Origin of the sequence: Providencia sp. M-27 (assembly GCF_011077905.1) — a bacterium.
GTDB lineage: Bacteria > Pseudomonadota > Gammaproteobacteria > Enterobacterales > Enterobacteriaceae > Providencia > Providencia huaxiensis.
This window is the reverse complement of sequence record NZ_JAALBT010000008.1, coordinates 1-115343: the sequence shown is the minus strand read 5'-3', so window position 1 is coordinate 115343 and position 115343 is coordinate 1. Positions and strand designations below refer to the sequence as shown.

At 40.6% G+C, this 115343-nt stretch carries 105 protein-coding genes, 4 tRNA genes and 2 pseudogenes (1 of these 111 running past the window's edge); 58 read left to right on the top strand and 53 right to left on the bottom strand.

Translation table 11 applies throughout. The features are described 5' to 3' along the window. The 10 genes from flgK to flgB all read right to left on the bottom strand — a co-directional run. A protein-coding gene (gene flgK, locus G6Q48_RS13220) for a flagellar hook-associated protein FlgK (RefSeq protein WP_102139602.1) crosses the window boundary here: on the bottom strand, positions 1-756 show its 5' portion. It extends 888 nt beyond the left edge of the window; only the first 756 of its 1644 coding nucleotides appear in the window; it begins with the start codon at positions 754-756; its stop codon lies beyond the left edge, outside the window. A 141-nt stretch (positions 757-897) separates the two neighbouring features. Further along, positions 898-1878 (bottom strand): flagellar assembly peptidoglycan hydrolase FlgJ, encoded by a 981-nt coding sequence (gene flgJ / locus G6Q48_RS13215; RefSeq protein ID WP_166266895.1) that lies wholly within the window; start codon positions 1876-1878, stop codon positions 898-900. Then, positions 1878-2981 (bottom strand): flagellar basal body P-ring protein FlgI, encoded by a 1104-nt coding sequence (locus G6Q48_RS13210; protein WP_102139600.1) that lies wholly within the window; start codon positions 2979-2981, stop codon positions 1878-1880. The genes flgJ and G6Q48_RS13210 overlap by 1 nt, the downstream gene beginning before the upstream one ends. Before the next feature lie 35 nt (positions 2982-3016). After that, positions 3017-3799, bottom strand: coding sequence for a flagellar basal body L-ring protein FlgH (locus G6Q48_RS13205; protein WP_375373117.1), 783 nt, complete (start codon positions 3797-3799; stop codon positions 3017-3019). 69 nt (positions 3800-3868) lie between these two features. After that, positions 3869-4651, bottom strand: coding sequence for a flagellar basal-body rod protein FlgG (flgG, locus tag G6Q48_RS13200; protein ID WP_166266893.1), 783 nt, complete (start codon positions 4649-4651; stop codon positions 3869-3871). An 18-nt stretch (positions 4652-4669) separates the two neighbouring features. After that, complete coding sequence (locus G6Q48_RS13195) at positions 4670-5425, bottom strand: flagellar basal body rod protein FlgF (RefSeq protein ID WP_166266891.1); 756 nt, start codon at positions 5423-5425, stop codon at positions 4670-4672. 15 nt (positions 5426-5440) lie between these two features. After that, positions 5441-6661: a flagellar hook protein FlgE gene (gene flgE / locus G6Q48_RS13190; RefSeq protein WP_094961173.1), complete on the bottom strand. Its 1221-nt coding sequence runs from the start codon at positions 6659-6661 to the stop codon at positions 5441-5443. A 27-nt stretch (positions 6662-6688) separates the two neighbouring features. Next, positions 6689-7546 carry a flagellar hook assembly protein FlgD gene (locus tag G6Q48_RS13185; RefSeq protein WP_166266889.1) on the bottom strand — a complete coding sequence of 286 codons (858 nt, stop codon included), beginning with the start codon at positions 7544-7546 and terminating at the stop codon, positions 6689-6691. Between the two features lie 12 nt (positions 7547-7558). Continuing rightward, on the bottom strand, positions 7559-7963 hold the full coding sequence (flgC, locus tag G6Q48_RS13180) for a flagellar basal body rod protein FlgC (RefSeq protein WP_004909868.1): 405 nt from the start codon (positions 7961-7963) through the stop codon (positions 7559-7561). 5 nt (positions 7964-7968) lie between these two features. Beyond that, positions 7969-8382, bottom strand: coding sequence for a flagellar basal body rod protein FlgB (gene flgB, locus G6Q48_RS13175; protein ID WP_004255669.1), 414 nt, complete (start codon positions 8380-8382; stop codon positions 7969-7971). A gap of 238 nt (positions 8383-8620) precedes the next feature. Between flgB and flgA the strand changes: the two genes are divergently transcribed. The 4 genes from flgA to G6Q48_RS13155 all read left to right on the top strand — a co-directional run bounded on the left by flgA (position 8621) and on the right by G6Q48_RS13155 (position 11670). Continuing rightward, positions 8621-9259: a flagellar basal body P-ring formation chaperone FlgA gene (gene flgA / locus G6Q48_RS13170; protein ID WP_207393040.1), complete on the top strand. Its 639-nt coding sequence runs from the start codon at positions 8621-8623 to the stop codon at positions 9257-9259. Between the two features lie 481 nt (positions 9260-9740). Then, entirely contained in the window at positions 9741-10043 is a 303-nt protein-coding gene (gene flgM / locus G6Q48_RS13165; RefSeq protein WP_102139594.1) for a flagellar biosynthesis anti-sigma factor FlgM, read from the top strand. Between the two features lie 9 nt (positions 10044-10052). Next, entirely contained in the window at positions 10053-10493 is a 441-nt protein-coding gene (locus G6Q48_RS13160) for a flagella synthesis protein FlgN (protein WP_166266887.1), read from the top strand. Positions 10494-10698: 205 nt separating this feature from the next. Beyond that, positions 10699-11670 carry an Abi family protein gene (locus G6Q48_RS13155; protein ID WP_102139592.1) on the top strand — a complete coding sequence of 324 codons (972 nt, stop codon included), beginning with the start codon at positions 10699-10701 and terminating at the stop codon, positions 11668-11670. Between the two features lie 152 nt (positions 11671-11822). Here G6Q48_RS13155 and flhA read toward each other — a convergent pair whose 3' ends face one another. Together flhA and flhB are read right to left on the bottom strand one after the other, a co-directional pair. Continuing rightward, entirely contained in the window at positions 11823-13922 is a 2100-nt protein-coding gene (gene flhA, locus G6Q48_RS13150; protein WP_166266885.1) for a flagellar biosynthesis protein FlhA, read from the bottom strand. Then, on the bottom strand, positions 13915-15066 hold the full coding sequence (flhB, locus tag G6Q48_RS13145) for a flagellar biosynthesis protein FlhB (RefSeq protein ID WP_102139590.1): 1152 nt from the start codon (positions 15064-15066) through the stop codon (positions 13915-13917). The genes flhA and flhB overlap by 8 nt, the downstream gene beginning before the upstream one ends. A gap of 263 nt (positions 15067-15329) precedes the next feature. Here flhB and G6Q48_RS13140 point away from each other — a divergent pair, with 263 nt between their 5' ends. From G6Q48_RS13140 to G6Q48_RS13130, 3 genes are read left to right on the top strand one after another with little or no spacing between them, the layout of a single operon-like run. Next, complete coding sequence (locus tag G6Q48_RS13140) at positions 15330-15569, top strand: type II toxin-antitoxin system CcdA family antitoxin (protein WP_102139589.1); 240 nt, start codon at positions 15330-15332, stop codon at positions 15567-15569. Beyond that, positions 15569-15877, top strand: a complete 309-nt coding sequence (locus tag G6Q48_RS13135) for a CcdB family protein (RefSeq protein WP_166266883.1) — start codon at positions 15569-15571, stop codon at positions 15875-15877. The genes G6Q48_RS13140 and G6Q48_RS13135 overlap by 1 nt, the downstream gene beginning before the upstream one ends. A 15-nt stretch (positions 15878-15892) precedes the next feature. Continuing rightward, a complete protein-coding gene (locus tag G6Q48_RS13130) occupies positions 15893-16450 on the top strand; it encodes a hypothetical protein (RefSeq protein ID WP_166266881.1) in 558 nt (185 codons plus the stop codon). Positions 16451-16492: 42 nt separating this feature from the next. Here G6Q48_RS13130 and G6Q48_RS13125 read toward each other — a convergent pair whose 3' ends face one another. The 13 genes from G6Q48_RS13125 to flhD all read right to left on the bottom strand — a co-directional run bounded on the left by G6Q48_RS13125 (position 16493) and on the right by flhD (position 29043). Next, positions 16493-16798 (bottom strand): helix-turn-helix transcriptional regulator, encoded by a 306-nt coding sequence (locus tag G6Q48_RS13125; protein ID WP_102139587.1) that lies wholly within the window; start codon positions 16796-16798, stop codon positions 16493-16495. Between the two features lie 87 nt (positions 16799-16885). Next, positions 16886-17524 (bottom strand): protein phosphatase CheZ, encoded by a 639-nt coding sequence (locus tag G6Q48_RS13120; RefSeq protein ID WP_102139586.1) that lies wholly within the window; start codon positions 17522-17524, stop codon positions 16886-16888. 24 nt (positions 17525-17548) lie between these two features. Then, a complete protein-coding gene (gene cheY / locus G6Q48_RS13115) occupies positions 17549-17941 on the bottom strand; it encodes a chemotaxis response regulator CheY (protein ID WP_004255705.1) in 393 nt (130 codons plus the stop codon). A gap of 41 nt (positions 17942-17982) precedes the next feature. Next, entirely contained in the window at positions 17983-19050 is a 1068-nt protein-coding gene (locus G6Q48_RS13110) for a protein-glutamate methylesterase/protein-glutamine glutaminase (RefSeq protein ID WP_102139585.1), read from the bottom strand. After that, positions 19050-19886 (bottom strand): CheR family methyltransferase, encoded by an 837-nt coding sequence (locus tag G6Q48_RS13105; protein ID WP_102139584.1) that lies wholly within the window; start codon positions 19884-19886, stop codon positions 19050-19052. Before G6Q48_RS13105 ends, G6Q48_RS13110 begins: the two co-directional genes overlap by 1 nt. Positions 19887-20019: 133 nt before the next feature. After that, positions 20020-21588: a methyl-accepting chemotaxis protein gene (locus G6Q48_RS13100; protein ID WP_166266879.1), complete on the bottom strand. Its 1569-nt coding sequence runs from the start codon at positions 21586-21588 to the stop codon at positions 20020-20022. Between the two features lie 116 nt (positions 21589-21704). Then, on the bottom strand, positions 21705-23390 hold the full coding sequence (locus G6Q48_RS13095) for a methyl-accepting chemotaxis protein (RefSeq protein WP_166266877.1): 1686 nt from the start codon (positions 23388-23390) through the stop codon (positions 21705-21707). Between the two features lie 104 nt (positions 23391-23494). Further along, the gene (gene cheW / locus G6Q48_RS13090) at positions 23495-23992 is read right to left on the bottom strand and encodes a chemotaxis protein CheW (RefSeq protein WP_166266875.1); all 498 of its coding nucleotides are present in this window, start codon (positions 23990-23992) and stop codon (positions 23495-23497) included. 16 nt (positions 23993-24008) lie between these two features. Further along, positions 24009-26093 (bottom strand): chemotaxis protein CheA, encoded by a 2085-nt coding sequence (gene cheA / locus G6Q48_RS13085; RefSeq protein WP_166266873.1) that lies wholly within the window; start codon positions 26091-26093, stop codon positions 24009-24011. A 103-nt stretch (positions 26094-26196) separates the two neighbouring features. Then, positions 26197-27114 carry a flagellar motor protein MotB gene (motB, locus tag G6Q48_RS13080; protein ID WP_166266871.1) on the bottom strand — a complete coding sequence of 306 codons (918 nt, stop codon included), beginning with the start codon at positions 27112-27114 and terminating at the stop codon, positions 26197-26199. 7 nt (positions 27115-27121) lie between these two features. Further along, positions 27122-28009: a flagellar motor stator protein MotA gene (motA, locus tag G6Q48_RS13075; protein WP_004909829.1), complete on the bottom strand. Its 888-nt coding sequence runs from the start codon at positions 28007-28009 to the stop codon at positions 27122-27124. 96 nt (positions 28010-28105) lie between these two features. Beyond that, the gene (gene flhC / locus G6Q48_RS13070) at positions 28106-28696 is read right to left on the bottom strand and encodes a flagellar transcriptional regulator FlhC (protein ID WP_102139579.1); all 591 of its coding nucleotides are present in this window, start codon (positions 28694-28696) and stop codon (positions 28106-28108) included. Further along, entirely contained in the window at positions 28693-29043 is a 351-nt protein-coding gene (gene flhD, locus G6Q48_RS13065; protein ID WP_166266869.1) for a flagellar transcriptional regulator FlhD, read from the bottom strand. The genes flhC and flhD overlap by 4 nt, the downstream gene beginning before the upstream one ends. Before the next feature lie 1657 nt (positions 29044-30700). Between flhD and G6Q48_RS13060 the strand changes: the two genes are divergently transcribed. From G6Q48_RS13060 to G6Q48_RS13040, 5 genes and pseudogenes are all read left to right on the top strand, one after another. Further along, positions 30701-31147, top strand: a complete 447-nt coding sequence (locus G6Q48_RS13060; protein WP_102139578.1) for a hypothetical protein — start codon at positions 30701-30703, stop codon at positions 31145-31147. Between the two features lie 528 nt (positions 31148-31675). Further along, complete coding sequence (locus tag G6Q48_RS13055; protein ID WP_207393037.1) at positions 31676-32671, top strand: acetyltransferase; 996 nt, start codon at positions 31676-31678, stop codon at positions 32669-32671. A gap of 147 nt (positions 32672-32818) precedes the next feature. Beyond that, the gene (locus G6Q48_RS13050; RefSeq protein ID WP_102139576.1) at positions 32819-33088 is read left to right on the top strand and encodes a hypothetical protein; all 270 of its coding nucleotides are present in this window, start codon (positions 32819-32821) and stop codon (positions 33086-33088) included. A 233-nt stretch (positions 33089-33321) separates the two neighbouring features. Next, a complete protein-coding gene (locus G6Q48_RS13045; protein WP_331001551.1) occupies positions 33322-33591 on the top strand; it encodes a phage antirepressor KilAC domain-containing protein in 270 nt (89 codons plus the stop codon). Continuing rightward, positions 33588-33818, top strand: a pseudogene (locus G6Q48_RS13040) (ORF6N domain-containing protein); the annotation flags it as partial. The gene G6Q48_RS13045 and the pseudogene G6Q48_RS13040, both read left to right, overlap by 4 nt. A gap of 178 nt (positions 33819-33996) precedes the next feature. Here the strand turns inward: G6Q48_RS13040 and G6Q48_RS13035 are convergent. Continuing rightward, positions 33997-34386, bottom strand: a complete 390-nt coding sequence (locus G6Q48_RS13035; protein WP_102139573.1) for a hypothetical protein — start codon at positions 34384-34386, stop codon at positions 33997-33999. 172 nt (positions 34387-34558) lie between these two features. On the opposite strand from G6Q48_RS13035, the gene G6Q48_RS13030 reads away from it, so the two are divergent. Then, on the top strand, positions 34559-34702 hold the full coding sequence (locus tag G6Q48_RS13030; protein ID WP_166266863.1) for a hypothetical protein: 144 nt from the start codon (positions 34559-34561) through the stop codon (positions 34700-34702). Between the two features lie 26 nt (positions 34703-34728). On the opposite strand, the gene G6Q48_RS22805 is transcribed toward G6Q48_RS13030, so the two are convergent. After that, the gene (locus G6Q48_RS22805; RefSeq protein WP_256372931.1) at positions 34729-34860 is read right to left on the bottom strand and encodes a hypothetical protein; all 132 of its coding nucleotides are present in this window, start codon (positions 34858-34860) and stop codon (positions 34729-34731) included. A 349-nt stretch (positions 34861-35209) separates the two neighbouring features. On the opposite strand from G6Q48_RS22805, the gene G6Q48_RS13025 reads away from it, so the two are divergent. Next, a complete protein-coding gene (locus G6Q48_RS13025; RefSeq protein ID WP_166266861.1) occupies positions 35210-35647 on the top strand; it encodes a PD-(D/E)XK nuclease-like domain-containing protein in 438 nt (145 codons plus the stop codon). After that, positions 35620-36335: pseudogene (locus tag G6Q48_RS13020) on the top strand (site-specific integrase); the annotation flags it as partial. The gene G6Q48_RS13025 and the pseudogene G6Q48_RS13020, both read left to right, overlap by 28 nt. Positions 36336-36369: 34 nt before the next feature. On the opposite strand, the gene G6Q48_RS13015 reads toward G6Q48_RS13020, so the two are convergent. Continuing rightward, positions 36370-36445 (bottom strand) — tRNA-Lys (locus G6Q48_RS13015). Between the two features lie 255 nt (positions 36446-36700). On the opposite strand from G6Q48_RS13015, the gene cycA reads away from it, so the two are divergent. Next, a complete protein-coding gene (gene cycA / locus G6Q48_RS13010) occupies positions 36701-38101 on the top strand; it encodes a D-serine/D-alanine/glycine transporter (RefSeq protein ID WP_102139570.1) in 1401 nt (466 codons plus the stop codon). 68 nt (positions 38102-38169) lie between these two features. Here cycA and putP read toward each other — a convergent pair whose 3' ends face one another. After that, positions 38170-39654, bottom strand: coding sequence for a sodium/proline symporter PutP (gene putP, locus G6Q48_RS13005; protein ID WP_102139569.1), 1485 nt, complete (start codon positions 39652-39654; stop codon positions 38170-38172). A gap of 498 nt (positions 39655-40152) precedes the next feature. Between putP and putA the strand changes: the two genes are divergently transcribed. Beyond that, entirely contained in the window at positions 40153-44136 is a 3984-nt protein-coding gene (gene putA, locus G6Q48_RS13000) for a trifunctional transcriptional regulator/proline dehydrogenase/L-glutamate gamma-semialdehyde dehydrogenase (RefSeq protein WP_166266859.1), read from the top strand. A 236-nt stretch (positions 44137-44372) separates the two neighbouring features. Here the strand turns inward: putA and fliZ are convergent, their stop codons facing one another. Next, complete coding sequence (gene fliZ, locus G6Q48_RS12995) at positions 44373-44891, bottom strand: flagella biosynthesis regulatory protein FliZ (RefSeq protein ID WP_102139567.1); 519 nt, start codon at positions 44889-44891, stop codon at positions 44373-44375. A 1058-nt stretch (positions 44892-45949) separates the two neighbouring features. Between fliZ and G6Q48_RS12990 the strand changes: the two genes are divergently transcribed. Next, on the top strand, positions 45950-46258 hold the full coding sequence (locus G6Q48_RS12990; protein ID WP_102139566.1) for a DUF5339 domain-containing protein: 309 nt from the start codon (positions 45950-45952) through the stop codon (positions 46256-46258). A gap of 165 nt (positions 46259-46423) precedes the next feature. On the opposite strand, the gene mgtA is transcribed toward G6Q48_RS12990, so the two are convergent. From mgtA to cspE, 4 genes are all read right to left on the bottom strand, one after another. Beyond that, positions 46424-49126 carry a magnesium-translocating P-type ATPase gene (gene mgtA, locus G6Q48_RS12985; RefSeq protein ID WP_166266857.1) on the bottom strand — a complete coding sequence of 901 codons (2703 nt, stop codon included), beginning with the start codon at positions 49124-49126 and terminating at the stop codon, positions 46424-46426. A 149-nt stretch (positions 49127-49275) separates the two neighbouring features. Then, positions 49276-49974 carry an MgtC family protein gene (locus G6Q48_RS12980; protein WP_042847948.1) on the bottom strand — a complete coding sequence of 233 codons (699 nt, stop codon included), beginning with the start codon at positions 49972-49974 and terminating at the stop codon, positions 49276-49278. Positions 49975-50369: 395 nt separating this feature from the next. Further along, the gene (dsrB, locus tag G6Q48_RS12975) at positions 50370-50561 is read right to left on the bottom strand and encodes a protein DsrB (RefSeq protein ID WP_181489861.1); all 192 of its coding nucleotides are present in this window, start codon (positions 50559-50561) and stop codon (positions 50370-50372) included. Positions 50562-50664: 103 nt separating this feature from the next. Further along, entirely contained in the window at positions 50665-50877 is a 213-nt protein-coding gene (cspE, locus tag G6Q48_RS12970; protein WP_004909801.1) for a transcription antiterminator/RNA stability regulator CspE, read from the bottom strand. A 479-nt stretch (positions 50878-51356) separates the two neighbouring features. Between cspE and G6Q48_RS12965 the strand changes: the two genes are divergently transcribed. The 3 genes from G6Q48_RS12965 (at position 51357) to G6Q48_RS12955 (ending at position 52446) form a co-directional block, all read left to right on the top strand. After that, the gene (locus G6Q48_RS12965; protein ID WP_166266855.1) at positions 51357-51860 is read left to right on the top strand and encodes a YlaC family protein; all 504 of its coding nucleotides are present in this window, start codon (positions 51357-51359) and stop codon (positions 51858-51860) included. Positions 51861-51995: 135 nt separating this feature from the next. Beyond that, positions 51996-52071 (top strand) — tRNA-Asn (locus tag G6Q48_RS12960). A gap of 299 nt (positions 52072-52370) precedes the next feature. Further along, positions 52371-52446 (top strand) — tRNA-Asn (locus G6Q48_RS12955). A 137-nt stretch (positions 52447-52583) separates the two neighbouring features. On the opposite strand, the gene G6Q48_RS12950 is transcribed toward G6Q48_RS12955, so the two are convergent. Then, positions 52584-53486, bottom strand: coding sequence for a LysR family transcriptional regulator (locus tag G6Q48_RS12950; RefSeq protein ID WP_102139562.1), 903 nt, complete (start codon positions 53484-53486; stop codon positions 52584-52586). Positions 53487-53639: 153 nt separating this feature from the next. Between G6Q48_RS12950 and G6Q48_RS12945 the strand changes: the two genes are divergently transcribed. The 7 genes from G6Q48_RS12945 to G6Q48_RS22060 all read left to right on the top strand — a co-directional run bounded on the left by G6Q48_RS12945 (position 53640) and on the right by G6Q48_RS22060 (position 59864). After that, positions 53640-55181: an MFS transporter gene (locus tag G6Q48_RS12945; RefSeq protein WP_102139561.1), complete on the top strand. Its 1542-nt coding sequence runs from the start codon at positions 53640-53642 to the stop codon at positions 55179-55181. A 23-nt stretch (positions 55182-55204) separates the two neighbouring features. Continuing rightward, the gene (locus tag G6Q48_RS12940) at positions 55205-56263 is read left to right on the top strand and encodes an HlyD family secretion protein (protein WP_166266853.1); all 1059 of its coding nucleotides are present in this window, start codon (positions 55205-55207) and stop codon (positions 56261-56263) included. Positions 56264-56439: 176 nt separating this feature from the next. Continuing rightward, positions 56440-56883, top strand: a complete 444-nt coding sequence (locus tag G6Q48_RS12935; RefSeq protein WP_166266851.1) for a universal stress protein — start codon at positions 56440-56442, stop codon at positions 56881-56883. A gap of 260 nt (positions 56884-57143) precedes the next feature. After that, positions 57144-57219: transfer RNA gene (locus tag G6Q48_RS12930), tRNA-Asn, on the top strand. A gap of 212 nt (positions 57220-57431) precedes the next feature. After that, positions 57432-58481: a dihydroorotase gene (gene pyrC, locus G6Q48_RS12925; RefSeq protein WP_166266849.1), complete on the top strand. Its 1050-nt coding sequence runs from the start codon at positions 57432-57434 to the stop codon at positions 58479-58481. A gap of 322 nt (positions 58482-58803) precedes the next feature. Further along, on the top strand, positions 58804-59058 hold the full coding sequence (gene bssS / locus G6Q48_RS12920) for a biofilm formation regulator BssS (protein ID WP_004909784.1): 255 nt from the start codon (positions 58804-58806) through the stop codon (positions 59056-59058). 212 nt (positions 59059-59270) lie between these two features. Continuing rightward, positions 59271-59864: a LuxR C-terminal-related transcriptional regulator gene (locus tag G6Q48_RS22060; protein WP_181489862.1), complete on the top strand. Its 594-nt coding sequence runs from the start codon at positions 59271-59273 to the stop codon at positions 59862-59864. 144 nt (positions 59865-60008) lie between these two features. On the opposite strand, the gene G6Q48_RS12910 is transcribed toward G6Q48_RS22060, so the two are convergent. Further along, positions 60009-60467, bottom strand: a complete 459-nt coding sequence (locus G6Q48_RS12910; RefSeq protein WP_166266847.1) for an Hsp20 family protein — start codon at positions 60465-60467, stop codon at positions 60009-60011. A gap of 328 nt (positions 60468-60795) precedes the next feature. Then, entirely contained in the window at positions 60796-61842 is a 1047-nt protein-coding gene (gene trhO, locus G6Q48_RS12905; RefSeq protein ID WP_102139556.1) for an oxygen-dependent tRNA uridine(34) hydroxylase TrhO, read from the bottom strand. 260 nt (positions 61843-62102) lie between these two features. On the opposite strand from trhO, the gene G6Q48_RS12900 reads away from it, so the two are divergent. After that, positions 62103-62738 (top strand): DUF1007 family protein, encoded by a 636-nt coding sequence (locus G6Q48_RS12900; protein ID WP_166266845.1) that lies wholly within the window; start codon positions 62103-62105, stop codon positions 62736-62738. Further along, complete coding sequence (locus G6Q48_RS12895) at positions 62729-63736, top strand: nickel/cobalt transporter (protein WP_229597562.1); 1008 nt, start codon at positions 62729-62731, stop codon at positions 63734-63736. The genes G6Q48_RS12900 and G6Q48_RS12895 overlap by 10 nt, the downstream gene beginning before the upstream one ends. Positions 63737-63936: 200 nt before the next feature. Here the strand turns inward: G6Q48_RS12895 and ttrA are convergent, their stop codons facing one another. From ttrA to ttrB, 3 genes are read right to left on the bottom strand one after another with little or no spacing between them, the layout of a single operon-like run. Further along, a complete protein-coding gene (gene ttrA / locus G6Q48_RS12890; protein ID WP_166266843.1) occupies positions 63937-67011 on the bottom strand; it encodes a tetrathionate reductase subunit TtrA in 3075 nt (1024 codons plus the stop codon). After that, the gene (gene ttrC, locus G6Q48_RS12885) at positions 67004-68050 is read right to left on the bottom strand and encodes a tetrathionate reductase subunit TtrC (RefSeq protein WP_102139553.1); all 1047 of its coding nucleotides are present in this window, start codon (positions 68048-68050) and stop codon (positions 67004-67006) included. The genes ttrA and ttrC overlap by 8 nt, the downstream gene beginning before the upstream one ends. After that, positions 68032-68769 (bottom strand): tetrathionate reductase subunit TtrB, encoded by a 738-nt coding sequence (gene ttrB, locus G6Q48_RS12880; RefSeq protein WP_036957869.1) that lies wholly within the window; start codon positions 68767-68769, stop codon positions 68032-68034. Before ttrB ends, ttrC begins: the two co-directional genes overlap by 19 nt. A gap of 254 nt (positions 68770-69023) precedes the next feature. On the opposite strand from ttrB, the gene ttrS reads away from it, so the two are divergent. The 11 genes from ttrS (at position 69024) to G6Q48_RS12825 (ending at position 81681) form a co-directional block, all read left to right on the top strand. Beyond that, entirely contained in the window at positions 69024-70781 is a 1758-nt protein-coding gene (gene ttrS / locus G6Q48_RS12875) for a tetrathionate respiration histidine kinase TtrS (protein ID WP_102139551.1), read from the top strand. A gap of 126 nt (positions 70782-70907) precedes the next feature. Then, positions 70908-71504, top strand: a complete 597-nt coding sequence (gene ttrR / locus G6Q48_RS12870) for a tetrathionate respiration response regulator TtrR (protein WP_102139550.1) — start codon at positions 70908-70910, stop codon at positions 71502-71504. Positions 71505-71562: 58 nt separating this feature from the next. After that, positions 71563-72507 (top strand): Kdo(2)-lipid IV(A) acyltransferase, encoded by a 945-nt coding sequence (locus tag G6Q48_RS12865; protein ID WP_102139549.1) that lies wholly within the window; start codon positions 71563-71565, stop codon positions 72505-72507. Between the two features lie 532 nt (positions 72508-73039). After that, positions 73040-74266 (top strand): multidrug efflux MFS transporter MdtG, encoded by a 1227-nt coding sequence (gene mdtG / locus G6Q48_RS12860; protein WP_102139548.1) that lies wholly within the window; start codon positions 73040-73042, stop codon positions 74264-74266. A 383-nt stretch (positions 74267-74649) separates the two neighbouring features. Next, on the top strand, positions 74650-76179 hold the full coding sequence (locus tag G6Q48_RS12855) for a peptide MFS transporter (RefSeq protein WP_102139547.1): 1530 nt from the start codon (positions 74650-74652) through the stop codon (positions 76177-76179). Positions 76180-76334: 155 nt separating this feature from the next. Next, a complete protein-coding gene (locus G6Q48_RS12850) occupies positions 76335-77123 on the top strand; it encodes a PhzF family phenazine biosynthesis protein (protein WP_166266841.1) in 789 nt (262 codons plus the stop codon). Between the two features lie 285 nt (positions 77124-77408). Further along, a complete protein-coding gene (locus G6Q48_RS12845) occupies positions 77409-78827 on the top strand; it encodes an NAD(P)/FAD-dependent oxidoreductase (RefSeq protein ID WP_102139545.1) in 1419 nt (472 codons plus the stop codon). 109 nt (positions 78828-78936) lie between these two features. Then, on the top strand, positions 78937-79293 hold the full coding sequence (locus G6Q48_RS12840) for a hypothetical protein (protein WP_102139544.1): 357 nt from the start codon (positions 78937-78939) through the stop codon (positions 79291-79293). A gap of 225 nt (positions 79294-79518) precedes the next feature. Continuing rightward, complete coding sequence (locus G6Q48_RS12835) at positions 79519-79926, top strand: acyl-CoA thioesterase (RefSeq protein WP_004255881.1); 408 nt, start codon at positions 79519-79521, stop codon at positions 79924-79926. Positions 79927-80474: 548 nt separating this feature from the next. Further along, positions 80475-81044, top strand: coding sequence for a tetratricopeptide repeat protein (locus G6Q48_RS12830; protein WP_125890762.1), 570 nt, complete (start codon positions 80475-80477; stop codon positions 81042-81044). A gap of 199 nt (positions 81045-81243) precedes the next feature. Continuing rightward, positions 81244-81681 carry a universal stress protein gene (locus G6Q48_RS12825; protein ID WP_102139541.1) on the top strand — a complete coding sequence of 146 codons (438 nt, stop codon included), beginning with the start codon at positions 81244-81246 and terminating at the stop codon, positions 81679-81681. Positions 81682-81886: 205 nt separating this feature from the next. Here the strand turns inward: G6Q48_RS12825 and G6Q48_RS12820 are convergent, their stop codons facing one another. Both G6Q48_RS12820 and agp read right to left on the bottom strand, forming a co-directional pair. After that, positions 81887-82351: a GNAT family N-acetyltransferase gene (locus tag G6Q48_RS12820; protein ID WP_166266839.1), complete on the bottom strand. Its 465-nt coding sequence runs from the start codon at positions 82349-82351 to the stop codon at positions 81887-81889. Between the two features lie 108 nt (positions 82352-82459). Further along, complete coding sequence (gene agp / locus G6Q48_RS12815) at positions 82460-83713, bottom strand: bifunctional glucose-1-phosphatase/inositol phosphatase (protein WP_166266837.1); 1254 nt, start codon at positions 83711-83713, stop codon at positions 82460-82462. A 219-nt stretch (positions 83714-83932) separates the two neighbouring features. On the opposite strand from agp, the gene G6Q48_RS12810 reads away from it, so the two are divergent. Both G6Q48_RS12810 and G6Q48_RS12805 read left to right on the top strand, forming a co-directional pair. Beyond that, complete coding sequence (locus tag G6Q48_RS12810) at positions 83933-84373, top strand: GNAT family N-acetyltransferase (RefSeq protein ID WP_166266835.1); 441 nt, start codon at positions 83933-83935, stop codon at positions 84371-84373. A 2-nt stretch (positions 84374-84375) separates the two neighbouring features. Then, positions 84376-84924: a GNAT family N-acetyltransferase gene (locus G6Q48_RS12805; protein ID WP_207393036.1), complete on the top strand. Its 549-nt coding sequence runs from the start codon at positions 84376-84378 to the stop codon at positions 84922-84924. 104 nt (positions 84925-85028) lie between these two features. Here G6Q48_RS12805 and fdnI read toward each other — a convergent pair whose 3' ends face one another. The 5 genes from fdnI to G6Q48_RS12780 all read right to left on the bottom strand — a co-directional run bounded on the left by fdnI (position 85029) and on the right by G6Q48_RS12780 (position 90688). Then, positions 85029-85685 carry a formate dehydrogenase-N subunit gamma gene (gene fdnI, locus G6Q48_RS12800; protein WP_125890756.1) on the bottom strand — a complete coding sequence of 219 codons (657 nt, stop codon included), beginning with the start codon at positions 85683-85685 and terminating at the stop codon, positions 85029-85031. Beyond that, on the bottom strand, positions 85678-86565 hold the full coding sequence (gene fdxH / locus G6Q48_RS12795; RefSeq protein WP_004909723.1) for a formate dehydrogenase subunit beta: 888 nt from the start codon (positions 86563-86565) through the stop codon (positions 85678-85680). The genes fdnI and fdxH overlap by 8 nt, the downstream gene beginning before the upstream one ends. Before the next feature lie 10 nt (positions 86566-86575). Then, positions 86576-89623, bottom strand: coding sequence for a formate dehydrogenase-N subunit alpha (gene fdnG / locus G6Q48_RS12790; protein WP_166266833.1), 3048 nt, complete (start codon positions 89621-89623; stop codon positions 86576-86578). 410 nt (positions 89624-90033) lie between these two features. Next, complete coding sequence (locus tag G6Q48_RS12785) at positions 90034-90357, bottom strand: YnfA family protein (RefSeq protein WP_102138525.1); 324 nt, start codon at positions 90355-90357, stop codon at positions 90034-90036. Between the two features lie 64 nt (positions 90358-90421). Further along, positions 90422-90688, bottom strand: a complete 267-nt coding sequence (locus G6Q48_RS12780) for a DUF2798 domain-containing protein (protein WP_166184867.1) — start codon at positions 90686-90688, stop codon at positions 90422-90424. 104 nt (positions 90689-90792) lie between these two features. Between G6Q48_RS12780 and G6Q48_RS12775 the strand changes: the two genes are divergently transcribed. Further along, positions 90793-91323, top strand: coding sequence for a dihydrofolate reductase family protein (locus tag G6Q48_RS12775; protein ID WP_166266831.1), 531 nt, complete (start codon positions 90793-90795; stop codon positions 91321-91323). Positions 91324-91370: 47 nt separating this feature from the next. Here the strand turns inward: G6Q48_RS12775 and add are convergent, their stop codons facing one another. After that, the gene (gene add, locus G6Q48_RS12770; protein ID WP_242685813.1) at positions 91371-92402 is read right to left on the bottom strand and encodes an adenosine deaminase; all 1032 of its coding nucleotides are present in this window, start codon (positions 92400-92402) and stop codon (positions 91371-91373) included. 135 nt (positions 92403-92537) lie between these two features. On the opposite strand from add, the gene G6Q48_RS12765 reads away from it, so the two are divergent. Beyond that, positions 92538-93206, top strand: coding sequence for a cyclic nucleotide-binding domain-containing protein (locus G6Q48_RS12765; RefSeq protein ID WP_166266829.1), 669 nt, complete (start codon positions 92538-92540; stop codon positions 93204-93206). A gap of 50 nt (positions 93207-93256) precedes the next feature. On the opposite strand, the gene G6Q48_RS12760 is transcribed toward G6Q48_RS12765, so the two are convergent. The 4 genes from G6Q48_RS12760 to G6Q48_RS12745 form a co-directional block, all read right to left on the bottom strand. Then, a complete protein-coding gene (locus tag G6Q48_RS12760) occupies positions 93257-93685 on the bottom strand; it encodes a TOBE domain-containing protein (RefSeq protein WP_166266827.1) in 429 nt (142 codons plus the stop codon). A 192-nt stretch (positions 93686-93877) separates the two neighbouring features. Then, on the bottom strand, positions 93878-94771 hold the full coding sequence (locus tag G6Q48_RS12755; protein ID WP_166266825.1) for a pirin family protein: 894 nt from the start codon (positions 94769-94771) through the stop codon (positions 93878-93880). 27 nt (positions 94772-94798) lie between these two features. Continuing rightward, positions 94799-95074: a GNAT family N-acetyltransferase gene (locus tag G6Q48_RS12750; RefSeq protein WP_166185345.1), complete on the bottom strand. Its 276-nt coding sequence runs from the start codon at positions 95072-95074 to the stop codon at positions 94799-94801. A gap of 205 nt (positions 95075-95279) precedes the next feature. Then, the gene (locus tag G6Q48_RS12745; protein WP_102138518.1) at positions 95280-95963 is read right to left on the bottom strand and encodes a hypothetical protein; all 684 of its coding nucleotides are present in this window, start codon (positions 95961-95963) and stop codon (positions 95280-95282) included. Positions 95964-96906: 943 nt separating this feature from the next. On the opposite strand from G6Q48_RS12745, the gene G6Q48_RS12740 reads away from it, so the two are divergent. After that, positions 96907-98106 carry a tyrosine-type recombinase/integrase gene (locus G6Q48_RS12740; RefSeq protein WP_166266822.1) on the top strand — a complete coding sequence of 400 codons (1200 nt, stop codon included), beginning with the start codon at positions 96907-96909 and terminating at the stop codon, positions 98104-98106. A gap of 47 nt (positions 98107-98153) precedes the next feature. On the opposite strand, the gene G6Q48_RS12735 is transcribed toward G6Q48_RS12740, so the two are convergent. Next, a complete protein-coding gene (locus G6Q48_RS12735) occupies positions 98154-99125 on the bottom strand; it encodes a hypothetical protein (protein ID WP_166266820.1) in 972 nt (323 codons plus the stop codon). Positions 99126-99152: 27 nt separating this feature from the next. Here G6Q48_RS12735 and G6Q48_RS12730 point away from each other — a divergent pair, with 27 nt between their 5' ends. The 12 genes from G6Q48_RS12730 to G6Q48_RS12675 all read left to right on the top strand — a co-directional run bounded on the left by G6Q48_RS12730 (position 99153) and on the right by G6Q48_RS12675 (position 115286). Beyond that, complete coding sequence (locus G6Q48_RS12730) at positions 99153-99362, top strand: helix-turn-helix transcriptional regulator (RefSeq protein ID WP_036967264.1); 210 nt, start codon at positions 99153-99155, stop codon at positions 99360-99362. 163 nt (positions 99363-99525) lie between these two features. Further along, positions 99526-100263 carry a hypothetical protein gene (locus G6Q48_RS12725; protein ID WP_036967273.1) on the top strand — a complete coding sequence of 246 codons (738 nt, stop codon included), beginning with the start codon at positions 99526-99528 and terminating at the stop codon, positions 100261-100263. 39 nt (positions 100264-100302) lie between these two features. After that, positions 100303-100887 carry a helix-turn-helix domain-containing protein gene (locus G6Q48_RS12720; RefSeq protein ID WP_232368837.1) on the top strand — a complete coding sequence of 195 codons (585 nt, stop codon included), beginning with the start codon at positions 100303-100305 and terminating at the stop codon, positions 100885-100887. 373 nt (positions 100888-101260) lie between these two features. Beyond that, positions 101261-101878 (top strand): inovirus Gp2 family protein, encoded by a 618-nt coding sequence (locus G6Q48_RS12715; RefSeq protein WP_154628735.1) that lies wholly within the window; start codon positions 101261-101263, stop codon positions 101876-101878. Between the two features lie 508 nt (positions 101879-102386). Further along, complete coding sequence (locus G6Q48_RS12710) at positions 102387-104807, top strand: type I restriction-modification system subunit M (protein WP_166266817.1); 2421 nt, start codon at positions 102387-102389, stop codon at positions 104805-104807. Beyond that, positions 104804-106147, top strand: a complete 1344-nt coding sequence (locus tag G6Q48_RS12705) for a restriction endonuclease subunit S (protein ID WP_166266815.1) — start codon at positions 104804-104806, stop codon at positions 106145-106147. The genes G6Q48_RS12710 and G6Q48_RS12705 overlap by 4 nt, the downstream gene beginning before the upstream one ends. Continuing rightward, positions 106140-108767, top strand: a complete 2628-nt coding sequence (locus G6Q48_RS12700; RefSeq protein WP_140187050.1) for a TrlF family AAA-like ATPase — start codon at positions 106140-106142, stop codon at positions 108765-108767. Before G6Q48_RS12705 ends, G6Q48_RS12700 begins: the two co-directional genes overlap by 8 nt. After that, entirely contained in the window at positions 108746-109894 is a 1149-nt protein-coding gene (locus G6Q48_RS12695; protein WP_166266813.1) for an RNA-binding domain-containing protein, read from the top strand. Before G6Q48_RS12700 ends, G6Q48_RS12695 begins: the two co-directional genes overlap by 22 nt. 102 nt (positions 109895-109996) lie before the next feature. Then, entirely contained in the window at positions 109997-113089 is a 3093-nt protein-coding gene (locus G6Q48_RS12690) for a type I restriction endonuclease subunit R (RefSeq protein WP_166266811.1), read from the top strand. Beyond that, positions 113089-113802, top strand: a complete 714-nt coding sequence (locus G6Q48_RS12685; protein ID WP_154639983.1) for a M48 family metallopeptidase — start codon at positions 113089-113091, stop codon at positions 113800-113802. Before G6Q48_RS12690 ends, G6Q48_RS12685 begins: the two co-directional genes overlap by 1 nt. A 94-nt stretch (positions 113803-113896) precedes the next feature. Then, a complete protein-coding gene (locus G6Q48_RS12680; protein WP_166266809.1) occupies positions 113897-114769 on the top strand; it encodes a GTPase family protein in 873 nt (290 codons plus the stop codon). Positions 114770-114860: 91 nt separating this feature from the next. Continuing rightward, the gene (locus G6Q48_RS12675) at positions 114861-115286 is read left to right on the top strand and encodes an antirestriction protein (protein WP_166266807.1); all 426 of its coding nucleotides are present in this window, start codon (positions 114861-114863) and stop codon (positions 115284-115286) included. Positions 115287-115343: the final 57 nt, after the last annotated feature.

Genomic DNA, 115343 nt, shown 5'->3' with positions numbered 1-115343 from the left:
ATCATCTTTAGAAGACGGAACCGCTTCCAGGCGATTCGCTTTCTCACCAGTGACTAACGGCAAGCCATTGGCAAACGTCACGTTATAGTTTCCGTTTTGCTCAATAACCTTCACACCAACCAATGAGTTAACTTCATTGACTAAACGGTCACGCACATCTAATAAATCGTTTGGCTCTGAGCCACTTACTGAACGGATCCGCGAAATTTGCTGGTTTAAACCGGCAATTTTTTCAGCGTAGATATTGATATCTTTGACTTTATTTTCTATCTGATGATTCGTATCGCGTTCCATTTCCTGCAGACGACGATCTGCTTCTTTAAACTGGCTCAATAATGCATTTGAGTTGCCTAAAAAAACGTCAATCAATGTCTTGTCACTGGCATCACTGCTGGCCGCGTCTAACGCAGTAAAAAAGCTGCCAATATTACTCGAGATATCTTCGATATCATTAGTAAGCAAATCATCAACTTTATTACAGTTCTTAACGTACGCCTCATAGTCGCCGCTACGCGCGCGGGATTGGCTGTACTGCGCATTGACAAATTCATCAAACTCACGGCGAACATGGCTGAAATAAGTGCCGTTACCAAAATAGCCATTAGGTGTCATCGTACCGGGATTCTCCCCGAAAACAGCACTTTGGCGATGATAGTAACCTACACCTGCGTTGGCTAAGTTGTTAGAAATCACACTTAACCCGCCTTGTGCAGCGTTCACACCACTGAGCGCATTATTCATTACATTGTTCAGCATAAGCTTTTCCTGTTCTGGATGCTTATCGCCGCCATTGGCTGACACAATAAAAGCGATAGCAACGCAAAGTATTTAGAGCATATTTGGTTATCGGAAATTCAGCGTATTTATTTAGCCCAAACTCGCAATAATTCCGTATTTTTAGAAAATATCGTTCAAATCGATGGTGTAAGCCTGAACCGCCCTTGACGTCGAGAGGCTACTTGTCGGTTGATGGCCGCGTATTTGATTAATCAAAGTGATAAGCTTGTCCGAGTAACCGGGGTCTGTGGCATATCCAGCTTGATGTAAACGGCGTGCGGCAATCTCTGGTGTCGGTGCTTTTTTGACATCTTTATAACGCGGGTTTTCGGTCAATAGGTTGATATAATCGGCAATCGCCTCTTCATAAGAGCCATAAACGCGGAAATCATCACGCATTTTGATGGTTTTGCCGTTAATCACTTCTGTTGTCATAATATTCGTGACAGGCCCTTCCCAGTTTTTTCCCGCTTTTATCCCAAATAGGTTATGGCTGGTTTTTCCATCTGATTTCAGAATTTCGCGCTGCCCCCATCCACTTTCTAATGCCGCTTGTGCCAATACCAGAAAATGTGAAATACCACTGTTTTGGCTTGCCGCTTTTGCGGGTTCAATTAAGCGGCTAATAAAATTACTGCTATTAAGTGATAAGGCTTTGATTTTTTGGAATGGCGCCGATAGAGCATCGCCCATTGGTGCAAAGTGGCGCATCATTTGTTCCATATTAAATGGTGGTAATGATTGTGCTGTTTTTTCATCTAACGCTAGTAAGCTGTTGGATGTTGGCTCGCTTGAAGTATGTTGGTCTCGAGTGAGCTGTTGGTACATCATTTCCCCAAAACCTAAGCCTTTTTGCGATAGATCTTGGGCGATTTGCTGGTCATACATACTGGTAAGCATGCGCGTTTGGTCGCTGGAAAATAAACCATCTTGCGGAAGTGCGTCACGCATACTTTTTAGCATCAATTGAACGAATGTTGCCTCAAGTTGCTGCGTGACGTGGCGCAGCCCTTGCTCCGAATTTTTATTCAGTTCACCTTTTAACTGCCCCAGTGACTGTAAATCAAATGCGGCACCTTGCAATAGCTGCATGTCACTCATTAGATGATCTCCAGTTTCGCACGTAAACAGCCTGCACTTTCCATCGCTTGCAGTATCGACATCAAGTCGTTTGGCGTTGCACCGAGTGTATTCAGCGCTTGAATGACTTGGTTTAATTGCACACTGGCGTTGACTTTTTGCAATGCTCCGCCCCTATCTTGTACTCCGACACTGGTGTTTCGTGTCACCACGGTTTGCCCACCCGCAAATGGGGTGTCCGGCTGGCTCACTTGAGTTTGCCTTTCTACCGTGACCGCTAAACTACCGTGTGCAACAGCACAGCTATCTAGTGTGACACTGCGGTTAATCACCACAGAGCCGGTGCGTGAATTGAGGATCACTTTCGCTTCAGCCACTGGCGCACGCACATTCAGTTCTTGCACTCGTGCTAAAAAGCGCACTTGGTCGCGATTATTGGCAGGAACCAGTAATTGCACTGTCCGAGAATCTAACGCAGACGCGGTTCCCATACCGCCCATTCGGTTAATTGCATCCGCAATATCTTGTGCCAATGTGAAGCTATCTTCGTTTAATTGCAGGTTAATCGCACCACTTTGCCCGAAACTGCTCGGCAACTCACGTTCGATAGTTGCTCCACCGGTAATACGACCGCCATTGAGTTGATTGACCTTAATACTACTGCCGCCGCCACTGGCACCCGCACCACCCACTAAGATGTTACCCTGAGCCATCGCATAAATTTGCCCATCAACCCCTTTTAAGGGAGTCATCAACAACGTACCGCCACGTAAGCTTTTCGCGTTACCCATTGAGGAAACGACAATATCCACGGATTGCCCTGTACGTGCAAAAGGAGGCAATTTGGCGGTGACCATGACCGCAGCTACATTTTTCAATTGCATATTGGTACCCGGTGGCACCGTGATGCCCATTTGCGACAGCATGTTATTCAAGCTTTGGGTCGTAAACGGCGTTTGCATGGTTTGGTCACCTGTCCCATCAAGACCCACAACTAAACCATAGCCAATCAACGCGTTATCTCGCACGCCTTGAACGGTAGTTAAATCTTTAATACGCTCACTGTGTGCTGAAAAAGCGAAGCAAAAAAATAGTGATAGCAAAATTAATACGTTGTTTTTCATTAAATTATCTCGGCTGTTTTCTCGCTAATGTTTAATTAATAAGGCGAAACATTTAAGAAAAAGCGTTGTAGCCATCCCATGTTTTGCGATTCGTTAATATAGCCGTCACCCACATATTCAATGCGTGCATCAGCGACTTGTGTCGAGCTCACATGATTGTCTGAGCCGATAGTGCGCGGGTTAACCACTCCTGAGAAACGAATCGACTCCGTTCCCTGGTTTATCGCAATACGTTTCTCACCAACCACATGTAAGTTACCGTTCGCCAATAATTGGTCTACAGTGACAGTGATGGTGCCTTTAAAGGTGTTGTTGGCATTGGCACCGCCTTTGCCGCTAAAGTCACTGTTACCTTTAATATCTAATTCTGTGTTTTTACCGCCAATCCACCCTTGCATGAAACCCGGTAAGATCGCAGCTAAGAAACCTGTTTTCCCACTACGATTGGCATTCGCTGAGGAGTTTTTGCTCGCACTCACGTTTTCTTGCAAGTTAATGGTCAAAATATCGCCAACATTACGAGGACGCCTGTCTTCAAACAATGGTTGATAACCATAGTAAGCGGGTTGAGCGCTTTGAAATATCGAGCCATTCGGTGCAGGTGCTGTCGGTGCTGTTGGGATTGCCGTGGTTTGGGTGTCCACTAATGGACGCGATTTGATTTGTGCACAACCGCTGGTAACTAAGACCAAAATGGCAAGTAACCCTGCCTGTTTAGGTGTTATGAAACGTGTTAGCAACGCTGCTTTTTGCTGTTGAGAAATCGTGCCGCTTTCAATCATCATGTTACTCTTTTGCTGCTGTGTACGTTTTATCATCACGAAGAGGTCCCTCTCATTAATAACTCATCACTATCGCAATGAGTTATTTCTACGTATTTTTACCCATTACAATTGCGTTAATCGCTGTAACATTTGGTCAGAAGCGGATACCGCCTTACTGTTGATTTCATAAGCACGTTGAGTTTGGATCATGTTGACCAACTCTTCTGCCACATTGACGTTAGAGGTTTCTAACATGTGTTGATAAAGTAAACCTGCGCCATTGGTACCCGGTGCACTTTCATTTGGTGCGCCCGAACTGGCGGTTTCCATATACAGGTTTTCCCCCATACTTTCCAAACCAGCATCATTAATGAAGGTGGTTAATGTAATTTGGCCAACTTGCTGCGGTTGAGTATCCCCATACACAGTGACAGATACAGTGCCATCTCGCGCAATCGTCAAACTGTTAGCGTTATCGGGGATCATAATCGCTGGGACAATTTGGTAGCCACTGGATGTCACTAATTGGCCATCTTGATTACGTTGTAATGCCCCATCTCGCGTATAGGCATCTGTACCATCTGGCATTTGCACATGGATAAAACCTTGGCCTTTAATCGCGATATCTGTCGTTGTTCCAGTTTTATTTAATGCACCTTGGGCGTGAATACGCATAGTGGCAACAGGGCGTGACCCCGTTCCCATTTGTAAACCCGATGGTAACGAAGTTTGTTCTGAACTCATGGCACCCGGCTGGCGAATATTTTGGTACATTAAATCTTCAAAAACAGCGCGTTGGCGCTTGAAGCCATTGGTACTAACGTTGGCTAAGTTATTCGAAATAACATCAAGGTTAGTTTGTTGGGCATCAAGCCCTGTTTTAGCAATCCATAATGAGCGGATCATAATAATTCCTTACTGTATTTAGCTAACAGCGAGCAGTTGGTTCGCCCGTTGTGCATTTTCATCAGCACTGCGGACAACTTTCATTTGCATTTCAAAGTGCCTTGCATTAGCAATCATCGAAACCATAGCTTCTGCCGCATTGACATTACTGCCTTCAATCACCCCCGCAGTGACAATTCCGCGTTCACTTTGTGGCAAAACATTGCCATTTGCCGCTTGCCCTTGTGGTGATAAATGAAACAAGCCATCTTCGCCACGGAGCAAGTCTTGAGGCTGTGCTTCAACCACTTTCAAACGCCCAATTTGCCCTAACATCGTTGGTGGGTCAGTGGCTAAAAGCGCGGTAACTGTCCCGTCTGCACCAATGGTTAATTCTGCATTTGGCGGAACGTTAATTGGCCCACCATCACCTTGTAAGCGACGTTCGCCAATGACAAGTTCACCTTCACTAGACACTTGAATATTACCGTTACGGGTATAAGCTTCTGTGCCATCTGCTAACTCAACAGCCAAAAAGTGCTTATCATTCAACGCAACATCAGTTTGTTTACCCGTATAATTGAGCGGCCCTTGGCTCATATCAGCACCGGGAGTAGAAGCCACCACCAGTGTTCTGGTTTGCTCGCTGTCACCATTTATCGGTACGGCACGCATTGCGGACAATTGCGCTTTAAAGCCTGCGGTTGACACATTGGCAATGTTATTTGAAACAATCGCTTGGTTTTCCAGCGCATGACGCGCTCCTCCCATCGCGGTATAAATGACGTGATCCATGGCCACCCTCTTGTTTTATCGTAAATTAACTAGCGTCTGTAACATCTGATCTTGTGTCTTGATGGTTTGCGCGTTTGATTGGTAATTACGCTGCATCACAATCATGCTAATTAACTCTTGGCTCATATCCACGTTAGAAGACTCCAACGCACCGCTGGTTAATTTACCGAACTGGCCGACACCCGGAACGCCGTCCATCGGGTTACCTGACGCATTAGAAGAGGCCCAAACGTTGCCACCTTGGGAGACCAGACCATTTGGGTTTGCGAAAGCGGATAATGCCACTTGACCAACCACACGTTTTTGTTGGTTAGAATAGTTAGCGGTAATCAAACCGTTATCTTCGATTTTAAAGGTGGTGTATTCACCGGCTGGATAACCGTCAACATCAATCGCACTAACGGAAGACTCGCTGACTTTTTGTTGGCGAGTCTTACTTAAATCAACGTTTAATATTCCATTATCAGCGCCATTTAACCCGTTATACGCGAAAGCAAATGTGGCTTTATCTGCGTCTTTTAACTTACCATTACCATCAAACTCTAGTTCACCCAGTTTTTTAGCTTCAGTTTCGTTAGCGTCTTTCGCATAAGCGGTCCATTTGTTATCTGACTCTTTAACAAAGTACACTGAAATTTCATGGGTATTACCCTGACTATCGAAAGCGGTCATTGTGGTGCTAAAGTTATACGTTGCTGAATCATCAGGCTTTGTGATGTCAAATTTCTTATCTTTAACTTTATCTTCAGAATTAAGGTTTATCGTCAGTTTCGCTAACTCAGATTTTTTCGCATCCATCATATCCGTTGGGATATTCAAGCCTTCAGGTACACCACCACTTTGGATGGTAACATTGCCTTTTTCATCAACACTCGCGGGGTAACCTGTGACTACCATCCCTTGGTTATTGACTAAATTACCGCTTTTATCGCGTAAGAATTGACCATCACGGCTGTAGTAAGTATCACCGTTTTGGTCTTGTACGCGGAAAAAACCATTACCTGAGATGGCAACGTCTGTCGCTCTATCCGTGCGCGTGATTGGGCCATCTTTAAAATTTTGGGTCACTGCGGCCACATTGACACCTAAGCCAACACCTGAGCCTGCAAACATATCGGCAAATGAGGTCGTCGCGCCTTTAAAACCATTTGTTGCGGAGTTGGCAATATTATTACCAATTGAATCAAGCCCCGCTGAGGCTGCATTTAAGCCACTGACTGCTTGTGAAAAAGACATATTTTCTCCATGAGTATTGGGGGTAAATTAAGAAGATGGATAAACTTTGAAAATGCTGCTCAGCGGGACACTTTGCCCAATGCCAACATCAAGTAATGGTGCGTCAGAGCCTGGGGTCACACCGTTAACACGGGTATACCCCAGTTTGGTCACTTCGATTTCAGCCCCTGAACTGACGGCTTTCACATCAAAGTAATATTTTCCTGTTGTATCCGTGACCAAGTTGCCGTTGTTATCACGACCATCCCACGCCATATCATAGATATCGGGTTTAACTTCCGTATCATAGGTAATGGTTCGCACAACCATTCGGTTTTTATCGCGAATAGTAATTTCAACGTTGTCCGCCAATTTCGGTAAAAAGAACCCAAACGGCGAGGAAATATATTCAGATTGCGGCTCTTCACCGCCCTCTTCACCTGCAATAGCACCTTTGTTACTAAGCCCAAACATTGAAGGGCTATTTGGGCTGATGCCCTCGTCAGGAAGCGGGTTTGATGGCTTAGTCACATTGCTGTCTTCGCCTGTGCTCTCTTTCTTGAGTGGTGCTAAAATGATTTCATTGCGCGGAATAAGCACACCTTTTCCGACAAGCTGAGTGGCTTGTAATGACTGACCTGAACCAATTTGTTGGGAAATGCCACTCACGCTATCGCTGAGTTTATTCATGCTTTCAAGCGTGGCAATTTGTGCCAATTGACTGGTTAAATCCGTATTTTCCATTGGTTTTGTTGGGTCTTGGTTTTGCATCTGCGTGACAATCATTTTTAAAAAAGTGTCGCGCATATCGTCACTTTGACTTTTCTTTGGCACATTGCTCGCAGCCGGCTCAGGGCCAGCTATCGAATTGTCCAAAGAGTCGTACATTGTGGCTGCAATTCCCATGAAAACGCTCCCTTACTGGCCTATTGTGAGTGTCTTTTGCAGCAAGGTTTTTGCTGTATTCATCACTTCTAAGTTGGCTTGATAGCTACGGGAGGCTGAAATGGTATTGATCATTTCACCAACCATGTCGACATTCGGCATTTGCACATAGCCTTTTTCATTCGCTGACGGGTGACCGGGCTTATATTCCATACGGGGTGGCGTAGGGTCTTCTATCAGCTCACTCACACGCACGCCTCCCACTTCGTGGCGCCCTTGTGGTGCCATTTGAAAAACGACTTGTTTTGCACGATATGGTTGACCATCAGGCCCTGCAATACTTTCTGCGTTTGCCATATTGCTCGCACTGACATTCAAGCGTTGAGATTGCGCGGTCAATGCAGATGCAGAGATATCAAAAATACTCAGTAAAGCCATGAAGATTACCCTTGCTGTAAGACAGCCAGCATACTTTTGACGCGGCTATTGATGAATGTAAGGTCGGCCTGATATTTCAGGGTGTTATCTGCGAATTGGCTGCGTTCAATATCCATATCTACCGTATTACCATCCATTGAGGTTTGGTAAGGAACACGATATTTCAGGTCAATATTTGGCGCTTTGCCCCCTCGCCCTTCGATATGTCCTTTCGACGTAACAGCGAGCGTCACGCCTTTTCCCCCTACCACACCTTTATCCATGGCTTGTTGAAGTTGACGATTAAAGTCAATATCACGTGCTTGGTAGCCGGGGGTGTCGGCATTAGCAATGTTTGAAGCTAATACGGTCTGCCTTGCTTCGCGTATTGACAAAGCCTGTTGCTGGAAAGCAAACGTGGCGTTTAATTTATCAATCATAGTGGGCCTCAATGGAAATAACGCGATCCTTGAATTTGAGCGTTCGTGAGTAAAAATTAAAATTCGACCCGCATATCTTAGCGGCCTACTAAAAAATCTAATGGCGAGATAAAGGCAAAATAATTGACCTATTTGGCTCATTCATTATTACGGAGCTGCGTAAACTGCAATCGTGAAAAAGTTTGTTTGTTGGGGGGAATACAACGGGATGTATTACGCTAAAAAAATGCCATTATATATGGTAATCAGTTTGTTAGGGCTTACTCCAGCGCTTTCTGAAGCGTCGTTACCCCAAGATATCAACCATTATTTTCGCCAAATTCATGGCAAGAAAACGCACATTTCAATAGAAATTAAAACCCCAATTGAGCGTTGGCCAACTTGTGAGTACCCTCAAATCAACCCACCTATTGGTGGACGCAATATGGGTAATGTTTCCCTCCCAGTACAATGTGGCAAGAAAAAACAGTTTATTCAGCTAACGGTGAATGTTACAGGCCAGTATTACGTAGCCACACGTAATATAACCAGAGGGGAATCTATACAGTTTGTTGATATCGGAACTAAAAAGGGCTTATTACATAAGCTACCAGCAGGCGCAAGCACCGATAAAATCGCACTTCGCGGAGCGATCGCCCTGCGCAATATTCCAGCCGGACAAACATTCACAAAATCAATGACAAGACAACCATGGGCAATAAAAGCGGGGCAAACGGTATTTGTGTTCGCCAATGGTGATAATTTCTCAGTGAAATACGAAGGCAGAGCGATTAATAACGCCACTGCCGGCCAAAATACCCGAGTGCGCTTGTTAAATGGGCAAGTTGTGAATGGGGAAGCGCTCGAAAATGGCAGTGTTCAAGTGGCATTAAAATAAAAACAACCCCACTTGTACTCTAAATAATTCAAGTGGCAGCTAGGCAACAAGTGAAGATAGACCGATGAGCATACATGAGTATGTGATCCGGCGAGCTGAGCGCAGTCAACAACACTGCAGATTGAAGTATCACGAGTATATACTCTAAATAATTCGAGTTGCAGCTAGGCGACAAGAGAAGAGAGACCGATGAGCATACATGAGTATGTGATCCGGCGAGCTGAGCGCAGTCAACAACACTGCAGATTGAAGTATCACGAGTATTTACTCTAAATAATTCAAGTGGCAGCTAGGCGACAAGTAAAGATAGACCGATGAGCATACACAAGTATGTGATTCGGCTATCTGAGCGCAGTTAACAACGCTGCAACTTGAAGTATGACGAGTAATGCAATATTTTGTAACACTATACACACTAAAGATTCATCAATATAAGCCGATAACTCACATATGAAAAAAATCGGGAATAGGAAAACACATTATGGCTATTGAGCAAACATCTGCAATTTCTGCGTTGACTCAGGTGACAAACCGCGATCCACAAGATGCGGCTGCCCCGATGCGGGACAAAAAAGTGCCCACTAATGAAGTCGTTAAAGAAAGTTCTTTTGCTCCTAGTGAGCTACAAAAAAAATTATTGCAACCACAAGCAAGTGATATTAATAGTGCTAAAGTTGAACAAATTAAACAAGCAATCAAAGATGGCACCCTAACTATGGATGCTGAAAAAATTGCTGATGGCATTTTGCGCGATGCTCATGAATGCATGTTATCAATGAAATAAATAACCACTATGACTGACGAATTACTGATATTACTTGAGCAACAACTCGCCCATTTGCAATCATTACAAATAGTGATGAAAAATGAAGAGCTATTACTAGGTTATCACCGTGTGCCGCCTTCGCCTTTTCAGGAAACCACTGAACAAAAACGGTTTTTAGTTGCTGCGATCGGCCATGGTGAAACAAACCGCCTAGCGTTAGAAGCACAATCTGAGATCAGTGCACCTTATGAAGGCAATGATGCACTAGCAGGTGTATGGGAAGCCATTAAAAGCTTAACAACTGAGCTAAAAGAGCTGAATTACCGTAATCACCAAATGCTACAATTGCATATTGAGTTCAACGCTCAACGCCTCAATTTTGTGAAAAAACATAATAACCAATCCACTTATGGTGCGGATGGTTTAGAGTCAAAAAGCCCTGCATTAGGTAAGAAAATTTCGATCTAAGGTGTGTTTTATCCTGTCCAAAACACACCCGTCTTATCTAGTATTCATTTCATATCCCGCTCATAAAGGGTAAATACAGACAAAATCTCTGTAACAACCTCTTTTTATCATCCCCCCTCAATGATAAGTTAAGTAAATTTAACTATTTCATCTGAGATAACGTTTATCAATTAGACTATATCTCTTAAATACCACGGGGATAGATATGTTTAGGGCACCACCCATAAATGTAAACTCACACATTATAGATATTAGTATCGAACGTTTTTTTAACTATCGAACCATATTCAAAACAACAGATATGAACGAATTGCATGGCATTTACTGTTGGAATGAAGAAATTTCCACTAAGTTTATGTACTTGATTGGTATAATTGAAATCACGTTAAGAAACAAAATCCATAATACTCTTAGCCATTTTTATTTTACAAATCAATTAACTGTATGTAATAAAAAATTATCTGGTAATGCTCAGTCTTGTAATTGGTATGATTATCTAGGTCTGACACGCAGTAATAAACTTTTCAACGCTATTGATTCTGCGAAAAAGAAAAATGGCAAATATATTCAACCACCCCCTGCTCCACATAAAATAATTTCAACTCTAGAGAATGGAAAATGGGCGCATATTTTAAAAATTAATAAAACCAGCAATGGTGAAATTATTCCATGGGAACAAATATTTCCTAAAATTTTTCAGTATTACCCGTACTCTATCCATCAAAAGTCACATCCTAAAGATATAAAAAATCGACATAGAATCATTCAACGGCTGCTGCAAACAAATAAACTGCGCAATAGATGTGCTCATTTTGAACCTATATGGAAATTTGGTAACTTAGTTAATGAGTTTGATAACTCGATAATCAAAAGTGCCCCTGATGATATCACTTCAACGTTAAGCCGACTAAAGTTAGAGTATCGTCATTTAATCGACCTACTTGGGTGGCTATCTAGCGATATGCAATCCTACTACCTACATAGCTTTACTCATAAAGATTTAGTTCAGCTTATCCACATAGATGGATTAACCGCATTTAAACTCGCATCAGGTACAAAAAAGATAGCTTTGAGTAAAATCGGACGAAAGCACAATTTGAAAAAAGTCCTGCGTGATGGGCAATCTGTGTTGCTAACAGATAAAGGCAAAATTGTAGGGCGTTTTTTAGCCAGTTAAGTACAAAGAGGCCGCTCTTACTAGAGCGGCCTCTTTGTACTTTCTTTGCGTTTTGACGAGCATTCAAATACACGCCTTCGGTATAAGAACAATTTAGCTTCAAAACGACTACAGACTTATACTACATAACTCCTCAGATAGAAGCAAGATGATTAACTGCCACTAATCATCGACGTCATTCTTATCTTACGGTGGTCCGTCATTTCTAAATTCGACATAACCACCAGCTGCGGCAGGCTGCGACGCAAGAAACGCGATAAAATCAAACGCAAACCATGGTTGACTAATAATACCGTTGGTGCCCCCATCGCCTCTTGGTGTGCCACGGCTTGCTCCGCTTGAGTTTGAATAAACTGTGCCAAATTCGGCTCTAACCCACCGCCGTTCTTCGCGGCTTGCAGTAAGATCTGCTCAAGGCTAGCCTCTAAACCAATTACTTGAATTTCTTCTGCATGACCAAACCACTGCTGTGTGATTGCTCGGCCTAATGCAATGCGCACTTGAGATGTTAAGTAATCGGTATCTTTATTTTCCCCGTTTTCCCCGGCCATTTCGGCCAAGGTTTCAATGATGGTGCGCATATCGCGGATCACCACATCTTCCATTAATAAATTTTGTAGTACACGGTGCAAAATCGTTAACGAAATCGTATCTGGGATCAAGTCATCTGCCAGTTTTGGCATCTCTTTTTTCACACGGTCATACAGCATCTGTGCTTCTTGGCGGCCAAATAAGGTGCTGGAGTTTTGCAGTAAAATTTGATTAAAGTGAGTTGCCACCGCAGTACTCGCTGATACCACCGTATACCCTTGAATTTGTGCTTGTTCACGTAAATCATCATCAATCCAGATTGCGGGTAAACCAAACGCAGGCTCTTTAGTGATATCCCCCTGTAGCGTCCCCGCGGCATTGCCTGGGTCAATAGCCAGACTACGACCAGGCTGTGCTTCACCACGTCCAACTTCCGCGCCCTTAATCAGAATTCGGTATTCACATGGGGAAAGTGCTAAGTTATCGCAGATATGCACCACCGGTGGTAAATACCCCACTTCTTGAGCAAATTTCTTACGTAAACCACGCAATCGCCCTAATAACTCGCCTTGCTGTTCATTATCGACTAATGGGATCAACCGATAACCCACTTCCATCGCCAATAAATCTTCTAATTGCACGTCATCCCACGTGGCTTCAACCACTTTATTGGCTTCTTGGAAATGCTGCGATTGGCTATTATCTCCCGTGGCACTTTCCGGTTTCTGGGATTTACGCACTAAATACCAACCAAGGGCAGCCAATGCTGCGGTAAACAGCAAAAAGACAAAGTTAGGCATGCCCGGGATCAAACCGATTAAACCGAGAACTCCTGCACTCAACCACATCACGCGAGGGTTATTGAATAGCTGGGTGACCATCTGTTCACCCACATCTTCATCGGTTGCGACACGAGTGACAATAACCCCTGCCGCTGTTGATATAATCAAAGCAGGTATTTGCGCCACAAGCCCATCACCGATAGTCAGCAAGGTATATGTACTCGTCGCATTCCCCAAAGACATATTGTGTTGAGCAACACCAACAATCAGCCCACCCACTACGTTGATCACCATAATCATGATCCCCGCAATAGCATCCCCACGGACAAACTTACTCGCACCGTCCATTGAGCCATAAAAATCAGCTTCTTGTGTAACCTCTGTGCGACGCTTTTTGGCTTCATCATCACTGATGATACCCGCGTTGAGGTCCGCATCAATCGCCATTTGCTTGCCTGGCATTCCATCAAGAACAAAACGTGCACCCACTTCAGCAATACGTCCGGCTCCTTTTGTGATAACCATAAAGTTAATCAATACGAGGATAATAAACACCACTATACCAATTGCAAAATTCCCCCCCACCAAAAAATGGCCGAATGCTTCGACGACTCGCCCGGCAGCATCTGGTCCTGTATGGCCTTCCATTAGGATGATCCGGGTAGAAGCGATATTCAAAGAGAGTCGCAGTAAAGTTGCAAACAGTAATATGGTTGGAAAAGCGGCAAAATCCAACGTACGCTTGGTAAACATCGCCACTAATAACACCATAATGGAAAGCGCAATATTAAAGGTAAACAGTAAATCCAATAAAAATGCCGGTAATGGCAATACCATCATCGACAAAATCAATAAGATAAGAACCGGCCCGGCCAGTATTTGCCACTGCGTTCCCTGTAAATTTTTCGGCAATTTTAATAATGAAGCCAAATTAGCCATCGCGATTGTTATCTCCAGCAAAGTCCAGCGTCGGTGGCACTGGTAAATTTTTCGGTTTTTTTGGTCTGAGCCCACCTTCACGGCGCCAACGACGCAGTTGGTAAACCCATGCTAAAACTTCTGCAACCGCTGCATATAATGCAACAGGAATGCTTTGCCCTATCTCTGCGTGGCGATATAGCGCACGAGCAAGCGGCGGTGCTTCTAACTGTAATATTCGGTGCTCTTCACCAATTTCTTTGATGCGCTGAGCCAATACGCCTGCCCCTTTCGCTAATACTTTTGGTGCCCCCATTTTTTTGTCATCATATTTTAGGGCAACCGCATAGTGTGTCGGGTTAGTGACAATAACATCCGCACTTGGGACATCCGCCATCATTCGGTTACGCGCAATCGCACGCTGCTGTTGACGGATTTTAGCTTTAATTTGAGGGTCGCCCTCTTGCTGCTTGAATTCATCTTTGATTTCTTGGCGACTCATGCGCAATTTTTTCAAATGGGAGCGAAACTGATAAAAAACATCAAAAGCCACCATAGGAATAAGCAAAAACACAATTAAATACCCTGCAAAAATGACTTTCTGCAATGCATTACTTAGCGCCGTAACGGGTGATTCCATGACTAAATGCAGTAATGAGGGCCAACTTTGCCAAAGAAAAATAAATGCCCCTAACCCCACAAATAACGATTTCAAAATCGCTTTAAATAACTCCGATAACGCATTCATAGAAAAAATACGTTTTAGCCCTTTGATTGGATTTAACTTTTTCAAATCAAATTTAATCAACTTGCTATTGAAAACGAGTCCCCCCACTAACGATGACGCAGAAATACCCACTAACGCTAACCCGCCGATGACGGGTAATAAAGCAAATAACGCCTCACTCACAACGCGCCCTAAGTAACTGAGCATCAAACCTGTATTTTGCAAGTAATGGCTATCAAATATAAAACCCTGCCGAGCAATTTGCCGTAGCTGTGTCGCCAGATGCCCACCACTTAGCCATAGCAAGCTCACGCCAGCTAACATCATCATTAGCGAGCTAAGTTCTTTTGAACGAACGATTTGCCCATCATCTTTGGCTTTTTGCTTTTTATGGGGTGTGGGTTCTTCTGTTTTTTCTACATCACTCTCGTCGGACACCGCGGTTCCAAAATTTAATGAAAATACGAGTTATCGCTATAGCATGACAGAGTGTAAAAAAATCAATGGTGGAAAATAGACGCAGTTCAAGGGGGTTATTTGCCTATTGAGCAATAAGGCGGCAATTTTGCGAAGGGTTTCGCAAACATGAGCGCCCACTGAAGATAATCCTATATTTCGTATTAATAAAGAATAAAATCCCTATATGAGCAATAAGCATGCTAAATTACATGCGTATGAACACGTGTAATTAAGGAAATCCCATGAATACCACGGCTCAAAGAATGAAAAAAACCGTCAGTGTCACGGTGGCGCCTGAACTCTACGAACAAGCTAGGCAGGCAAAACTTAACCTATCTGCAATACTAACGTGTGCCTTGCAGGCTGAATTAAAACGCCTAGAAGCGCAGAAATGGAAAAATGAAAATAGAGAAGGTTTTAATGAGTTAAATAGGATCAATGAAGAACATGGATTACTCTCAGATAAATACAAGGATTTTTAATGCAATATTGCCTCTATCAAAATCGAAATAATGCTATCAAATACCCATATTTACTGGATATTCAAAGTAATATTATTGATATATTGAATACTCGCTTAGTCATCCCGTTATTCGATAGTAGGCTTGTTAAAAAACCATTACCTGTACGCTTAAATCCACAATTATCTATCAACGGGCAGGTTTTCATTTTAATGACTCACCAAATGGCTTGCGTCCCTTATTCATTATTAGGGAAAGAAATCGTTGACTTAAGTAGCCAACGAGACACCATTAAACACGCAATTGACTTACTTATTGATGGCTTTTAACGACAAAAGGTTATTATGGATACTTGCCACCTTGTTGCCCCAAATATCACTTTAGAAGATGCCCCAAAAGAAGCCTCACGTATGCTTAATTGGCTAAAACAGCAAGGTATTATCGACCCTGATTTTCAAGGTATCGAGTATGGTGAAGTGATTTATCGTCCTACCCCCGCTCACAAAGAACCCATTTTGTACGTAATTAATGATGAGATCGTGCCGACTCAGTTACCTGAAGGTACTTTGAAAAACTATTTATCTATCGTTACCGAACGCACTGTATTCCATGCAGGGGGAAATGGTCTCGGTATTTACTGCCCACAGTGTGCAAATGAACAAAGCGAACAGAGTCACGCATGGGGTGATGCGGTATCCGACTGGTATGAAGGAAAACCAGAAAATCTCGCTTGTTTATGTTGCGATTTTCATGCTCCTCTATCAAAGTGGCGGTTTGATCCACAATGGGCATTCGGCAATCTAGGTTTCAGTTTTCATAATTGGGATATACGCGATGATTTTGTTGACCAATTTGAGCAAGTTCTTGGCAGCCAAATTATCACGGTTTATCAACATGATTAGCAATTAAATTACCCACATCAATACTAATTGGCATACCTATTATTATTTAGATGAGAAATCTAATGTAATCCGCATTCCCACCGCTTCTGCATACTTTAATAATGTGCCTAATTTCGGGTCGAACTGCGCTTTTTCCAAGCGCGACACGTTTTGCTTTTGTGTTTGCATTTTCTCCGCAATTTGCATCTGGGTTAAGTTATTGGCTAAACGCGCTTTTTTTAGTTGATTGATTAACGCTTGCCTCACCTGTAACTCAGAATAACATTCGTCGCTATCCTCTTCATTTTCTTGAACTGTTTCAGCTTGTTCTTTCATTACCAAAGTCGAAATTAAATCGTTATTTATCATTGCAATTTCCTCCTTGTCGCTCAAGTACAAGAAAACTACCCTAACCCTATGTAATTAGAGTAGTTTAATTAAAAACCATGTTGGCAATTAGAAGCCTAGTTCATCGAGTAAATCATCAACCTGAGACTGTGATGCCATCACATTAACGCCTTCTTTATTGATCTGCGGGCCATTAAGCAGACCTTCATTTTGCGTTTTCGCACGCATTTCAGGTGGCGTGTTTTCCATTAACAGTGCTAGCAGTTGTTTCTCTGCTTCTTCAACTACTTCCATCATTTTTTTGATGACTTGCCCTGTTAAATCTTGGAAATCTTGCGCCATCATGATCTCCAACAGCTCTGCTTTAGTCGTTTCGCTGTCTTGGATCACTTGTCCTAAAAAGGCTTCTGTTGACTCACGCAATTGCGTAGGAACCGTATCTCCAGCGGTTTCTTGCCATTGTTGCTGCAGCTCCTGCGCATTCTTATTCATGTCCACTTGCAGTGGTTTGATGACATCAATGCCATTTAAGGTTTTCTCTGCCGCTTGCGCTGTCATTTGTGCGATATAACGCAGCCTGTCTTTACCGTCTGGAATACTGGCCACCGCCTGTTGAACGCTTTTTTCTAGACCCAATTCGCGCATACTCTCACGCAGGGTTCTCATTAGCGTACCAATGCGCGTAATGACTTGTTTTAAATCATCATTACCATTGCGAATACCTTCCATACCCACTTGTTCAGTCATGAAAATCTCCTTTGGCGCGCACTGTTATTGCAGACCCATTTTTTCAAATACTTTATTCAGTTTTTCTTCTAAGATAGCGGCAGTGAACGGCTTAACGACATAACCACTCGCACCCGCTTGCGCTGCAGCAATAATATTTTCTTTTTTCGCTTCGGCTGTCACCATTAATACGGGGATATGCTTCAAAGCATCATCACCACGAATGGTTTTAAGCAACTCAAGGCCATCCATGTTTGGCATATTCCAGTCAGCCACGACAAAATCAATGCTACCTGTACGGATTTTCTCTAATGCATCAACACCGTCTTCCGCTTCTTCTATTTTGTTAAATCCGAGCTCTTTTAATAAGTTACGGACGATACGTCGCATTGTAGAAAAATCATCGACAACCAAAAAACTAAGATCTTTAGCGGCCATAACCACTCCTTCAAAATACAATTGTGAGTTCCTGCCTCGGTTTAAACCGTGACAGAAGAAAGTCTTGCTAAAACACTTGGGGCAATCTTGAGGATATCTTGCACTTCATCCGCAGCCCCCATTTCAATCGCCGCACGAGGCATACCAAACACAACACAACTACTTTCGTTTTGTGCGTAAGTAATTGCTCCCTGCTTACGTAAATTTAATAGCCCTTTTGCACCATCCATCCCCATTCCTGTCAATAAGATCCCAATACATTTTCGCCCAACACATTGAGCAACCGAATCGAACAGCACATCAACAGAAGGACGGTGGCGGTTAACAGGTTCGCTTTGTTGTAAAATGACTTGAAATCCCTTGCCTTTATCAGCAATCAACATATGCGAATCGCCCGGTGCAATATAGGCATGGCCTTTTTGTAATAACTCGTTGTGCTCGGCTTCTTTTACGGTCAAAACACAGAGTTTATTTAAGCGATCAGCAAAAGAGCGTGTAAAACCCGCAGGCATATGCTGAGTAATCACTACCGGAGGACATTCATGAGGTAACATTTCCAGAAATTGACGTATCGCCTCCGTGCCTCCAGTCGATGCGCCAACCGCAATCACACGGCTATTGCAAACATAAGGAGAGAGCGCTTTGGCTTGAGACGCTGGTTCACTGATCTTTTTTTCTGGACGAGCAAAGCGGCTCCGTTGCGTAATTTTAGACATTGCTGCCGCACGGATTTTTTCACCAATAATATCGCGATAACTCATCATCGTTTCACGAATACCAATTTGGGGTTTTGTGACAAAATCCACGGCACCTAATTCCAACGCTTTTAACGTCACCTCTGAACCTTTCGACGTTAATGTTGAAACCATTACCACAGGCATTGGATGCAAACGCATTAATTTTTCTAAGAAATCAATACCATCCATTCGTGGCATTTCCACATCTAACGTGATCACGTCCGGTTCATGCTGTTTAATTAAGTCACGTGCGACATAAGGGTCTGGTGCAGTATCGACCACAACCATGTCTTCATGACTATTAATAATTTCACGCATTAATTGGCGCATCAGTGCTGAGTCATCCACACATAGCACTTTAATTTTTTTCATTACCCCCTCCTCGCAGCTTGTAAGCTGTAGACGGTTTGCCCTTTAATAACGAAACTTTGCGATAGCTGTGATAAATTTTCGGAGTGCCCAATAAATAGCAAGCCATCTGGCTTAAGCAATGTGGCAAAGCGCTCTAACATTTTGATTTGCATTTCTTTATCAAAATAAATCATGACATTACGACAAAAAATCGCATCAAATCGGTGCTGCATTTGCCAATCATGATCACTCAAATTTAAATAACGAAATTCAATCATTTGGCGTAATGCAGGCTTGACTCTCGCATAGCCATCAAACTCGCCAACGCCTTTCATAAAATAACGTTGTCTCTGTAATGCTGTTAAAGACTTCAGCTCTTCTATGCGATACACACCTTGTTTCGCTTTTTCTAGCACTTCCGTGTCAATGTCACTGGCAATCACTTTGGCATTGATGGCGTTTGGCCCAAGAACATCGCTCAGTGTCATTGCTATCGAATACGGCTCTTCTCCTGTTGAAGATGCGGCACACCAAATATTAATGGCGCTATTTTTACGAGTGCGAACAAAGTCTGCTAACGTCACAAAATGATGTGGCTCACGAAAAAATGCCGTTAAATTTGTCGTCAAAGCATTCACAAAAGCTTGCCATTCTGCATGGTGAGGCTCACGCTCTAACATTCGTAAATAATCTGAAAAATTGTCGATATTACAATCACGTAACCGCTTTAATAGCCGGTTATAGACCATATTTTTTTTATTCATGGTGAGGACAATGCCTGATTTTTTATGAATAAATCGACAAACCCGACCAAACTCATCATCAGTCAGTGGTTCTACCTGTGGTACAAAAAGCATCGTACTTGTCGTCCTATTCAATAAAAACCCAGAGGCAGCCAGTTATTTGGCTGCCTTTTAGGATGGATAACCTAAGGAAAAATAACCTGTTACGGTTATCCACCGAAAATTCAGAAACGAATTTTCACAATACTTAACGCCGATTACGATTTAAATGGCTTTCGGGTAATTCAAAGAATGCAACGGTATCGACTAAGTTGTTTGCTTGGTCTTCTAGTGCCGCTGTCGCACTGGTCGATTGTTCAACTAATGCCGCATTCTGTTGTGTCACTAAATCCATTTGGCTTACTGCTGTGGCGACTTGCTCAATACCACGGCTTTGCTCATTGGAAGCAGATGCAATATTACCCATTAATTCAGTAACTTGGTTAACAGCTGCAACCAATTCACTCATGGTTGCACCCGCCTCATTAACCAGTTGAGAGCCTTGGCTCACTCTGCCAACAGACTCATCAATCAATGTTTTAATTTCTTTTGCTGCTTCCGCGCTGCGCTGAGCCAATGCCCTGACCTCACCGGCAACCACAGAAAAACCACGCCCTTGTTCACCCGCTCGAGCGGCTTCAACGGCGGCATTCAATGCTAAGATATTGGTTTGGAAAGCGATGCCATCAATCACACTAATAATGGCGCTAATTTTTTGTGAGCTATTGGAAATCGAGGTCATGGTGTCAATCACATCTTCAGTGATCTCTCCACCTTTCGTTGCGGTTTTTGATGCACTCACCGCCAGTTCACTCGCTTGGCGTGCGTTATCCGCATTCTGCTTAACAGTTGCTGTCAACTCTTCCATACTCGCCGCAGTTTCTTCTAGTGATGCCGCTTGCTGTTCAGTACGTGATGATAAGTTATTATTTCCTAAAGCAATCTCATGGATCCCTGTATACATTTGATCAGTATTCGAGCGCAATGCTGTCACTGAAGTCACTAAAGACTCCTGCATGTCTTTTAACTTACCAAACACTTCACCAATTTCATCACCGGTTGTGACTTCAATTTTTTGATTTAGTTTGCCATCCGCCACTAGTGCAAAGTGATCTCCCATACTTTTTAGCGGGTTAATGACTTTACGTTTCATCCAATAGTGAGCAAATGCGATAACAGCGATGATGATGACGATCACTGAGGCGAATGAACTCCACGCAAACGTGTTATACATTCTTGCTGCTGCAAGAGATTCATCGTTTTCCGCATTCAGTAATTCAAGGTACTCCTCGACAACTTGCTCTAACTGATCCTGGTTTTCTTGGGCAGGAAGTTCAATATAGGCGGCAATGTCGTTGTTATCTAAATGTGTTTTTAATGCTTTGAGTGTCAACACAAATGCTTTATACCGGCTCTCAAGTGCTGCGAGATTTTCTTTTTCACTCAAAAGAGGTTGGTTTTTAAACCTGATGTAGTCTTTCTCAGCTTCTTCGAGTAATTTATCAAAAGTCACTCTCGTTTCTTCAATCAATGGTTCGTTACCACCCACTTTATGCAGTAAAGCAATTTGCGTCAGGCTATTGCGTGCTTGCATCAGGTGTTTACTGGTTTCTTCAAGCATCGCCCGCTTATCAGACCCCAAATCAATACGCTCTAAAGATTTTAATTCACTTACAACAATCCCAACAGAAACCCCGCTAGACACAATCTGCATCCCACAAAATAAAATGAGAAGTAGATACAAACTCACCGAAATTCGGATATTTTTACCAAACATAGAAATCCCCACTTGTGCCAGCTAAGAGAACTGAACCTCTGAAACATTGCCTTGTTTTCTAATGCACAGAAACGCTGCAAAACCGAGGCTTTGCAGCGAAAAACTGAGCTTAACCCTTAGAAAGTTTCCCAATTGTCATCATCTTTATGTTCTTTCGATGACAGTTTTGTCAGATCCGGTGTTTTAACGATATTTGAAACCGTTCTTGCTGCCGGCTGAATATTGCGTATTTCACTTTGTTTTAATGGTGGTAAACGGAAGATAGAGATCAGTTGCGACAGTTTCGCCACTTGTTCTTCCAAGACATTAGCTGCCACCGCAGATTGTTCAACCAACGACGCATTTTGCTGTGTAACTTTGTCCATTTCTGCAACAGCGATACTGACTTGTGCAATCCCTTTGCTTTGCTCATCGGATGCGGTCGCAATGTGCGTCATAATGTCAGTCACCCGTGTGACAGACTCGACAATCTTGGTCATCGTTTCACCTGCATCTTCTGCTTGGCGAGCACCTGTCCCTGTTCTTGACACTGAATCTTCAATTAACGTTTTAATCTCTTTAGCGGCATCAGCACTACGCTGTGCTAAGTTACGCACCTCATCAGCGACGACGGCAAAACCACGTCCGTGCTCACCGGCCCGTGCCGCTTCGACAGCCGCATTGAGCGCTAAGATATTAGTTTGGAAAGCGATGCTATCGATAACTGCGGTGATATCAGAGATTTTCTGTGAGCTATCCGCAATATTTAGCATGGTACTGACGACATTCGATACCACTTTGCCGCCTTCTTTCGCTATCACTGAAGCTTGGTTTGCAAATTCACTGGCTTGGTGAGCATATTCGGTATTTTGTTTTACGGTTGCAGTCAACTCACTCATACTGGCGGAGGTTTCTTCTAAGCAAGCGACTTGTTGCTCAGTTCGTGCCGACAAGTCATTGTTACCTGCAGCAATTTCAGTTGTACCTTGGTAAATAGTTTCGCTACCATCTAGCACACCACGAACGGTATTAATCAGTTCCTGCTGCATATGTTGAACGCCATTGGCCAACTCACCAATTTCATTATTGGCAATCGTGGTCACGTTAGGTGTTAAATCGCCTGACGCAAAGACTTTAATACGTTCAATTAAGATATTGAGTGGCTCAATAATACCTTTACGAACATAGCGATAACTGAAGAAACCAATTAAGGCGAGTAAGATAGATAACGTCACCAACATATATAACGATTGGCGATAGTTATTATCTGCATTGACGACTTCGGCCTGGAAATCAGCAAAAATGTCCGCAAAATACGCATTAAATTGCTCTTCAAATTTCACTTGGTGCCCTGAGGTTCTGTGTGCATAAAAACCTTCAAGATCGCCTTTTTCCGCAAATTCACCTAACTTGATTAATGCGTCTCGATAGGTTTCATAGGTGCTAAACAGTTTTTCAAATTTGGCTTTATCATAATCTGAACTTTGCATCAGCTTGTTATAGCGGACATAAGCATCATCAGCAGCTTTAAAGTTACGTTTAGCGGCTTTAATCAAGTCTTCTGTCGTTGCATCGTCTTGAATTTTACGACCTTCAAGTAAATAGGCATTGATAGAGCGGTTTAAGTTTGCCCGAGCTTGTAACAAATTGACCCAGCTTTCTGTTAATACTTGTCTTTGGCGTTGTAATGAATTCAAATAACTGATGCTGTCGCTGTTATCGCCCAGTTTGGTAAACATCAACCCACTGGACACCAGTTGCAGCAAAATAAAGATAAAAATGACGGACAAAAGTCCCGATACGATTTTAATTCGACTGTACATGACGTTTTACTAACATAATTTTGTTGTATTTTGGATATCGGTAATCCAACCAAAAACTTTAGTTAATGACTTATTATTATTTGAACAATTATTGGGGCTGAGAGTTACTCAGCCATGCTGTCAATCAGCGCCATTTCATCGCTAGTTAATAATTTTTCGATATCGACTAAAATCAACATACGGTGATTTAATGTTCCGAGTCCTGTCAAATATTGAGTCGATAATGTCACGGCAAAATCAGGCGGTGGCGCAATTTGTTCTTCATTCAAAACCAGCACATCTGAGACGCCATCGACCACAATACCGACGACACGATCTTTTAAATTCACGACAATAACGACCGTGTTATCGTTATACACCACGTTTTCATGGGAGAATTTCACCCGTAAATCAATAATCGGAATGATGACCCCACGTAAGTTAGTCACTCCTTTGATAAAATCAGGGGTATTCGCGATACGAGTTACTTGTTCGTAGCCACGAATTTCCTGCACTTTTAAGATCTCAATGCCATATTCTTCTTCACCCAAGGTGAAAATAAGGTAGCCTTCGCCGTTTTTTTCTTCTTCGTGTTTATTTAAATCATCATCTAACATAGACATGGTGTATGGCCTCTATTTAGTGCACGACAGGTTGAGAAACCTGCTGTTTCTTTTTAATCAAAATGCTGTTATTCATTTTTTGTAGCTCAGCCACATCTAAAATCAATGCAACAGAACCATCGCCCATAATCGTTGCTGCAGAAATACCGGGGATCTTGCGATAATTACTTTCAATATTTTTTACGACGACTTGTTGTTGCCCAACTAATTTATCGACTAACAACGCAAAACGGTGGCCTGCATTTTGAATAATCAGCACAATACTGTTATCTAGATTTCGCTCGGCTTCTTCGATGGAAAATACTTGGTGTAATTCAACAAGTGGTAAATATTCACCGCGCACAAGCAACATTTTTTCCTCGCCAGCTAAGCGATAAATATCCTCTTGGCGAGGTTGCAAGGTGCTGATAATGGCACTCAATGGGACGATGAAAACATCCTCCGCGACTTTCACAGACATACCATCCAAAATGGCTAGAGTGAGCGGTAATAAGATGCGGATAATAGTCCCTTTGCCTTCGGTAAAACCGATTTGAATACGGCCGCCCATGTCTTGGATATTTCGTTTAACCACATCCATTCCAACGCCACGTCCAGAAACATCCGTTACGACTTCTGCCGTTGAAAAACCCGGAGCCATAATCAGCATCGCAACTTCATCATTGCTCATACCATCATGCACACTCATGCCTTGTGATTTCGCTTTCGCCAAAATACGTTCACGGTTTAGCCCAGCACCGTCATCACGAACTTCAATGCAAATATTGCCACTTTGGTGTGCTGCCGCTAAGGTCAATGTGCCAGCTTCTGGCTTACCATTTGCCACACGAACTTCAGGCTTTTCAATCCCATGGTCGAGGCTATTACGAACAAGGTGATTCAGGGGGTCGACGATGCGCTCAATCAAACTCTTATCCAGCTCAGTTGAGCTTCCTTCGACTTTCAGTTCGATTTTTTTACCTAATTTGGAAGCTATATCGCGTACCATGCGAGGAAAACGGCTAAACACGTAATCCATTGGCATCATGCGAATTGACATAACGGATTCTTGCAAAGCGCGGGAATTACGCTCTAACTGTACGATTGAGCTTAACAAATCACTGTATTCGTTCTGATCGACATGTTGACTATGTTGGGTCAACATGGATTGAATAATCACCAATTCCCCCACTAAGTTGATCAACTGGTCAACTTTCTCTACGGCCACACGAATGCTGCTCGAATCCCCTTTCGGTTTAGCGACTGCCGTTTTTTTAGCTGGGGTAGCTGGCACGGGTACGGTAGGTTTTACCGAGGTTTGTGGCGTATCTTGCGATTCTGCGACGTCACTTACCTCTGTTTCAATTTCACTTGCTTCAACTTTATCGTCATTTAATAACGTTTCTTCTTTCGAAAAAGCGCAGCAATCTGCAAAGGAAATGGCTTCATGGTTAATTTGCGATTCATCCACCACAAAACATAGCACTCCACTAATATCATCAATATCCGTATTAGTGCCCACCCATGCTTGCAAACTATTTGCTGTTTTTTCAGTGTGATATAAATGCCCAAATAAACTGAGTTCATCCGCCAGTAAATCAACTTCATTTTCTTTGAGCTGATTTAACGAGATCATAAAGTAGTGTGAATATTCACCTTGCTCCGTGGAAGTTTCTTTAACAACCGTATTCTCAACTTTAGGCTCAGGTAGCGCAGCATCTATCTCAGCAACCTCTTCTGCTCTATTTTCAACCCGGCTAAGCACCTCACAAATGCGTTTGAAAGTGTCTTCATCTGGCAAAGAATCATTTTTATAGGCATCTAACTGTGATGCCATAACATCCTTAGCATCGAGAAAGACATCAATTATGTCAGGTGTGAGCGTTAACTCATCATGACGCGCCTTGTCTAAAAGATTTTCCAATGTATGAGTCGTATTCTGCAACTGAGTGAAACCAAAGGTTGCAGCCCCTCCTTTGATTGAATGGGCACTGCGGAAGATGGCATTTAGTTGCTCGCTATCCGGGTCAAAAGGATCAAGATCAAGTAAATGTTGTTCCATATCCCTGAGCAACTCATCAGCTTCATCGAAAAATGTTTGATAAAACTCGGTAATATCCATGGTTTTTATCCAATTTCGCTTAAGTTTCACTTAACGCTGACTGCCGAACAACCCGGCAGACAACTAAACAAGTTATGTAATAAATTCAAATAACAGCAATTCATCACGGTATTTTCACCGCAGCAACAACACCCACGGCCGTTTCTGACATGGGCTTTTGCGGTTTATTGAGCACATCATTAATCGGCTTCGCGCCATCGTATTCACGGAGAATTTGTTTAGTTTCTTCATCATTCAACACAATGATGCTTATCCGACGGTTGATCGGGGCAAAGCCATCTTCTTTATCTAAATGAATGGCTGAAGCCATCCCCACAACGCGTAAGACTTTGTTTTCATCCATTCCACCGCGGATCAACTCGCGGCGCGAAGCATTTGCACGATCTGATGATAATTCCCAGTTGCTATAATTAGCCCCGTTGGCATAAGCCAGATCATCGGTATGCCCAGAGACACTAATTCGGTTTGGTACATCATTAAGAAGTGGCGCTATTGCACGCAAAATGTCGCGCATATAGGGTTCAACCGCTGCCGAACCCACTTTAAACATCGGTCGATTTTCACTATCAACAATTTGAATACGTAGCCCATCATTAATCATGTCAATCAGTAAATGGGGCTTTAATTCGTTCAAACGCGGATCTTTTAAAATAGCCTGCTCAAGAGACTCTTTTAATTTCTCAAAACGATAATTTGCATTACCATCAATAATATTATTAGGTTCAGGCATCACATCCCCATCACGAAAAATAGGGTCTTTCCCCCCACCAGGGATCGGATTTGTGGCATCGCCACTTTTACTTCCTGGGTTGATAGCTGTACTTAAGGGGGTGCGAAAATATTCAGCAATTTGTGTTAACTCTTGAGGACTTGAAATTGAGATCAGCCACATCACTAAAAAAAACGCCATCATCGCTGTCATAAAATCGGCATAAGCGATTTTCCATGAACCACCATGCCCGTTTTGCTGATGCGAACTGCGCTTTTTAACTCGAATAACATGAGGTGTATTGGCTGCCATCCGTTAGTTACTCCTCTGTTGTTTCTTGTGAGCGAGCACCTACTTTCACTTCTCGAACTTTATCCTCGAGTTCAACAAATGAAGGCCTATCTGCGCTGAATAACACCTTGCGGCCAAATTCAACCGCTATTTGAGGAGCGTAGCCTTGCAATGCTGAGAGGAAAGTCACTTTAATGCATTCCATCATTTTCAGTTGTTCACTACTACGCAACCTAATCAGTGCAGCTAAAGGTAAAATAAAGCCATAAGCCACTAAAATACCTAGAAATGTCCCGACCATTGCATGGGCAATTAAAGCCCCCAACTCACCCGCAGGGCGATCCGCTGAGCCCAAGGCATTAACAACCCCCAGAACAGCCGCAACGATCCCAAAAGCTGGCATAGAGTCACCGACCATATTTAAACCTGAAGCTGGCACTTCATTTTCTTGACGAAAGGTTTCTAACTCTTCATCCATTAAAGCTTCAATTTCATGGCTTTGTAAGTTACTACTCACCATCAGACGTAAGTAATCCACGATAAACATCATGGTGGACTCATCTTTTAAAATACGGGGATATTGGGAAAAAATTTCACTTTCACTTGGATTATCAATGTCTTTTTCAAGTGCTAGCAGCCCTTGTTGGCGTGATTTATTCAGTAATTGAAATAACAGCGCCATTAAGTCCATTGACATTGTTTTATTGTAGGAGGAACGACGGAAGAGTTTTGGTAATACTTTGCACAAGGCGACGATGGATTTGCCACTGTTACCAACAACAAAGGCACCTAAACCTGCACCTAAAATAATGACAAATTCAGCGGGTTGATAAAGCGCACCTAAATGGCCACCGACCATTAAGTATCCGCCAATAACCGCAACTGTAACAATGATATACCCGATGAGTATTAACACAATATTCCCTTTCACTCCGTTGGTTAACAGATGGCAGTCAAAGGGAATATTAGGAGTGACAGGCAAAACCTTTGCCTGTTAACCAAATCAATCCAATTACATTACCGCTTTAGTAATGCCATCCTGTCGATATACCGTAATATCGGCTAGATGCTCGGAAAGTTTACGTTTTTTTATTGCCCGTGATGGCGGTTGGCATAAACTGCAAGTGAAGCTATTTTCAGGAATATGTGCGTAGGTAATAAAAGAACCATGGCAACAACTACATTGTGAACTTTGTAACATACCACTTTCCACAAAACGGACTAGGGTCCAAGCACGTGTTAAAGCCAACAAAGGCTCTTCACCGGGTTCTGGTATACACTGTTCAAGATATAATCTATATGCTCGTAATATGGCATCAACACCGCGACATTGGCCACTTTTAAGTAAAAATTGATAAGCATTATAGAACATGGATGAATGAATATTCTGTTCCCACGTCATAAACCAATCTGTGGAGAAAGGCAACATCCCTTTTGGTGGAGGGCAACCTCTCAGCTCTTTATATAAACGAACTAAACGGCCACGACTGATTTGAGTTTCACTTTCTAACATTTGAAGGCGAGCGCCTAAAGAGATCAATTCCATGGCTAGTCGAATATCATTCGCTTCTTGGACAATACTTTTTTCAGCTGAGGTACTCATCTTTTTCTCGCTATTTCGGTGTCGCCCTCATTATGCGTTTGCAATAATCGGGTCGAAAGTAAAATACCTGTATGAATTTGTTGTAATTCATCAACTCTTGAATCACGGGTTAGCTTTTCAATTGTGTCACTATTATCAAATCTAAACTGGCAGATTAGCTGGTTTGTCTCTGCTAATTTGACTAATTGAGGAAGTGTAAGGTCTGCTAAAGTATTTGCCATTGCATCAGAGATACCTAGACGAAACATCGCAGAGGCTTTCTCTTGAGAGATGAGTTTTTGGGCTAATAGCAAATATGAGAGGTTAATATCGTATATATGCTTCAGAAAATCTGTCGTCGAGCTCATTTTTTTTCCTTTCCGAATATTATCAACATCTGTGCGATCTGTGTGCAAAAAGAACAAATATGAATTTGAAAGTATTGTGTAATCAAATTATTAAATTTAAAAAGTAATTAAATTGGGTAAATGTAATTCCATTATTTTCCCATGTCATCCATTCAAAAATACCCAATTTGGAGTATAAATACACTAATTTCCAAACCTAAATTAAATATATTTCCTGAATACCTACAACAATAAGGAGTGACCAAAAAATTAGCGATTTCCATAAGAATCAGAAATTACTGATGTCATTATTAGTCGCCAATTATTATGCACCACTAAATTAACTATTCAAGGTACTTATGTTTCTTTTTGTACCAATGAGATGATTACCCATCAATTCATTAAATAATATTCATTATTTCTTTATCTTCTATCACCTTATCCTAAATATCAAAAACATTTTCAGTCACCCTAAGCAAAATGACAGGATTTTAATCAAAGCAACAACTCTTTAGATGCGATAACTAAGCAAAAAAAACCAAGCACAACATCAAAAACAAAATATTGATCCAAATCAATTTTTAGCATTAAGAAACTGAGTTGCACATAAGTGCATTAAGCCGTTATCGGCATTATTGGAATAAAACTTAATCATTAATTTTCAATAAGTTTAATCTATACTCCAACCATCGTTCAAAATTATTCAATCGTAGTTATCATAAAAACACTCATTATATTGTCATACATATTAAGTGTTCGCTTCTATTTTCATTAGATTCATTAAACAATGATTTTAATACCACCATATGACAATATTAATAAAATTTATAAAATTCACATCATTGACCAGTAATAAAAATCTATTTAGCTTAAATGCATCTGTTAGATCATTTTACTTATTTGGTAATTTAAGTAATTATCTTGTTATTAGTTCATTAAAGTAATTTTTTTGATTAATTAATATTTACTTTTTTATCTAAAATAACTGAAGTCTCATTTTTTTTAATAAAAAGATCAACCTACGCCAACCTGCCACTTTTGAGTCGAGAGCAAAAAATGAAGGTTTCAATTGAGAACATTCCGCTTTCCATATGTTTTTTATATCTCTTTTAAAATATTTGATCGGCACTTAAAATAGAAAGAACTAAAGATATTATTACTTGCCTTCATGCCTATCGTTTTTAGCTATTTTCACGTAACACCTCAAATTTAATTAACGTTAGTTATAGTAACCATTGATTACTATATACTTTTATTTTAACAAAATACCCTAAACAGCAATCAAACTTAAGTAAAATCGCTTAATCGAATAATGAAAAATTAAAAATTAAATTACTTTTAGTTAAAATAATTCAGTGAGGAACCTGCTTATAAAAGAAGCTAATTTATTACAATTTTTATGGTCAAAAAATTTTTTCAATTTGCGATAGCCCTCACACTTGTTTTCTTTATTTCTCAATAATTTCCGAATAAAACGATTCTCACATTGGTATATTTATGTTAAGAAGATCACATTAATCATTTCCAATGACGACCAGTGAATAAAATACAGGGCCAATAGACATAGAAATAAAGGAAGAAATGACTAGTTAAGTGAAGTGAAGTGAAGTGATAAACTTGTTTTCCTCATACGCCAATGCAACACTTAACACACTGGAATATAATTTGAAGGAAAAACATGTTCACTTATCAAGCAGCAGTTGAATTTATTGAGGAAGAAAATATTTATGAAATCAATTTTAGCGATTTTCCTGACCTACAGGGTGTTAGCTATTGTAAAGAAGACGTTGAGTTAGAAGCCCAAGAAATTTTGCTAGCCACTTTTGCGGAACATATTGAGCTCAGGAAACCAATTCCACTCGCAACGCAAACAAAAAGTGATGCAACCTTTACTGTTTATTTACCTATAATCTGCTGCTTAAAAATTGCTTTGCATAACGCTATTCTCAACTCTGCAATACAACGTGTCGATCTCGCTCGCAGGTTGAACATCAACGCACAACAAATAGAACGCTTACTAGATATTCATTACGCATCCAAAATTGACCTTTTAGAACAAGCCTTATATCTATTAGGCGTCGAAGCTTCAATCACTGTGACGCAAAAATTGCTTGATAACAGCTAAGCTAGCCATAATTCAAAGCCAATATAATGAAAATCTCATGGAAAAAACTGGGATCCCTTTACTGATTTCTTACGTATACTAATAAGTGCTAATGTAATAGCAGAGACTTGAGTTAAATTTAGCCCCTAACATCTCAAACTCTGCAGTTACAATAATTCTTGTTTATTCAGTGCATTACAGAATAATAGTACCCTATTTCAAACCGCCTCTTTTTAACTGCTCAAAACTCAATCAAATTTTACGTTCCCAACCAAAATCAACTCTCCTTTCAAATAGCCTCTCAGTTTTTTAGTTCCGCGCTCTAATAGCCTGTGATTTTATCCTGCCATTGAGTGCTAAAAAATTAAGCGATACTTTATATTCCGTTCCTAAACTAGCTAATTTTTCACAATAATAGTGAGGTAGTAACGCAAAAAGACTAATCAATATTTGACAGGTATTTACCCATTCTATAATCCTTAAAATAATTCATTTCAAATTAAAACCTCAATGAGGTACAATTAATTAGTTTTTAGATAGGGTATATGTATGAAGAAAGAAAATAGCTTAATCTCAAATATAAAAAATAGCGAGCAACCATACTGGCCTACACTAAAATTAATGTTAAGCTCATTAATTGTTTTTAATTTTTATTTAAATTTAGTTGATAAAAACAAATATTCATTGATTATTAATGCTTTTGACTTAACATTAATACCTATGTTTGTATTTATAGTCGCATTTATAACAAAAAATACAACATGGAAAGAGTTACAATCTCACCTTCTTCCTGCTTTTATAATTTACTTTACGTTTCAAACAATCGATATGCTCCCACTCTATTTTACCGGTGAGTTAACGTTAAAAACATATCTATTTTCTCCTCAGTACGGAGTTTGGTTTTTTTTAGCAACACCTATATGGCAAGCTATCTTTTTATTACTACCAAAAAGCGTTAAATCAAACAAATTCAAGCTATCTACAATCTTAGCTATATCACTATTAATTTCATTAATAACAAAAACTTACCTTATGCCGATCTCAGGTTTTTTCTCGGTTATTTTATACTTTCCTTTTTTTGTAATAGCTTACTTCATTAACAATGAAAATATATCTTCGCTAAGAAAAACTCCTATTATTTCTATTTTCTGCATAACAACCTTAACTATTTTATTCCTTAATTATCGAGAGACTTTCTTTGAATCAGTATTCAACACAATTAGTCCATATTTATTCCTCGTCTCATTTTCCGTCTATATTTTAAACTTTACAATAAGCCTAATATTAGGTTTGAGCATTATTTACTTTGCTTTATCAACCCATAAATATGCAAAAGTATCAAACAATGCCTTAGGTGTTTATTTGATTCATCCTATTATTTGCTTTGTTATATTACAAACTTTAAATTATTTAGGCATAGAACTTAGCTTGCCCCTAATAATAACAGCGACTCTAGTCACAATTAGTTTAGCACTTTTATTAGCGTCAAACTCAATTATTCATTGGTTTATTGAGCCAGTATTTCGCTCTAATAAATTGAAATAATAAATTCATGAAGGATGTAATAGCACCCTCTTAAATGTCAAATATATTATTGGCATAGATAATGTGAACAGAACCTTTACAAAACTTGTAACCCATTTAATATTCATTTGATAGTATCCCATTGAATTCATCACAATGGAGTGTTTTATGCGCAAATATATTGCACCTTTAGCGGTAATCTCAATCACACTATCTACGTTCGCTATGGCCAGCTCTATACAAACCTCATCAGAATCTGTACAGGTAAAAGATGGTGTTATTAGTGCCCCTGAAGTCACCATTAAGTTAAACGGAACACAATCAGACAAAGGGTCACAGGAAAAGATTATCGTAGAAGCTGATTCTATCGAAATTGTCGATGGGGAACTGCGAGCAAAGGGCGCTAAATTATATGAACAGAATAAGGAAATAGAATAAGTAACTTATTGCCTGGGCAACGACAGCTCAGGCAATAAAAAACCCGCCGGAGTATTTTTTTATTCCAACTTCGTATTCTTCTTTATACTCATTCCTTGTTGCAACACATAGCCACTTATCTGTGGATTTGCCATTTTCACTTCTATGTGCCCTTATTTGTTCTAGAATTTTCCCTTGCCTCTATCAGCTATGCAAGAAAGGGGCGATTAGAAAAGTATTGAGATGGTTCTGCGATATGCATACTTAGCACCAGATCACTTAAGCAATTGCAAGTAAATCCTAAAAAATTGTTCGACCTAATGAGCCATAGCAAATGGATTTACCGCCGTATCGGTTCGGTTTGGATTGGCTATCAAGATAAAATCCAGCAAGACTTACTTGAGCATAAAGTTTCTGTAGTAAAAAATCGCACTGGTGAAGATAAGCAAGTGTCACAAGTTCGTGTTACTGCCAAAGGTTTATCTAAATTAGCAAAACTGTTAAGCGTGGAGGTAATGGCATGAGCGCATTAACCGTTCAAAATTTACCGCCTGTTCAACATAACGGGTTTCGTGTAATCACCACCGAACTCTTAGCTAACGTTTATGAAACTGAAATTAATAATATTCAGCAAAATTTTAAACGTAATAAAAAACGCTTTATCGAAGGCAAGCATTACTTCAAGGTTGTCAGTGACGCACTCAATAATTTGCGACTGACAGTGAGTCAGTTACAAATATCAGCCAAGGTTTGAAGCCTTATCCTCTGGACAGAATGCGAAGCTTAACCCTACCTAAGAGTATGAAGTTACGCGCAGACTGGCAGAAATGAATGGTGTTATTTACGCCAACCTCATGAGTCCGCAAGGAACTAAATCAGGCAAGCTATTAGCCTAACCACCCAGCCCAAGGACGGGCTAGATTTGGTTATCATTTTGGACTTCTACCGTTTGCATCAATCAACTTCCAGACCCCGCTATTGTATTGAAATGTCATTGTGAATTGATTATTTACCATCTCAGACCAGTAATCCAATATGACGGTATTTCCTTCAATATAAATAACATTTAAATTGTGAGGAAAGTCAGATTCTTTGTTTCTGTGATAAAAATACCTTTGAACTTGATTATCAAAATCTGGAATAGCTTTGCTAATTTCTACTATAAAACCTTTTAAGCTTTCAAAGTTGTCTACTTGCTCTGGCTCTAGCCCAATAACAATGTCGTGCTTTTGGGATACAGTAACCTCATCGTAATTGAGAATTACATCACCCAACGTTGTAATAAAATCTTCAGCTTGATACCTATTTATTCTTTTCATCTCACCATCCTATCAATTAGTTTCAGTAATGCTAGCTTAGCGGGAGTGCGAATTGAAGCAAAGTACACTTTCAGATTATGCGTTTAAGTGATATTTTATTTTCTCTAATTTAATAAGGGTGACTGTATGGGCGTAGAATTTCATATAACTCGTTCTGAATGCTGGTTTGATAGTGAAAGTAACCCGATCAGTAGCGATGAGTGGCTACTTATCTAACTCATGGCAAGCCAAAGAACTTGATGAGACTGGCGACTCAGCGGCAGAACAAATGGGGTTGATAGCTGACGCAGCTTACTTGATGGCAATTCAATGTTAAAGGCTAGGGGCGATTGGATAGGAGGCTCAAATCATGCCATTCATATAGCCAATCTTAACCACCAAATCAAACACTACAAACGGGTCACTCAATGTTTGCATATACCCCATTCCATTGAACGTAGTGAAATTAATAATAAAAGCAGCGTAAGGTGACATTTTTATACCTGAAGAAAAGTAAAATTATCAATCAATAATAATTTACAAGAATTTTTTCTCAATCAGACAAAAGCTAAATACCCCACCACAACACATTTCATATCGCTATTAATAGTGAGGAATACGCATATTTAAGGAATAGAAAATGGAAAACAAAAACAACTTAATCAATAAACATAGTTACAATCGATAACATATTGATTATTTGTATGAAAATGAATTAAACGGCTACACAGAATGCTGTGAATATGGAAGTGAATGCGATGGTCATACAGAAAATGACGATTCAAGAATCAGATGAAGCATGGAGCGCTTTTTTTGAGACTGAAAAAAGCGAAAGAAGGTTATTGTGAGAGAGGGAGTTATTTACGGGCTAAGTAATGAAGACTATCACAATGATGAGGCTATAAGCTCAACGTCAGTCAAAGCTATTAGCGTTAGCCCTGCCAATCTGTATTTTAACCCATTTAAAGGAAGTAAATCGGCGCAGATTGGAACGGCAATTCATGCAGCATTACTCGAGCCAGGGGTATTTGAAACTGATTTCATACTTGAGCCAGAAATAAAAACTCGCGCATCCAAGGAGTATAAGGAGCTAGCGAAAACCTACAACGCTGACAATATTCTAATAAATGGCGAAGTAGAAACAATCACACCGATGATTGAGTCTGCAAGGATGAATACCGACTTTATGGATTACATGGCGGCAAAGGAAAAATCAGAAGTATCCATGTTTGCCACCTGTCCGATTACTGGATTATCACTAATAATGAATGCCAAAACGTGATAGCTAAGATGAAAAACAGGGGGTCACAAAAAGGCTTTCCCTCACAGTCATCAAAGTATTCACACTTGGCATTTATTCGCTCACTACTGAGAATAGCTGCTAATGAGTTAAGTGGCTGACTCGAGAACAAGCTACGGCGTTAATTGATAATGCCGCCGATTACCTAAAGCCAGTTATTACCTTTGCATTAGCTACTGGTCTGCGAAGGGGGAATATACTTGGCCTTGAATGGAGTCAGGTTGATTTAGTGAGAAAAGTGGCTTGGATTAACCCTGAGCAATCCAAAAACTATCGTGCGATAGGTGTTTCGCTCAATGACACTGCTTGTCAGATCATTCGGGATCAGATAGGCAAACATACTAAATATATTTTTGTCAGAGAGCGTAAGCAAAATGGTGTTATTGATTTAGTGCCAATGACGGTTAACGCAAACAAGGCATTTAATTCTGCCATGAAAAAAGCTGGTATTGAAGGGTTTCATTTTCATAATTTGCGTCATACTTGGGCGAGTTGGTTAATTCAAGCTGGTGTGCCATTATCAGCACTGCAAGAAAGGGGAGGATGGGAAAGTACCGAAATGGTAAAACGATATGCCCACCTATCGCCCATTCACTTGCAAGAACACGCCAAAAACATCGATGATATTTTAAATCTGAATGGCACGAATATGGCACGCAAGATAATTTAAAAAATCACAATCACACCTAACTCATTGAAAATCTTGGTGGGTTGTGGGGGGCTCGAACCCCCGACCTAATGATTAAGAGTCACCTACTCTGCCAACTGAGCTAACAACCCGATACAAATTATTTAACGCCTAACAATTGCTACAGTCAATATGATTCTGCTATTTTTATTACCTAAGTTAATTTTAAGTTGCGAATGTAAAATTTAAGAAAACTAATGCTTGAATAAACATCACTTCGTTCCTAACAAGATAACTTTTCCTTACTCTAATTGAGATTTGTGTCACAATATTTCACGCAAACATAACCACAAAATTAAAAAAAAGACTGTGGCTAATTATCACAAACCACTACGGACATCTTTAGTATGGAAGAAAATGCGAATTCACTATCAACACAACCCAATACTGATCGTAATCAACTAAAACGTAGCCTTAGTAACCGCCATATACAACTTATTGCAATTGGTGGTGCAATTGGTACTGGCTTATTTATGGGTTCTGGCAAAACCATTTCACTCGCAGGCCCATCGATTATCTTTGTATATATGATAATTGGCTTTGTGCTATTTTTCGTGATGCGCGCAATGGGTGAACTACTACTTTCTAATCTGAACTACAAATCATTTAGTGATTTTTCTGCTGACCTTATCGGCCCATGGGCAGGCTTTTTTGTCGGTTGGACATACTGGTTCTGCTGGGTTATCACCGGTATTGCCGATATCATTGCGATTACAGCCTATGTGAGCTTTTGGGCTCCTGATTTTCCTGAATGGGTAACCTCGTTTATCTGTGTGGTCACCTTATTAACGCTCAACCTAGTTTCTGTCAGGCTATTCGGTGAGCTTGAATTCTGGTTCGCCATGATAAAAATTGTGGCCATTGTGGCTCTCATTGCTGTAGGCGGCACATTAATCGCCATGAATTTCCAATCCCCTACTGGCCATACTGCATCTTTAAGTAACATTTGGAGCGATGGTGGAATGTTCCCGATGGGGATCAGCGGCTTCTTTGCTGGCTTCCAGATTGCTATTTTTGCATTTGTTGGAATTGAATTAGTAGGTACGGCGGCTGCGGAGACACGTGATCCTGAGAAATCTTTGCCAAAAGCTATCAACGCAATCCCTATCAGGATCATTGCATTTTATGTCTTATCTTTAATTGTCATTATGGCTGTCACTCCTTGGCGAACCATATTGGCCGATAAAAGCCCATTTGTAGAAATGTTTGTCCTGATAAGCCTACCGGCAGCGGCAAGTATTGTTAACTTTGTGGTTCTAACTTCTGCGGCATCTTCAGCAAATAGTGGTGTGTTTTCCACCAGCAGAATGCTGTTTGGGCTTTCAAAAGAAGGTGATGCACCAAAACAATTTAGCCAATTATCTAAAAAAGCAGTGCCTGCTACCGGGCTAATTTTTACTTGTATCTGCCTCAGTTTTGGTATTGTTCTGATCTATTTTATTCCTGATATCATGCATGCATTCACGCTAGTCACAACCGTGTCTGCTATTCTCTTTATGTTTATTTGGAGCATGATTTTATATAGCTACTTAAATTTCCGTAAAAAACGCCCTGAAATGCACAAAGCATCTCATTACAAAATGCCTGCTGGAATTGTGATGTCATGGTTAAGCCTCGCCTTTTTCGCCTTTATGGTCGTGTTATTAGCATTTCAGCACGACACAAGACAAGCCTTAATTGCCACACCAGTTTGGTTTATTCTATTATTTATTGGTTACCAATTCGCCAAGCGTAGAAAAAACCATTAATGATAAAGCGTAAAAAGGCCGAGTAACAATACTGTTAGTCGGCCTTTTGATTTTATAAGCTCGCTCGATTAGCTTGCTTTATATTCTGCCTCAGCCTCATCAAAACGAGCTTGAGCTGCTGCACTTGGCGCTTTAGTCATTAAACTCACAACAACAATAGCGATTGTTGCTAATAAGAAACCAGGAATGATTTCGTACAAATCAAACCATTTGTATTTCATCCAAACTAGCACTGTCACAGCGCCAACTAGCATTCCTGCAAGTGCCCCCGTACGGGTCATTCGTTTCCACATTACAGAAATTAAAACAACAGGACCAAATGCCGCACCGAAACCCGCCCACGCATTACTCACTAAAGCCAAAACTTTATTATTTGGGTCACGAGCAATATAAATGGCAATTGCAGCGACCAACAACACCATAAAACGCCCTACCCACACTAACTCTTTTTGACTCGCACTCTTACGGATAAAAGGCTTATATAAATCTTCCGTTAACGCGCTTGCACAAACTAATAACTGGCAACTTAACGTACTCATTACCGCTGCTAATATGGCTGATAATAAAATACCAGCGACCCATGGGTTAAACAAAATTCCCGTTAACTCCATAAATATGCGCTCATTATTTTGCATGACCGACCCCGCTAAAGCCGGGTTATTTTCAAAATAAGCGATACCAAAGAAACCAACCGCAATTGTTCCACCTAGGCATAACACCATCCATGTCATACTAATACGTCGAGCAGAACGAATAGTACGCGCAGAGTCTGCTGCCATAAAACGCGCTAAAATGTGAGGTTGCCCAAAATAGCCTAATCCCCAACCTAGTAATGACAGAATTGCGATAATATTCATGTCTTTAAACATATCAAGATATTCAGGGTTTTTAGCTTTAATGACTTCAATAGAGGTATCTATTCCCCCTAAAGAAAGGATCACAACAATAGGTGTTAGAATCAATGCGAAGATCATTAATGAAGCTTGAACTGTATCAGTCCAACTCACCGCTAAAAAACCACCTAAGAAAGTGTAAGCAATGGTCGCGAGTGCCCCTAACCACATCGCTTTCTCATAACTCATATTAAATGTGCTTTCAAATAATAAACCACCTGCGACCACACCTGATGCACAATAAATCGTAAAGAAAACTAAAATAACAACAGCAGAAATAATACGTAAAATCTTACTATTATCTTCAAAACGGCTCGTAAAATAATCAGGTAATGTTAGTGCATTATTATTTTTTTCTGTTTGGACACGTAAACGCCCTGCAACAAATAACCAGTTAAGATATGCACCGAGACTCAAACCGATAGCAATCCAACTTTCAGAAATCCCGGCTAAGAAAATCGCACCCGGTAACCCCATAAGCAACCAACCGCTCATATCTGAGGCTCCAGCGGACAATGCAGTTACGACACTGCCTAAACTTCGTCCACCCAGAATATAATCGTCAAAGTTTTTAGTTGAGCGATAGGCTATATAGCCAATTAGTAACATGCCAGTAATATATACGACGAACATAATGATCATCGGAGTGCTTACAGTCATCCTGTTTTCTCCATTGAGTAGCTTTAAAATTATTAGTTATCTTTATAAGTTGCCGTTGATAACTTGTAACTTCATGGTGTTGCACTTTATTGCACATATTTAATTTATCTGCACTAACACCAAATAGGTTGTGATTGTTTGTGTTGCACTAACTTAATATCTTAACTGCCCCATCCTAGACAGACTCATATTAAATTAACAAGAAATTAACTATTTTTTATTGCATAAATAGAATCCATATCACAAATGTTAAAATTTAAACTAAAATTCACAATCAGATGTTTAACTGTCCCGCCTAAAAAATAAAACGTAACCACATGTAAAATATAATAATTAAATAAACACTAATTTAATTGAAATTATTAAAACTTAAAAAACTCGATATGTTTCACATTTCCTTCAGAAACCACACTTAACAATGTTGCACAAAGTTGCAACATTAAGATAATGTGGTGTAACTTTTTTGATTAAAATGACTCGTGACCTAGAGGAATTAAGATGAGTAGCACTACAACTATGGGTGTGAGACTTGATGAAGCAACTCGTGAACGCATTAAAAATGCCGCTCAGCGTCTTGACCGCACATCACATTGGCTTATCAAACAAGCTATTTATAATTACCTAGAACAACTCGATAATGGCCAAGCCTTTCCAGAGCTATCACCCGGTATCGATGTAAAAGAAAATCAAACTTCTGATGAAGACACCACTGTTGAATCTAACTATCAACCATTCTTAGATTTCGCAGAGCACATTTTACCACAATCTGTAAAACGCTCTGCAATTACTTCTGCTTACCGAATTCCTGAAACACAAGCTGTGCCAATGTTATTGCAACAAGCACAACTCCCTACAGAACAAGCTGAAGCCGCTCATAAATTAGCGTATTCAATCGCTGAAAAACTGCGTAATCAAAAAAATGGCATCGGCCGTTCAGGCTTAGTTCAAGGTCTACTTCAAGAATTTTCACTTTCATCTCAAGAAGGTGTCGCATTAATGTGTCTCGCAGAGGCCTTATTGCGCATTCCTGATAAAGCAACGCGAGATGCGCTTATCCGTGACAAAATTAGCAATGGGAATTGGCAATCACACCTTGGCCAAAGTAGCTCAATGTTTGTCAATGCCGCAACTTGGGGATTGCTGTTTACGGGTAAGCTAGTTTCTACACATAATGAAGCAAAACTATCAACCTCACTTAATCGCATCATCAGTAAAAGTGGTGAGCCACTAGTGCGCAAAGGCGTTGATATGGCAATGCGCCTTATGGGAGAGCAATTCGTCACTGGCGAAACTATCTCCCAAGCACTCGCTAACGCACGCAAACTCGAAGATAAAGGCTTCCGATATTCTTACGATATGCTAGGGGAAGCCGCATTAACGGAAAAAGATGCGCAAGATTACATGGTGTCTTACCAGCAGGCTATCCATGCTATTGGTAAAGCATCAAATGGCCGCGGTATCTACGAAGGCCCGGGTATTTCAATTAAGCTATCGGCACTGCATCCACGTTATAGCCGTGCACAATACTCTCGCGTAATGGAAGAGCTTTATCCACGCCTGTTATCCCTCGTATTACAAGCACATCATTACGATGTGGGGATTAATATCGACGCCGAAGAAGCTGACCGCTTAGAAATCTCTTTAGATTTGCTAGAAAAACTCTGCTTTGAACCACAACTTGCGGGTTGGAATGGGATAGGCTTTGTTATCCAGGCTTACCAAAAACGCTGCCCATTTGTGATTGATTCAATTATAAATTTGGCTGAACGCAGCCAACGTCGTTTAATGATCCGCTTAGTAAAAGGTGCTTATTGGGACAGTGAAATCAAGCGCGCTCAAATGGATGGACTAGAAGGTTACCCAGTTTATACGCGTAAAGTGTATACTGACGTTTCTTATATTGCCTGTGCGCGAAAACTCCTATCGGTTCCCAATTTAATTTACCCACAATTTGCAACGCACAACGCACACACCCTCTCAGCTATCTACCAAATTGCAGGTAAAAATTATTACCCTGGCCAGTACGAATTCCAATGTCTACATGGAATGGGCGAGCCACTTTATGAGCAAGTTGTTGGTAAAGTCGCTGATGGCAAACTAAACCGCCCTTGCCGTATTTATGCACCTGTTGGTACACACGAAACTTTATTAGCCTATTTAGTGCGTCGATTATTAGAAAATGGCGCAAATACTTCATTTGTAAACCGTATCGCTGATGCCACTATTCCTCTCGATGAATTAGTTGCCGACCCAGTCAAAGATGTTTTAGAACTGTCAAAAACTGAAGGGCAAATTGGCTTACCGCATCCAAAAATTCCATTACCACGTGATCTGTACGGCCTAGAACGTGTGAATTCAATGGGGCTTGACCTATCAAACGAACATCGACTGGCTTCGTTATCAAGTGCCCTACTGAGTGCGGCTATGCAGCAAAAAATCGCAGAACCACTGTTAGGGGGTGATTTCCAAGCTTCGCAAGCGTTACCTGAAGCAACACCGATTACTAACCCGGCTTGTCATAAAGATATTGTCGGCCACGTTCGCGAAACAACAGAACAAGAAGCTGAACATGCATTAAATACGGCTAACGATGCAGGTACTATCTGGTTTGCAACCCCGCCTTCTGAACGAGCTGCTATCTTATTACGTGCGGCTGATCTAATGGAACAACAGCTACAGCCGCTGTTAGATATTTTAGTGCGTGAGGCAGGTAAAACCTACAACAATGCGATTGCAGAGGTTAGGGAAGCGGTAGATTTTCTTAATTACTATGCAACCCAAGTCAAAAATGATTTTGATAACAATACGCACCGTCCTTTAGGGCCTGTGGTCTGTATTAGCCCATGGAACTTCCCATTAGCAATATTTTCAGGACAAATTGCTGCCGCTCTCGCAGCAGGTAACACCGTACTCGCGAAACCGGCTGAACAAACACCATTAATCGGTGCTATCGCAGTATCTATTTTGCATCAAGCGGGTATTCCTCGCGATGTACTGCAATTTTTACCGGGTAAAGGTGAAACCATTGGCGCTCAACTCGTTGGCGACACTCGTGTTCGAGGGGTCATGTTTACTGGGTCAACAGAAGTCGCAGGGTTACTTCAACGTAATATTGCAGGACGCCTAGATGCACAAGGCCGCCCTACCCCTCTGATTGCAGAAACTGGCGGGTTAAATGCAATGATAGTTGATTCTTCTGCACTCACAGAACAAGTTGTCACTGATGTTGTCGCATCTGCATTTGATAGTGCGGGTCAGCGTTGTTCGGCACTGCGCATTCTATGTATCCAAGAAGATGTCGCAGATAGAACCATTCGTATGTTAAAAGGCGCAATGGAAGAGTGCCGCATGGGGAATCCAGAGCATTTATCAACCGATATTGGCCCTGTGATTGACCGTGAAGCAAAAGAGAATATCGATCAACATATTCAGAAAATGCGCAGTAAAGGGAAATCTGTTTTCCAAGCTGCATTTGAGAACCATGATGATCAGCAAGAACAAATGGAAGGAACCTATGTTAAGCCGACATTAATAGAACTTGATGATGTAAGTGAACTGAAAAAAGAGATCTTTGGCCCTGTTCTTCACGTTGTGCGTTTTAAACGAGATGAGCTAGAAGCACTCGTTGAACAAATTAACGCTGCAGGTTATGGGCTGACATTGGGTGTCCACACTCGTATCGATGAAACTATCAACCAAGTCGTTTCAAAAGCTAAAGTTGGCAATCTGTACGTAAACCGAAATATGGTTGGTGCCGTTGTTGGCGTGCAACCTTTTGGTGGTGAAGGTTTATCCGGGACTGGTCCTAAAGCAGGTGGTCCATTATATCTTTACCGTTTATTAAGCGAACGCCCAGATAATGCTGTTTCAAATACTTTAGAGCGACAAGATAGCCATTTACCTATGGATGCAAGTGCCAGAACTATTTTACTTGAGCCATTTGAAGCACTTACACAATGGTCTGAAAAACAAAACTCGGCTATTTCGCCTTCCGTAATTGAGCTATTTACACGCCATAGCCAAACAGGAACCACCCGTGTATTACCGGGCCCAACGGGAGAAAGAAATACCTATACCTTGCGCCCTCGTGGTTTGATTTTATGCCTTAGTGATAATGAACAAGATTGTTTAACCCAGCTAACCGCTGTACTTTCTGCGGGTTGTCAGGTGTTATGGCCAGATAGTGAGCTCCATCAGAAGCTGTTCAAATCACTGCCTGAAAAAGTGAGAAAAACCATATCGCTAACTAAAAACTGGATAGAAACTAAAGAGCCAATCGAAGGCGTTATTTATCATGGTGATAGCGATCAGCTAAAAGAGGTTTGCGCGGTAGTTGCACAACGTAAAGGGCCAATTATTTCAGTACAAGGCTTCGAACGCGGTGAAATTAATCTTCTGACTGAACGCTTACTTCATGAACGTTCACTGAGTGTCAATACCGCTGCAGCAGGCGGTAATGCTAACTTAATGACAATAGGATAATAAACAAAAAGCCTGACCTCGTTATCTACGATGGTCAGGCCATATATCACAGTATCTTTGTTTAAAAATATATTTGTTTAAAAATACATTTATCTCATAACAACAACAGTCATCGTTCCTATCAGATAAATGCTATCCCAGATACCTGCACGCTAAAAACATAAAAGGTGCCCATGAGGACACCATTGCTTAAAAACAACAATGAAAATAGCGATACTTATTTTCAATATGTCATTCTAATTATTGCGTTTTTCTGATTCCCAGAATAAATACTGTTCATATTTACGTAATGCAATATTGTAATTACTAAATGCAGAATCTGTCATTTTCTCACTTAACTCATCTTGAACTTTACTTGCAGTAAATTCTTTCATAGAAAAATTAGAGGACGATAACAGTTCGTCTAAACGGCGTAAGCGAACAACATATTCACGAACAGTACTATGGCTCATCTCAGTCTGTAAGAATAAATACTGTTTAAATGACATAATATCAAAATAATCAGTATTGCTATTGCAATAAATTTCACTACAAAAACGACAAAGTGCAGTAAATTTATCTTGCAGCTCCCCCCAGGCACCTTCATCGACCAATTCAGTCATATCAGCGATAGCTTCTTTATTTAAGATGTCATCGTTGAAAACTAAAGAGATGCGATCAAGAGTCTTGTGACAATGTGCACAATGAGTTTGGCTGTGTTTAAAATCTTTGATGTAACGACTCAGAGGCCGTTTCTTTACAATAGAAGCAGACATAATGGTAAAGCCCTGTGTGTAAGTCTAAATATAAAATTGTAACCAAATACATCAGGCTACATACATTGTATGCCCATAGCATTAATATAATATCTGCTATGTTGCATGGCGATATGGTGAACCCATATCATATATTCTTACTTTACCTTTAGTGAATTGATCACACTAAAAATGTACAGTAAGAAAAGTTATTACCCTTTGTTAAACACATTCTAACCCGTCTCTCGCTCTTTGGCGAATTTCTACGGTGAGTCAATTTTGGTATGAATTTGAGTTAGCGTCAACAAAATTAACTTAGTTGTCGTTAACTCTGTACACCTATCATTAACCATTAGTTAAGCGATACTGACATATTAGTTCGCTTAAAAACAAAGACTCTACCTGATAATTTCATCTGCGTACAAAGAAAATTTAATTTAAAAATCAAACTTATACTGATACAAAGGTTTTATTCTTAAATTTGTGAAGTAGCTCACTTTTCACATCTATAATTGCATCTTAAATGAACAGCCATTAATTCTGTAAATATTTCATAGTGAAAACGTATCATTCGACCGTAAATATTTTGTTACAAATAAACGATTTTTTAATACATTTAATTTCATATAAAAAATGTTATTTCGATATTAAAACGCTGATACGGGCACTCAGCATAGGTAAATCCACGTATTAAACATAATTCTATGGTGATGGCTGAAGCATAATTATTGCCAAAAAATATGTTTATTAAATTAAGAGACCGTAACGCCACCTATCCTTCTTTTGCAAACTCGCCTTTAACTTTTTTCTCTCTAACTTCAATTACGTTATCCACCAATCACTCTAAATATACGTAGAGCAGTCAAAGAGATACCATAACCGCATGATAAAAAAAGATTTACCTAAACCCATGAAGTTATATAGTGAGAATGCCTACAAATAAAATACGATAGCCTAATCAAATTAAAATTTAATTAGCTAGCTAAAATATTATTTTAGGATTTGTCACGTTTGATATTAAAAACATCTCTTATATACTCAATTCGTTATATAAATAAATAATTTTAATAAGGTTGATTATGAAAAAGTTAATTTTAGCTTGTGGTATGGGGTTATTGGCACTGACAATCACTGCTTGTTCGGAAGAAGAGAAAAAAGGCGAAGTTGCTGGTGCAACTGAAACTTGTAATGCTTACTTCGCTGAAGTTGATAGCTTAATTGCTAAAGCTTCAGAAAACCCGCAAGCAAAAGCTCAGCTAGATGCAATGAAAGGTCAGCTGGAAGAAGGTAAAAAACAAGTTGCTGCACTACCTAAAGATCAACAAGATAAAGCTTGCCAACAAGGTATTGATGCAATGAAACAGATGAAAACTGCTTTAGGTCTGTAATAAGCCCTATTCTTTTTATTCTGTAAGATCAAAAAGAGCCATTGTCATTATGGCTCTTTTTATTTTTTGAATATTAATGAGTTACAGTAAATATTAAATAACCCACACTAGATACCTAACAAAACAGATAAGAGGTTATTGGACCTCCCCCCTTTTAACGCTATTTTATAACCAAGTTCCAAAACGTTTGATATAAAATTGCTTCATCAGCTGAGCGACAACACAATAGCTCACTAATGTAAGTGCTAGCCATGGGAAATATTCTATTGGTAACGGTTGTAATCCTATCATTTCACCAAATGAAGAAAATGGAATATATAACCCAAGAGCCATAATTAACCCCGTTGTTAGCATAACAGGTAGTGCCGCAGTACTTTGTATAAACGGTATTTTTTGTGTTCTTAACATATGAACAACTAGCGTCTGTGAAAGTAACCCTTCAACAAACCAACCCGATTGGAACAACGCTTCATGAGCAACACTATTCGCTTGGAACACGTACCACATTAGTGCGAAAGTCGTAATATCAAAGATAGATGATGTTGGCCCAATCCAAATCATAAAGCGGCCGATATTTTTTGCATCCCATTTGCGGGGGCGCTTTAAAAACTCTTTATCCATTTTATCCCATGGCAATGCAAGCTGGGAAATATCATACAGCAAGTTTTGAACGAGCAAATGAATGGCTAGCATCGGTAGGAAGGGAATAAATGCGCTCGCAATTAATACAGAAAATACGTTACCAAAGTTAGAGCTCGCGGTCATGTTTAAGTATTTAATAATATTACCAAAAGTCTCTCGTCCTTTAATCACCCCTTGCTCTAATACCATCAAATCTTTTTCAAGTAGGATAATATCCGCAGACTCCTTAGCAATATCCGTCCCTGTATCAACTGAAATTCCCACATCAGCATCACGTAACGCAGGCGCATCATTGATCCCATCACCAAGAAAACCAACCGTATGTCCATTAGCTTGTAACCGTTTTAAAATACGGGATTTTTGCAGCGGTGTTAATTTACAGAAAACTGAAACCTGTTCAACTTTTTGGCTCAACCCTTCGTCTGTCAGCTCTTCAACCTCTAAGCCGGTCATGATTTCACTGATATTTAAACCAACATCATGACAAATTTTTTCAGTAATAATCGCATTATCACCCGTCAACACCTTAACCGTCACACCATTTTCACGTAGTGCAGCAATAGCTGAAATTGCACTTTCTTTTGCAGGGTCAAGAAAAGTTAAAATGCCTTGTAATTCTAACTGATACTCAGCTTGAGCCGAAAGCGGTAAGCTGGCTTCCGCTTTATTCAAATGACGAGTAGCGAGTAACAATACACGAAATCCCTGTCTGTTATAGTCACTCACTAGCTCAGTAATTTTTGTTCTTGCTTGGTCATCCAGTAAATGAAGCTCACCATCTTGTTGGTAACTTTGGCAAACAGCTAACATTTCCTCAGCCGCTCCCTTACAAATAAGTAGGGCTTCACCTTCCGGTGTTCTCACAGTTACTGACAATTTGCGTCGAATAAAATCAAAGGGCAATTCATCAATTTTCTGGAATGCTTTTAGCTGCTCAACTTCGCTGTTACCTCTACCTCGACGGATAATAGCCTGATCCATCATGTTCTTAGCACCACTTTGGTGAAAGCTGTTTAGCCAGGCTAATTGCAAAATTTTACTATTTTTCTGCCCATTACTATCTAAATAATGTTCTAAAATAATACGATCTTGCGTTAATGTTCCCGTTTTGTCCGTACACAGCACATCCATCGCACCAAAGTTTTGTATCGCATTTAACCTTTTGACAATCACCTTGTGTTTCGACATGGCGATTGCCCCTTTGGCTAAGTTTGAGCTTACAATCATCGGTAACATTTCGGGCGTTAGCCCCACGGCAACAGCCAGTGAGAATAATGTCGCTTCGAACCAATCTCCTTTTGTAAACCCATTGATAAGCAATACAATTGGTACCATGACTAACATAAAACGGATCAATAACCAACTGACACTATTCACACCACGATCAAACGATGTTTGCGCACGGCTTCCCACAATCGATTTGGCCAGTGAGCCTAAATAGGTTTTTCCGCCCGTTGCTACTACAATTCCACGCGCTGTACCACTGGTAACATTGGTTCCCATTAAGCAGATATTTGAAATTTCTAACAATTCATTTTCTGTTGGCGATACAGGTTCTAAACTTTTAGCTGAAACATCACCCAATGTGTCATATTTTTCTACAGGTATTGATTCCCCTGTTAGAATGGCTTGGCTGATAAACAAGTCTCTTGATTCAACAAGTTTTAGGTCAGCAGGAACCATATCTCCTGCGGATAACAACACAATATCCCCAGGGACTAGGCATTTAATTGGTACCTCTTTTCGAACAGAACGCCCCGTTTTATTATCACGCCGAAATACAGTCGCTGTCGTACGAACTAAGGATTTCAAGGCTTCTGCGGCTTTATTGGTTCGATACTCTTGCCAAAAACGTAAAAATCCACTCAATAAAACCATCGTGACGATAATAATCACCCCGGTTAAATCTGTTTCTTCGCCTTGACGTTTGGGAATAACATAATCCGTAAAAAAGCTCACAATGGCTAATATAATCAGTACGAATATGAATGGATTTTTAAAAGAAGAGATCAATTGTTTCCATGCTGGAGGGGCTTTTTCATGAGCAACTTCATTTTCGCCTTCAGTAACAAGGCGATCCATTGCCTCATTCTCTGGTAAGCCTAATAAATTTGTTTGATATTCATTGAGCACTTGCTCAATGTTTTTACTCGCTTGTTCGCCAACAATAAATTTTTGGCGTGCAGCCGCTTTGACGCTTTTGCGCGGTTCTCTTATTTCAGTCATAACGTTGTCTCGAATACAACACTCGTGATTTTTACGCTATCCAACTGAAATAAAATTAAATTATTATCAGTAGGATAGCTCCAATTTATATCTCCATGACGGAGGGTGGTCGTCCATTTCAGCTCCTATAGTGAGTTAATTTAAAGTCATCAGGCAGGTAGCTCTGATGCCACTTTCCAATTGATAGCACTAACACTTTGCTCAAGACTTATTCTGCATACCAATGCTTCAATTTCTTTTTGCTCGGCAGGTGTCGCGAGAAATTCAGCACACACTTCCAGCTGTTCAGGTTTCAATGTGTCTGCGCTGCTTAACGATCGCAACCGAATATGTAATCCGTTAATTGCTTGTAAAATAAGTGTTCTTACTAAGATTTCATCCGTTTGATGGCACATGACACGAATTTTATAACGTTGTTCTACATCGAGTGCTTGCTGTTGTGGTTGCTTATTAATTCGTGAAGCGGCTTCTCTTAACAAAATATTGGCGCATAAAATTAATAACGTCGCCATCAATGCCAGAGAGTATTGCCCTAATCCACATAAAACACCGATCCCCGCAGAACACCAAAGTGTTGCCGCAGTGTTTAGCCCTCGGATGTTCATGCCTTCACGCATGATTACTCCCGCCCCAAGGAAACCAATTCCAGACACCACTTGAGCGGCAATACGCCCGGGACTATCTGGTGATGTCGTTACAGAACTTAAAATAAACACGGCTGCGCCAGTTGCAACCAGTGCATTCGTTCTCAAACCCGCCATTCGTTGACGCCATTGGCGCTCAGCACCAATTAATGCACCAAAACACATAGCAGACAGTAAATTTAAAATATCAGGGGAAAAAAGCATGATAATCCCTCCAAAAATAACTTGGATAATGATTTATATGCTTAATAAAAAGCATATAGCTATATTTTGAGTAAAATAAATTACTCAAAAACCATTAGCTATTGCCTGGAGGAAATAGAGAATAAATATATACCAACATGATACACACTCAATACAGCTATAATACGCTATTTAATTAAATACAATTATAAGGGAGTAGTGTGATGAGGAAACATCAGATACCGCCCGCCGTCGTGGCAAGCAGCAAAAAGAAAAGAAGATTACTGGCTTGCCATTAAATTAAGTTTTTATTCCAACTCTGACTGTCCAAGTAATAATCTCCTAAGTAAAAGATGGGAGGAGTATAAGTGGGGAAAATTATTAAGTAAAGAACAAAGTGTCCATTAAATTGAAACTTATCTTTCAACTGGCGTAACAAAAATCCCTTCATCACCTTCTTTTTCATTAAAGAACCAAATACCTTCAGGGTAATCAGGTAATGCAATTAAATACATTATCCCTTCATTAAAAGGTTCGATAAGTAAAATAGTACCTTCTCGGCGCTCTTCTCCGTCTGTTTTTACATAAACACGGTCATTAATATTCATAACACTCTTTTCCCAACAAAATAAGTTAACCATAAATGTAGCGCATACGAAAAAGCCCGTCATTAAAAATGACGGGCTTTAGAAAATCAGTTAAGCAATTAGCTTAGATAGCAGTTACGTTAGCAGCTGCTGGGCCTTTTGCACCGTTTTCAATGGTGAATTCAACTTGCTGACCTTCAGCCAGAGTTTTGAAACCATTGCCCTGAATGGCAGAGAAGTGGACGAAAACGTCTTTGCTACCATCAGCTGGAGTGATGAAACCGAAGCCTTTAGACTCGTTGAACCACTTAACTTGACCTTTCATTTTGTCGGACATTTGACTTTTCCTATATAACATCAAAAAAACTTGCCTTTTGGCATATACGGGCCAGAGTCAACTATTTAATCAGGGAAACACCAAGATGAAGCGTCACGGTCAAAGGCTATCTGTGATAACTTTTTTCTTTAGAACACACTAACTCAGTAATCATACATCAAATAGGACTGCTAAACAGGCCGATACTCATTAACTCATGACTTAAAGATAATAGCAACTATTTTATACGAGCAAACCTGAAAAATATGCCGTTTTTTCGATTACATCACTTTTATCGACTATAACGTTAACAAAATCGTTGCATTTAGTTGATAATTTAAAGAAAACTTTAATTTAAAAAGCCAGCAACTCACTCTATGTCAGTAAGAATTATCTGATACGATGACAATCTGTGTAAATATTTTTTTTAACTGATATATAACAATCTCAATTGCTCGTGATACCCTCCTAGTATAGATATCTGACAGAGAGTTATACACATGGATATTATCAAACAAATACTCGTCGAAGATTTGGATACCATCAATAAACGTGAAAACCGTGATGGGAAACCTTATTTTAATAGCCAATTTCTTGCCAATCACCCTTATTTATGTGTCGGCATGGTTGCAGCTTATGTCCCTCTTGCCATTATTCTTTGGTATGCCCCTTATTTTGGCCCTTATTGGGCTCTGGGTATCACCATCCTCTTTATTGTGTTAGCCAGTGTGCTACTTTTTGACATTAAGCCTGTTTATCATTTTGAAGATATTGGTGTGCTAGATTTACGTGTTTGTTATAACGGGGAATGGTTTGTCACTGAACCAGTTTCTGATAATGCAATAAGCAAAATTATTGATTCACAAGATGTTAGCCCTGCTATCAAACAAGAAATATCACGTTTAATTGCTTTAAAGGGAATGATTTCATTTTATGATATCTATCACGTCGCTTACCCTGAAGTTTCTCCGCAATTACCTGGCACGCTTGCGGCTCAAAATTAATTCAATATCAATTAACTAGAGTAAAACTTCATCATAATGTGCAGTGAATGAACAGTTAGATATTTTTTCTGTTTTTATGATTGACAGCCTGAGATGATATCGTTAATATTCGCCTCGTTCTCAGGAACAAGCAATTCCTCCATAGTTCAGTCGGTAGAACGGCGGACTGTTAATCCGTATGTCGCTGGTTCAAGTCCAGCTGGAGGAGCCAAATTTAAAAAGCCCGCTTAATGCGGGCTTTTTGCTATCTGTCTTTACTTTCTGTTTTTGCTCTCTGTTTGATATATCCCTTACTACTGCACTGCGCTGCATTGAAGCATTCACCTTTATTATCAATTACCCCCTAGCATCTTTTATAAGCCGCATAATATGGGCCAAACCATCACTTATTGGGATAGATAATCACCAAATCGATTACTTAACACTCACTTGGCTATTTTTTTCGTTTTTGTGCTTTACAACAGTGTACAGGATGGGTAATATGCGCCTCGTTCTCAGGAACAAAGCAATTCCTCCATAGTTCAGTCGGTAGAACGGCGGACTGTTAATCCGTATGTCGCTGGTTCAAGTCCAGCTGGAGGAGCCAAATTTAAAAAGCCCGCTTAATGCGGGCTTTTTGCTATCTGTATCTATCTGAAAATTTCACTTATTAATATTGCTCTGCTTACTACTCTTATTGTGTTTCCAAAGCAGATACTAAGCGCCTACCATAAAAATAAAACGTTATTCTTTCTCTAGAAAAAATTGTTTAATCGTCTGGCGCAGCCATTGATGTGCAGGGTCTCTGTCCAACCTTGGATGCCATGCTTGCACGATGAATATCGATTCTAACTCCAAGGGAAGTTCAATCTCAACCAACGGCAAATTAACACTCTTTACCCCTTGCAGCACATGACGAGGGAGCGGCAAAATATAATCAGAGTTCATTGTTAGCATCATGGCTGAATGAAAGCTAGGTAAGGTCAACACAACATTGCGTTGTAATTGAAGGTCGCGTAATGCGTCATCAATTGGCCCAAGCGTACGCCCTCTGCGTGATACGCTGATATGCGGGAAATGTGTTAAACTTTCAGGCGTCACCTGCCCGATAATCGGGTGCCCTGGGCGAACTAGTGCCTGAAAAGTGCTGGTGAATAAGCTCTGAGCCTTAATTTCAGGGTGCCAATCTCGGGAAGAACCGATAACTAAATCTACCTTACCACTACGCAAAGAATCATCTTCTGTATCGCTTTCTGCGATAAAAACTAAACGGCTTTGTGGAGCGAGTTCCCTCAGCTTTTCTAATAACCCGCCTCCTAAAGCACCAATAAAAATATCATTCGCACGAATAACAAATGTTCTTTCTAATGTTTTTGGATTGAATAATTCGTCAGGATCAATTAGCGCTTCTGCTTGAGCAATAATATGGCTAAGTTGTTCTTTTAGTTCTAATGCTCTCGGTGTTGGTACTAATTTACGCCCCGCCCTGACGAGGATCGGGTCATTAAATTGCTCACGAATTCGCCCTAAAATTCGGCTCATAGCGGGAGCACTTAAATTCATTTTTTCGGCTGCCCCTCCTACACTCCCCTCTTCCAATAATAAATTCAACGCATAAATCAAATTGAAATCAATTTTTTGTGGCATTTATCCTCCTCGCCCCTTTGCAGCCCTCCTTATTAGTGGATTGCGTTTTATGCAATAATTTAATTACATCATTTCATTTTAAACAATTTAGTAAAGTTTAGATACTACTGCTGAAAAATGACAGAACAAATTTTTAAATAGCAGGAGTTTGAAATGGTTGATGCGTCTATCACGCAGCCCAAAAAAAACAAATGGATAGCCAGCGCGAGTGAGATCAGTGGTCGCACATGGATGGGGCTATTTGGTGTTTTTTTAGCGGTAATGGCGAGTGGCGTGGGAGAAAACGCCAGTAAATTCGCTCTAGGCGATATTCAGGGCGCAATGGCATTAAATATCGATACTGGCAGTTGGTTAATCACTTGTTATGTAACCGGTTTTGTAATTGGTTCAGGATTTACGCCTTGCTTTTGGCCGACATTCTCACTACGTCGTGTGGCTCTTGTTATGTGCTCTATTTATCTGATTGGCGGGTTAATTACACCATGGCTTGGAGACCATTATGCCCTTCTATTGACAATACGTAGTTTACAAGGCTTTGCTGGCGGCGCTCTCCCACCGATGTTAATGACGGTAGTGCTGCGTTTTATGCCTCCGCTTATTAAAGTTTTAGGTTTAGGGGCTTATGGCTGGGTTTCTGCCTGGAGTGCTACTTTTGGTGCCACTGCAGCCGCTTTTGCCTTCCACTGGGGATGGAGTGGATATTTTTATTGGAATTTGCCTCTTATGGCGATAGCCACCATCTGCATTGGCTTTGGTTTGCCGCAAGACCCTCTACGCTTAGAACGACTCAAACAGTTTAACTGGCGAGGTTTACTTCTGGGTGGAAGTGCTCTTGCCATGCTCACTGTGGGGATTTCTCAAGGGGAACGCCTTGATTGGCTAAATTCATCATTAATTTATGTTTTATTAATTGGTGGCCTTGGCCTATTAGCCCTGTTTTTGATAAACGAGTGGTATCACCCATTACCCTTTTTCAATTTACAGTTACTTGGCAAACGAAACCTGTCGTTCTCATTAATCACCCTGGGTGGTGTGTTGTTGATTATGGTTTCTTTGGTGAATATTACCTCTGGCTATTTATCGGCTATTCAAGGGTATCGCCTAGAACAAACCTCAGACATGATGCTATGGGTATCACTTCCACAACTCATTACGCTCCCTATCATTGCCATTATTTGTAATACCCCAAAAGTTGATTGCCGTTGGGTACTCGCCATGAGTTTACTTTTGATGGCAGCCGCTTGTGTTCTCGCATCGCAGCTGACTCCTGATTGGAATGGCGACAACTTTAGAATGATTTCCCTCTTGCAAGCCGTAGCACAACCCATGGCCGTCATTCCGCTGTTGATGATGGCAACAGGTGGGTTATTGCCCACTGATGGCCCCTTTGCTGCGGCTTGGTTTAATGCCGTTAAAGGTTTTGCGGCAACGGCTGCTGGGGGAGCAATCGCCCTGTTAAGCCGCCAGCGAGGCGATTTCCATTCGGGCGTAATTGCTGACAGCTACGGCAGTACTTATCGCGATACTGCCACAAACTCTATCGGTGAACTCACTAAACTCGCCTCAAACCAAGGGCATGTTTTAGCTAGCTCAGACCTATATTTGCTAGTTTCTGGTTTGGCACTGTTATTAACCGGGCTAATTTTAGTGATGCCGACTCGTATTTACCCACCGCGGTCTGTTGCCGCTGCTTAGTTATTGATTATCAGGAAATTAGAATGAGTAAGATCAAATTAAAAATTAATAAAAATGTCGCTCTGGCTATCACCGCTATTGCTGTTTTGATGGGAGGGTTATTAATTAATAAGTTCGCGATTAAAAAAACCGCTCAAAATACCAATGATGCCTATATCCGTGCAGATATTTCACGTATTTCACCACAAATTTCAGGCGTAGTGACCGAAGTCCTTGTACAAGATAACCAATGGGTTAAAGAAGGTGAATTATTAGCCGTCATTGACCCTAGAGAATTCACGGTTGCACTTTCTCAAGCGGCTGCACAAGAGCAATCCGCTCACGCACGTCAAGATGATGCAAAAGCCAATTTAACACGTCAGCAAGCCTTGATCGCTGCAGCAGAAGCCCAACTACAATCGGCAAAAGCTGAACTGCAATTTGCGCACCAAGAAAAAATTCGCTACCACAAAATGGCAAATACCGGTGCTGGCTCACAACAAGCTGCACAACAAGCAACCACACGTGTACAAACAATGACAGCAAGTGTTGCACAAGCCGAAGCATCATTAAAAGCAGCCAAAAATATGTTGCAAGTATTAGAAGCAAAACAGGCCGATAGCAATGCTGAATTGACATTAGCACAAGCTAAAAAAGAGATGGCCGAGCTTAACCTCTCCTACACCCGTATTACTGCGCCCATTGGAGGCATAATTGGTAAAAAAAGTTTGCGTGTCGGTGAGTTTGTCAAGCCAGGTGATGCCTTAATGGCCATAGTTCCCCAAAACAAGCTCTACATCATCGCGAATTATCAAGAAACTCAATTGGAAAATATTACTCACGGCCAAGTTGTTGATATCAGTATAGACACCTTCCCAGGGAAAATATTGAAAGGCTATGTTGACAGTATTGCGCCAGCGTCTGGTGTAAGTTTCTCCCCCGTAGCCCCAGAAAATGCGACAGGTAATTTCACTAAAATTGTACAGCGTATACCTGTAAAAATTATTTTTGATAGCAACGCCGACCACGCTGCGATGATGGATGCATTACGTGTGGGCATGTCCGCAGATGTCACCATTAATACACTGGATGGGAGCCGCTGATGAACAAAACTGGGCTACCACACAGAACTCAGCAACTTTGCCCACCGAATGGTGGGTTGTTTTAAATTTATCAATGAACGGATGGCCCCAAAACCTCGCTGCTTGCCAAAGGGGATTGGAAGAAAGGGGAATCTAACTTTAAGAGCGCTATTTAGGTCGCTTATTAGGAAATAATCATGATTAATAATGTATTGTTAGCGGTCGACAGCTTTGAAAATAGCAGTAATGCCCTTAGCTTTATGCAACGCATGGCTGGCTGCGTCAGCAATGTCATTGTATTAACTGTTGTTGATAATACCTTTGCACTAAGCTGTACTGGATTAACTAAAGAGAGTGATGAGTGGGATGAATACCCTGCCGCGCAAAAAGAAGAAGCTTTGGCACAAAAACAGTTAAAAGAAGTCACAACCGCCTTAAACAACATGGGGTTTAAAGCCGAAGGGCTACTCGCGGCGGGTACACCTATCAATACCATCCCCAAGAAAATGGAAAAGTATAATTGTGAGTTATTAATCATTTCTCATCGTCATCTTTCTTCACTTGGGCGCTGGCTTAATACCTCGGTGACTCGTAGTTTACTCGACGATATCACCCGACCCGTTCTCGTCATTCCACTGTAGATATTTCTGGTAAATGATATCCAGCTATTACCCAGTGGTTAACCGCAGTTAGCCACTAAAATCAAAATAATATACAGCCCATCAACACAGATTTGTGACACGCCTTTCGTTAGTGTATCGCTTTGATTTATCACCACTAGCCTATTTTCGATCAAACTTCCGACAGTTCGCACAGATAACAGGCAAACAAACATTTTTTTCGCTATTCTCCTTTGACAATACAGTAAGAGAAAGCTAATATCCTCTGCGTACCAAGGAGTTCCTCCATAGTTCAGTCGGTAGAACGGCGGACTGTTAATCCGTATGTCGCTGGTTCGAGTCCAGCTGGAGGAGCCAAAATTTAGAGAAACCTGCTTAAGGAAACTTAAGCAGGTTTTTTGCTATTAAACGATTTGAATAATTAACCTATTTACGTCTTTTGCGCGATCTGCCTCTGAAATACGCTATAATCGCGATTTCTCATAGCTATTTTTTCACTTTACCTTTATCATTCTATTCCGGCTTGAGCACTCGCTCATCATTCACTCTTCCCTTATGGAGCCGGTTTAATGACAACTGTAACTACCCTAACGATCCGCCGCCCTGATGATTGGCATGTTCATTTTCGCGATGATGATATGTTAAAAACGGTCGTTCCCTATACCAGTGAATTTTTTGGCCGTGCAATTGTCATGCCGAATTTAGTTCCGCCAATCACAACGATTGAAGCCGCAAAGGCTTACCGTGAGCGCATTCTAAAAGCAGTTCCCGAAGGGCATCAATTTACCCCTTTAATGACTTGCTACCTTACTGATAGCACAGATCCTACTGAAGTCATTCGTGGGTTTAACGAAGGGGTATTTACGGCCTGTAAACTCTACCCGGCTAATGCAACAACTAACTCTAGCCATGGCGTATCTGATATTAAAAAGATTTACCCCGTATTAGCAGCAATGGAAGAAGCAGGAATGCCACTGCTTATCCATGGTGAAGTCACTGCAAGCCATATCGATATTTTTGACCGAGAAGCGCTGTTTATTGAACAAGTTATGTTGCCACTACGGGCACAGTTCCCAAAACTGAAAATTGTTTTTGAGCACATAACCACCAAAGAAGCGGCTCAGTATGTCCAAGAAGCAAATGAATTTACAGCTGCAACTTTGACACCTCAACATTTAATGTTTAATCGTAACCACATGTTAGTTGGTGGTGTAAGACCGCATTTATTTTGCTTGCCTATTTTGAAACGAAATGTGCACCAAGAAGCACTACGTGCAGCCGTTGCTTCAGGGTGTGAGCGTTTCTTCCTTGGTACCGATACCGCACCACACATACAGTCACGTAAAGAGTCTTCCTGCGGTTGCGCTGGGGTCTTTAACGCTCCTACTGCATTAGCGGCTTACGCAAGTGTTTTTGAAGAACTCGGGGCTTTAGCACATTTCGAAGCTTTTTGTTCATTAAATGGCCCTAAATTCTATAACTTACCCGTGAATGAAGGAACCATCACGCTAACTAAAGAGCAAAATATCATTTGTGAATCGATTGACTGCTGCAATGATAAATTAGTTCCTTTCTTAGCAGGAGAAGACGCTCGCTGGACAATTTCTCTGGGCCAGTAGTGAACACGTCAATGGGAAGTTAAAATGACTTCCCATATCATTATTAGCTAAGTAGGATAAAAACATAATTTACTGACTTAGCATGGTCAATTAAAGATCAATAAATTGATTTTCCTTGTGTATTTTCACAATTGATGACACTTGCCGACGAACATAATGATTCACTTTATGCATTTTCTGTCATATAAACAAAAAAAATGTTTTATTTGCTTTATTATTGGTGAAATCTCCTTATACTGAAAGTGGACTCATCACGAGATCATTGCTCTTAGTCAGTTATAGATATTTATTATTTATCACGATGTTTGATTAGGAGGTTTATATGAATAAAAAAAATGATGTCATTCAAACCCACCCAGTAGTTGGCTGGGACATCAGCACAGTCGATGATTACGACGCTATGATGTTGCGTTTGCACTACCTCCCTGAACAAGATAAACACACAGGTGACGCTATTGTGGATAAAACCATGTGGCTAACGACTGATGTGGCTAAACAACTCATTCATATTCTCCAAGCTGGCGTAGACAAGATAGAGTCAGGTGAATATGTCGAGCTTGGTTTTAAAACACACTAGGGAAATAAATGGATATTAGTGTCACTAATATCCATTTATTTATATATTCATCCATATGGGTAATTATATATCCTTATATAATTACCTTATCAATTAATTAATAATTTGCAATTGTAAATAAGAACACTATTTATTGTTTTTATTAATCCTTGGTTGACTTCTCTATCAATTCCAATTTATTGTAAGATATCTTCTTGAACAAGGATGTTCCAATGCGAATATTAGTTATTGATGAATGTTATTATACACGTCTTGGCATTACAGAATATTTATCCAAAAATAAAAAACTCGAATTTATTAGTACAGGATGTATAAAAGAAGCCATTGGTTTTATAAACACAGAACTACCAAGTATTATATTAGTGAATCTTACATACTATTGTAATTACTCTAATTACTGCCCTATCCTACAGCAGTTATTAAACAATGCTAATAATACACGTTTTTATATTTATATAAATGCCCCTTACCCACAAACAAACAACCCATTACTATTAAAAGATAATTATTTCATCCTATCAAAAAGCATTATTATTCAAACGCTTGATAGAGTTATTCAAGACCATGAGCAAATCGAAAAAATTACCAAACTTGCTAATAATATAGATTCATCCATTTTTACAATTAAAGAACAAAACATTATTAATAATTGGATGAATGAGACGCCTAATCATATTATTTCTCGAAAGTTAGGGATCAGTAACAGTACTGTTTATTCACAAAAAAGGCATATAGCCTCGAAAGTTTTCGTCAAAAATAGAATTGAGTTATTTTTTATATATAATGTATTTAAATATTTATATTAAAAATGTTTTAATTTAAATTGACTGAAACAAAACTAAAAGGCCTGACTCCGTTTAAATAGCGAAATCAGGCCTTGCAAACCGGTCAACAAAAGTGTCCATCGTTATAAAGTCACTCTAACTGCTGACGGGCCATAAATTTTAGTTCTATGATTTTATATCTTTATTTTCAATAGCGATAACTCGAGGTTTTTCTTCATCCGGGATTTCATATTCAATATCCAGAGTTAGTAAACCACTAGATAACTCAGCACTTTCTATCTTCACATTTTTACCGAGGTTAAACTCAAGGGAAAACTTACTTTGCGTTATTCCTTGATGGATCCATTTCTCAGAATCATTAACTAATTCTGCTGATTGCTCACCTTGAATATACAATTTCCCACCTTTTAGGGATACGCTTAAGTCCTCTTCCTTATAGCCAGGAACACTAACCGTTAATTGATAGCTTGTTTCATTTACTTGTTTTAAATTATACGGATGCTCTGAAGTTAAAGGCCTATTACCTGTTAGCTGGCTAAACAAACGATCCATTTGGTCAAATCTGTTAGAAAGTAGGCTATCGGATAATGTTGGGAATAATGAAAAAGATCTAATGTTAGACATAATTTCTCCTTCAATATTTTTATATCAATCTAAACACGTACGACTATGCACCATTACCTGTGTACCTAGTATGGAATAATGCTCTTTCTTGGTGCAATTCTTATATAGTGCCAGTTACGCGTATTTCAAGCCTTAAATTACACTTCTTTACAAAATGGCGTTACCAGCTGTAAACCATTAACAAAAACCCCATGAATTTCATACAAAATGCATGGGGTATAAGCAACGTGATGACATCGAATGAAATAAATTTTTTATTTCAATTAATTTTATCTTGCTCTAATCAGCCCTAATTATAGGGCTGTCTTATTATCGAGAATATCAATAACTAGTTATCTTTATTTAATAACCCATCGGATAAACGGTGACGTGACTTATTAAAGATTTTATTACTGACTTCACGACCTGCACGGCGTGCCCGTTGTTCTTGCTCTGGAAGTTTCATTTCTTCTGTACAAGATGAACTGCAACAACCTTCATACTTTTCTGCGCAGCTAGGGCATTGAATGAACAACAAATGGCAACCATCGTTACGGCAATTGGTATGCGCATCACAAGGAGCCCCACATTGGTGGCATTGTGCTAATGTGTCCTCTGTAATACGCTCACCCATGCGGTTGTCAAAAACAAAGTTTTTCCCTTTGAACCGTAAAGGTAGGCCTTGTTCTTTCGCCTTACGTGCGTATTCAATAATCCCACCTTCAACATGGTAGACATTTTTGAAGCCGTTATGCAGCATATAGGCACTGGCTTTTTCACAACGGATCCCACCAGTACAATACATTACAACGTTTTTGTCTTTTTGCTCTTGCAGCATTTCAACCGCCATTGGCAGTTGCTCCCTAAACGTATCTGACGGTATTTCAATTGCATTATCAAAACGCCCTACTTCATACTCATAATGATTTCGCATATCGACGAAAACAGTATTTGGGTCATCAATCATCTCATTCACTTCATGAGCTTTTAGATATTGCCCCGTATTTGCTGGGTTAAATGTTTCGTCATCAATACCGTCAGCTACCACACGCTCACGGACCTTCATGCGCAGCACCCAGAACGATTTACCGTCATCATCAATCGCAATATTTAAACGTAGGTTTTCTAATGCGGGGTCTGTTGCATAGATAAGCTCGCGCAATGCGTTCACATTGGATTCAGGCACACTAATTTGGGCGTTAATACCTTCTTTGGCAATATAAACACGCCCAAAAACGCTTAATGATTTAAATTGTTGATACCATTGATTGCGAAATTCGTTTGGGTCTTGAATAGTGAAATACTTATAAAAAGAGATTGTGGTACGAGGCTCAGTTTCAGCCAACATACGCTCTTTTAAAATTTTATTTGAAACTTGATTATGTAACACTGGCATGGTGTTCTCTTTTCCTTTGTAACGAGTTAATTTCTAAAGCAAAAATCGGATGGTGTCCACGAAGTGTCCACACTTGACCATTATTAAATATTATCGCTGTTATTTTGTTAATAAAAAACCCTTTATTTGCAGGGTTATTGTGATGAAAGTATTAACTAATCGTTTAGATACTATTTTCAATCATCAGCGGATATTTTTCTTTTTAGTTTGCGCTTCGTTATGTTATAACATTTTTTTGATAAAACAATTTAGCTGACTGAATGATGCGATTTTTTCCTTTCTATTTTTTATTTCTGTTTATGGTTGCTCCACACGCAGCGGCACACCCTCATAGTTTTATTGAGATGCAAATTTCCCTTGAAAGTAAACAAGATAAATATTCAGGGATTAGCTATGTTTGGAAAATGGACCCAATGACATCAGCGGATATCGCATATGAATTAAAAGGTATCAAACCGGATGACCCGCGTTGGAAACAGCAAGAAGCTATTATTATGGCGAATGTGTTGATGCAGGATTATTTCACTGACTTTTATTATCAAGGAAAGAAAGTCAGCTTTAAACGTATTCCTGATAGCTATCATTTAGAAAAAGATGGCTTTTCTTTAGTTTTTTTCTTTACCGCTTCCTTTATGCAGCCCTTGCCTATTACTGGTTCCCACATAGAAATTCAAACTTACGACCCAACTTTCTACGTCAGCATGACTTACCCAAATAAACAGCAAATTCACCTGCCTTTGGATATTGCCGCAAATTGCCAGATGGAACTACAAGAAGCAAATGTCACCGACTCAATGCGCGCCTACGCTTTTTCCTTAGATAAAAGTGATAACCCAGAAGAAGATTTGGCACTTGGCAAACAGTTTGCACAACGGGTTGATATTCAATGTCCATAATGCCTTTACGCACACCAAAATTAATAATCACTGCGCTGTTTATGGGGCTTGCTACCTATGCCGCTTGGCAGCTATTTACCCACTGGGGATCATGGCTACAACTTAGCTTTGCTTGGCAAAAACAGTTAAACCAAGGGCTATCTTACCTATTACAAGAAACCACTTCTCGCCCATGGTATGCAGGCGGGTTACTGGTGGTTGCTAGTTTTGCTTATGGCTTTTTGCATGCCCTTGGCCCGGGACATGGAAAATTAATTATCACCACTTATATTGCAACTCAAGCAACTCATTTAAAGCAGAGTGTTATCATTAGTTTACTAGCCTCACTCTTACAAGGGCTTGTTGCGATCACTTTAGTTTCCTTAGTCTTGATCCTATTCCAACTCTCTACTAAACATCTCAACCAAGCCAGTTTATATGCCGAGCAAACCAGTTATCTATTTGTCATTTTGCTAGGTAGTTATTTATGCATCAGCGCACTGCGTCGTAGCTGGTCAATCCGCAAATCAAAACACTTGGCGCCACTCACGATAAAAAGCATTCAACCATTGAATTCTTCAACGAAAGCAATAAGTAAAACAAAAGTCCATAGCCACTCAGACAACTGTGGCTGTGGACACCAACACGTTATCCAATCCCATCAATTGCAATCCAGTTTTAAAAGTAAGCTATTGATTATCTTATCGATGGGTATTCGCCCTTGTTCCGGGGCAATTCTTGTATTGCTGTTTTCTTATGTCATTGAGGTATATGCGTGGGGGGTTATCGCAGCCTTAGCAATGGCTATGGGGACTGCATTAACTATTTGTTTAATCGCTATTTTTGTTCATTTAATGCGTGATAATGCCGTTCGGGTATCACGCTTAAAAGGAAAGTCACTTTCCCCATATTGGGCAATCACACTGAAAATTTTGGCAGGTCTTTTATTTATTTTGATGGGCGTTTTGATGTTACAGAGTATTGGCTTAGAACAATCGGTTTCCCCGCTGTTGCGATAAACCATTAAAAAAGGGAGGGCTCCCCCTCCCAGGCATTTGCCGAAGTCACGGTGCAGTAACACCGTTTTATGCGCAATGTCAACTGCTTACTACTTATTACAACTTCCAACTATTACAACTTCCAATTTTATTGCCAACTACCAGATGGCTAATGATAAAGCTATGCAGGTCCTCATCACTAACCATCCTTACTACTTCATTTAACCAATTAACTCAATGCGAGCTGGTAAGCCTTGGCGAACCGATGCCCCCGAGACCCAATCTAACCACGTGTTGGCGACTTCACGCGTTGGGTCAGCGAACCCAAGGTCATTTAAGTTAATTCCTGAGCCATTTGCCGCATTCATTGGCATTGGTTGGCCATCAAGATAATGCTGCTTCGCCCCCATTTCTGTGTGTCCATAGCCATGTTCAATTGCAAGCACACCAGGCATTACGCCATCAAGAACACTCACTTGGGCTTCAGCATGGCCACCCGGAGTGGTGATGCGGATCCAATCTCCATGTGTTACCCCCATTCTCGCAGCGTCATCCGGGTGGATAGCGACAAGGTTCGTCGGTTTCACATGGCGTAAACGTTCAATAACAGTCGTTGAACTGCTCATGACATGGGATTTAAATGACATCAGTTTCAACGGCCACTCTTTTTCTGGGAATACCGTATTCACATCATCGCCATTTGCCATACGTGGTGGATAATAGGTCGGGCAACCACTATAGCGCTCACCGGTTATAGCATGGCGGTTAATTGCCACCGTTGGGTTCCAAATTTGTAGGCCTTTTTTCCACTGAGGGCCTGTTGCATCGCCATCCCATGCTTTTTCATAAGGTGCAAAACGACCACCGCGTGTGAAAATATAGGCAACACGACGCACTTCTTCCGGTTTTAAAGTCCGCGTAATAGCCGGTAAAATGCGCTCCACGCCACTGATTTGGATATCTTCTGTTGCGGCTTCAGGGACTGGTTTTTCCCCTAACCACGCCATATTGGCAGCCACTCTTAAGTAATAGTCTTCCGCTGTATTGAGTGAATGCATGTTGCCATCCATGTCCTCAATCACGTTATCGCCAAAGCCTGGTAAATTAAGTTCTTTCGCTACAGCGATACAGAAACTTTCCATCGAAACCGGCTGGCCATCCGCGGTTTTAGCTGTACGTGACTCAACAATTGGCCAACGTGCCGTACTGGCTTTGACCTGCACACCAGACCAGGGTGCGCTGAACCCCCAACTTTCGAAATTATGGGTATCCGGCACAATATAATCTGCTAATGCCGTGGTTTCATTCATAAAGGCATCAATACCAATAATCAGCGGTAAATGTTTTGGGTCTTTCAGTTTTTCTTCCATCACCTGACGAATACCTGCGATACCGTATACAGGGTTAGTCATATTGGTGATCCACGCTTTCAGTGCGTAGGGGTACCCCATCAAGGCAGATGCTAGTTGCTCGGTCAGTTGGCCTTTCGCAAACGGGTACCAAGGCGCTTTTGCAGGATATGGGCTTTCACCTGCCGCTTGGCGCGCTTTGAATTCATCTGACTTTTCATACACTTCATTACTGCGCGATAACACCACACCTTTAGGTTTCACTTTACCTTTATAGCTGGCAATTTTATAACGTGGTCCATCGTTTTCCCCGTTGAATTTACCGCCACCAACAGAGACACCGCCTTTTAAGTTTAAGTTACCAATCAATGCGTTAAGCATGATAACTGACCATGCAGTGTAGAAACCATTACCGCCCATCATACCGCCATGGGAGATAACCGCGGCTTTTCTATCATAAGAAGTTAATGCTTTACCGAGTGATTCAATGGTTTTTACTGGAACATGGCAACGCTGGCTGTACTCTTCCAACGTCATACGGTTTGCCGCTTCTTTTAAACACTGGAAGCTGGATTTAACGGTCACTTCACTGCCATCGTGCAAGGTCACTTGGCGTGTCACAAACAGCTCAGCCGTAGGGGCTTCATCCGCCAGTTTTAACTCACCCGCAGCATCTTGCACTAAATAGGCTTTCTCATTGTCACCTTCTCCTGTGATATAAGAAGAAATTAACAATTTGCCTGCTAATGGGTGGTTATCATCCGTAATCACTAAATGGGTTGAGTTAGTCCAGCTTTTCTCCCCCGCTGCTTCCATGGATTTTTCACTTGGCACGCTGAGGTATTTTGCATTATAACGCTCATTTTCGATGATCCAACGGATCATCCCCATCACTAACGCAGCATCAGTGCCCGGTTGCACCGGCACCCAGTGACCGTGGTCATTCGCTAAAGTCGTCGTTAATGGTAATGCAGGTGAAACCACCACATAGTTAAATGAATCGCGCAAACGCGCTGTCGCTAACTGGCGGCCTTGGCGCTTAAATGGGTTACCTGATTGCGCAGGCGATGTGCCGAGGAACAGAGCGAAGCGGACATTATCCCAATCAGGTTTAACGTGGGCATTTTTGTCCAAATCATCCATCAGTGCACCGGAGCCTGCACGGTAAGCCAGTCCACAATAAGAACCGTGAGCACCGAAGTTTTTACTACCAAAGGCATTTTGAGCAAAGCGGCGGATAAAGCCATCACGGCCATCATCACCTGCGTTGGTCACTAATAATTGGTTAGCTTTTGGGCCTAATTTAGGTTGAGATGGGTCTAAAGGCGTTTCTAAATCACGAATTGCCCGTAAGCCATCCACGTGCCCCTCACCAAATAGATCGCCCCCTTCAACCACTTCTTTAATTAATTGTTCAAAGCTGATGCGCTCCCATTTGCCTTCCCCACGTTTACCAACACGTTTCATCGGCTCTAGAATACGCAATGGGCTTGTTAAGCCTTCCATTAACGTCGCACCGCGAGCACAGGCAGTAGAACTGTGCTCGAGGCCTGACTCACCGCTCATTTTGTTAAATGCGGTTTTCAGCGGCATACCATAAGGAAAGTGCTCTTCATGGGAAAGTGGGTGATAAGGGTTCCCCGCGATACGCAATACTTCATTTTTTGCTGTATCGACACGAGCACGAATACCACACTGAGTCCAACAACCAAAACACTGTGTCATCGCAACCACTTGTTCTGGATTTTCTTGCCAGCCTTTCAGCGCCTGTCCTTCAGGGCGTAAAGAGTTACCATTGATGCGATCAAGAGTGACTTTACCTGACGTACCATTAACCAGGCCATCGACTGCACGTTTGGCAACATCACGGTAGCTTGCACCAAATAATGCGATACCACCGACAACCAAACCACCTTTAAGCCATTGACGTCTTGAGAATTTAGCCATGTTGCACTCTCCTCGCAAACCAGCGAACACCTTCACGAACAATAATTGTTAACGCAATCCATAAACCGAATGTACCGACGATAGCCAGTAATCCATCTGTTCCCAATGGGAAATGGTATGGATTGGCGATAATGTTATATTTTGGAACCGCTTGAACTTCCATCAGGAAAATCCAACGTAACGTCCAAGCAAAAGCCATTGAAACTAAGGCTAAAATAGTGATATATGGGATGGAGCGAGTCGCTTTTAAATTACTGACAGACATCGCAAAAGTGATTACCCACAATGCACAAACTCCCATCAACATCCACCAGCCAGGGCTTGCTGTATCTAACTGTTGGCGCACGGCAATACCTGAAGTCGTATCACCTGAGAGCCATAGCGCAAAACACACGGCGAACAGCAATAATGTCACCACTTGGAAGCGGGCTAAGCGATTTTGATATTGAGGTTCACGGCGTGCCCCTAAACCAATCAAAGCAGGTAAGACTTGTAGAGCACTCAGGAACATCAATACGGGTATCCACCAGCTATACCAAATTGGACGTGCATTTAACACTGAGGCTTCACGGCCGGTATATAACAATAAGCCGATCGCTGAAAGCGCAGCCAGCAAGGCTACCCAACGCGTTGCTTTAAACTCTTTTTTCCAAATCAGTTTCACCACTAACGCGACAAAATATAAACCAATAAATGTGGTGAATAATGGTAGTAACACAGAGCCCCACCACATCCAAGACCACATTGTTGGATGTGCGTAGAAATGCCATACCCTTGCGGTTTGGTGTAAATCTGCGGTTAATGCTAACGGGGCAGTGATCCCCATTGTGATAGCAATAAATACAGAGATCATCTCTAAGCGGCTGTTTTCAGGTTTGTTTCTCCAATGAAGGTAACAAGCGTACAGTACCGCACAAGACGCAATTCCAATGAAGAAGAAATATTGTACCGCCCAAGGAAGCCAGAAGAATTCTTGTGGCTGAGCCATAATTTCTGAAATATAAGTCACTTGGCCATTCATCAGAACACCTCCTGCCATAATGCGGGCTGCCCTTTGCCTTGCAGCGGCTGTACGAATGCATCATCTAAACCAATATAGAAAACTTGTGGTAAGGTGCCACTTTCCGGTTTGAGTACTTTAATTTCAGCCTCGTGCTCCGTCAGCATTTTACGAATTGTACTGTTAGGGTCTTTTAAATCCCCAATAATACGTGCGCCACCCACACAGGATTCAACACAAGCTGGCAATAAGCCCACTTCTAAGCGATGAGCGCAGAATGTGCATTTATCCGCAGTTTGGGTAGAGTGGTTGATAAAACGCGCATCGTATGGACAGGCTTGCACACAGTAAGCACAGCCAACACAGCGTTCGTTATCAACGACAACGATGCCGTCTTCCCGTTGGAAAGTCGCTTGAACCGGACACACAGGAACACAAGGAGGGTTATCACAGTGGTTACATAAACGAGGTAACAACACATTAGTGAACCCTTCTTCGCCTTTCACTGCGACTTGATATTGATTCACTGTCGTTCTAAATTGGCCTTGTGGCGTTTGGTTTTCAACCGAGCAGCTTACTGTACAGGATTGGCAGCCAATACAGCGGCGCAAATCAATCAACATTCCATAACGTTTTTCTGGGTTGCCTTCTCGGCGTGTTGGGGAAAAATTGAGCCCTGCTTCTGCAATGGGAATTAATGATGCCCCCGCAGTTACGGCTCCAATTTGTTGTAGAAATTTTCGTTTACTCAGATCCATAATTGGCTCCAGTATTGACATTGCTAATGCGAAAATAAAAGTTATTAATCAATATGTTATTTGTATTACATGCGTTATTGACAATGGGTGCAGTCTCGTTAAGATAACCATTGAAATTGTTATTTCTCTTTAAACCAGTTGGGTTACCTTGATAGAACTTGTAGTGCCATTGTAAGAAGAGTGGAGCCACTGCCCTATTGTGGTTTACCACATACCCGTAGCTAAATTGATCTAACGCAACGAATAACTCAAATATGTTAAAAAAATCGTCTAGGCCGTTGTATCACATACTGTTAATCATGCTACTGACGTGGTCTTTGCCGGCAATTTCGGCCCAGTGGACTATTGGGGTATTAGCCTTACGCGGCCCAAGCTCTACCCAATCTCATTGGCAGCCTTTGATTGATACACTCAATGAATCAATTCCTGGGGAGCGTTTTACATTACAACCTCTCAATTTAGATGAGATGAAAGAGGCGATTTCCAATCGTAAGATTGATTTTTTGCTGACGAACCCTGCCCAATTTATTCAGTTAGATAACCGCTATCATTTACGTTGGTTGCTCTCCCTTCGCTCAGACGTGGAGCCCAACAGCACAACGCGTAATGTTATTGGCAGCTTAATATTAGTTCGTAAAGAGAGTGATATTTCAGACGTTAAAAACCTAATAGGCAAGAAAGTCGGAGCAATTTCACCTGATGCTTTTGGTGGCTATTTGTTAGGTTACAAAGTGCTAAGGGATATGGGATACGACGCTGCCAAAGACTTTAAAATGCAATTTTTAGGCTTCCCTGCAGATGCATTATTATACGCACTGCGTGATGATTCATTATCCGCAGCTATAGTTCCTGTCTGTTTATTAGAAAACATGCATAGCGAAGGGTTGATTGATAAAACACAATTTCGCCCATTAATTCAACACCCAAGCTCTCTCTCTTGTTTAACTAGCACAGAACTGTATCCAAATTGGTCTTTTGCCGCCTTAAGTGAAGTTCCAGACAATTTGGTCGACAAAGTGACCAAAACATTATTATCAACAGATAAAGCTGCTATGCGTTGGGGAGCCCCAGCGTCGGTGACTCAAGTCGAAACCTTGCTCAGAGACGTCAACCAACACCCGCAACAGCGCCAGATCTGGCAGGATATCGTCAGTTGGACGATTCAAAACCAAATCACTATCAGCCTTGTCGCATTATTTTTCGTTTTACTGGGTATTAACCATGTTTGGATTGCCTTTTTGGTCAGGCGCCGCAGCCGCCAATTAGAAGAAGCACATGACCGCTTACGAGAGCAAGAAGCTAATTTACAAAAGGCGCAGCGGTTAAATATTTTGGGGGAAATGGCTTCTGGATTTGCCCATGAATTAAACCAACCGCTGTCTGCAATCCGCCATTATGCCCAAGGGTGCATTCTACGCCTGACTAAAGAGTCTGAAAGCCATCCATTAATTAGCGCTTTAACTAAAATCGACGACCAAGCTCAACGTGGAGCCGACATCATTCGTAATTTACGTCTCTGGGCGGGTAAACCGGGCCATGACCCCGCAGTCGCATTAAACCCACAATCAGTTAAACAGGCTATTAACCATATTTGGCAATTATTGCGCGCAGACCAGCACTACCCCAATTCGAGGTTAATCTTACCTGAAACCCCTGACATCTCCCTGATGTTGCCAGACACATTACTTGAGCAATTGCTCTCCAATTTAATCAGTAACAGTTTACAAGCAGGCGCAACGCTACTGCGTTTTGAGTTTCATTTTTCACAGCAGCATTTTTTACTTGTTTTGCAGGATAATGCGGGAGGAATGCCTTCCGAGCAACTAGAGCAAGGTATCACGCCATTTGCCACGACTAAAAAAGAAGGCTTAGGGTTAGGTTTAGTGATCTGCCAGCGTTTGATCCAAAGCCAAGGTGGGGATATTCGTATCGAAAATAACCTGAGTGATGATGGGTTGCATGGCTTAATGGTTACACTTATTTTCAATTATCACAGTAAAATCGTGGATTAAGCATATTTTGCCACGTAATTGATAACATTCGCATTAACTATATGTGACAATGGCTTCATTACGATAATCAATGCTCGTCATATAAAGCACCTTATTTTGTCACCCTCTACACGACGAGGTATATGTATGCCAGTGATCCATCTCGTGGATGATGACCCCGATGTAACGGATGCCTGCCAATTCTTACTCGAAACATTGGGCTATAGCGTTACTGTTTGGAATGACAGTGAAAAATTTATCCAAAATGCAGCACTACACCAAGAGGGGGTGGTGTTATTGGATATGCGCATGCCAAAGCTAGATGGCCGGCAAGTTCACCAACACCTTAGAGAGCAGCAAAGCACATTGGCCGTGATATTTTTGTCTGGCCATGGCGATATCCCGATGGCTGTGGAACAAGTGAAACTCGGTGCTGTCGATTTTCTACAAAAACCCATTGATAGCCAGCTGCTTGCCAAAACATTAAAACAAGCTCAATCACAAACCACCAAAGCCACTGAAGGGTATTTAATTCAGCAGCGCTACGACACACTCACTCCTCGCGAAAAAGATATCTGTGGTTATGTGTTGCAAGGCTTAATTAACCGTGAAATTGCTGAGGCAGCCTGTGTTTCTGTACGTACCGTTGAGGTTCATCGGTCCCGAGTCATGGAAAAAATGGCGGTTCGTAACTTAGCTGAGTTAATGAGCACCATGCAGGCAATTAACGCTTTAAACGAATAATTTGATATAGTTTAATCATACCTTTTTATTAATTTATGACTAATATATTCGGATAACAATGATACTAGCTCCAAAATTTCAAAAACGGTTCCTCCACCCTCGTTACTGGCTAACTTGGCTAGGCATTGGCGTATTATATCTTCTTGTATTGTTGCCTTATCCTCTCATTTATTGGATGGGAACGCGTTTAGGGTTATTTTCTAAACGCTTTTTGAAAAAGCGGGTGAAAGTCGCAGAGCGCAATTTGCAATTATGTTTTCCAGACATGAGCGAGCAAGAGCGGCAACGCTGTGTCGACAAAAACTTTGAATCTGTCGGCATGGGCTTATTTGAAACGGGCATGGCTTGGTTTTGGCCTGATTGGCGAGTTCGTCGCTGGGTCAACGTCATTGGGGAAGAAAATGCGGTTGCTGCCCGCCAAACAGGTAGAGGCATTATCGCCCTCGGCGTTCACTTTTTGACCTTGGAAATTGGAGCGCGTGCCTTTGGCATGTTAAATCCGGGGATCGGTGTATATCGCGCCAATGATAATGACCTGCTTGATTGGCTACAAACCCGTGGGCGGTTACGCTCCAACAAATATATGTTAGATCGCAAAGATATGAAAGGCATGGTGCGCGACTTAAAAAATGGGGAAATTTTGTGGTATGCCCCAGATCATGACTACGGCCCTCGCAATAGTACATTTGCACCGTTATTTGCTGTAGAAAATGCGGCCACGACCAATGGTTCACAAATTATTTTGCGTCTTGCCTCTCCTTTAGTGGTGCCTTTTACACCACGGCGCTTACCTGCAGGTAAAGGCTATGAGCTCATCATTCAACCTGCCATTGATGATTTCCCAATTGAAGATAATCTGGCTACCGCAACCATGATGAACCAAATTATCGAAAAAGAGATCCTCAGAGCGCCAGAACAATATATGTGGCTACATCGCCGTTTTAAAACACGCCCTGAAGGGGAGCCTTCGTTATATGGGGATTTAGATAAAATACATCATTAATCATTAGCGTAATCAGATAAATTATGGCGTGGTTTTTCAACTGTTTTTTTATGATGATTTTCTTGCTGTTTTTCATACTGTTTTCTCTAAATATGGCGTGATTTTTCAACTGTTTTTTATGATGCTTTTCTTGCTGTTTTTTATACTGTTCTCTCTAAATATGGCGTGATTTTTCAACTGTTTTTTATGATGCTTTTCTTGCTGTTTTTTATACTGTTCTCTCTATATGGCGTGATTTTTCAACTGTTTTTTTATGATGCTTTTCTTGCTGTTTTTCATACTGTTTTCCCTAAATAGTCGGGTCTACAGCTAGGCGGCAAAATGAAGATATCCCGAGGAGCATACATAAGTATGTGACTCGGGTAGCTGACTGAAGCCAACAACGCTGTAGAACTGAATATGACGGGAAAAGTGACTCGGGGAGCTGAATGAAGCCAACAACGCTGTAGAACTGAATATGATGGAAAAAGTGACTCGGGGAGCTGAATGAAGCCAATACCGCTGTAGGGCTGAATATGACGGAAAAATAAATATGACGGGAAAAACAGAGTATTGGAAACGTAACCTATACGTCGTGTGGTTTGGCTGTTTTTTAACAGGCGCCGCCTTTAGCCTGATCATGCCTTTTCTCCCGTTATATATTGAAGAACTTGGCGTCAAAGACCATGCTTCGCTGAATTTATGGACTGGCGCTGTTTTTAGTATCACTTTCTTATTTTCTGCTATTGCCGCCCCTTTTTGGGGTCGGTTATCCGATCGCAAGGGACGAAAGTTAATGCTATTGCGATCTGCGCTGGGCATGGCGATTGTTATGGTGTTAATTGGCTTTGCGCAGAATATTTGGCAATTATTAGCCTTAAGAGCCATATTAGGTTTATTGGGTGGCTTTGTCCCTAATGCTAACGCGCTGATTGCAACTCAAATTCCCGTGAAAAAAAGTGGTTGGGCTATGGGCGTCCTCGCTACGGGTGCCGTAAGTGGCGCACTTATTGGCCCACTCATTGGCGGTTTTCTTGCTGACCAGTATGGCTTACGCCCCGTCTTTTTCATTACCGCAACGGTGCTGTTTATCTGCTTTTTTGTCACGCTTTTTTATGTCAGAGAACGCTTTACACCGGTTTCGCGCAAAGATGCATTAACGAGCAAACAAGTTTTTGCCTCTTTACGTAATAAAAATTTAGTAATCAGCCTCTTTTTTACCACCATGATTATTCAAGCTGCAATGGGCTCAATCAACCCTGTCATCACGCTTTATGTACGTGATTTATCTGATTCCCTTGAAAACTTGGCCTTTGTCAGTGGTGTGATAGCTTCCATTCCTGGAGTTGCGGCTTTAATCAGTGCGCCCATGTTAGGTAAACTCAGTGACCGAATAGGCCCTGAAAAAGTTTTACTCGCCGTGCTGGGCGCATCTATTTTTGTCTTATTCCCAATGGGGCTAGTGAGTAGTTATTGGGAGTTAGGTTTTCTCCGATTTATGCTTGGGGCTCTGAATGCGGCACTACTACCTGCGGTACAAACGTTAATTATCTATAATATTTCCCACCAAGTAACCGGACGTATTTTCAGCTATAACCAAGCATTGCGTGATGTTGGCAACGTGACAGGGCCATTAATGGGGTCCTTTGTCGCAGCAACTTATGGTTTCAGAGCCGTATTCTTTTTCACCGCGGCATTGGTTCTCTTCAACCTAATCTATTCGTGGTTAGTCATCCGACGACAATCTGATGGCCTACGAGCCTCCCCTACTGACCAATAAACGTCTTGCTATTTTTTGTACAGAAACCAGATGATTTATAGGCTTTATTGTCTTACTTTCCTTAAAATCAAATTTTAATGAACATAACCAATTGATTTTAAATAACTTAATCGATTCAAAATTCTTTCTTTTATTGTCAACTAAAATCCTGTATCTTCCCCTAGCTTATCGTGAGAAATGAGAGTTATATCGACTTTTCACCTTAAAAGCACACCTTTTACAATAAATTCATTCTGTATATAGGTGATTCTATAATAATGTATGTTAAAAATATGTTTCACATATTCATGTTAACATATCAATAACAATTGACACTCGAGCGCACGGCTTGGTGTTTTATATCATGCACAACCTCTCAAGAGAGTATTTATGGGAGTTCACAGATGAACAATTCTGCGACTAAAACAAAAACTTTTTTTGGGCATCCATACCCATTGAGTTCGCTTTTCCTCACAGAAATGTGGGAACGCTTCTCTTTTTACGGAGTTAGACCGTTACTTATCTTATTTATGAGTGCGGCATTATTGCAAGGCGGGATGGAATTACCCATTGAACAAGCCTCCGCTATCGTTGGTATTTTTGCAGGTGGAGTTTATATCACCTCATTACCCGGCGGTTGGTTAGCCGATAACTGGTTAGGCCAACGTCGTGCTGTTTGGTATGGCTCATTAATCATTGCGTTTGGGCATTTGTCTATCGCAATGTCTGCATTTTTATCAAACACCTTCTTTTTCGTTGGGTTATTACTCATCGTATTGGGTACAGGGCTATTTAAAACCTGTATTACAGTAATGGTAGGAACCCTGTATAAGAAAGAAGATACACGCCGTGATGGCGGTTTCTCCCTGTTTTATATGGGAATTAACATGGGTTCATTTATTGCCCCGTTGATTATTGGTCCACTTCATGAAAAGTATGGTTGGCATTTAGGTTTTGGCCTTGGTGGCTTAGGCATGTTAATTGCGCTGCTAATCTTCCGTTTTTACGCCATTCCTCAAATGCGCCGTTATGATAAAGAAGTTGGTCTTGATTCCACATGGAACCGCCCAACGGTTGAGCGCAAAAATGTAGGGAAATGGGTGACCTTTGCCATGGTGTTATTAGCCATATTGGTTGTCTTGATTGATAATGGTACTATCCCATTTAATGCCTCAATAATCGCGAAAAGCTCTGCTTATGTTATCTCGACCTGTGTGGGCATCTATTTCTTATTTATGTTCTTCCTTGGCGGCTTAACCAGCAGTGAACGTTCTCGCTTACTAGCTTGCTTAATTTTACTAGTTGCAGCCGCATTTTTCTGGTCAGCCTTTGAGCAAAAACCGACTTCATTTAATATCTTTGCTCGTGACTATACTGACCGTCAAATGGGCAGTTTTGAAATCCCAACCATTTGGTTCCAATCAATCAATGCGCTGTTCATTATATTATTAGCGCCAGTATTTAGCTGGTTCTGGCCTTCGCTGGCTAAACGTAATATGAACCCAAGCAGTATGACCAAGTTCGTGATTGGTATCTTATTTGCTGCTGGCGGCTTTGCTATCATGATGGTAGCGGCAAACCAAGTGCTTGCAACACAAAGTGGCGTTTCACCTTTCTGGTTAGTTGGCAGTATCTTATTACTGACATTAGGGGAACTGTGCTTAAGCCCTATCGGGTTAGCAACAATGACCTTACTTGCGCCACAAAAAATGCGCGGCCAAGTGATGGGGTTATGGTTCTGTGCGAGTGCATTGGGTAACCTTGCTGCGGGCATCATGGGCGGTAACATCCGTAAAGACCAATTAGATTCCATGCCTGAGCTCTTCTCTCACGTCTCTATTGCGCTGGTTATCTGTGCCATTGTATTGGCAGCGTTGATTATCCCTGTTAGAAAAATGCTTAAAAATGCAGACAAAAATGAAGCAAATGCTTAATAACGCTCATTAATTGTCCTCTATCCGGTAGCAGCTCACTCGCTACCGGACCTCCTCTGCGTCATTAACTCCCTAATAATTTGCTTATTATATTTCATAGAATAGGCGCTATACTGCTCTCTCACCGTCCCATAATGACTTTAGGAAATCATTCAATGAGCCTATCCGCCCCTATTTACTATGTTGATGCCTTCACTGATACCCTTTTTCACGGTAATCCTGCTGCGGTTGTGTTACTCGATAACTGGCTACCAGATGAACAGCTCATTGCTATTGCCGCAGAAGTGAACTTATCAGAAACCGCATTTTTAGTCGGTCGTCATATCCGATGGTTCACCCCTAAAGTTGAAGTAAAACTGTGTGGTCATGCAACACTTGCCGCTGCCTTTGTGTTAAATCATGTGCTCCAACAAGATATTCATCCTTTAATATTTAATTCTCTATCCGGTGAGCTAGTTGTGACGCAAAATGGCCCAGGATTTACTCTGGATTTCCCAATACTAGGATCCGTACAAAACGACCCAAACCAGTACCCACACCTCGCCGACATCCTTGGAGTTAAAATCAAAGAGCTTTGGATAGCGAAAGACCGTTACCTGTGTTTTCTTGAAAGTGCACAGCACGTTCAAGACTGTCAGCCGGATATGTTAAAACTTTCGCAGCTTTCTCTTCCTGGATTAGCAATTACAGCAGAAAGTGCTAATGGCGACTGTGACTTTGTTTCTCGCTATTTTGCCCCAGCAAAAGGGGTAGATGAAGACCCTGTAACCGGTACCTCACATTGTGCTATCGCGCCAATATGGGCAGACCGGCTGAATAAATTGCAGTTAGTTGGCCAACAAATTTCATCACGCGGAGGAGTAGTTCAATGTGAGCTGACCTCTGAACGAGTAAAATTAACAGGTAAAGCCGTCTTATTCCTAACAGGTGAAATCCACATTTAAGATTAAAAATCAAACAAGTAGAAACAGAATCATTTCTATCCTGTCTATTCTTCTATCCAAATAGTGCCAGCGCCAGTATTTTTCTTGAACATTATTACTCTTGAAATAGTGGCGCCCATTTCATATCCGAAAAACATTTTTAACATTTAATTAAAAATTTTAATTTCAACCCAACTTAGTTTACAATTATAATTATTATTAAAGATATAATTACAATTATAAATATTTCTAATTGAAGCTTTGGTCAATTGTGAAAAACTCATTCGATATAAGGAACTTAATAAGATGGCTATTACTAGAAGAAAATTTTTGATTGGTGGTGGCGTTGTTGCCGTTGCTGCAGGAGCCGGAATTTTAACTCCAATGTTAACTCGTGAAGGTCGATTTGTGCCTGGTAAGCCACGACATGGCTTTGTTGCAGGAACTGAAGGCTCTCTACCACAGCAAGCTGACGTCGTTGTTATTGGTGCTGGAATTCTGGGGATCATGACTGCAATTGAGCTGGTCGGGCGTGGTTTAGATGTTGTTATTGTTGAAAAAGGTAACATCGCAGGCGAGCAATCATCCCGCTTCTACGGCCAAGTTATCACGTATAAAATGCCAGATGAAACGTTCTTACTACACCACTTAGGGAAACAGCGTTGGAGAGAGATGAACGCGAAAGTCGGTGCAGATACTAGCTATCGTACTCAAGGTCGCGTTGAAGTACCATTTGATGAAGAAGATCTTGTCAACGTTAGAGAGTGGATTGATACTCGCAGTAAAAACGTCGGTTCAGATATTCCGTTCAAAACACGTATTATCGAAGGTGCTGAGCTCAACCAACGTTTGAATGGTGCACAATCTAAATGGACTATCGCTGGTTTTGAAGAAGACTCTGGTAGCTTAGATGCTGAAATTGCGACCTTCGTCATGGCAGATTACGCCAAAAAATTAGGTATAAAAATTTATACTAACTGTGCAGCTAGAGGCTTAGAAACCCAAGCAGGCGTCATTTCTGATGTCGTCACCGAGAAAGGGGCTATTAAGACTTCGCGTGTTGTTGTCGCAGGTGGCGTATGGTCAAGGCTGTTTATGCAAAACTTAGGTGTTGATGTCCCAACACTGCCCGCTTATCAATCTCAGCAACTGATCACCGGGTCACCAACTGCACCGGGGGGTAACGTTGCTTTACCTGGCAATATTTTCTTCCGTGAACAAGCTGACGGCACCTACGCAACATCTCCACGTGTGATTGTTGCCCCTGTTGTTAAAGACTCCTTCGTTTATGGTTATAAATACATTCCATTGCTGTCTATGCCTGATTTCCCTGTGCATATTTCATTAAATGAGCAGTTAATTAATTCATTTACCGAACCAACCAGCTGGAAGTTGGACGAAATTTCACCTTTCGAAAAACACAGAAATATGACGGCATTGCCTGATTTACCTGAGTTGAATGCATCATTTGAGAAATTAAAAACTGAATTCCCTGCATTTAAGGATTCTAAACTTATTGACCAATGGAGTGGTGCTATGGCCATCGCACCTGATGAGCATCCAATTATTTCTCAGGTTAATGAGTATCCGGGCCTTGTCATTAATACTGCTACAGGTTGGGGAATGACAGAAAGCCCAGTTTCTTCTGAGCTCACGGCTGACTTGTTACTGGGTAAAGAGCCATCATTGAATGTTAAACCATTTAGCCTATACAGATTCAGCTAAACTGGCTTGTAAAACTTGCTCACAAAAACCCTTCAATTTGAAGGGTTTTTTTATTGCCTATTGTGTCTTTATTACATAGTATTCGAAACTTAAATCAAATGGAGTGATTATGAATAAATTACTATTAACAATAGCGATTTCACTATTAAGTACCACTGCTTTCGCTGAGAAAAGTTATACCGTAGAGCAATTAGAGGACATGATTGCTAACAACAATAAACCACAAATTGCAGTGCCTGTTTTAGATGGTTCAATTGCAAAAAACGATTTTCCAACCTGTAAGTCAGGCTTAATCGAGTGGCTTGATGGTGTTGAAAAATACCCTATTACTGTTGAAAAAGATGTTGATGGCGAAGATTTTTCTGCCACGATTTGGGCTGAGTCTAAAGCATTTTTAGTTTCTTGCGTTAAAAGTGGCAACAATGCAAAAGCTGTTCGTATGAGCGCAGAGTATTTAGATAATTAATTTCATGCCTCACTTATAATTTAAAGGCTCATAATTTGAACTCAGAGCCTTTAATATTACCCTTCTGATTTTAGCTACAGCTGATATTCTCAAAAACTTCCCCTGCCGGAACGATTCACTTCACATTTATTGCTGAATTAATTTGAAATGAGTATTACACTTAGCCTTTAACATTATTGCTTTTAACAATTACGAGCATACTAAGTAACAATTGTAAGGTAGACCATGAGTTCCATCGCTGACGATGTTATCGCACAAAAAATAGAACAATCCATTTCTCGCGTCTCTAAAGTCGTATTTCCAACAACAACGAACCACCATAGCACCCTATTTGGCGGTACTGCTCTCGCTTGGATGGATGAAGTTTCTTTTATTACCGCAACGCGTTTTAGCCGTAAGCGCCTCGTTACCGTATCAACTGAGAAAATTAATTTCACCCACCCAATCCCTTCAGGCACTATTGTTGAATTGGTCGGTAAAGTCATTCGAGTCGGAAGAACCAGTTTAACGGTTAATGTATCGATTTTTTTAGAGGATATGTATTCTGATGGTCGTGAAGAAGTGATACATGGCCAATTTAATTTTGTCGCCATTGATGACAACGGTAAACCTACTCCATTATTTGAGTCATAAGCTTTTTTAAGCCATTAACGGGCAGGTTTTTATCATATTGTTAAGGTGTGAGCTCTGTAAATTTCAATTCACACCTTTCTAATACATATGCACCACTCCTTATTTTATTTACTTTCCTCACCTTTAATGTGTTTTATATCGATAATTTATTCGTATTAAATGTCTTTTAAAAATAATCTTCTAAAATAAAACTTATCTATTAATATTTTATTCTCTTATCTTTAACCTCCTCATATGATTTCAAATCATTTTTTTATTAATATCTTGTAACAACAGATACATAACATTACTAAAAGACATTAAACTTCATACTCAAATATATTGTCTTTTTTATTATATATTGATATTTTTCAATTAAAATCGTAGAGTATGGGAAGTTACTAATTACCCTAAAAATGCGTAAAAACACACAACGTATTGCTTGTTTTATATTACGTATTTTGATGTAGTTTTTTTTATATAATATGCTTTACTTTGTTGACAATAAGTCTCATTGAGACATTGTATTAAAAACAGAAAAATACAACGCTAATATAAGATATCAAATCATGCTTAGAATTCTCTCATTTATTATTTTATGTGCCTTTTCAATTAACCTGAGTGTCGCCGCAGTTCCCAAAGAAGCCATTAAACGCATCGAGCAAGAGGCACAAAAAGGGGATATAAAAGCACAAGTCATGTTAGGAATTGGCTATTACCTTGGGAATGAGCTGAAACAGGACTATGGTAAAGCAAAGAAATGGCTAACAATGGCATCGAATAAAGGCAACTCCGATGCTCAGTTGTTTTTAGGTGATATGTATTTAAATGGTAATGGTGTTGAAGCCAACCTTGAAACGGCTATGGATCTATTCGAAAAATCAGCGAATAAAGGCAACGTTGAAGCCCAAAACTACATGGGGCAGTTTTACTATCAAGGTATTGGTGTAAAACAAAATTATATTATTGCTTTTGAATGGTTCAAAAAATCTGCCGATAAAAAGTTCCCACCAGCACAATACCAAGTCGGTAAGATGCTAGAAAGTGGTGAAGGCGTTGAAATAAATGAAAAATCCGCGGCCGAATATTTAGCTCAAGCCTGCAAAGCTGGCTTAAAAGAAGCTTGCGTAAAAAAATAAACCTATCCTAATATTCCCTGCATTTTGCCTGATATCATTCATTGTAATGACATCAGGCTTCTCTCTTTTTTTGATGAAAAATCTTATTACCGCTACTTGCTCACACCCTTTGCCCAATAAATCCATTACTATTAATAATCGAATTCACAATGTATGATATTGTTCTAAACTTATAATATAAAAGAAAAAGGGAGATATTATGTACAAGACAATTTTAGTTCCTATCGATGTAACCGAAGATGCCCTCACTAATTTATTAGTGCCTCATGTTAATTCGCTACAAAAATTGAACGATGCAACAGTACACTTTCTTGCCGTAACCGCACCAATTTCAAATTATTTACGCTACGGTGGCACAATCTTGCCAGGAGACTTTCCTGATGACGAAAAGCAAGCTGAAATTATTCTGACCGAGCTAAAAGAAAAAATTAAATTATTTGATATCCCTGCAGATAAGATACAGGCAAAAGCAACCGTCGGTTCTGTTAAAGACGAAATTCTCGCGACAGCAGAAGATATTAACGCTGATATTATTTTACTCGGTTCACGCCGCCCAAGCATGTCAACCTATTTGCTCGGTTCGAATGCAGCCTCAGTAGTTCGCTATGCGAAAACTAGCGTATTAGTTGTTAGATAATAAGGGCTAAAGTTACATTTACAGCTAAACCAACGCATTTTACAAATAAAAGGCTTAGTCTTAATGATTGTTACAAAAAACAGCAAAGACATACACTTTATAAGGCTATTTTCTCGCTAATTTAGAGTAAATTAAAGGCTCATAAACATTTTCGTGATTTTCACGCCCTGCTTTTTAGCAGGGTTTTTTTATGCGATAAAACTGTTCAGTGGCTTAATCTAAAACGCTTAAAAGGAATACCGTCAAAATCAACAATAGCCTCTTCAGTAAAACCATAACGCAAAATCGCTGATATTTTCTTACGCGTTAGCGGTAAGTGAATTGTAACGGACTCAACCTTCAGTGATGTAAAAGCTTTATGAATTATATTATTAACAATGTATTTTCCCTTTCCCCAAAACTTGGGATGCAAAACTAAAGCTAAATCCGCGTCACCCGCTTCATTTTGTAACCCTCCCCAGCCTGCAAACTGACCATCAATCATAATGGCCCATACGCCATAGCCATGTTGATCCCAATGCTGCTCTTTTCCTGCAACCCACTCACAGCAGGCTTGCTCATCAAAAAGATGACTGCCTAACGGCATATGTTCAAGCACAGCAGGGTGAGTATTTAATGCGATAAGATCTGCAGTACCAATTTGGTTTAGTTGAAAAAACTGAATAGACATAGTGAGCGTTTTATCCACATAACATATTAATAAACCGAATATATAATTTAACTATCTTCCCAAAAAATGATGCCCCACTCAAGTTAGTCGGGCATCAACACCCCGTTATTACTGTTCTAAGGCTGTCGCCATGACTTTTTGGAAATCTTCCCAAGAACAATAACCGCTTTTATCTATTGGGCACCCTTTTAACTCTAATGTGACATGCTTAGGAGGTGTTTGTAATGACAAATATGTATTATCCCTAAGCTGATCTGAGGTTTGATAAACATATTCTACTTTCATAAAATCTTTATTAGCTTGTTTGTCCGTCCAACGTTGAAACACTAATTTCCCTCCAATTGGGGTGTGCTCATACTGCTCTGGTAATTGATATGGTTTAAAATCCATAGCTGACATCAACGAAGCAATATTTGAATCATGACCGACTAAGAATATAAATTTTGCAGTTTCTCCTTTATCGACAGAAACAAAGCCTTTATCAATATAATTCAGTATTGGATGAGCCACATTCTTAGCAATAATTTTTGGCGTAAACAACGTTTCTTGGTAAGCATTTTTTAACGTATTCAGTTTTTTCCATTTTTCAGGGGTATCCACAAGCCCCCAAGCCACATCATTAGCCGGAAAACCTTCATAATATTGCAGATCAATAGCGTCTACAGCTGAATTCGCAATTTTTAATGGGCCACTGACGCCCGGTTCTTTTTCTGCTTCAATAATAAAATTATTTTTTTGGCTGTTTAAATTACACAGTTTATCTGTTTTACATTTTTGGGAGTCTTTAATATTCAGAACTGTATCCAATTCTTCATAACCCGCTGTAAGCGATAACCCGTTAAAATATTGCTCCATCTCCGCAAGTGCCTTTTGCTTAAATTCAGGGGAGCCATTCGTAATAATGGGGTTAAAAACAGGATCCATTTTGCCAATTTCAGGCTGATGATGAATACTCACCTTGCATCCAGGAAATGCACCTGCCGCAAAAAATTGGGCGGTTGCTATCGTTCTTTGTAGACTATTCGTATAAAGGTACACATCCTCATTGCTCGTTGGGCACAGTTCATCTGCAAGTAATTTATTTTGATCGATCCATTCCCTAAAATAATGCCCCATATAGACTTCAAGTGCGCCTCCTTTCGTTGTGAGATAACCACTTTGCGCATCCCAAGCAGGCCATTTTTTATCAGTCACTTCAGTAAGAATACCGGTATTTACGATAGGTGTACGTAAATTATGGCGGCTAAGGACTAAAACTTGGTCCAAAATCATATCTGATTCGGTGCCTGTATTGGCTAATACAGGTGCAATTGGTGTTAATAGTGCCGTAGATAAACAGAGAGTTAATAATTTATATTTCATTAAGATACCCCTACGATTAAATTAACAAAGAAAAGTACTTTATCGCTATATTAAATAATTGGCGAAAAAATTACGCCGTAGCTAGTCTAATAATGAAGTAGTTAGCTTTTTTTTCTGCGATAAATATCTCAAAAACAACCTTAACGTAAATTTAAAATAAGCGATTGACATAAAAAAAACAAAAGCTAAGATTTCCAGTTAATACATGGAGATAATATAATGATAGTCCAAAGTGCCACACGTGCACACGATGATGATATTATTCGTGTTTGGGAGTCTTCAGTTAGAGCTACCCACCATTTTTTAACTGAAGAAAAAATTGCGGAGCTAAAAGTTGCTATCAAACAGCTTTACTTACCGCATTTAGCTGTTTTTGTGGCATTTGATGACACAGGCAATATGACCGGTTTTCTAGGCTGCGATAAACACCGCCTTGAAATGTTGTTTATTTCTCAAGAAAGTAGAGGCCAAGGTACTGGGAAAAAACTCCTTCAATATGCCATTGACACGTTAGGCATTACTGAACTGGACGTTAATGAGCAAAATCCTCAAGCCATCGGCTTCTATCAGCACATGGGTTTTACACAATATGCACGTTCTGAACTAGATGGCGAAGGTAATCCGTTCCCTATTCTCCATATGCACCTTAATAAAGAATAATCGTGAAAATCATTGAATTAGAAACTGAACGTTTACGGCTACGTGGGTGGCAAGAAGAAGATAAGCACCCACTTTACCAAATGAATAGCCATCCCGATGTCATGCACTACTTTCCTTCTGTGCTAAATGAACAGCAAAATGCACAATTTATGGAAACCATCATAGATAAATTCGCTCAACAAGGGGGGTGGGGATTATGGGCTGTAGAATTAAAATCCAATAAACAATTCATTGGGTTTATCGGTTTAAATATTCCCGCCGCTAATTTACCTTTTTCCCCTTGTGTTGAATTAAGTTGGCGCTTGCATCCCAACTATTGGCACCAAGGCTATGCGACTGAAGGGGCTCACGCAGCGATCAAATTTGCATTTGAACAACTAAAACTAGAAGAGCTTGTTGCGTTCACCGCGGTGGTCAATTCTCCATCAGAATCTGTTATGAAAAGACTTGGAATGATAAAACATCCAAATAACTTTTATCACCCTGCACTCCCTGATGGCCATTGGTTGCAAGAACATGTGCTATATCGATTAGCGACTGACAACCGTTAGTTTGCCACAATGAAATTGCTCACAATTCATGCTTATTTACACCCAATAAAAAACCGCTGCCATGCTTAGTCACACAACAGCGGTTTCGCTAACCTAAAAATAAATTATTTTTTACTTTCAGCTTCGGCTTTGGCTTCTTTCGCTTCAACATCGCGGTACCAACGAGGGTGATGTTTTCTCGCCCAACGGCGGCTAACTTTCCCTTCGATCATTCCGTTGATTGAACCTTTAACCCAAAATGCCATGTACATATGAATTAAAATGGCATGGATCAAGACAATCGCAGCAACAGCGTGGATCAACAGCCCCCAACGCACCATCCACATTGGGAATAAATGTGCGAAATAAGGGCGCCAAATAATAATACCGGTGACCAAGAGCACAAAAATCAGGCTCATGATACTCCAGAACATCATTTTTTGACCGGCGTTATATTTACCGACATCAGCCACTTCATGTTCGTTACCTTTGAGTACTTCAACAATATTTTTAATCCAAGGTAAGTCTTTCTTATCTGGAATATTGTGTTTTACAAAGCGAACAAACATAAACATCAGCACGACGAAAATGAGTACACCGAAGAATGGGTGTAAAATCCGTCCCATTTGTGGTGTACCAAAGGTTTCCGTCAACCATTTCAGTGTTGGGAAAAATAACGCGATCCCCGACAAAGCAACCAAGAAGAAACTGATGACAACCGTCCAGTGACACGCGCGGTCAATAAACTTAGTCCGCACAATCATTTTGCTTTTCTTACTCATGGTCATCTTTCTCCTCTTCATCACTCACTTCTTTGTTCGGACCAATTCCCACATAGTGGAAAATCAACCCTGCAAAGGTCGCGATAAATCCAACGACAGAAAGTGGTTTCAAGATGCCCTGCCACAGATTGATTGGCGTATCAATTTGTGGGTCTTTAGGCAGGCCATGATACAGTTCAGGTTTGTCAGCATGGTGAAGTACATAAACAACATGTGTACCACCAACGCCTTCAGGATCATAAATTCCCGCTTGCGCATAACCCCGATTTTGCAATTTCGTTACGCGCTCTGCACCGTATTCCAACATCTCTTTTTTCGTACCGAAACGAATAGCGCCTGTTGGACAAGTTTTCACACATGCTGGCTCTTGGCCAACACTCACCCTATCAACACACAAGGTACACTTGTATACTCGATTATCTTTCGGGTTTAATCGAGGAATGTTGAATGGGCAACCTGCGATACAATAGCCACAACCAATACAGTGCTCTGATTGGAAATCCACAATACCATTTGCGTACTGAATGATTGCTCCTGCTGATGGGCAAGATTTCAAACATCCAGGATCGGTACAGTGCATACAGCCATCTTTACGGATCAGCCATTCTAGCTTGCCCATTTCAGTGGTTTCGCTAAAACGCATCACCGTCCACGATTTTGCACTTAAATCCGTAGGGTTATCATAAACCCCAACGCAGTGGCCAACTTCGTCACGGATATCATTCCACTCAGAACATGCCACCTGACAAGCTTTACAGCCGATACAGGATGACACATCGATGAGCTTACAGACTTCAAGCTTATCATCACGCGCTTGTGGCGGAGGCGTAATGCTATTGGTCGCGGAACGTTTAATAATGTCTTGAGATTGCATGGACATGTTCCCTCCCTTACGCCTTCTCAATGTTAACTAAGAATGCCTTATACTCAGGTGTCTGAGAGTTAGCATCGCCGACAGACGGCGTTAACGTATTGGTGATAAACCCTTTTTGAGTCGCGCCTTCAAAGCCCCAGTGAATCGGTAATCCAACAGTTTCAATTGGTTTCCCATCCACCATCAGCGTTTGTAATCGAGGAGTGACAACCGCAACTGCTTTGATAAACCCACGCTTACTACTGACTTTGACCTTATCGCCTAACGCAATTCCTTTGGCTTTCGCTAGTGTTTCGCTGATTTCAACAAATTGCTCTGGCTGAGCAATCGCGTTCAAGCGAGCATGCTTGGTCCATGTGTGGAAATGCTCTGTTAAGCGGTATGTGGTTCCTACATAAGGGAAATCTTTGTGGTCGCCAAGACGTTTCTTGTCTTCATCAAAAATTCGCGCCGCTGGGTTAGAAACCACATTCGGGTGCAACGGGTTAGTGCCAAGTGGTGTTTCAAATGGCTCATAATGCTCAGGGAATGGCCCTTCTGCCATCTTATCGATAGCAAATAAACGACCTAAACCTTCTGGTTGCATGATGAATGGCCCTGTTCCTACTTCAGGTGCAGAAGCATTGAAGTCAGGAATATCATTACCGACCCATTTTTTACCATTCCACTCGATAAGCACGCGGTCTTTATTCCACGGTTTACCTTGGGTATCACAAGACGCACGGTTATAAATCACACGGCGGTTCAGAGGCCATGCCCATGCCCAACCCAATGTGTTACCGATACCGGATGGGTCGCTGTTATCACGATTTGCCATCTGGTTGCCTTTCTCAGTCCAGCTACCGGTGTAAATCCAGCAAGAAGAGGCTGTTGAACCATCGGCTCGCAATAAAGCAAATGAGCTGAGTAATTCACCTTTTTTCGCTTGTAAATTGCCGTCAGCATCATAAAGATCAACCAGTGCAACACCGTTGTTTTCTTTCGCCACTTCTTCTGATTCAGGATGGAATTGTTGTTTATAATTCCATTTCATTTGCATCAGAGGATCTTGGCCTTGGCCACCTTCTTTCTCATACAATTCACGGATCTTATACAGAATTCCGGTCAAGATTTGGCCATCATTACGCGCTTCGCCTGGGGCATCTGCGGCTTGCCAGTGCCATTGTAACCAACGGCCTGAGTTTGCTATCGAGCCATCTTCTTCCGCAAAACAGGTCGATGGTAAACGGAACACTTCGGTTTGAATCGAAGCCGTATCAACGTCATTCATCTCACCGTGATTTTGCCAGAAATTAGCCGTTTCAGTGACTAATGGGTCTACAACAATCAGGTATTTCAATTTACTGAGGCAACTAACCACTTTGTTCTTATCAGGGAATGAAGCCACTGGGTTAAACCCTTGACAGATATAGCCAGTCACTTGGTTTTTGCTCATCATGTCAAAATACTTCATGACATCATAAGCTTGGTCCCATTTAGGTAACCAGTCATAACCCCATTGGTTTTCTGCTTGAGCTGAATCACCATAGAAAGACTTCATCAAACTCACGAAGAATTTAGGATAGTTACTCCAGAAATTCACCTGATTTGGTAATGTCGCTTTTGGTGTATTCGCAGTCAGGTAGCTATCAATGTCTTGATGCTTTTCAGAAGGCAGCGTCAAGTAACCCGGTAAACTGGTTGATAGTAACCCTAAATCTGTCAAGCCTTGAATGTTCGAGTGCCCGCGCAATGCGTTCACACCGCCACCCGCAACCCCCATGTTACCTAGCAGTAACTGGATCATAGCCATGGTGCGAATGTTTTGTGCGCCAACAGTATGTTGTGTCCAGCCTAATGCATACAGAAAAGTCCCAGCTTTATCTGCCGCACTTGTTGTGGCTAAAATTTCACAGACTTTCAAGAAATCGGCTTTTGGCGTTCCACAAATTTGCTCAACGATATCAGGCGTATAGCGTGATACGTGTTTGTGAAGTAAATTCCACACGCAACGTGGATCTTGTAATGTGTCATCGCGCAATGCGTGACCATTTTCATCAAACTTATAGTTCCAGCTGGTTTTATCGTAACTACGCTTATCAGCGTCATAACCACTAAATAAACCATCGTTAAAGTCAAAATCGTCTCTAACAATCAACGATGCATTGGTATAGTTCTGAACATACTCAGCATTGATTTTTTGGTTTTCAATCAGGTACAGCAAAACGCCCGATAAAAAGGTAATATCGGTTCCTGAACGGATAGGGACATAATGGTCAGCAACTGATGCAGTACGCGTAAAACGCGGGTCTATGACAATCAGTGTGGCATCATTGTTATTTTTCGCTTCAATTGCCCAGCGGAACCCAACAGGGTGTGCTTCCGCAGCATTACCGCCCATAACGACGACAACATCGGCATTTTTGATATCAACCCAGTGGTTGGTCATCGCACCGCGACCAAATGTTGGAGCAAGACTTGCTACCGTTGGTCCGTGTCAGACACGCGCTTGGTTATCAACCGCTAGCATTCCTAGCGATCTGGCGAATTTTTGCGTCAACATTCCCGTTTCATTACTAGCAGCTGATGCACAAAGCATCCCTGTTGATAACCAACGGTTTACAGTTGTTCCTTCCGCATTTTTTTCAATGAAATTCGCATCGCGATCATCTTTCATTAAGCGTGCAATGCGTGTGAAGGCATCATTCCAACTAATGCGTTCCCATTTATCAGAGCCTGACGCTCTATATTCTGGATAACGTAAACGATTTTCGCTTTGGATATAGTCGAGTAGGCCAGCCCCTTTAGGACATAAAGCACCACGGTTTACCGGGTGGTCTGAATCACCCTCGACATGGAATATCGCGGATTTAGCATTCATGGCGCCATCGCCCATGCTATATATTAGTAATCCACAACCGACAGAACAGTAAGTACAAGTATTACGCGTCTCTTTAGAGCGAAGTAATTTATATTCACGTACATTAGCTATTGCCATTCCAGGCATAAAACCTAACGCAGCTACAGTTGTACCTGCCATCCCGCCAGCGCAGATTTTAAAAAACTTTCTGCGACTAACGTTCATTGCTACCTCTTTATATTTTTTGTATAAATCGATGAGAGAATAGCAGCCTAATATGATTAGATATTGCCTAAAATCAATGAAAGTGAAAATAAAAGTTTAATTAATATTAACTGAGTAGTTAAACATCAATTAAAATTACTACCAATAGAGTATTTATTGTTAAATTGATTTAGATCAAATGTTACATTTTAAAATATTTTAGTTAAATGCAGTTTTAATTAACATTTCATAAAAGAGAATAGTTTAATTTCGTAAAACAATAACCCTTACATTTAATTTAAAATTCAAATGTGGATCTAGCATTTATTTGATGAAATAAACATAAAGAGATAATGCTGTAGCCATCTTAGTCCCCTCATTATCTTAAAATAAATAATTAAATTTTTAAGATAATGAGATAACATTATCATCTATTCCCAACCACTAATAATGATCCCAGCCCCTACAAGTACAACCAGAGCACCCACCCAATCAGTCACAGTAAGAGAGACACCATCAACCACTTTCAGCCAGACTAATGCTGTGACAATATATATCCCACCATAAGTTGCATAAATTCGTCCGCTCGCTTCTGGGTGTAATGTCAGCAACCAAACAAACAGCATTAAACTTAAGGCTGCAGGAATTAATAACCAAGCCCCACCTTGTTTTTTCATCCAAAGATAAGGAAAGTAACAACCTGCAATTTCAGCCAATGCTGTAATAAAGAACAAACCAATAATTTTTATCGACATAAAATCCCATTCAAAATAGTGCCCATAAATTTCACCTTTATATTAGCAATTTTAACACTCACTGTTATGCATTTTTAACTAACATCAGTGAAATTCGCCTTGCAATCGGTAAGACAAAAAATACGGTCGGGAAAGCAATCATCCAAGAGAGCATCCACGAACTCAACCAAGGAAAAAACACTTCGCTGGTGAAGCCCAAGGCTCTTATCGTACTAATCAGCGAAACAATTCCACTCATGACAAGGGATAAAAAGAAAGGAACAAGAAAAATCATTGCACGAGCGGGTAACTTGGGAATACCTAAAACATAATTACGGTCTTGATGTGACATAAAAACTCCAAGGTTGGCGGGCACATAAAGCACTATATCACCCGTATTATTACACTTTCATTCATTATTATAAGCTGTAAAACAATTCGAATAGGTACCATATTATGATTTCAGGACATGTATTTATAGCAACCAGCTTAGACGGTTATATCGCCCGAAAAAATGGTGATATTGATTGGCTACAATCCTTCGACTCAACAAATGAAGATCACGGATATCATGATTTTATGAGTCATATTGATGCTATCGTTATGGGACGTGGTACTTATGAAACACTCTCTCATATGACCCCTTGGCCATATGAGTTGCCAGTTATAGTGCTTTCTTCATCATTAGCCAGTCTGCCAATCCCTGAACATTTAATTGGCAAAGTTCGCTTCCTCAATCACCTCCCCGAAGAAGCCATGGCTCTATTAGAAAAAGAAGGACATCAACATATTTATATTGATGGCGGGCAAGTAGTTCAATCATTTATAAACAGCGGGTTAATCAATAAACTGATTATTACACGATTACCTATATTACTTGGCAACGGGCGCTCACTATTTGGCCCAATACAACAAGATATTCGCCTAAAACATATCCAAACCATTACCTTCCCATCCGGCTTTGTACAATCACACTATGAGATTTAATGAGTTAAAAGGGAAAAGTGGTATTCCACCGCTCCCCTCAAGGATGCTTAAAGCCAATTTTTGATTTTATTAGTTAATTGTTCTCGCACAATATCATTAAGAAAACTTGCCTCTAACGCGTGCACATTACACTGAATAAAATCGTCAATAGTCCAGTTAAAAACCTTGTGTAATAACTGGTATTCTTGATTTAGTGTCGTATTCGCAACTGTTCGCGCATCAGTGTTAATATTCAGCCTTACACCACGTTTCTTTAATTCGTTAACTGGGTGTACTTGAATACTGTCAAAAACATTACAGGTAATATTACAGCTAGGACAAACTTCAAGTAATATCTTATTAAGCTTTAACCGTTCGATTATTTCGTCACTTTCAATACTTCTTACGCCGTGTCCAATACGGGATACTTTTAGTTTATCGAGTGTTTCAAGCACACTTTCATACCCTAAAGCTTCCCCTGCATGAGCAATCACATGGCCACCACATGAGCGAACATAATCAAACGCAGCTTGATGGTTACTCAGTGTAAACCGAGCTTCATCTGCAGCTAAATCTAATGCAACAACATTACGGCCTTGATAATCAATAACTAATTGGGCCGTCTCCAAGCTTTGTTGCTCCGTAAAATGGCGTAAGGTACATAGTATTAGCCTAGCTTCGATAGCGTACTTTTCTTTGGCTTGTTCCATGGCGTCCAAAACAACTTCGACTACTTCTGCACTTTTCAGTCCTTTTCTAAGATGTAACAACGGAGCAAAACGTAGCTCAACATAAATAACATTATCGTTTTGTAGTTGTTCAAATAAATCATTTACTGCAAGAGAAATTGCCATTTTAGTTTGTAAAATATCAAGTTGTGGCTCTATACACTTTAAAAAATCACCTAGATCTTCACATTTTTCAGGCGCAATAAATGCGCTAGCAAATTCGTTAAATGAAATGGATGGGTTAGCTTGCTTTACATAGTGAAAACTTAAGCAAGTGTCTAAATGCACATGTAATTCGACTTTAGGCATTAAATTTATCTTTTCATGCATATCATCAGTACAGCCAACTTTATTCGATAATTGTTCTTTCATGTATATCTCCTTCTATTGAATATCACCTAAACTAACAGTTCATCAATAGATAAAAAAAGGACATACGTCCTTTTTTACACTTGCGAATCTATGCCATACTGCTCATTGTAAATACACACATTGATAGAATAAATAATGAAAAAAATTATCTCTTCTGAAAAAATCAAAGAATATTTTACTCTCTATCAGCTTGATAAAATTCTGACTGAAGAAACAATAAAGTCAGCAAAATTTATTAAAATCAGCTCATCTGAATACTTAATGTCGCAAAATGATACAATTAAATTTATCTACTTTCTTTTAGAGGGAAAACTACAAGTTGAACGCTATGAAATAAATGGCGAGCATGTTGTTTTTTCATTTGAAAATGCGTTTTCAGTTATTGGTGACTTAGAATTATTTCAGAGCAATGATGCCAAAAATACCCGTATTTACAGTACGATACAGGCAGTCACTGATTGTAATTTACTCGCATTTCCACTACAAATTATTCAAAAGAAAGAACTTAACTCCCCTATTTTTTTACAATTTATATGTCAACATCTTAGCAAAAAGCTTTTTAACGCATCGCAGCTACACTCTTCTTCTGCATTTTCTGTTGAATATAAATTAAGACGTTATTTAGTTTTTGCCGAAAACCAGTATGGATCTGAATTTAAATTGGAAAATCGCGATTCAATAGCCGCCATGCTTGGTGTGTCTGTCAGGCAACTAAACCGCACATTAATAAAACTAGTTGAAGGTAAGCTTATTGAGCTTAAAGGTAAAAAAATTAAAATTATTAACCTAAAAAAGGTTAACTGACTGAAAGTGAATTACAAAAGGCTGCCATAACAGCCTTTCAACAATTTTTACTATTTCTTAGTTGCCAAAATAACACTGGAAGCTTTGATAATGGCAGTTACTTTACTTTTAACATTTAATCCCAACTCTACGGTACTATTATTTGTTACCACTGCAGATAATAAAGTTCCCGCACTGGTTTTTAAATTTACCACAGAATTAACGCTCCCTTTTTCAATGGATTCAATCACGCCATCAAATTGATTACGAGCAGAGAAATTATATTCTTCAGCGTTGGACACAAGCACAACCCAAGGTGCTTTTATTACTGCCGTTGCCACTTTACCTTTTTCTAAACCAAGTTGTTTGGTACTATTTTTAGTAATCACTGCCGCAATACTTTCACCATTGCCTAAATCGAGTATAACTTCATCATTTACCGCTCCCATAACAATGGACTCAACAACACCTGAAAGTTGGTTTCTTGCAGAAATAGCCATTAAACATCTCCTATACTTTAATAAAATACGACTTCAGTAAGATTATTTTTTAATAATTTAATACTATTGCCATTTGAATTAAGATTCAAAACAAAAATCGCATTTATAGGCAATATGCTTAGCGTTATAGTCGTATTTAAAATTACTTACTCCTTCATTTCATATAATAAACAAAGGAGTAACTTAAACTGATTACGGCATAACTGGAGCCAGTGTTGGCTCGCGCCTATCATTAAAAACGTTCCCAAAACGAGAACTTCCTTGGTTCCATTCCTCAACTGCGGTATGAATATCAGCTTTAGTTCGGCCAATAAAATTCCACCACATCAACACAGGTTCATTTAAAGGCTCACCACCCAGTAATAAAATATGGCTATCTGTGGCGAGTTCTACAGAAACTTCAGTTATATTTTTGCCTAAATAAACTAATTCATTACTATTAACATGCTGCCCTTCAATAACAGCACTGCCACTTACCACAAAAATACCGTATTCAAATTCAGAGCGTAACGTTAAAATTTGTCGAGCGGATTTCTTCGCAACAATATCGAGCCCGATCAACGAAGAAAATGTTAATGTTGGTGCTTTATAAGTTCCATATTCCCCAACGAGTAAATTGAAGTATGTTTCACCTTCAGACCAACGTGGCAATATAGGATAATGGTCAAAACGAGGGGCAATATCTTTAACTGCTTCAGGTAAAGCAATCCACAATTGCACTGCATGTAACTGGCGACTCTCTCCATGGGTATCTTCAGAATGGCTGATCCCATGACCCGCTGTCATTAAATTGACCTGCCCTGGCCGAATAACCTGTTCATAGCCAAGACTGTCTCGGTGTAATACCTCACCTTCAATCATCCAAGTGAATGTTTGTAAAGCTGTATGAGGGTGAGGTGATACCTTCATCCCCTCTGAATCGCCTTTAAAAACCGTAGGCCCTGCATGGTCAAGAAAACACCAAGCACCTATTAGTCTCCGCTCTCTTGTCGGTAAAACTCGTGCAACAGGAAGCCCACCAACATCTTTCGAACGTGCTGTAATCAACTGTAAATCAGGTATTTTATCATTATGTTGAATACTCATGCTTACCTCATCAGTAATTAACAGATATTATTGGCGGATATCACTGTATTCAGGTGTTCTATCGAATATTGCTTTTGCAAAAGGGCATAATGGAATAATTTTTCGCCCTTCTTCTCTCATTCGCTCAACAACCTTAGCAACTAATCGCTTTGCAATGCCCTGTCCTTTTAAGCTTTCATCAACCACTGTATGGTCAATAATCACTAAGTCGTCACCAGTATAAACAAAAGTTATTTCGGCAAGGCGCGTTTGCTTGTCATCAGATAAAATAAAAAAGCTATTGTGATTGGATTGGATATTCATCATAAATAACGCCTCTACGTTAAATCAATTTAACTTAGAGTATGTGAGGTATGCTGAAAAGACAATATTCTTCAATTGTCGATGTGATCCAAATATTTTGAAGTTAAAATAAGAATAAAGTGAGAAAAGATGCTGCGACAGCGCTTAACTAGAGACTAAATTTAGTTTAACGCTGTTTTCAACTAGTTCATTAATGTGATGCACATTAATTGTCAGAAAAATTACTTATCACCGTATAGGTTAATGAATTTTCTGAACTATCGATAATTTTTAATTTTACATTTCGATAAGAAATAATATCGCTATTCTTAAGGTTATACTGAATATTATCTCCAAATCCTTGATTCTCAATATTTGAACCTATTCTCTGATAACTAACATCGACAACCTTGTCATTTATCCCATTGAAAATTAAGGCTTGTTCAAATGAATCACCATCAGAATTATTTAGTTTTACCTGTTCGATTTGTGCTTTATCACTACAAACAGCGACATTAACATCTGTCACGATACAGATCTCATTAGGACCAGACCCTTTTTTAATTAAAAGTGAATTCCACGGTTGCCCTAAAACCTCAACAGTGACCGAGCCAGAATCAACGATTTGGTCTGGCATATAAAAATCGCCTTTATCACTTGAACCCACTTTCTTGAATACACCGGGGATAATTTTGTAAGCCAAATCTATCTGTACTGGGTTTAATACTTTAATTCCGTCTATTTCACTAATATTGCCTTCTCTTACTAAGGGTTGCCCTACTGTAATATGGTTGACCTGGCCTATTTTAGGTTCACTGATTTTTTGTGAGTCAGGGACATAGTTATACTCAGTTACCGCACACCCAGATAAAGAAGCAATACAAAAAGCAGGAATTAATAATTTATTCATCTTGATAAATCCATGGAGTTAAGATACTAAATAATATATTTATAAAACAGTTACAACAAGTTACTATTTGTATCCTCTGATACACATCAAACCTTTGGTTTATCATTCCGTTTGAATTTTTCTCTACTTATATTGAATACTAAAAAATACTGTAACTATTCCGTCTTATTCATATTTAAATTAATAAAATGTTATAAACGAAGCATTAATAGTTATAAATGTACAAAATAACCATTTTACAGATGGATAATCCACCTTATGAGATATTAATAACACAAGCAATTGCTTTTAATGCACATCAACATTTTAATCAAAGAAAGCCACTCAAAAAAGAACTACGCGAATTAGAACAATTACCCATGAAGCCACCGTAGCTGGATAAGTAATAATTAGCCTTAAAACAATGAAAATATATTCATAGTTTATTAAAATGACAGTTCGGCAATAATTTTAAAAAATCCGCCGAAGTGGATATTACCATTTTAATTATTAGACATATGAGAATCATCCGATATTTAAGTAAAAGTAACCTAATACCCCAGTATTGCAACAATCAAAACGATATAAAAGATGATAGCAGCGATAATGCCAGCGTGTAGGATTTATCTACAGGAAAATTGTAGAGGGAATTTCTATACAAAAAACTATACAACAAATTGTAGAGGATTTAGAAAGGCGTTAGTAGGTTCGGTAGTGTGTAATTTCGCTAGAATGCTTGATTTACTTGGGATTGGAAGACTTTGGAAGACGTTACTAGAAGTGAAGGTGGCGGAGGAGGAGTCTGCCTAAAACCCTTCCTATACAATCCAAATAAATCCAATTTATCATTTACTATCAATTAGTTATTTAACTATTTATTCCAAACCAATATAATCAATTCCATTCAAGACTTAACTATAGTGGCATACCAGATGGCATACCCAACTTTTAGGATTTATTCATCATGGCTTTACTAACGCATTCCAAAGCTAAGCATATACAGCCCGGCGATAAACCATTACCTCACGGTGGCATCACCGGATTAACGCTACACCCATCATCAACTAGAGGTAGAGGAAAGTGGGTACTTCGTTATATGAGTCCAGTAACACAAAAACGCCGAAATGCAGGGCTAGGGAGTTACCCTGAAATCACAATTTCCGAAGCGGCAAATATTGCCTCAACGATGCGAGAACAAATTATTAAAGGCATTGATCCTCTTGAGCTCAAAAAATCAATCTCCGATGAACCTTCAATCCCTACTTTTGAGGTGGCTGCCCGTAAACTCCATGCAGAGTTACTACCTGGTTGGAAAAATAAAAAACACGGTAAACAATGGATCACTACACTGGAACAATATGTATTTCCTACCATAGGTTTATTAAAGTTGGATATCATAACTCCAGCCAATATTGCAGATGCATTACGCCCTATCTGGCTAACTCGCTCAGAAACAGCATCCCGCATAAAACAACGTATCCACGCAGTTATGCAGTGGGGATGGGCTCATGGCTATTGCGCAGCCAACCCTACTGATGTCGTTAACCATTTATTACCGCAACAAATCAGCGCTCATGTACGTACCGAGCATCAACCTGCGATGCCTTGGAAAATGCTACCTTTATATATTCGCACACATATATACCAACCCGAACGTTACAATGTTACCCGAGCAATACTGCTATTTATCATGTTAACAGCCTGTCGTTCTGGCGAAGCTAGAGCGATGCAATGGCAGGAAATTGATTTTAAACGAGCGGTATGGACAATACCCGCAGAACGTATGAAATCAGGGTTGCAACACCGAGTGCCATTATCTGAGCAAACTTTAGCGCTATTGAACAATCTAAAAGGCGTACATGACACACTAGTTTTTCCATCACCTAGAAAACAAATTGTGCTCTCCGATATGGTTGTCACCTCATTTCTTAGACGAACCAAAGCCCCCAGTGACACCAATGGTCGCGTTGCAACAGCACATGGTTTTCGCTCTACCTTTCGGGATTGGTGTTCAGAACATGGCTATTCGCGGGATTTAGCTGAACGGGCACTTGCACATACCGTTAAAAATAAAGTAGAAGCGGCGTACCACCGCACTGATTTATTAGAGCAACGAAGACCCATGATGCAAGCGTGGGCTGATTACTTGTTGGCTCAACATTAACTCTAAATGCTGTAGGTGTTGTGCCTACAGCACATCAAATAAATACATTATTTTTTATTCGTTTTTTTTGATTTTTTCCTTCTTTTGCTATTTTCTTTTTTTACTGCGTGACTAAAGGCTCTTTTAATATCAGGCTGATTCCAACGTGTAATAGAATAACTGAACTCAGTTTCAGAAAAATTCATACTATTTTTAGGATCAATTTGCTGTACACAACCCCATAGCTCACCAGCAATCGCATCTGCAGCTTCTTTTTTACTTTTCCATGAAAAGCCTAAGAGAACCTTTTCATTTAAAATGCGTATTGCTTCCGAGCGGATCTTAGTGTGTAAATCAGATTTAACGCTCCCGCCTTTTATTGCTGCGGTCGTGCGCTGCTCTCTTTCCGATACAGTTCTCACCATCTGATTAACATAACCCATCGAGCCGATGCATTCATGAATTAAAATAACAGCACGTTCTAAAAAAATTAATGAAATATCATTATGTTTTCCCCAACAATGACGACCTAACCAATAAAAAACAGAAGACCAAAGAATTTTATCTTGGAAAATATCATGTGGCTCACGCCACGACCTCAACTGTTCTTCAAGCACAAAAATAGAAGCCCTCTGCAACAAAAGCGTTAAATCTTCTCGACTGTCCGTATACTGACTAAGAATTGCAGTGACGGTATTTTGGGTTAACTCGTGATCCTTTTGAGCCAATACATCCCTGTATAGCTCGCCAGCCTCATACTCTAAGTTAGGAAATGAAGATAAGCGCTTTCTAGCATGACGAAAATCCCTTAAATACTTCTTCAAAAGAAAATAATCGAATGACCCCATAACAGTAACTCCCCTATTCATTAGCCTTGTTTTAAAAATGGAGTACCTCTTGCCTAAAAAAACATTTTTCCGAGCAAAAAGCCAATAAAAAAACTTATTTTTCAATAAAATAAATGCAATTTCATTTTTAAAAAAAAACTTCCTAGCTCCTGCATGTTCATGCTCATTATATTTCGTTATGCTTTTGATCATCCAAAGCACACCAAGAGGTATTAACCCATGATAAACACATCCAATATTAAAATATTGCGCTTACCGATAGTGTTACAACGCATTGGTATTGCACGATCAACGCTATATGACTGGATAAACCCAAAATCACCACGCTATGACCCAACGTTTCCAAAGCAAAAGCGCTTGGGACGCCAATCCGTTGGCTGGGTTGAATCAGAAATAAATGATTGGCTACTTAACAGACAATCAGTTTAATTTAATTCACTATAGCAAATAAGGAGAATAGATTAAAAATCTTCATGTTATTTTCTGTGATTACACAAAAAAATAAAAAACTAAACAGTTAATTTATTGAATTTTGATGATTCAACCATGACTGTCTTCATTTATATATAACCCAGAGAAAAGGATAATTATCATGTCCCAACGGATTTCTATTACCATAAAAAATGAATCAAGCCTAAAAGCTATTGATGAATACTGCCATAAAAATAATTTAACACGCTCCGCTGTAATAGCGAACATATTAGCGAGTGCTTGCCCGCTGTTGAATGAAATAAATCAACATACACAGATAGTTAATGAATTGGAAAACCAGCTATTTAATCCTAAAAAAAACTCACAAAAATTATGGGGAGACACCCCCGTATTTTCACTACCTGAATACTTATTGGATATTTGGCAAACCCACGTAATAGAAAAAGGGATCATTATTGACAAACATGCTTACCCTCATGCTTATAAAAGCCCCAAAATAGGTTTAAAGGAAAAGAAAACCATTCAAGAAACATTGAATAGCTATATAGATTCACCATATATTAAAAAGGCCATTTTTATTTATACAGACAGGCACGTTCACTATAAATTACATAAAGCAGGTGGGTTTTCAAATACAATATTAATTAGAAACACTGAATACAAAAATTACCTATTCGATTTTAACGCAATTATTCACATCCCGATAAAGGATATTGTTTTCCATGGAATAGAGGCAGCATTCAAAAAAAACCAAATAATATTAAAAGAAAGTTATGTCGCTTTTATTCCTATTTATCACTCAAACAATCAGTGTGTTTTAATTGGTGTGATAGATAAAACGCAAGTAAATAGAAAAATAGAGAGCAGTCCAGATACGATTATCATAAATCCAATCTAACCGTTCATTAATTCGTTTTATGACCCTTAAGGTGACAAAATGAGCCATTATGCATATTTTAGAATCGTTCAAAATAGCAATTTTAGTCTACAAGAGGTTGAGCAATGCCTAAACGATATCGCTGGCATCCATCCAATAAAAAGAGAACATATTATTTTAGAACATCAATCAATAACGGATGTCAATGAGCTACCAAGTCAATTGATGTATTATATTGATAGGGTATTTACACCTGATGATACCTTAATTACAAGAACACTCCATGATTTGGGGAATAACACACAACAAATCGCTTATGTTATACAACGCTGCCAATCTCTGGGGATGAAATTACTCTTCCTCAACGAATTAGGCCAAAATGTATTTTCACTAAATGTCCCTTTAGTCGAAATACTCAATCAATTAAAAAACATTGAGGATAATTATGAAAAAATGAAACTCGATAGACGACATGCGATTGCATTACAACAAGGAAAAATATTAGGACGACCCGAAGGAAGTGTTTATAAACAAGCTATTTATGAAATGAGGTGCAAAGGATATAAACAACGAGAAGTCGCTAATCATTTTAATATTAGCCTTTCTACCGTGAAACGATATTGGAAAAAAAGACTATTCGAATAGCACTAACTACAGAGTGATTATTTATCAACCAATTCAGTATTGGTGGGGTATTATCGATATTATTGATGTTGGAAAGGTAATATATATTACCAATAACACAACCTGAATAAATAACTAATATAACTTACACCGTAGATACCAATATAATCCAATACTGACTGTAACCTAATATCAATAATATCAGCTTAGCCAGAGGTCAATATCTAAATAAATACGTCATTATTAATCTATAGATTAATAAATCTATGCCTGTTAAACAGGAATAACACAATACTCAATAAACCATAAGGGATCAGATAACCACATTATCTGTCCTTTATCACTACCAACATTCATACGAAAGGGGCATTCCAAATGACCCTAAGGGATCATTATGTCTAAAAAAGAATACAACCCGGGTTACCAAGGTGCGATTGCAGAAACTTTAGATTGTGCCTTACAAGCCTACCCTCGTATTACTGTGATACGAGTAGATCTCCATTTCCCTATGATGGATGAATATGGGGATATGCCAAACTGTTTCCCTAACACAGAAGGCTCTCCTATCACCCGTTTTATGAACTCCTTAAATGCAAAGCTTAAACACGATCAACACCGTAAAATAGGTCAAGGGATACGCGTTTACCCTAACCGTTTACGTTACATCTGGGTAAAAGAACTCGTAGATGGATACCTCCCTCACTACCACTGTGCATTAATCTTCAATAAAGACGCCTACTATCATCTAGGAGACTATGACTTAAATATACCTAGTTTACGGACGATGATTACCACAGCGTGGTACAGTGCGTTACAGCTCGAATTAGACCCTATTATTGATACTGGTCCATTAGTTCACTACCCTGAGAACTGTCGGTACTGTTTAAATCGAGAAGCCTTATCCTTTAGCGATGACTATAATACCGTAATAGAACGATTAAATTACCTAGCTAAAGAATATTCTAAACACTACAGTTCGAATTACCGTACGATAGGCTATAGTCAGTATTAATAATACATATGGTGGCCTTAGGGCCACCTATGCAATTAGGTAATATTCACACTGGCAGTACTGCGTAATCTATCGTTATAACAAACTGATCACACTCAACGAACGTTACTATCCAATACCGAAGAAAACAATTGGACTCACTTCTTTCTAATCCACTTCGATTTGAATATTTTGAGGAAAAATCATTACAATGATAGTATAAGCAACATTGACACATCAAACTAAACAGTAAAAAAACAATGAAAATCAATTCATTAATAATAAAAATCACATGGAAAGAACACTAGCGACTACTAGCTAATCATTGTAGCCCGTTTAATAAGTGAATATTAAATACGTATCAGCGACATAACGTGAAAAATCGGACTAGATTATGTTTTTGTACAAAAACACGCTATGAATACTTTAAAACGCTAGATAAGCTATGTGAATTATTTAGTTACGCGCTGAATCAATCATTATAATGTTATAGGCAACAAATCTATCATCTAAAGGTTAAGGGACCCAAATGGCCATTAAGAAAAACGAACTATACTCCTCACTATGGGCCAGTTGCGACGAATTACGCGGTGGGATGGATGCCAGCCAGTACAAAGACTATGTACTGACCATGCTGTTTATGAAGTATGTATCTGATAAGTATAAAGGCGACCCATACGGTATGATTGTCGTACCCCAAGGTGCCAGTTTTGATGATATGGTTGCGCTTAAAGGCGATAAAGAAATCGGCGATAAAATAAACAAAATTATCAGTGCGTTAGCCGAAGAAAACGATCTCAAAAGTGTCATCGATGTCGCCGATTTTAACGACGAAGATAAACTAGGAAAAGGCAAAGAGATGATTGACCGCCTTTCCAAGCTGATAGGCATATTTGAAGGGCTAGATCTCTCTTCCAACCGCGCGGATGGTGACGATTTATTGGGTGATGCTTACGAATACCTAATGCGTCACTTTGCGACTGAGTCAGGTAAGTCCAAAGGCCAGTTTTACACCCCATCCGAAGTTTCACGCATTCTTTCGAAAGTGATTGGTATTGATAGTAATACCCCGCAAGACGCTACCGTTTATGATCCAACTTGCGGTTCAGGTTCATTATTATTAAAAGCGAGTGATGAAGCACCGCGTGGCTTGAGTATTTTTGGCCAAGAAATGGACAACGCCACCAGCGCCTTGGCTCGTATGAATATGATCCTACACAACAACGCCACCGCGAAAATCTGGAAAGGCAACACCATTTCAGATCCACAGTGGAAAGAAGCCAACGGGCAACTGAAAACCTTCGATTTTGCTGTCGCTAACCCCCCTTTCTCCAACAAAAACTGGACTAACGGCATTAATCCTCAAGAGGATGAGTTTGATCGCTTTAGCTGGGGAATTCCCCCAGAAAAAAATGGTGACTACGCCTTCTTGTTGCATATTATCAAAAGCTTAAAAAGCACGGGTAAAGGCGCCGTCATTCTCCCCCACGGTGTATTGTTCCGGGGCAACGCCGAAGCGCGTATTCGTGAAAATCTGATTAAGCAAGGTTATATCAAAGGAATTATCGGTTTACCGGCCAACCTGTTTTACGGCACGGGTATTCCTGCCTGTATTATCGTGATCGACAAAGAACACGCACAGGCGAGAGAAAGTATTTTTATGGTCGATGCCAGCAAAGGCTTTATCAAAGATGGCAATAAAAACCGCCTGCGTAGTCAGGATATTTATAAAATTGTTGAGGTATTTACCAAGCAATTAGAACAACCTCGCTTTAGCCGGATGGTGCCATTAAGCGAAATAGTGGCTAATGACTACAATCTAAATATACCGCGTTATATTGATTCCAGTGAACCAGAAGACTTGCACGACCTCAGTGCCCATCTACAAGGTGGTATTCCCAATCGTGATATCGATGCCTTAGAACACTACTGGCAGATATTCCCAAGTATTCGTGCGACCTTATTCAAACCAGCACGTGAAGGTTATAGCGAAGCTTTAGTTAAAGCCTCTGAAGTGAAGAATACCATTCTAAACCATGATGAATTTAAACAGTTTGCGACGAATAGCTTGCAGTATTATCACGCTTGGGCTCGCGCATCTAATTTAGCTGAGATCGGTGTAGGTGATCAGCCTAAAGCGTTAATCGCTGAAATTAGCGAAAGTTTGTTACAAAGCTATTCACAAACACCGTTGCTGAGCAAATACGATATCTACCAGATCCTGATGGATTACTGGAGTGATACAATGCAAGACGATGTGTACGTACTGGTACAAGATGGTTGGTCTACAGGTAAGGTATTGCGTGAGTTAGAAGTCAAAAAAGGTGAAAAACTGAGAGAAACGCCTGACTTAGTGATTGGTAAAACCAAGTATAAAGCTGAGTTGATCCCCCCTGCACTTATCGTGGCACGCTATTTTGCCGATGAACAAACTAAAATCGATACCTTGCAAAGCAAACTTGATAGTGCCAGTCAAGAGTTAGAAACCTATCTTGAGGAAAATAGCGGTGACGACGGCCTACTTAATGATGCCTTGAATGATAAAGACAAGATAACCAAAGCAACAGTCACGGCACGTTTGAAAGTTGCCACTGACCCCGATGAAAAATCGGCATTAAAACAAGCTCAAAAGCTGTTTGATGCCGAGACCGATGCCAAAAAAGCACTAAAAGAAGCGCAAGACGCGCTGGATTTAGCGGTGTTTAAGCAATACCCCAAACTCAGCATCGATGAGATCAAATCCCTGATTGTGGATGATAAATGGCTGGCAACACTGCAAAGTAATATCGTTGCTGAAATTGAGCGCGTGACCCAACAATTAGCAAATCGAGTTAAAGAGTTAGAAGAGCGCTACAATGAGCCATTACCGGCTATTACTAAATCGGTAAAAAATCTGAGTGAGAAAGTCGCAGGCCATTTAAAAGCGATGGGTTTGGAGTGGTCACTATGAGCGTTGAAGTAACAGAAACGGGTTTAAATCTTATTCCGGCTGGCTATAAGCAGACGGAAGTTGGGGTGATCCCTGAGGATTGGGATGCTGTATGTCTCGGAGATATTTCAGAAGTTCGCATGTGTAAACGCATACTTTCAGGACAAACTAAAAAGATAGGCGCTATACCATTTTTCAAAATAGGTACATTTGGAGGTGAGCCTGATGCTTATATTACACACTTTCTTTATAAAGAATTTAAAGCTAAATACTCATTTCCAAATAAAGGTGACATCTTAGTTTCTGCAGCAGGAACGCTCGGGAAATCTGTAGTTTATGATGGGAAGCCTGCATATTTCCAAGATTCGAACATCGTTTGGCTCGAAGTTAATAAATATAAATTACTTAATGAATACTTATATCATTACTACAAGATAATCAAATGGGCGTCATCAGAAGGCAGTACTATCGCTCGGTTATACAATGGAATCATTCGTGCATCAATAATTGCTCTACCTAAAATTAACGAACAAAACGCCATAGCCACTGCACTATCCGATATTGATGCGCTGATTAGTAAATTAGAAAAACTGATCGCCAAAAAACAAGCTATCAAAACTGCCACTATGCAGCAGCTCCTCACAGGCCGCACCCGCCTGCCGCAATTTGCTTTGCGTGCAGATGGCACGCCAAAAGGTACCAAGCCAAGTGAGTTGGGGGAAATACCAGAGGATTGGAAGGTTATATCAATCGCTCAAGATACAACATTAAAAGCTCGTATTGGCTGGCAAGCTTTGACTACCAAAGAGTACCAAACAACAGGAGATATCTATTTGGTAACAGGGACAGATTTTGACTCTGGTGTAGTGAAGTGGGAAAGATGTTTTTATGTTAGTGAGTGGCGTTACAAACAAGATCAAAACATTCAGTTAAAAAATGATGATTTATTGATAACCAAGGATGGAACAATTGGTAAAGTTGGTTATGTTGCTGCACTTAGCCGGCCTGCCACACTAAATAGTGGAATATTCGTAATTAGGCCTAGATATAACAATTTGATACCACGTTTCTTATTCTACGTGCTTACCTCCAGAATTTTTGATGATTTCATCAACAGAATTACGGCAGGCTCAACGATTACTCACTTGTATCAAAAGGATTTTGTTAATTTCGAATTTTCGTCGCCTAATAGAGAAGAACAAACCGCCATCGCCACCATTCTCTCCGATATGGATGAAAAAATTCAAGTGCTGGAACAACGCCTTAGCAAAACCCGCCAGATCAAACAAGGCATGATGCAAGAGCTGCTGACGGGTAAAACGCGATTAATCAAGCCATCAAAGGAGGTTATTCATGAGTGAATCTGTATTTGCATACGGAAGCCGCTGGTTAAAGGCCGACTTCCACCTCCATACTCGCGCTGATAAAGAGTTTACTTATACTGGTGAAGAAAATGACTATGCTAACCAGTATGTTGCGGCGCTTGCGAATGCGGGCATTGGTCTTGGGGTTATCACCAACCACAATAAATTTGATGCAGATGAATTTAAGGCATTGCGCAAAAAAGCCAAAAAATCAGGCATTGGTTTGTTGCCTGGCATTGAGTTATCCATCAAGGATGGTCAGGCAGGTGTGCATACTTTAGTGGTATTTTCGGATGAGTGGTTTAGCAACAAAGAACAAACCAACCATATTCAGACGTTTCTTAGCCTGACTTTTGCTGGTATTGCGAACTTCGAAGATGAAAATGCGCGCTCGAACCACGATATTGTCGAAACCGTGCGTGAGCTGGATAAATTTCACAAAGATTACTTTCTCATTTTTGCCCACGTCGAAGCGCCAAAGGGGGTGTGGAAAGAACTCGCAGCAGGGCGAATAAAGGATTTATTTGATAACGCGACAGTAAGGCGTAGAGTCTTGGCTTTTCAAAAAGTGCGCACCCGTGATGAACGCGCGAAAATCCAGCAGGCATTAGGTAATTTATATCCGGCTGAAGTGGAAGGTTGTGATGCCAAGAACCTTGCCGATATGGCGGCCCGTAAAGAGGCTAGCTACTTAAAGCTTGGCTCATTCAGCTTTGAGGCGGTTAAGTTTGCGTTGCGTGATAAAGCTTCCCGAGTCCGCGCCGAGCTGCCTAGCTATAAACATTCTTATATTCAAAAAATCCGCTTTGAAGGGGCGGGTACTTTAGGTGGCACAGAAATTTCCCTTTCACCTGAGCTCAATACCCTGATTGGAATTCGAGGCAGTGGTAAATCATCCGTATTGGAAGGGGTGCGTTATGCGCTGAATATTCCCTTTGGTGATAAGTCGTCGGATGTGGAATATAAAGAGGGGCTGGTAAAACACTTACTGCGTAGTGGCGGTAAAATTACCATCGACGCCATTGATCGCCGTGGTCAGCCCTATCAAATCCGCCGTATCTTGGGTGAGCGCCCCGATGTGTATGTGAATGGTCAGTTGCAACCCGGCGTGTCGGTGCGTGAAACGGTATTGCACCAGCCAATCTATTTTGGTCAGAAAGATCTTTCCAGTACGGGCGCTGGCTTTGAAAAAGATTTGATTGAAAAGTTGCTTGGCGACGCACTGGTGCCCATTCGACAAAAAATTGATCAGGGCCGGCAGCGGGTGGTGGATGCGATTAATCAGATTAAGCGTCTTACTCGAGCGGCAACGCAAAAGCAAGAATGGTTGCAGAAAAAGCAAGATGCTGAATTTAAGCTCAAGTTCTATCAGCAACACGGTGTTGAAACTAAGCTACAAAAGCAAATTGATTTTGAGCGCGATGAGCGCAAAGCACAGCAAGTCATTCAAGGTGCTGAGCATTATCTATCCGAGCTCAATAGTTTTGTGGCCAGCTTTGAAGATGAGCTAAAAAATCAGGCGTTGTATAAGTCTGCCCAGAATCAGATATTTTTTGATGACTTTTTTGCGACCTACCAGCAGTTGATTGCTGGCTTTGATGGCATCAAGCAAACGATACTAACGGGTCAAAGTACGGTTGCACTATTACAGCAGAAGCTAGCTGGCTTTGTACAACAAAAGCAGGCGCTAAAAGAAGAGTTTGCCGAGATTGAACGCAAACTGGCCACCGAGCTTAAGCAAGCCGGTGCACAGGCAATTAGCCCGCAAGAGTTTAAGCAGCTTAAAAGCTTGTTAGACCAAGCCGAGCAAATGTTAGCCGTACTCGCCAAAAGCGAGCAGCAGTACGCGGATTTGAATCAATCCCTAGAGCGTGAATTAGCGCAGCTTAATGATCTTTGGCTGGAGGAGTACCGCACTATTGAACAGGTACTGAGCAGGATCAATCGAGCTAATTCGCCCCTTAAAATTGTGCCGCAATTTAAAGCGAATAAGGCTGCCATGCTTAAGCACATTCAAGATTTGTATCGCGGGAGCCGTATTCGAGAAGCAACGTTGCAAAGTGTGGTGGATGAATACAGTGATTTCGCATCGGCCTATCGCGACATTGAAAAGCTGAAAAGCACGCTTGGCGGGTCTTTTGATACCTTCTGGCAGTATTTTGAAGACAACTTAGAAGCCTTGTTAACCTGGCAAGTGCCGAATGTGTTTACTATCGAGTATCACGGCAAAGCACTGGCGCACCACTCGTTGGGGCAAAGGGCATCGGCGTTGATGCTGTTTGTGTTAAGTCAGCAAGAAAACGACGTGGTGATCATTGATCAGCCAGAAGATGATTTGGACAACCAAACTATCTATGACGATGTCATCAAGTTGATTAGAGAGCTTAAGCCTTCTACCCAGTTTATCTTCGCAACACACAACGCCAATATTCCGGTACTGGGTGATGCGGAACAGGTGATTGCCTGTGAGTATCAAGATGACCATATCGCATTAGTTAACGGCAGCATTGACTGTGCTGACGTTCAGCAACGCATTGTAAATATTATGGAAGGTGGTGCCGAAGCCTTCGAGAAACGTAAGCAGGTATATGAAGCATGGAAACCGAAGAACTCTTAGCCATTATTGTCAACGGTGAAGACTCAAGGCATCAGTTTAAGCGAAACATTACCCGAGCTGAGAGTCTGGTGCCCGAGTTAGCGGCATTCAGTAATTCTAAAGGCGGTTTATTGTTTATTGGAATCACTGATGACGGAGGCATTCAAGGACTAACTCTTGAGGATATGGGGCGAATTAATCAGTTGGTTTCTAATGCGGCAAAGGATGTAAAACCACCGATTTCCGTTACCACTGAAAATGTTGCTTTACCCAGTGGTATGGTGATGGTTGTTGATGTGCCTGAAGGCATAAGCAAGCCTTATATGGATGGCAACCTACATGTATGGGTAAAAAATAGCGCTAACAAATCCAAAGTCAGCGCGCGAGAAGAGCTACTGAGAATGTTTCAAGAAGCTGCACTGATACACGCTGATGAAATCCCTGTTGGCGGTAGTTCAGTTGTGGACATAGACCAAGAGTTTTTTGACGCATTTTTTGAAAGGGAATACGGCGAACGAGTTGAAGATCAAGAGGTTTCTCGTGTTCAACTGCTTGAAAACATGAATTTGGCAAAGAACGGGCAGCTTAACATCTGCGGCGCCTTGTTGTTTGCATCACGCCCACAAATACGCTTACCCGTTTTTATTGTAAAAGCGGTGGCTTTTCCGGGTGTTGATATCGAAGACGAGCACTATATCGACAGCCAGGATATTAACGGCAAGCTATCGGATGTATTCCAAAAGGTTCTGGGTTTTGTGCTGGCTAACATTCGCCATGTGCAGAATGAACAAGGCTTCAACTCAGTAGGCGAGCCAGAAATTCCGCGAATCGTTCTTGAGGAGCTTATTGCCAATGCGCTTATTCATCGAGATTACTTTGTATCCGCTCCGATTAAGGTTTTGGTGTTTGCTGATCGAATTGAAATCGTGAGCCCTGGTCACTTGCCCAATAATTTAACGATAGAAAATATCAAAATGGGTAACTCGAATGTTAGAAACCCAATTTTGGCCTCGTTTGCTCCAAAAGTGTTGCCATATCGAGGCTTGGGGAGCGGCATAAAACGAGCGATAAAAGCGTATCCAGACATTGAGTTTGTTGACGACAGGGCTGGTAATGCATTCAAGGCCATTATTAAGCGAGCTCGATGAATAGCGAGCACAGTTGGTAGCGTTAAGTGCTCAAAAGTCTAACTTGCTTGGTTGTTGCTTGATTGGCAAGGGGAACAAGCTTCGAATTGATTAGAGGTTAGGATGAGTAACGTTGGTCAGCGTGAGCGCGCTACACAAAATCGTATCGTTCAGTTTTTTCAAACTGACTTAGGCTATCGCTATTTAGGCGATTGGCAGGATCGCGCTAATAATAAAAATATTGAAGTGGATATCCTCGTTGATTGGTTAAAAAAACGTGGTGTCAGCGAGGCGTTGATCAATCGAGCTATTCGCCAATTGGATACGGCAGCGGCACTGGGCGAAGGCAAAAAGCTCTATTACGCCAACAAAGAGGTTTATCGCCTGCTGCGTTACGGCGTGAAAGAAAAAGAAGGTGCTGGCCATCTTAATGAAACCGTGTGGCTGATTGACTGGAAAAACCCAGAAGCAAACGATTTTGCCATTGCCGAAGAAGTGTCCATTAAGGGCGAGAACAAAAAACGCCCAGACATAGTGCTGTATGTTAACGGTATTGCTCTGGGCGTGATTGAGCTGAAACGCTCTTCGGTGTCTGTCTCTGAAGGGATTCGCCAGAACCTCGATAATCAGAAGAAAGATTTTATCCGTAACTTCTTTACCACCATGCAACTGGTGATGGCGGGTAACGATACGCAAGGCTTGCGTTACGGCACGATTGAGACACCAGAAAAGCACTACCTTGAGTGGAAGGAAGATTGCACCAACCCATACGAACATAAACTCGATTTTCACCTGAGTCGCGTGTGTAACAAAGCGCGCTTGCTGCAAATTATCCATGATTTTATTGTTTTCGATGCGGGTATAAAAAAGACCTGTCGCCACAATCAATTCTTTGGTATTGAAGCGGCAAAACGCCATATCGCAAGGCGGGAAGGCGGCATTATTTGGCATACGCAAGGTTCTGGCAAAAGCCTCACTATGGTGTGGCTGGCCAAATGGATACGTGAGAATGTCAAAGACGCTCGTGTGCTGATCGTGACTGACCGTACTGAGCTGGACGAACAGATTGAAAAAGTGTTCACCGGTGTCGAGGAGGATATTTATCGCACCAAAAGCGGTGCTGATTTGGTGGCGACGCTCAATCAGCCCAACCCTTGGCTGGTATGCTCTTTAGTCCATAAATTTGGTCGGCAGTCTGATTCGGAAAACGATACCGCGACGGATGAGTTTATTGCCGAGTTAAAGAAATCCCTACCATCGGACTTTAAAGCCAAAGGCGACCTATTCGTATTTGTTGATGAATGCCACCGTACTCAATCGGGCAAGTTGCACGAAGCGATGAAGTCCATTCTGCCAGAAGCCATGTTTGTTGGCTTCACCGGCACCCCCTTGATGAAGAAAGACAAGAAAAAATCGGTTGAGGTATTTGGCCCTTACATTCACACCTATAAGTTTGATGAAGCTGTGGCCGATGGCGTTGTGCTCGATTTACGCTACGAAGCACGAGACATCGACCAAAATGTCACGTCGCAGAAAAAGATCGATGAATGGTTTGAAGCCAAAACTCGCGGCTTATCTCGATTAGCGAAAACCCAGTTGAAACAGAAATGGGGCACCATGCAAAAGGTGCTGTCCAGTAAATCGCGTTTGCAGCAAATTGTGAACGATATCTTGCTGGATATGGACACTAAGCCACGCCTGATGGATGGCTACGGCAATGCCATGTTGGTCTGCTCTAGTGTCTATCAAGCTTGTAAAGCTTATGAAATGTTCAGCCAAACAGATTTAGCCGGTAAGGTGGCTATTGTCACCAGTTTTCAGCCGACTGCTGCGAGCATTAAAGGGGAAGAAACCGGTGAAGGCTTAACGGAAAAGCTCTTTAAGTACGATATTTACCGCAAGATGCTTGCGGATTACTTCGAGCAACCGGAAGATAAGGCCGCAAACCGTGTTGAAGAGTTTGAAAAAGAAGTTAAAAAACAATTTATTGATGAGCCAGGGCAAATGCGCTTATTGATCGTGGTCGATAAGTTGCTGACTGGCTTCGACGCCCCTTCGGCTACCTATTTGTATATCGACAAGCAGATGGCTGATCACAACCTGTTTCAGGCCATTTGCCGCGTGAACCGCTTGGATGGCGATGATAAAGAATACGGTTACATCATTGATTACAAAGATCTGTTCCGCTCGTTGGATAAAGCGATTTCTGATTATACTCAAGGCGCATTTGATGGTTATGACAAGGAAGACGTTGCAGGGCTGCTGAAAGATCGTTTAGAGCAAGCTAAGCTCGATTTGGATAATGCGCTGGAAATGGTGCGCGCCTTGTGTGAGCCGGTAAAAGCGCCACGCAATACGGAAGACTACATTTATTATTTTTGTGGTAAGTCAGGTCTGAACCAAGACGAGCTCACCGAGAAAGAAGCACTGCGTTTAACGCTTTATCAGAACGTTGCCAAACTGCTGCGTGCGTTCGCCAATATCGCCAATGAAATGCCTGATGCAGGCTATTCTGCGCAAGATGTAGACTTGATAAGAGCAGAAGTTGCTCATTTTGAAAAAGTCCGTGACGAAGTAAAACTGGCCAGTGGCGATTTGGTAGAAATGAAACGCTTTGAGCCTGCCATGCGCCATTTGTTAGATATGTATATTCGTGCGGATGACAGCGAAGTACTGATGGATTTTGAAGAGCTAGGGCTAATTGAGCTCATTGTCGAAAAAGGTGCTGATGCCGTAGAGGCTTTGCCTGAAAGTATTCGTAAGAATCAGGAAGCCATGGCCGAAACCATCGAAAATAACGTTCGAAAAATTATTGTCGATGAAAATCCGGTTAACCCTAAATACTATGAACAGATGTCAGTATTACTGAATGAACTGATCGAACTTCGTCGACAAAAAGCCATTGAATATCAAGATTACCTCGAAAAAATTCGCGAACTCGCTGCTAAAGTGGTACGTCCTGAACAAATAGCATCTAATTACCCTGCATCAATGGATACTAATCCCAAACGTGCTTTTTATGATAACTTTGGCAAAGATGAATGGCTTGCCACCAAAATTGATAGTGCAATTCGTTATACGAAGAAGGCCGACTGGGTTGGAGATCGTTTTAAAGAACGGGAAATTGCCAATGCCATTCGAGAGGAAACAGCTGATTATGAATTGGATATTCAGGCTGTAATGGAACTCGCTAAAGCTCAAAAAGAGTATCAATGATGACGATGATTGAAATTGGTTCAATCGCAATACAGTTGAATCGTAAAGCAATCAAAAATTTACATATCAGCGTGTTACCACCAGATGGTCGTGTACGTGTATCTGCACCTGTATCTATGACAGAAACAGCTATTCGTATGGCGGTGATCCGTCGTATCCCTTGGATTAAACAGCAGCAGAATAATTTTATAAAACAACCCCGCCAATCAGAACGCGAAATGGTCAGTGGAGAATGCCATTACTTGTGGGGTCGGCGCTATCGCCTCAATGTTGTAACACATGTAGGAAAGCATGAAGCCAAATTAGGCCGTGGGCGATTACATTTGTATGTAAGCCATACTGCAACTGCTGAGCAAAAGGCTTTAGTTCTCACTGAATACTACCGTGATGCACTTAAAAAGCGAATAGCTGACTTGTTACCTATTTGGGAAAGCAAAATAGGTGTCACTGTCGACGCTTGGGGCGTGAGAAAAATGAAAACCAAATGGGGCAGTTGCAATACGCAAGCAAAACGTATTTGGTTAAACTTAGAACTCGCCAAAAAACCACCAGAATGTTTAGAATACATCCTAGTTCATGAGTTAGTTCACCTACTTGAACGTAAACATAATGAACGATTTAAAGCCTATATGGATAAGCTACTTCCTGATTGGCAAGAACGCAAAGACTTGCTGAATAAAGCACCGTTGGCTTACAGCCATTGGTTGTACTAACTTTAATTCGAAACTCTACTCAGTATTATAAAAAATCTCAGATATATATTATCTCCTTGAATAACTATAATTTTCTTTTATTTCAAGGAGTAATATGCATCACAACGCTCACTTTAAAACCCTCCTATCGACTCTACCGACTTCATTCCAAACCTCTTTTTTCAACCAACTCAGTCACCTAATCAACTACTCTCCCATCATCGGTTTGATGGGTAAAACGGGAGCGGGAAAATCCAGTCTTATCAACGCACTATTCCAATCGTCATTATCACCTGTGAGTGATGTTTCAGGCTGCACACGCCAAGCCCAACGCTTCAGCATGACGATGAACAACCATACTCTCACTTTTGTAGATTTACCCGGCGTGGGGGAAAGCCTTGAGCGGGATAAAGAGTACCACCAGCTCTATCGCAACTTATTACCAGAATTCGATTTAATCATTTGGGTACTCAAGGCCGATGACCGAGCATGGTCTTCTGATGAACAGTGCTATCGCTTTCTCACGAAGAAATGCGGTTACCAACCTAATCAATTTCTATTTGCCTTGAACCAAGCCGATAAAATAGAGCCTTGTCGCCAGTGGGATGAATACAAGCATCAACCATCCTCAGAGCAGGCCTATAACTTAAAATTAAAGCAACAAGCCGTCATAACCGCCTTTAAGCCGCATCATCCTGTGATAACAGTTTCTGCGGTCGAAAACTATCAACTCACTGAATTAGCAGAGCAACTCATACAGGCGTTACCGGCGCAAGCCAGTAGCGGAGTAGCTAGGCAACTGAACACCTCTTACCGGACGCAATCGGTGGAGAACACCGCACGTAACGATTTTGGGCAATGTGTCAGTGATATTGTGGATACCTTAATCAATATCATTCCCTTGCCGCCATTGATAAGAAGTACGGTTAGCACCGTTAAAAACAGTATCGTCTCCGTCGCTAAATCCCTGTGGAGAATGTTCTTTTAACCTCTTACATTAAACCATTAATTATCACTCTCAGCGCCAGTCCCGTTAAGGATTGGCGCTTTTTTATTTCTTTTTCTTGGAGTATCAACTGATGAATAATTCAACTGAATGTGCAGTTACAATGACACTCGTTCCCGATGAGCAACGCCTGGATTTTTGGATCAACCACTTCGGAAGTGTGAAAGGCTGGAGCACCTTTGAAGTGGTCATCTTTACTACTATGGGACAGTTTTGTGAGGACTACCACGGCGGGTATTGGGAATATTGCACTTTATCTAATGGCGGCGCTTTTATTTATCCCGATTTAAATCAAGAAGAGCTTACGCTGTTCAACCCGCATAACGGCAATGAAGCGAACGTTAAGTGTGAAGCGGCAGGCATTGCCGTGTGTTTGATGATGTACAGTTTATGGTCATTTCAAACGGAAAGTGACATCCTCGTCGATCGCTTTTATCAATTGCGTGATTATGCGGCACAACACCCAGAACGTTCCGCCATTTTCCATCTAATCGATTAACCACGTCCTTATTTACGCCTTCGTATTATCTGATTCATTATAAAAGCATCATCAGAC

Coding starts and splice junctions, on each gene's coding strand:
- flgC (WP_004909868.1), bottom strand. CDS start 7,963: ATGGCTTTACTGAGTATTTTTGATATCTCTGCATCTGCATTGACCGCG.
- G6Q48_RS13205 (WP_375373117.1), bottom strand. CDS start 3,799: ATGATAAAACGTACACAGCAGCAAAAGAGTAACATGATGATTGAAAGC.
- G6Q48_RS12675 (WP_166266807.1), top strand. CDS start 114,861: ATGAATAATTCAACTGAATGTGCAGTTACAATGACACTCGTTCCCGAT.
- G6Q48_RS22060 (WP_181489862.1), top strand. CDS start 59,271: ATGCGAATATTAGTTATTGATGAATGTTATTATACACGTCTTGGCATT.
- G6Q48_RS13185 (WP_166266889.1), bottom strand. CDS start 7,546: ATGGGAATTGCAGCCACAATGTACGACTCTTTGGACAATTCGATAGCT.
- G6Q48_RS12690 (WP_166266811.1), top strand. CDS start 109,997: ATGAGTAACGTTGGTCAGCGTGAGCGCGCTACACAAAATCGTATCGTT.
- G6Q48_RS12720 (WP_232368837.1), top strand. CDS start 100,303: ATGAGCCATTATGCATATTTTAGAATCGTTCAAAATAGCAATTTTAGT.
- G6Q48_RS12710 (WP_166266817.1), top strand. CDS start 102,387: ATGGCCATTAAGAAAAACGAACTATACTCCTCACTATGGGCCAGTTGC.
- G6Q48_RS13110 (WP_102139585.1), bottom strand. CDS start 19,050: ATGAAAAAAATTAAAGTGCTATGTGTGGATGACTCAGCACTGATGCGC.
- G6Q48_RS12820 (WP_166266839.1), bottom strand. CDS start 82,351: ATGTCTATTCAGTTTTTTCAACTAAACCAAATTGGTACTGCAGATCTT.
- G6Q48_RS12900 (WP_166266845.1), top strand. CDS start 62,103: ATGATGCGATTTTTTCCTTTCTATTTTTTATTTCTGTTTATGGTTGCT.
- flgM (WP_102139594.1), top strand. CDS start 9,741: ATGGCTATTGAGCAAACATCTGCAATTTCTGCGTTGACTCAGGTGACA.
- G6Q48_RS12990 (WP_102139566.1), top strand. CDS start 45,950: ATGAAAAAGTTAATTTTAGCTTGTGGTATGGGGTTATTGGCACTGACA.
- G6Q48_RS12810 (WP_166266835.1), top strand. CDS start 83,933: ATGATAGTCCAAAGTGCCACACGTGCACACGATGATGATATTATTCGT.
- G6Q48_RS13160 (WP_166266887.1), top strand. CDS start 10,053: ATGACTGACGAATTACTGATATTACTTGAGCAACAACTCGCCCATTTG.
- G6Q48_RS13055 (WP_207393037.1), top strand. CDS start 31,676: ATGAAGAAAGAAAATAGCTTAATCTCAAATATAAAAAATAGCGAGCAA.
- G6Q48_RS13060 (WP_102139578.1), top strand. CDS start 30,701: ATGTTCACTTATCAAGCAGCAGTTGAATTTATTGAGGAAGAAAATATT.
- G6Q48_RS12695 (WP_166266813.1), top strand. CDS start 108,746: ATGGAAACCGAAGAACTCTTAGCCATTATTGTCAACGGTGAAGACTCA.
- G6Q48_RS13140 (WP_102139589.1), top strand. CDS start 15,330: ATGAATACCACGGCTCAAAGAATGAAAAAAACCGTCAGTGTCACGGTG.
- G6Q48_RS12940 (WP_166266853.1), top strand. CDS start 55,205: ATGAGTAAGATCAAATTAAAAATTAATAAAAATGTCGCTCTGGCTATC.
- fliZ (WP_102139567.1), bottom strand. CDS start 44,891: ATGTCTGCTTCTATTGTAAAGAAACGGCCTCTGAGTCGTTACATCAAA.
- G6Q48_RS12725 (WP_036967273.1), top strand. CDS start 99,526: ATGTCCCAACGGATTTCTATTACCATAAAAAATGAATCAAGCCTAAAA.
- mdtG (WP_102139548.1), top strand. CDS start 73,040: ATGACGGGAAAAACAGAGTATTGGAAACGTAACCTATACGTCGTGTGG.
- G6Q48_RS12950 (WP_102139562.1), bottom strand. CDS start 53,486: ATGCCACAAAAAATTGATTTCAATTTGATTTATGCGTTGAATTTATTA.
- cspE (WP_004909801.1), bottom strand. CDS start 50,877: ATGTCCGACAAAATGAAAGGTCAAGTTAAGTGGTTCAACGAGTCTAAA.
- G6Q48_RS12830 (WP_125890762.1), top strand. CDS start 80,475: ATGCTTAGAATTCTCTCATTTATTATTTTATGTGCCTTTTCAATTAAC.
- mgtA (WP_166266857.1), bottom strand. CDS start 49,126: ATGACTGAAATAAGAGAACCGCGCAAAAGCGTCAAAGCGGCTGCACGC.
- cheA (WP_166266873.1), bottom strand. CDS start 26,093: ATGGATATTACCGAGTTTTATCAAACATTTTTCGATGAAGCTGATGAG.
- G6Q48_RS12680 (WP_166266809.1), top strand. CDS start 113,897: ATGCATCACAACGCTCACTTTAAAACCCTCCTATCGACTCTACCGACT.
- dsrB (WP_181489861.1), bottom strand. CDS start 50,561: ATGAATATTAATGACCGTGTTTATGTAAAAACAGACGGAGAAGAGCGC.
- ttrB (WP_036957869.1), bottom strand. CDS start 68,769: ATGGATCTGAGTAAACGAAAATTTCTACAACAAATTGGAGCCGTAACT.
- flhC (WP_102139579.1), bottom strand. CDS start 28,696: ATGAGTACCTCAGCTGAAAAAAGTATTGTCCAAGAAGCGAATGATATT.
- cheY (WP_004255705.1), bottom strand. CDS start 17,941: ATGGCCGCTAAAGATCTTAGTTTTTTGGTTGTCGATGATTTTTCTACA.
- G6Q48_RS12840 (WP_102139544.1), top strand. CDS start 78,937: ATGAATAAATTACTATTAACAATAGCGATTTCACTATTAAGTACCACT.
- G6Q48_RS13120 (WP_102139586.1), bottom strand. CDS start 17,524: ATGACTGAACAAGTGGGTATGGAAGGTATTCGCAATGGTAATGATGAT.
- G6Q48_RS12760 (WP_166266827.1), bottom strand. CDS start 93,685: ATGGCTATTTCTGCAAGAAACCAACTTTCAGGTGTTGTTGAGTCCATT.
- flhA (WP_166266885.1), bottom strand. CDS start 13,922: ATGGCTAATTTGGCTTCATTATTAAAATTGCCGAAAAATTTACAGGGA.
- G6Q48_RS12895 (WP_229597562.1), top strand. CDS start 62,729: ATGTCCATAATGCCTTTACGCACACCAAAATTAATAATCACTGCGCTG.
- G6Q48_RS12945 (WP_102139561.1), top strand. CDS start 53,640: ATGGTTGATGCGTCTATCACGCAGCCCAAAAAAAACAAATGGATAGCC.
- G6Q48_RS12780 (WP_166184867.1), bottom strand. CDS start 90,688: ATGTCACATCAAGACCGTAATTATGTTTTAGGTATTCCCAAGTTACCC.
- G6Q48_RS12715 (WP_154628735.1), top strand. CDS start 101,261: ATGTCTAAAAAAGAATACAACCCGGGTTACCAAGGTGCGATTGCAGAA.
- G6Q48_RS12845 (WP_102139545.1), top strand. CDS start 77,409: ATGGCTATTACTAGAAGAAAATTTTTGATTGGTGGTGGCGTTGTTGCC.
- G6Q48_RS12745 (WP_102138518.1), bottom strand. CDS start 95,963: ATGAATAAATTATTAATTCCTGCTTTTTGTATTGCTTCTTTATCTGGG.
- cheW (WP_166266875.1), bottom strand. CDS start 23,992: ATGTCTATGTTAGATGATGATTTAAATAAACACGAAGAAGAAAAAAAC.
- G6Q48_RS12865 (WP_102139549.1), top strand. CDS start 71,563: ATGATACTAGCTCCAAAATTTCAAAAACGGTTCCTCCACCCTCGTTAC.
- G6Q48_RS13125 (WP_102139587.1), bottom strand. CDS start 16,798: ATGATAAATAACGATTTAATTTCGACTTTGGTAATGAAAGAACAAGCT.
- G6Q48_RS13195 (WP_166266891.1), bottom strand. CDS start 5,425: ATGGATCACGTCATTTATACCGCGATGGGAGGAGCGCGTCATGCGCTG.
- cycA (WP_102139570.1), top strand. CDS start 36,701: ATGGAAGAAAATGCGAATTCACTATCAACACAACCCAATACTGATCGT.
- G6Q48_RS22805 (WP_256372931.1), bottom strand. CDS start 34,860: ATGTCACCTTACGCTGCTTTTATTATTAATTTCACTACGTTCAATGGA.
- flgA (WP_207393040.1), top strand. CDS start 8,621: ATGGTAATCAGTTTGTTAGGGCTTACTCCAGCGCTTTCTGAAGCGTCG.
- G6Q48_RS12910 (WP_166266847.1), bottom strand. CDS start 60,467: ATGTCTAACATTAGATCTTTTTCATTATTCCCAACATTATCCGATAGC.
- G6Q48_RS13210 (WP_102139600.1), bottom strand. CDS start 2,981: ATGAAAAACAACGTATTAATTTTGCTATCACTATTTTTTTGCTTCGCT.
- ttrA (WP_166266843.1), bottom strand. CDS start 67,011: ATGGCTAAATTCTCAAGACGTCAATGGCTTAAAGGTGGTTTGGTTGTC.
- G6Q48_RS13095 (WP_166266877.1), bottom strand. CDS start 23,390: ATGTACAGTCGAATTAAAATCGTATCGGGACTTTTGTCCGTCATTTTT.
- G6Q48_RS12785 (WP_102138525.1), bottom strand. CDS start 90,357: ATGTCGATAAAAATTATTGGTTTGTTCTTTATTACAGCATTGGCTGAA.
- G6Q48_RS12705 (WP_166266815.1), top strand. CDS start 104,804: ATGAGCGTTGAAGTAACAGAAACGGGTTTAAATCTTATTCCGGCTGGC.
- G6Q48_RS12740 (WP_166266822.1), top strand. CDS start 96,907: ATGGCTTTACTAACGCATTCCAAAGCTAAGCATATACAGCCCGGCGAT.
- G6Q48_RS13135 (WP_166266883.1), top strand. CDS start 15,569: ATGCAATATTGCCTCTATCAAAATCGAAATAATGCTATCAAATACCCA.
- G6Q48_RS13050 (WP_102139576.1), top strand. CDS start 32,819: ATGCGCAAATATATTGCACCTTTAGCGGTAATCTCAATCACACTATCT.
- putA (WP_166266859.1), top strand. CDS start 40,153: ATGAGTAGCACTACAACTATGGGTGTGAGACTTGATGAAGCAACTCGT.
- G6Q48_RS13155 (WP_102139592.1), top strand. CDS start 10,699: ATGTTTAGGGCACCACCCATAAATGTAAACTCACACATTATAGATATT.
- G6Q48_RS12735 (WP_166266820.1), bottom strand. CDS start 99,125: ATGATCAAAAGCATAACGAAATATAATGAGCATGAACATGCAGGAGCT.
- motB (WP_166266871.1), bottom strand. CDS start 27,114: ATGGCAGCCAATACACCTCATGTTATTCGAGTTAAAAAGCGCAGTTCG.
- flgE (WP_094961173.1), bottom strand. CDS start 6,661: ATGTCTTTTTCACAAGCAGTCAGTGGCTTAAATGCAGCCTCAGCGGGG.
- putP (WP_102139569.1), bottom strand. CDS start 39,654: ATGACTGTAAGCACTCCGATGATCATTATGTTCGTCGTATATATTACT.
- G6Q48_RS13105 (WP_102139584.1), bottom strand. CDS start 19,886: ATGCTTTTTGTACCACAGGTAGAACCACTGACTGATGATGAGTTTGGT.
- fdnI (WP_125890756.1), bottom strand. CDS start 85,685: ATGAGTAAGAAAAGCAAAATGATTGTGCGGACTAAGTTTATTGACCGC.
- G6Q48_RS12685 (WP_154639983.1), top strand. CDS start 113,089: ATGACGATGATTGAAATTGGTTCAATCGCAATACAGTTGAATCGTAAA.
- G6Q48_RS12965 (WP_166266855.1), top strand. CDS start 51,357: ATGGATATTATCAAACAAATACTCGTCGAAGATTTGGATACCATCAAT.
- flgJ (WP_166266895.1), bottom strand. CDS start 1,878: ATGAGTGACATGCAGCTATTGCAAGGTGCCGCATTTGATTTACAGTCA.
- G6Q48_RS12825 (WP_102139541.1), top strand. CDS start 81,244: ATGTACAAGACAATTTTAGTTCCTATCGATGTAACCGAAGATGCCCTC.
- ttrC (WP_102139553.1), bottom strand. CDS start 68,050: ATGGCAGGAGGTGTTCTGATGAATGGCCAAGTGACTTATATTTCAGAA.
- G6Q48_RS12730 (WP_036967264.1), top strand. CDS start 99,153: ATGATAAACACATCCAATATTAAAATATTGCGCTTACCGATAGTGTTA.
- add (WP_242685813.1), bottom strand. CDS start 92,402: ATGAAAGAACAATTATCGAATAAAGTTGGCTGTACTGATGATATGCAT.
- G6Q48_RS12850 (WP_166266841.1), top strand. CDS start 76,335: ATGAGCCTATCCGCCCCTATTTACTATGTTGATGCCTTCACTGATACC.
- ttrS (WP_102139551.1), top strand. CDS start 69,024: ATGTTAAAAAAATCGTCTAGGCCGTTGTATCACATACTGTTAATCATG.
- fdxH (WP_004909723.1), bottom strand. CDS start 86,565: ATGTCCATGCAATCTCAAGACATTATTAAACGTTCCGCGACCAATAGC.
- G6Q48_RS12935 (WP_166266851.1), top strand. CDS start 56,440: ATGATTAATAATGTATTGTTAGCGGTCGACAGCTTTGAAAATAGCAGT.
- agp (WP_166266837.1), bottom strand. CDS start 83,713: ATGAAATATAAATTATTAACTCTCTGTTTATCTACGGCACTATTAACA.
- G6Q48_RS12700 (WP_140187050.1), top strand. CDS start 106,140: ATGAGTGAATCTGTATTTGCATACGGAAGCCGCTGGTTAAAGGCCGAC.
- G6Q48_RS12755 (WP_166266825.1), bottom strand. CDS start 94,771: ATGAGTATTCAACATAATGATAAAATACCTGATTTACAGTTGATTACA.
- G6Q48_RS12750 (WP_166185345.1), bottom strand. CDS start 95,074: ATGAATATCCAATCCAATCACAATAGCTTTTTTATTTTATCTGATGAC.
- G6Q48_RS12775 (WP_166266831.1), top strand. CDS start 90,793: ATGATTTCAGGACATGTATTTATAGCAACCAGCTTAGACGGTTATATC.
- ttrR (WP_102139550.1), top strand. CDS start 70,908: ATGCCAGTGATCCATCTCGTGGATGATGACCCCGATGTAACGGATGCC.
- G6Q48_RS12765 (WP_166266829.1), top strand. CDS start 92,538: ATGAAAAAAATTATCTCTTCTGAAAAAATCAAAGAATATTTTACTCTC.
- trhO (WP_102139556.1), bottom strand. CDS start 61,842: ATGCCAGTGTTACATAATCAAGTTTCAAATAAAATTTTAAAAGAGCGT.
- flgG (WP_166266893.1), bottom strand. CDS start 4,651: ATGATCCGCTCATTATGGATTGCTAAAACAGGGCTTGATGCCCAACAA.
- pyrC (WP_166266849.1), top strand. CDS start 57,432: ATGACAACTGTAACTACCCTAACGATCCGCCGCCCTGATGATTGGCAT.
- G6Q48_RS13130 (WP_166266881.1), top strand. CDS start 15,893: ATGGATACTTGCCACCTTGTTGCCCCAAATATCACTTTAGAAGATGCC.
- G6Q48_RS12855 (WP_102139547.1), top strand. CDS start 74,650: ATGAACAATTCTGCGACTAAAACAAAAACTTTTTTTGGGCATCCATAC.
- bssS (WP_004909784.1), top strand. CDS start 58,804: ATGAATAAAAAAAATGATGTCATTCAAACCCACCCAGTAGTTGGCTGG.
- flgB (WP_004255669.1), bottom strand. CDS start 8,382: ATGATTGATAAATTAAACGCCACGTTTGCTTTCCAGCAACAGGCTTTG.
- G6Q48_RS13035 (WP_102139573.1), bottom strand. CDS start 34,386: ATGAAAAGAATAAATAGGTATCAAGCTGAAGATTTTATTACAACGTTG.
- G6Q48_RS12835 (WP_004255881.1), top strand. CDS start 79,519: ATGAGTTCCATCGCTGACGATGTTATCGCACAAAAAATAGAACAATCC.
- G6Q48_RS12980 (WP_042847948.1), bottom strand. CDS start 49,974: ATGCTTTTTTCCCCTGATATTTTAAATTTACTGTCTGCTATGTGTTTT.
- G6Q48_RS13100 (WP_166266879.1), bottom strand. CDS start 21,588: ATGTTTGGTAAAAATATCCGAATTTCGGTGAGTTTGTATCTACTTCTC.
- flhD (WP_166266869.1), bottom strand. CDS start 29,043: ATGAGCTCGACGACAGATTTTCTGAAGCATATATACGATATTAACCTC.